This is a genomic window from Sphingopyxis sp., assembly GCF_034380315.1.
In the GTDB taxonomy this organism is placed as follows: domain Bacteria; phylum Pseudomonadota; class Alphaproteobacteria; order Sphingomonadales; family Sphingomonadaceae; genus Sphingopyxis.
On record NZ_JAXMPB010000009.1, the window covers coordinates 55,768 to 169,483 of the forward strand.

Genomic DNA, 113,716 nt, shown 5'->3' on the forward strand with positions numbered 1-113,716 from the left:
TTCCTGCCTTGCGCGCTCGCGGGCCTCACCGGCTGGCGAGCGACCACCGGCAAGTGGCGCGCTGCCCATAGACGGCACCGGGACCATATCGCCCTCGCGCTGCGCCGATACGATCGGCCGTCCCAAGTCTCTCGGCAGCGGCGGTCCGGGCTTCGGCACCTTGCCATAGTCGGCCGGGGCAGCAGTTACCGCGTCGGCGCGGTTCGTATTGTCGGCCGAGTAGAGATTTTCGGCGGTCTTGGGTGTGGGGGATTGCAGCGCGAAGAGCAAAGCACCTCCGATCGCCGTTCCGCCGACGGCGCCGATGGCCGCCAGCGTCTTGCGCGACAGGCGCATGACGCGGGGTGGTTCACCGCGCAGGCAAAAGGCATCGGGTTCATCGGCCTGCATCGCGCCGGGCTCAGACGTCTCGTCGGCAGACATCTTTTCTGCGAGGCCGGTCATGACCGGCCCCGGGGGCGCGGCGTGTCGCGTATGATGCGCACGATATCCGCGTGCTTTCCCGCACCGAGCCGCAGTTCGGCGCGATCGAACAGGCGATCGACGATCATATGGCGTCCCTGGACACGGTAGTTGACGAGTTCGGCTTCACCCGATTCCCCGATGACGAAAAGCGGCGGCATCTCGCCGGTCGCGATGGCCTCGCCAAATTCGATGAAGAGCTGGCGGCCGTCGTCGAAGACGCGGAGCGGCCGCCAGGCGGGCTTGTCACCCGACAGGCGGTAGCGGAAGTTGAGCGCCGCGAGATCGATCGCGGCCGCGACGGGCCTGGTTCGCATCGCTTCGGCCTCCGCCATTCGTAGCGCGAGCAGTTCGTCGGCCGGATAGGTCCATGATACCGATGCCATATAGGTCGAAGCGGTCGCCCGCAGCTCGACATGATAGGTGCGGCGGTCGGTATTGATGATGAGGTTGGTCATGATGTCGGGCCGCGTCGGTTTCACCAATATATGGACGCGGCGCCCCGCGCCGGTTCCGCTCACCGTGTCGCCGATGATCCAGCGCACCGTATCACCCGCCGCCACCGGTCCCGGCCCGACCAGTTGCTCGCCGTCCTGAAGGACGATGTCGGTGATCTGACCCGGCGCCGCATAGACCTGGAAGAGCGCGCCCTCGGCCCATGCATATTGCTGGATCGCATTGCGATAGAGATGCTCGTCGGGCTGGACGCGCGCGTCGGCATTGGCGCGCCCGATACGCTGCCGCGGATCGGCGGGCTCGCCTGCGGCTGCGGGAGCCACGAGCAACGACAGACCAGCGCCAAGCCCGAGCGCAATAGGGCGGATTTTCGTCATTGGCTAAGTTCCTTCGACCAGTTGATAGCGGTGATGAAGACGCCGAGCGGGTTCCGGCGGATCGCGTCGGGGGTGCGCGGCGGCTGGATCGTGACAGTGACGATCGCGGACCATCGCGACTGCTCGATCAGACTGCCGTCCTGATAGCGGCGTTCACTCCAGGCGATGCGGAAGCTGTCCTTCGACGCGCGGATGACGCTCGACACATCGACCGCGACCTGGAATTTCCCGACCTCGGCGAAGGGATCGTTGCTGCGCGCATAATCGTTGAGCGCCTGCGCCCCGGTCGCGGTCGTGAAATCATAGGCGCTGAGCCAGTCCTTGCGGAGCACCACCGGATCGGCGGGGATCGAACGGACATGCTCGATGAAGCGCGCGAGGTGGAAGGCGGTCTGCGGATCGGTCGGCCGATACTCGCCGTCGGCGGGCGTGACGGCGCGCGCTTCGCCCAATTTGTCGACCTCGACCACCCAAGGGGTGATCGTGCCACGCGCCGACTGCCAGACCAGCCCGGCAGCGAGACCGCCCGATATCAGCAGCGATCCGAAGAAAGCGATGCGCCAGTTCTTCGCCTGAACACGGGCCGAGCCGATGCGATCGTCCCAGACCTGCGCAGCGCGCTGATAGGGGGTGACCGGCTCGGGCGCGCGGCCATAATGATTGGTGGGTCTTTTGAACATCGAAGATCAGTCCTTTTCGCTGATGTCGGGCGCGCTGCCGCCGCCGTGGCTGTCGCCGCTCTTCACGATCCGGGCGCCCGTCGTCGCTCCCTGCGTCACCATTTGACGGCGGCGCATCGCAGCGGCCCATGCCGGCGGCGCGTCGGCAGCCTTGGCGGGCGCTGCGCTATCGACCGCACCGTTGCGCCCAGCCTTGAAATTGATCCGCATCGCCTCGGCCGCGCGGCGCAGCGGTGAGGAGGCGGCGCTACCCGCAGTGCGTGCGACATTCGCCAAGCCAGAGCCCATGGCGCTCGCACCGCTCTTCCCGGCCGCGCCTGCGGCATAAGCCCCGGATAGGCTGCCCGCACCGCGAGCCCCGGCAAGGGCAGCGCCGCGCGTAGCACCCACTGCCGCGCCGCCGACTAGAGCGGTGCCGGCCGCACCGGCAGCCAGCGTCGCGCCGGCCGCGACGGCAGTTCCGGCCGCCGCGCCGGCCCCGAGCTGCGGTCCGCCCGCCACGATGCCATTCGCAATGCTCGGACCGAAGATGCCGAGACCGAGCAGGGTGAGCGCGCCGAGCGCGACAGCCATCGCCTGTTCGATATCGGGCTCGGCGCCGATGCCCGCGTTGAGAAAGCGATCGAAGAGCGTGGTCCCGATCCCGGTGATGACGGCAAGTGCCAGCACCTTGATGCCCGACGATATGATGTGACCGAGAACCCGTTCCGCCATGAAGGCGGTGCGCCCGAAGAAGGCGAAGGGGATGAGGACGAACCCCGCGAGGGTCACGAGCTTGAACTCCAGGATCGTCACAAAGACCTGCACCGCGAGGATGAAGAAGGCGAGCACGACGATCACCCATGCGACGAGCAGGATCATGATCTGGACAAAATTGGTGAAGAGCCCGACCGGCCCCAGAAGATCGGCGCTCGCGTCAAGCAAAGGTTCTGCCGCATCGAGCCCCGTCGCAGCGACGACGCCCGGGCGCATGAAGTCCCCGATCGCCATGGCGCCGCCGCTCGCCTTGAGACCGAGGCCCGCGAAGCTTTCGAGCATGATCGTCGCGAGGCTCTGGAAGTTGCCGATGATGAAGGCGAAGACGCCAATATAGAGCGTCTTCTTGACGAGCCGCTGCAGCACATCCTCGTCGGCGCCCCACGCCCAGAAGAGCCCGGCGATCGTCACGTCGATCACGATCAGCGTCGACGAGAGAAAGCCGACCTCGCTGCCGAGCAGGCCGAAGCCGCTGTCGATATAGGTCGAGAAGACCGACAGAAATTGATCGATTACGCCGGTATCGTTCATCGCTCGTCCTTCTCTTGACCGAAGAAGCGCCGCCGCTTCGTTTCCCACGCGGCCTCGCATTCGGGATCAGCGACGGTGACGGTGCGGCAGCGGCGCAGCATTTCGTCGAGGTCGGGTCGTGCGTCCGCTCCGGATATCTGCGGGGGAGCGGACGCACGGGGCGCGGGCGGGTCCACCGCGGCCATAAGGACGAGCGCCAGCGCCATGCCGCCGATCACCGCCCCGACCACGAGCTTGCCCGTCCGGCCCATCTCAATGGCCCTTGCGGAAGCGGCGGAAGCGTTCGCGTCCTTCGGCTTCGGCGGCCGCCGCTCGCGCAGCTTCGAGCATTTCGGCGCGGCCCTGCGCCGCGATCGCCGCGGCGAGGTCACCGAGCTGCTGCGACTGGAGCGCGAGCAACTGATTGCCTGCCTGTGCAGCCTGCAGCGCGCCGGTCGCCGACTGGCTTGCGGTCACCAGCGTGCCGATCGACTGACGCGCACCACCCATGTTGGTGACGACGCCGGCCTGCACCTTCATCGCGTCCTGGAAGGCGCCGACGCTGTTGTTCCAGCGCGCCTCGGCATTGGCGACCATCGCCGCCTGCGGGACCGAAAGCGCCGCGCTCTTGTAGCGCGCGTCGAATGCCTTCTGGATGTCGCCGACATCGAAGGCGACGCGCTGCACCTGCCCAAGCAGTTCGCGCGTGCGATCGACCTGTCCCTGCAATTCCTGCAAGGTCGAGACCGGCAGACTCTGCAGATTCCGCGCCTCGTTGACGAGCGAGGTCGCCTGGTTCTGCAGCTGCTTGATCTGGTTGTTGATCTGCTCGAGCGTGCGCGCGGCGGTCAGAATATTCTGCGAATAGTTGCGCGGATCATGGACGATTCCACCGATCTGCGCGCTCGCGGGCGCGATGACCGAACCCGCCGGCAGCATCGCCACGACCATCAGGCCGGCCAGCGCCGCACGGGACAAAGAAGACATTTTCATCATATTCACTCCTTCAGGGGGCTGCGATTTCGAGGTTTCCGAGCAGATCGGCGGCCCACTCGAGGCCGCGGTGGCGGAGCCAGGCCGCCGCGAACTGGTCCTGTCCGTGCGCGGCTATGAGCTCGCCGATGCGTATCTGGTCGGATTTCGAGGAGGCGGCAGCGAAGGCGAGCGCGATGTCGCCGAGCCCGAGGTCGAACAGCCGGTTGCCGCGCCGCGACTGGCAATAATAGTCACGCTTCGGCGTCGCCCGGCTCAATATCTCGACCTGCCGGCTATTGAGACCGAAGCGGTCATAGACCCGCGCGATCTGCGGTTCGGCCGCACGCTCGTTGGGCAGGAAGATCCGCGTCGGACAGCTCTCGATGATCGCGGGGGCGATGCTCGATCCCTCGATATCGGCGAGGCTCTGGGTCGCGAAGATGACGCTCGCGTTTTTCTTGCGGAGCGTTTTCAGCCATTCGCGCAGCTGCGCCGCGAAGGCCGGGCTATCGAGGACGAGCCAGCCCTCGTCGATGATGATCAGCGTCGGCGAGCCGTCGAGACGGCCCTCGATCCGGTGGAACAGATAGGACAGCACGGTCGCTGCCGACGAGGCACCGACCAGGCCCTCGGTTTCGAGCGCCTGCACGCGCGTTGAGCCCAGGTGCTCGGCCTCGGCATCGAGCAGGCGGCCCCAGGGGCCACCAACAAGATAGGGCGAAAGGGCGAGTTTCAGTTCCTGCGACTGGAGGAGAACCGCGAGACCGGTCAGCGTGCGCTCGGAAACCGGTGCGGTCGCGAGCGATGTCAGCGCCGACCAGATATGCTCCTTCGCCGCCGGATCGACCGCGACGCCTTCGCCAGCGAGCAGCGCCGAGAGCCATTCGGCGGCCCAAGCACGCTCGGGCGGCTCGTCGATCCGTGCGAGCGGCTGCAGCGCGACCGATCCGTCGCTGCCGGCATCGTGCAGGGCGCCACCGAGATCCTGCCAATCGCCGCCCATCGCGAGCGCGGCGGCGCGGATCGAGCCGCCATAATCGAAGGCGAAGATCTGGTTGCCCTCGTAGCGCCGGAACTGCAGCGCCATGAGCGCGAGAAGTACCGATTTGCCGGCACCCGTCGGGCCGACGACGAGGCAATGGCCGACATCGCCGACATGAAGCGAAAGGCGGAACGGGGTCGAACCTTCGGTCTTGCCATAGAGCAAGGGGGCATCACCGAAATGCTCGTCCCGTTCCGCCCCCGCCCACACCGCCGAGAGGGGTATCAGGTGAGCGAGATTGAGGGTGGAGACGGGGGGCTGGCGAACATTGGCATAGACATGGCCGGGCAGGCTCCCGAACCAGGCCTCGAGCGCATTCACGCCCTCGACGGTGCAGGTGAAGTCGCGGCTCTGGATGATCTTCTCGACCAGCCGGAGCTTCTCGGCGGCCAGCGCCGGATCGCGGTCCCACACCGTGATCGTCGCGGTGACATAGGCGATGCCCGCCTCGTCCGCGCCGAGTTCCTGCAGCGCCATATCGGCGTCGGCTGCCTTGTTCGAGGCGTCGCTGTTCATGAGCACCGACTGCTCGTTGGTCATCACCTCTTTGAGGATCGCGGCGACCGACTTGCGCTTGGCGAACCACTGGCGACGGATTTTCGTCAGCAGCTTGGTCGCGTCGGTCTTGTCGAGCATGATCGCGCGAGACGACCAGCGATAGCCGAAAGCCTGGCGGTTGAGCTCGTCGAGCAGCCCCGGAAAGGTGACGCTCGGAAAGCCGGTGATCGTGAGCGTGCGCAGATGATGATCGCCGAGCCGGGGCTCGAGGCCGCCGACGAGCGTCTCGTCCGCGAGCAGCGCATCGAGATAGGCGGGCGTCTCGGGGACGCGGACGCGCTGGATCTTGGTCGATACGCAGGTGTGGAGATAGGTCAGCGTCTCGCCGTCGCTCAGCCATTCGGCCTCGGGCATGAACCCCTCGACCAGATGGAGAACGCGCCCCGAGCGATCGATGAAGCCCTTCAGCAGCTCCTGTGCGTCGACGCCCACCTTCGAGCGACCCTCGTAGAGCCATGCCTCGGCGCGCGCCGCCTCTTCGGCAGGCGGCATCCAGAGCAGGGTCAGATAGTAGAAGCTCTCGAAATGCGCCCCTTCTTCGCGAAATTGCTCACGGCGCTCGACATCGACCAGCTCGGACACCGGATCGGAAAACTCCGACACCGGATAGGATAGAGCGGGCACGCGCTGCGCCTCGACGAACACCGCCCAGCCCGACCCGAGACGGCGGAGCATATTGTTGAGGCGGGCGGTGACCGCGGCCAGTTCGGCGGGCGTGGCGCTATCGAGGTCGGGTCCGCGGAAGCGCGCGCTGCGCTGGAACGATCCATCCTTGTTCAGCACCACGCCTTCCGCCACCAGGCAGACCCAGGGGAGAAAATCGGCGAGGCGCGCGGATTTCGTGCGATATTCGGAAAGGTTCATCATCAGCGCATCCAGACGGGATATTTGAGGTGACGCCGGGCGACGTCGACGAACTGCGGGTCGCGGCGCGCGGCCCAGACAGCGAGGGCATGACCGATCAGCCAAATGGCGAGGCCGACGAGCCACAGGCGAAGGCCCAGCCCCACGGCACCCGCGAGCGTGCCGTTGACGATCGCAAGGCTGCGCGGCGCGCCGCCGAGCAGGATCGGCTCGGCCAGCGCCCGGTGGACCGGCGCGAAAAAGCCCGGCGCTTCCTCTTCGCGGTTCATCAGACGAGCGCTCCGCCGCCGAAGGAGAAGAAGGAGAGGAAGAAGCTCGAGGCGGCGAAGGCGATCGACAGGCCGAAGACGATCTGCACCAGCCGGCGGAACCCGCCTGACGTGTCGCCAAAGGCGAGGCTGAGGCCGGTGACGATGATGATGATCACCGCGACGATCTTGGCGACCGGACCCTCGATACTTTCGAGGATCGACTGCAGCGGAGCTTCCCACGGCATCGACGAACCGCCGGCATGGGCGGGCGCCGCGACGGTGAGCGCGACGAAAAGCGCGGTCGAGGAGAGCATGGCGCGGCGCGCGCCATGCCGCAGGGCTTGGATCATCGATTTTCTCCTTTGGGGGTGATGAGGGCGGTCAGGCGATATTCGCCAGTCGCGGGATCGAGCCCGTCGACGCCAGCGAGTTCGGAAAGGCGCCGACCGGTTCCGTCGCGGACCAGCACCACGACGAGATCGATGGTCTCGGCGAGCAGCGCGCGCGGGACGGTGATCACCGCTTCCTGGATGAGTTGCTCCATCCGGCGGAGCGCGCCGAGCGCACTGCCCGCGTGGATCGTGCCGACGCCGCCCGGATGGCCGGTGCCCCATGCCTTCAGAAGATCGAGCGCCTCGGCGCCGCGAACCTCGCCGATCGGAATGCGATCGGGGCGAAGGCGGAGCGACGAGCGGACGAGATCGGAGAGCGAGGCGACACCATCCTTGGTGCGCATCGCGACGAGGTTCGGCGCAGCGCACTGAAGCTCGCGCGTGTCCTCGATCAGGACGATCCGGTCGGTGCTGCCCGCTATCTCGGCGAGGAGAGCGTTGGTCAGCGTGGTCTTACCGGTGCCGGTGCCGCCAGCGACAAGGATGTTGAGCCGGTCGCGCACGCCGGCGCGAAGGATCTCCGCGGCCTCGGACGTCATGATACCCGCAGCGACATAGTCAGCGAGCGTGAAGACGGCGATTGCCGGCTTGCGGATGGCGAAGGTCGGCGCGGCAACGACGGGCGGCAGCAATCCCTCGAAGCGCTCGCCGCCATCGGGAAGCTCGGCGGACACGCGCGGCGCCGCCCCGTGGACCTCGGCGCCGACATGATGCGCGACAAGCCGGATGATGCGTTCGCCGTCGGCCGCGCTCAGCGTCTCGCCGCTGTCCTCGATCCCGTGGCCCAGCCGATCGACCCAGAGGCGGCCGTCGGGGTTGAGCATGATCTCGATGATCTCGCGGTCCGAGAGCCACTCGGCGATCGCGCCGCCCATGGCCGTGCGCAGCATGCGTGCGCTGCGGTGACGTGCCTCCAGCCGGATCGGTTCTGCGCCCATCGGGTCCCCGTTTCTTGACGCGGGACAAGGGCGCCCCGCTCAACGGGGATGAGTAAGAGACGCAGCAAAGCGCCGGATTCAACAAGCTTTTCGCGGCGTCGTAGCGTGGCGATGAAAGACAGGCGGTGGCGTAGGTGCCGGCGATCTCGAGAACCGGTCCAGCCCGGAACGCGGGCGCGACAACTTGCGTCGCGCGCGATTATGGCAAGAGTGTAGCAATGACTGATTCGGGGTCGCAGCCGTCGGACGAGCCTTTGCGCTGGGCGCGTCTCACCGGGAAACAGCGCGCATGTCTCGATTTGCTGCTCGAGCGCCAGACCTCGAAACAGATCGCGCGCCGCCTCCAGATATCGAAGCAGGCAGTCGATCTGAGGATCACCACTGCCCGGCATATCCTCGGCGCCGCCAATCGCGACGAGGCCGCGCTCATCTACGCCCGGCTGCGCCAGACCTACGACCGGATACCATGTGATCCGGTCATACTACCGCCGGGCACTGACCTCGTGCCATCCGATTTCCCGGACGGCGAGCCGGCTCCGCTGGCGCTGAACGACATCATGGCCGACCCGCCGTCCAAGGGTCTCTGGAGGCACGATCATCGTCGCGCGAACCGGGGCTGGATCATGGTAGCCATGCTGGCCTCTATCGTTTTTCTCGCCCTCGCGGCGGTGACGATCGGCGAAACGCTGACGCGTCTCTTTTCCAGCTGACCCTTTCGCACAGTCGATCATCTACAGCCGGAGCACTGGCTTTCGGCAGAGGAGAAGTCATGTCCAACGAAATCACCATCACGGCCGCACGTCTCATCCGCGATGTCCCTGCGGCCGAAGTGCGCATCGACGACGCGCTCATCGCACTATCCTCGCTGATGGCGAGCGTGGTCACCGCCCGCCGCGATACAGCCGGGGTGCCCGCGATCAAGGGACATTCCACGATCCGCCGGTTGATGAAGGCACAGGTGGCGCTGGTCGGCGTCAGCGGCGAAATCTTGCGTGTTCATGGCGAGCTTGCCGAAATCGGCCGCGAAACCGCAGGCTACGACCTTCACGAATGCCCGTCGATCGCCGGGACGCACACTGGCGTCCAGACCGTTTCGGCCTGACGCGGATTGACGGGCAGGCACCGCCATGAAAGTCTTGGTTCATGCGCATCGCATTGTTCCTTGGATTTCTGGCGGTTGCCATAAGCTATGCCGCCTGGCGGGGTGGCGGCCCGGAACGCGTGATGGCAGTGATCGCGGCAACGATGGTGGGGCTCGATCAGTTGCTCCATGCCTTCGTCCCGCCGAATTTCCTGTCGCTCGACAGCGGTCACCTCGCGATCGACCTGTTCGGAGCGGCGGCGACGATCATCCTCGCGCTTTTTGCGCATCGCTTCTGGCCCATGTGCGTCGCTGCTTTGCACATTACCCCACTGCTGGCGCACACAAGCCGGATAATCGACGTCCATCTTCACCCTGCAGCCTATCTCACCATGCAGGTGGCGACGTCCTGGCTCGTCCCCGCAATCCTCATCCTAGCAACCTGGCGTCACCGGCGACGGCTGGCGCGAGGCGACAGCGAGCCATCCTGGCAGATCTCGTCGCCGTCATCGAACCCGACAATTGCGCCGCGCTAGCCGAGACCCTGCTCGCCGAATATCACACGCTGGCCCGCCTTCTCGCGCAGACTCCCGAGGCACTGGCACGTACATTGGGCCGAGACAGCCCTGTGGGCGCACTGCTGGTCGCGGCCCGGGCGGCCATGATCGAATCGATGCGCGCCGAACTCGACGACCGTGGCATTGACCCCGCCAGCCCCAGACTGATCAGCTATCTCAAACTGTCGATGGGAGCACTACCCCATGAAACGCTGCGGGTGCTGTTCCTCGACGCGGCGCGCCGCCTGATCGCCGACGAACAATTGCAGCAGGGTACGATCGGTCATCTCGCAATCTATCCCCGCACGATATTCCGCCGCGCAATCGAGCTCGACGCTGCGGCGATCATCCTCGTGCACAATCATCCGAGCGGCGATCCCACGCCGAGCGAAGCCGACGTCGCGGCAACGACGAGGCTGTCCGCCATCGGCCGTTCGCTCGATGTCGAATTGCTCGAACATATCGTCGTCGCGCTTCGCGGCCACCGACCCATCCTCGACCGCAAGGCCACACGGCGCTCCTCGCCCGCGCCAGACTATCGTCTTTGCGACACATCCAACAATTGGCGAAACGCGCCCGCGGCCCCGCGTGCGCTGGCGAACGCGCAGCGCACGGCGCGTCGGCGACTGCTTCGCCGGCAGCTCGTCGGGGCGCCCGACATTTTCGGCGAACCCGCCTGGGACATGCTCATCGAACTTTTCATTCACGAGGCTGAAGCAAGGCCCGTTTCGACGAGCTCGCTCTGCATCTCGTCGGGACTGCCGATGAGCAGCGCGCTCCGGCTCCTGCAGCGCCTGACCGACGCCGGCCTTGTCACGCGAGAAGCCGACCGCACCGATGGGCGGCGCAACTTCATCCGCCTCGACCCCGATCTCGGGCATCGCCTCATGGCCTATTTTGCGGAACGCGATGATTGACAGCTATCGACGTTTTGCAAGGGCTCCTCGTCCGCGGATGCTCTTCCGCAATTCATCCATCGGATGATTGGATCGCTCGCAAAAGCTAGAGTCCCATGCCGGGCAGCGATGCCGCCGCTTGCGAGACCGACGCGCTGATCTCCTTGTCGGCAGCGGGCGCCGCGATGGCCGCCCGCGAAATTGCGGCGCCCGCGACCGGCGCCCGCGATAGCGCGGTCTGGACAACGCCGGCGCGCTCATTGATCGCCGAAATCAGCTTCGCGCGATCATCGGTGACGATCGTCGCCGTCTCCTTCGCGCGCGAAATGCCAACATAGAAGCTCTTCTGGTCGACCAGATTGGTCGCCTTGCTATCGGCGTGGATTATGACATAATCGGCGGTGCGTCCCTGCGCGGCAAAAGCGGTATCGACATAAGCGTGGGCGATATGCCGGTCGCGCGCGGCATCGAGGCCGAGCGTCTGCACCTGTCCGCGCGCGCCAAGCACCGTCGCCGTCCGCGCCTGCTCGTCAATTGCGGCAATTTCGCCGCGCGCGCCATTGATCCGCCCAGCCTCGCGATCGTTACGGGTAAAGCGGATGCTGTCCCCAGTCCTGAGGTCCATATTTTGAGGCGCGAACACCTGCGCCTTGCCGGCACCCCATTGGCGAAGCCGCCAGTCGACCTCGCGCCCATCCTCGGACCTGAGCGCAATGGCGGCTTTCGCCGGATCGACCGCCTCGACACGATAGGCTTCGCCGCGCGCGACGCCCTTGTCGGCATAGTCGCGCGTGAAGCGCACGACATCGCCCCGGTCGTAGCTTAGCGGGTCGCGCGCCTCGGCGCGGGTCAGCCCCTTGTTGACGAGGCTTTCGACGGCGACGGCCGGACCGGAAAGTGCGCCTGACCTGACGAGCGCCTCCCTTATGTCCGCTGTCAACGCGTCGCGCCCTTCGCGCGAGGGTTCGATCACGAGCGTTCGCGCGCGCGCCGCCTTGTCGAGTTCGGCATAGCGTTCGGCGATCGCGGCGAAGCGGCCAATGCGATCGGCATGTTCGACGATCTGGCCGCCGCCACGGTCGAGCGCGGCGAGCGCTTTCTTCGCATCGCCCTCGATCGACGCGAGCACCGCCTCCTTCGTGGCCGCATTGCTCTGCCGGACGATCTCGCCGAGCGTGGCGGTTTCCATGCCGGCGGTCTGGAGCTGCCCAAATGCCGCGCCGGCTTCGACCGATCCGAGCTGCTTCACATCGCCCACAAGGATGACGCGGGCATCATCCTGCTCGGCCAACTCAAACAGCCGCGCGGTATCGCGCGCCGACAAGAGCGAGGCCTCATCGACGATCCACGCGACCGGCTGGCCGGATGCCGAACCTTCGGGCACGAGCAAATGGCGCGCAACGGTATCGCCACGCGTGCCAAGCGCCTCACCGAGTGTCATCGCCGCCGACGCGGTCGGCGCCAGCGCGACCACCGACACGCCACGCGCTTCGGCCTCGCGCGCGAACGTCGCAAGAACCGTTGTCGTCTTGGCGGTCCCGGCATAGCCTTGCACCGCGGTGATCCGGTTGCGGCTGGTCAGAAGCTGCTCGGTCGCCGCGCGCTGGTCGGCATTCCAGCCAAAGCCGGACCGCTCCGCCTGCGCGGCCGCACCCGCGACAGCCTGGGCTGCCGCAAGCTGCGACGCGATCGGCGTGAGAGCACCCCGCCCTTCCGCTTCAATCCGCAGCAGCATCTTCTCGGCCGCGATATTCTGCCGAGTCGTGAATCCGTCGAACGCGGCACCGCGCCGATCGATAAAGGTGCGGTCGACCAGCTCGCCCTCTTTTGCCGCCCGCCCGATCGCCTCGCCGATCTCGGCATATCCGACTTTCCCAAGACCAACCCGTCCCGCTTCCTCGTGAAGCGCCGCCACCGCAAACACCGATTGCCGCTCGCCAAGCTTCTCGGCGGCATGGGCGACGGCGCGATCGGCGATCGATGGATCGGCAAGGTGAATCCCATTTGCCGCCCTGGCCTCGGCCTCGCGCACCAACGCCAGCCGGGCCTCGGCATCGAATCCCGCCCGGTCGGCGGTCGCGCGCCAGTCGGCGACAAGCGCGCCATGATCGGTCGCGACCTTCGCCTGCCGCGTATCGAGCGCGGCGACCTGCTTCTCGGCGGCGCTGGCTTCTTCGCGCGAAGTTCCGCGTTCGCCGAGCGCCGCCTCGATCTCGGCGCTGCGCGTACTGAACGCCGCCATCACGTCTGTGGAGACGCCCTTGATCTCGAACATGGACTCCTTGCCCGGTGCAATCTCATAACCGAGCTCGCGGACCTTCACGGCCAGCTCCTGCCGGTAGATGGCGCCAATCTGCTTCTGAAGCTGATAGACGGCACGCGGTTCGAGGCTGCGCCACGATCCATCCTCGCCCTGCGTCGCATTCATGATGACATTATGGGTATGAAGCTGCGGGTCCTGCGCCCGGCTGGTCCCGTGCTGAAAGCCGGCGACAACGAGATTGCCGGTGGCCTCACGCGTCACGCTGCCGCCGTGCCGAACGCGGGTCGCGGCCATATGCGCCTCGATATGCGCGAGCGTCGTCTTCACGGCCTGCCCATGTGCCTCGATCAACCGCCGGTCGCCCGCAACCTCGGCCATGATCGACACCGACTTGGGTGCGCTGAGGGTCACATCCCAGCCGGGACGATGTTCGAGCTGGCTGTCACGAACCGTGCCGAGCTGTTGGCCCGCGACCTTGCCGTCGAGCAATTCCCGAAAGGTGTCGCGATCGACCTCGTCCGTCAGCCCAAGCTCCTCGGCGCCCTTGCCGTGCCATTCGGACGGCGACAGCCCGCCCTCGGCATAATAATCGTCGGCCTCATAATAGCTGCTCGCCTGCGCCGAACTCGTCAGCGCCGATACCGACGCGACCATCAGACTGGTCCGTCGCCGCTCGGCTGTGGTTTCGGCGGCTCCGGCTCGGTGGGCGGCACCGTCGATGGTTGCACGGCGGGCTCCGCTTCAACCGGCGGTGTCCCGACCGGCGGCGCTTCGACGGACTGCTGCCAGAGGCTGGTCGTGGGATCGCCCGCGACATATCCGAGCTGGCGCGCCTTGCCGCGCCGCACGATATGGTCGTCGGTGAGCGCGATGCGCGCGACCGGCAATCCATCGGGGAACAGCAAATAGCCGCGATGCCTGGGAAGGCGCAGTTCGCTCTCGAGGACGGCGGGCCGGACCTTGCGCTGGCGGCCGAGCGTCGTGCGCGGCTTGTAGTCGCCGTCGGCGAGGGCATCGGTCATCGTCGGCAGCTCGACCTCGCAGCTTCCGATGGTGTCGCTCGCCCATTGCCGGGATTCGCTGTCGGTCATCTGGAGGAACAGCTTGGTGTTGCAGCAGCCGAGCATCGATTCGGACAAATCCTGTCCGTAGCGATGTCGCATCTGCCCGATCGCCTGAAAGGTGAGGATGACCGCCGCCCCGAACTTGCGCCCCTCGGGTAGCAGCCGCGCGAGATTGTCGACGCGCGGCAGGTCGGCGAGTTCGTCGAGGATGAACCAGAGGCGGCGCTCGGCCGAGGGCGAATGCCCGAGCAGGGCGCTCGCGGCGCATTCGAGCCAGCAGGCAAGCAGCGGCTTCGAGGCCTCGAAATAATCCTCTTTCCGCGGCACGAAGATCCAGGGCTTCGGACCGGGATGCATGTCGAGCCCCGATAAAAAATCGCGGAAAGAAAAGGCCGTCTCCTTGCCCTCGTCGATGCGCAGGAACTGGATGAGGTTCGCGGCCTTGGCGAGCATGAAGAGCACGCTTCCCGTCGCGCGGTCGGCATCGTCAGCGAAGGTGCGCGCCGACGAACTGTTCCCCAGCCATAGCTTGAGATCGTCCTTTGACCGCACCTGCAACGCATGGAGCAGATCGGGCAGGGTGCATTTGCCCTCGCGCCACAGCGCGCGGATCATGTTGGCGACGAGGATGCGGCTCGTTTCGAGCCACACGTCGCGATCATGCTGTCCGGTCTCGGTGATAAGCTGCTGCGCGATGCGGTCGGCATCCGCCGGATGCGCAATCTCGGCGAAGGGCGTCCAAATAGCGCAGCGCGCATCGAACGGATTGAGGATGATGTCGCCGCGCCGGGGATCATAATATTGGGCGACGAACTCACCGCTCGTGTCGTAGACGAGCGCCGCCTCGCCGCGCGCCTCGACGCCATCGAGTATCTGACGCAGCACCGTGGTCTTTCCGCTTCCGGTCGTGCCGACCATCGCCATGTGGCGGGTTTCGAGGCGTGGCGGCATGGGCACCGTCGCGATGGCCAGGGCATGGTCCCCTGCTTCGGCACGCGTCAGCTGCGCGAGCTTCTTCTCGGTCGTAACGATCGTCCCCCCGATCACGCGATCGCGAAGCATGAGTTCGCGCCGCCGTGCCATCGCGCCGCGCAGCAAGATCAGGCCCGCCAGCCAGGCGATGAACCCCAGCAAGCATCCTCGTATGAAGAAGGCAATCACCGTGTCGGCCGACCGGCGATAATAGGGATGCGCCGCTACCGCGCGCGCCGATGCTTCGTAGCGCTCTTCGCCCTGAGTGATCATGACGCCGGGTTCGGCGTCGGTGCCCCTCGATATCCACGTCTTCAGTCGCGCGACATACCATGTCCCCGTCACCTGCATCGTCGTCGGCGTCAGCATCAGATAGGGGAGCGTCAGGCCGCCGAGCGCGATCGATGCCGCGAAGATGATCGCATGGCGCTTGAACCGCCGGACCTGGTTCGATCGCCAGTGGCGCCGCAGCGCGTCGGCATGGATACGCTGGTCCCGATCGCGCATCACGACCCGCCCTCATCGGCGCGGCGCCGCTGGCGATCATAGGCACGGCCGATCTCGGCGCTTATCTCCTCGTCGCTCTTGCCGCCGTCGAAGGCGGCGCTGCGCGCATAGCAATAGGCAGCGCAGGCAGTGAACAGGGTGCGGTCCAGCATGCGCTCGACGGCGAGCAGCCGGGTACCGATCGAGACGAGTTCGGCGACGAGTTCGCGATTGCCGGACCCGTCCGCCATAGGATTTGACAGCGCCGCAAGCCCGGCTTCGACGCAGGTCGCGAGGGTCGCATAGGCGGTGTCGCCTTTCGCCTTCGCAAGCTCGCCTACCGCCTTGTCGACCTCGACCGGCAGACGAACCGTATGCCTCACCAGCTTCATCGCGAGGCCCGATCGCGACGCCGATGCGACGTCTCCAAAAGTGGCGGAATTGCTAAGCTTCTGCTTAGGCCATCTGACGTGACGTCGGATCCGCCGCTCGAAAAGTGGCGGAAAAGCTGGATGCACCCGTGCGTGAGGTGTGTATCCAAATTACGGGTCCGATGCGTAGCATCGCGGCCCCGCAACCTTGCCTGAAAGACGGCCGGGTCAGACATTATCCAGGCTGCCGGAGACGGAGGTTGCCAGGCTGCCGTAGGCAATGAACTGGCGCCGTGAAACTGTTTTCGAAAGGCAGTCACGCTGCGAGAGACGTGGCAACCGCGAAGATAATCTGGAGGATTCAACATCACCGATAACTCCGTTCCGACAGCACAATGAAGATCGAAGAATGAGCTGCCCCTGCCTGAGGATTCGCTGGGGCAGGCGGGCCGGGTTCGGCGCCACCGGTTGCAGCCGGACGCACTGCAAAGAGCGCTGCATCGCGCCAGCCGGGCGCAGCGCGCGGGGGCGAACTGACCGGTAAATCGCCCGCCGACGACTGCAGTTCGGGCGCAATCCTGGCGACATAGGCGCGCGTCTCAGCAGGCAGTCCGCGTCGTCCCGCAACATAGGCATCGGCGCGACCGGGACCCGCATTATAGGCCGCGAGCATCAGTCCGACATCGCGATAGCGGTCCCACATCGCGCGCAGATAGGCGCCGCCCGCGAGGATGTTCGCGCGGGGGTCGAAGGGGTCCGAGCCGAGCCGGTGGCGCGCCGTCAGCGTCGCCCAGGTTGCGGGCATGATCTGCATCAGCCCCATGGCGCCGGCGTGCGACACGGCGCCGATCCGGCCGCGGCTTTCGGCATGCATCACGCGCCAGATCCAGAGCTCCGGGATACCGAAGCGCTGCGCCGCTTCGGCGACCCGATCGGCATAGGGGTGGCGCTCCGACTGCGCCGCCGCGGCAGCCGGAGTGCAGATCGGCGGCAAAAGCAGCGCAGCCGATATGGCCGCGCGCCGTGCAACGACGCGCATAGGCCAGCACAGGACAGACAGGATGGCGAGACTTCGCCGCAGCCGCGCAACAATCATCGTCCTTGCTCCATCTCGTCGGCAATTGGTTCGAAGGAAGGACTCGCGCGGTGCCAGCGAAGCGATGCTTCGGCGTTGGCGCGCGTCAGAACCGGGTGCGCCGTGCCGATCAGACCGGACGCCGAAATCGGCCCGAAATATCGCCCGTCGAGGCTGTCCCGCGCCGCATTGACCAGGAATAATTCCTGCGCGCCGACGATCCGGCAACCGCGCCAGTCCGGGAGCGGACGGTCCGCCCCGTCGCGCGCCAGCGCACGCGCGACGCCCTCTCCGTCGATCGTGACAAAATCACCCGACCGGCAGACAAGAGCACCTGGAAGCGCGGCGACGCGCTTCAGCAGCGGCACCCCGCGCGGCAGATAGCCGCGACGGGACAGATAGTTCGCGAGCGCCGGCGGCGGGTCGATGGCGACAAGGTCGCCGAGCCGCGGCCGCGCACCGACATCGATCCGGTAGAGGCCGATGGGGGCGCTGGCGCTCGCATTCCAGAGCAGTCGCGGCGCCGGTTTCAGCCGGGCGACCGCGACGAAAGAGGCGGTGAACAGCGCCGCTGCGCCGACCGTCGCGCACAAGAGCCGGCGGTTCATGCCTCGATCGCCCGGCGGCGGAGCCATGCCGTATGGCGATCGAGACTATAGGGCCGGAAAGGCAGGCCGGCGGCGAGCCGGTTGCCGACATGGCGCCGTTGGTCGGGCGATGCATCGCACGCCTCGATGCCAGCCGCCTCCACCGCGTTGATCGCTGCGAGCGCCTGCTGGACCTTCGGCCAGCCGTCGATCCGCGCAAGGATTTCGGCGCCGGGGCGGACGAAAGGCAGCGTCGAAAATGGTTCGCCGGGCGTCATCGCAATTGCGATCGCGATGGTCGAATGGATGGTACCGAAGTCGTTCGACGTCCACCGCACGAAGCCAAAGACCGCGCCGGGACGAAAGGCCATGACGCGGGTGCTGCGGCTCAATATCCGCTCGGCGGCGACGCGGCCGAAGCGGATCCATTGTTCGTGGCGGCCCTCGATCCAGGTCAGTTCGACCTCAGTCAAGCCGCAGCCGTGGGGCGACGCGGAAACACATCCGCTACCGTGGCCGGGGCGGGAGAGCGAAACGCCGGGCGCTGCGACAGCGCGCGGCATCAGGCGAGCCCCCGGCGCGCCGGGTGCACGGTGCCGACGCCCGGATCGGAGGTCGACGAGCGCCGCCCGAGTTCGACCCATGCATCGAGTTCGTCGATCGCATAGACCACGCGTCCGCCGAGTTTGCGATAGGACGGGCCGGTACCGTAACAGCGATGCTTTTCGAGCGTGCGCGGCGAGAGGCCGACGCGGCGCGCTGCATCGGGGGTCCTCAGATATCGGGGAGGGTGCGCGGCGGTCATGGGATGCTCCTTCCAGCGGCGGCTCCTGAAAAGGCGGGGCAGCGCGCGATGGGGCGTCGTGGCGCGAAAGCGGGAGCGCGGGGGAGCGGCTGAATCGCCGGGCTATTTTTGTCGCCCCGCGCGGCCGGCGAGCAGCGTGCGATAGCCGCCCGCGGCAAGCGCTTCGGCTTCGCGGATAAGGCGCTGGGTCCGGCGCCGCTCGGGGGAAGACTTCCACGAAGCGCCCTGTCCAATGGAAAGGCGCGGATAGACGAGACGCCGCGCGACCATATGGCTCGTGACCCCGCCGCCGCGGCGAAGGTCGAGGATGGCCAGCAAAAGGTCGAGGCGCCGCGCCTGATAGGCGGTTGGCCCGAACATTTGCGCACCGCGCCGCGCGCCGCGCAGCCAGCGGTCGAGGGCCGCAAGCGCCTGCAAGCGGGCATCGAGCAGCGCGTCGCAGGGGATCAGCCAAGCAATGGGGTGGCCAGCGGGCAGGCCACGCAGACAGACGCGATGTCGCGACACATTATCGCCCATCACCAGGTGTGTTTCGTCGCCCGCCGACCGCGACGCGATGGCCAGAGGCCAATGGGCGGGGTCGAAATGCGGCCTATTCTTCATACCGGCGATTGCGGGGCCGAGGATTATGACCTGGGGGCAGACGGCCGGGTCCCAGAAGGCAGGCGCGTCACGCGCCGACAGATGGGGATCGGCCGGGAAAGCAAAGGCCCCATCGCCGGGCCATCACCTCCTGCGCCGTCGGATCGCCCTCTGGATCCGACATGACGCTCTCATAGTCGCGGCGATATTCGGGACCGCGGCGAAGAAATTCCTGCGCGAAGCCGGGGAAATCGAGCCAGGCCTTGCCGCCCCCTTCGTCCCTCGCTTCCTCCGCCATGCGCGCCTCCGTGCAGGGCACGAGATTTGGCGACGGCAGCCAGGCCGCCAATTCCATGAGGCGGGGAGTCACATCCCCAGAAATGGGTATCCCGCCCGGCAGCGCCGGGCGGGATCGGAGCGTTAGTCGCCGCGGCGCGCCTGGCGATTCCAGACGAGGTCATGCTCATCGCCTTCGCCCGCGAAGAGCTGCGCGAAGACCGGCGCCGTGAAGCTCGGGTCGTTGAGCTTGACCGAAAGATAGGGGCGCTTGTCCTGCGTCTGCTTTTCCCAGGCCGCGCCGACTTCGACGTCGCCGATGAAGACGCGGTGGCTGGGGGCGTTGCCGCTCGGATTTTCCTCGGGCGCGATGCGAACCGACTTCGCCTGCACCGAGAGGGTGACGATGCTGCCCCGAAATTCTCCGGAGACTTTCTTGAATGTGCCGATCTTGGCCATGATGCATTCCTTCCTTGGCTCGGACCGCACCATCGCGGTCTCGATGCGCAGCGAAGGTCAGCGGGGACCGGCGGTGCAGCCAGGGGCCCGGAGCAAAGCGGAGGACGGCGCGCACCCGTCTTTCTTGCTTCGCGAGGAACGGCGGCACGCCGGGGGAAGAAAGACGGGTGCGCGCCGTTGCACCGAGCCGGTCAGCAAAGCGTTCCGCTGACAGATGGCGCATGTCGAGAGATCGCGACAGGAGGTCCGCCGGACGGACGCATCGGCAATCGGCCGGGAAGGAGAGCGAAGATGGAAGGGGGGAAGTCGGCCTAGACGGACATGGCCGGTCGCTCGGCTGAAACCGCAGGCGACACAAGGTCGCGCCAGCTCGCATAGCCGGTCAAAAGGCCCGACAGGAATGCGAGGCCATGCTCCGCTCCCTCTTCAAGCCCGCCCAAAATGCCTAGTGCGGTCCCCGCTTGATAGCCGGCAAAGGCCGCAGCGCCGACAAACATCAGGATGACGCAGAGCTTCACGGGGAGCGGGGCCGTGCCGCCGACCAACCGCCGGCCAAGAGGCAGAACGGCAAATCCCGCGATCAGCGCCGAACCCAGGATCGTCAACCAGCCAAAGCCGAGATCGCGCAACGCGAAGCCGAGGGCGATCGCGGCGCAGACGGGCAGCGCGAACTTGGCGCTGCGAAAGAGAAGCCGGAGACAGTAGAGCGCCGCGATGGCGCCGAGTATGAGCATCAGGGTCATGAACGTCCTCCTGTCGGACGCGCCCGCCACCACCTCCACAGCGCAACCTGCACGCGAAGCATAGCAGAAGCCGGTCCGGGGATGAACCCGAACCGGCCCCAATCTGGACCTGTTTTCAAAGGGTCAGCGATTGAAGGGGTCATATTCGCAGAGGATCGTTTCGGGGTCGCCATCGAATTCGTCGAGCGGCATCACAGAATAACCGGCGCTGGTTTCGATAAGGATGATCACGGTCATCATGGTCCGGGCGAGGTTCCAGCCGAGCGATTGGGCGGTGGTAAGCGGCATGGGATGAACTCCTGTCCTTGGGAGCGGGCCATTCCCGCTCGACAGGCGCCCCGCCGGAAGGGGACTGGCCGCAATCATCGCGGCAAAGCCGCGGCCCGAGCGCAGCGTGGGGACCCTTTACGGGTTGATTGGGGGAGGCCAGGCCTCGGCCAAGGGATCAGCGGCAATCGAGAGCGGGGATGGCCCGCGCCCATGCGGCAGCCCCCATGCCGCCCCATCGCCCCCTTGCTTCCGCTTCCCGGCGCCTGACCGAATACTCCCCGACACGCCAAACCAGCGATCCACCACGCCGATCAGATCATAATTTTCGAAGCCCCGCGACATGCGGCCCGTCAGGCAGAACCCCTGCGCAGTTCCCCAGTTGGCCAAGGGCCTGCCGGGCCAAACATGCCGAACGGCGGCCCGAAAACGGCCGTCCATCGACAGAAAGAGAAACCGGCTCCGCCCGAAGGCGGAGCCGGATGGCCGTCAGGCCGGCGGGTTCCAGATGATGACCTTCTTCATCGCATCATCGCCCGGCGCATTGGCGACATTGCCGTAGATGGTACCGAATTCGGGGGCCGACATGGTGACCGACACATATTCGGCGCCGTTGCTCTGCGAGAAACGCTTCCAACCGGCGCCGAGCTCGAAGCCGTTCTTGCGGCTGAGGATGCGGTAATCGGGCTCGTTTTCCTTGGTCTTGCGGCCATTCGGCACGATCGCGATCGGCGCGGTGACATTGAGGGTGGCCAGCGTGCCTTCGAAGCTGCCGTCGGCCTTGACGTTGAGGTTGGCAATGGTGGGCATATCAAATCTCCTTCGCTTGCTCGGGGGACATCCCCGATGGCGCCGGAAGAAGGGGCCGCGAGCTGCCGTCACCGAGCGGCACGCGAGGGCGAACCCCGCATGGGGTTGACGGCCAAAGGCGAGCCGGACCCGCAAACAGGCGAAAGGAGGGGGTGACCTCGGGCAGGCCAGGGAGCGTTGCCCACCGCTGCCCAAAACCAGCCGACGCGCGAAGCTCCGTCTGGTCCCGGCGGGCTCGGTCGCCGAGATCCCGCAAGGGCCTTTCCCCGCGACCCACAAGAGAAAGTGGTGCGACTCACAGTGCGACCGCGGACGGCGGAGAGGGCCGGATGTCTTGGAGCAAAGCAGGGCGACAATTGCCGCCCAGGCCCTGCAATCATTCCACAGGGCCTCGACGCCGGCGCGAAGCGCCCGAGAAGAAGGCGCTCTTGGCGAGCCCGCGGCCGGGCGGCGTGCGCGCGGGCCTGGGGGCCAGCCGCCGCCCGGCAAGGATAGCGAGCCAAGTGCGCCGCGCGGCCCAAAACAACGCGCGGCCCCTGGCGCCGCCCGGCGGCGCCAGAGCACGCCCAATTCAGCCGCGCTCGATTTGGCCGGCCGGATTCCGGACGTTCAACCGTTGTAGCGGATGACCGGCCCTGGCTCTCCGCAGAGGCCGCAGGGGCCTCTCAACCGCTCGAAGCCTCCGGGCCCGCTCGCCGAACTGGTAGCGACACTCGCCTGTGCGATCGACGAAAGGTCGAGCCGGACGGCGATACATTCGTCGCAAAGCGGCGTCCCGTCCATCCTGCGGACCAGTCCTGCCACTCGCTCCGATATGGTGGGCCGCTTTGTCATGAATGCTGCGATAGTCAGGCAAATCGACAAACGGAAGCCCCTGCGAAATTGGCCGCTGCACGAACCGCTGCGCGGATTGGTGCTAGCCTCGATGTAAAGCGGCCCAGCGATCGCCGCACCTGATTGAACGTGGGCTGCCGCAGGCAGACCCTTTCGGCTCCTTTACCTGAGGAGTCGAACGATGAACGAGCTTATCCAGATTGGCCCGATCAGCCCGCTGCGCCAGCGCCTGATCGACGACATGACCATGCGCCGCTTCTCGAAGGAGACGCAGCGTAATTATCTTCGCGATGTCGGACGGTTCGCGACCTGGCTCGGGCGCTCGCCCCACACCGCGAGCGCCGAGGATGTCCGGCAGTTCCAGATCGAGCAGCAACAGGCGGGCGTCCCCGCACCAACGATGAACAGCATCGTCGGCGCGCTGCGGTTCTTCTTCACGCACACGCTCGACCGCCCCGACCTCGCGCGCAAGCTGATCCGCACCAGGCAGGTTCGCAAGATCCCGGTCGTGCTGACGATGGCCGAGGTGAAGCGGCTGCTCGATGCGACCCGCTCGCTCAAGCACCAGGCGGCGCTGTCGGTCGCTTACGGCGCGGGGCTGCGCGTCGCCGAGGTGTCGGCGCTGAAGGTCAGCGATATCGACAGCAAGCGGATGCTGCTGCGGATCGAGCGCGGCAAAGGCGGTCGCTACCGCAACGCTATGCTGCCCGAAGGGCTGCTTCTGCTCCTGCGCGACTGGTGGCGCGCGGGGCGGCAACAGGGCATCCTCGTCCCCGACGGCTGGCTCTTCCCCGGACAGAGCGCCGCAGCTCCGATCAGCACGCGTCAGCTCTACCGCGTCGTCGTCGAAGCCGCCGAGGCCGCCGATATCGACAAGCGCGTCGGACCGCATACGCTCCGCCATAGCTTCGCCACCCACCTGCTCGAGGACGGCGTCGATATCCGCGTCATCCAGGCGCTGCTCGGCCACGCCAAGCTAAACACCACCGCCTTCTACACGCAGGTTGCCACCAAGACCGTTCGCTCGATCGTCAGCCCGCTCGACAGGCTCGCGCTCGCATCGCCGAGCGAAGAGGCGCCCGACGGCTGAGGCCGATGCGCGCCTCACTCGAGGTCGCCGACATTTTCCGCGCCGCGGGGCCTGCCTATCGCATGGCCCATGCCGGGCATCTGAGCCTGCATCAGCTCAAGATCATGTCGGCGATCGAGCATTGCCGCACCGCCGCGCTCGGCGGCCATGTCGAAGCCTGCACCGACTGCGGGCATTGGCGGATCGCCTACAACAGTTGCCGCAACCGGCATTGCCCGAGGTGCCAGGGCGCTGCTGCACGCACCTGGCTCGAGGCCCGCGAGGCCGACCTCCTCCCGGTCGGCTATTTCCACGTCGTGTTCACGCTGCCTGCCGAGGTCGCCGCGATCGCCTTCCACAACAAGGCGCTCGTCTATGACCTGCTGTTCAAGGCGGCGGCCGATACGATGCTGACGATTGCCGCCGACCCGAAGCACCTCGGCGCCCGGATCGGCATCACCGCCGTCCTCCACACATGGGGCTCGGCGCTGACCCATCATCCCCATATCCACATGATCGTGCCCGGCGGCGGCATCTCGCGCGATGGAACACGCTGGATATCCGCACGCCCCGCCTTCCTGCTGCCGGTCCGCGTGCTTGGTGCCCTGTTCCGACGCCTGTTCCTAACCCGGCTGCGCGCGCTCCATGACCGCGGGCAGCTCGCCCTCTTTGGCAGCCTCACGCATCTCGCCGAACGACGCGCGTTCCTGCGGCACCTCTCGCCGGTCCGCAAGAAGCGCTGGGTCGTCTATGCCAAGCCACCGTTCGCTGGGCCCGAGGCGGTGCTCGCCTATCTGTCACGCTACACCCACCGGGTCGCGATATCGAACAGCCGCCTTCTCCGGTTCGATGAGGTCGGGGTCACCTTCCGCTACAAGGATTACCGCAAGTCCGGCGCCGGACGGCAGCAGGTCATGACGCTCGCTGCTGACGAGTTCATCCGCCGCTTTCTCCTCCACGCCCTGCCGCGTGGGTTCCATCGGATCCGCCACTATGGACTGCTCGCCAGCGCCAGGCGCAAGTATCATCTCGAACGCGCTCGCCGCCTGCTCAGCGTCGCACCTTCACCAGACGACGATCAACCCGCCGACCTCAAAGCTCAACCGCTATGCCCTTGCTGTGGCGGCACCATGATCATCATCGAGGTTTTCGAGCGCCGCTACCTCCCGCGTGCGCCGCCCTCTCCGGCACCGTCATCCGGGATACAGGCGCCGTGACCCGGCACGGCCTATCGCCAACACCATCCAGGGCAGACCCGCGCCTGGAAGCGGACCCGCTTGCGCTGGCCCTGCTCAAAAGCAGACGTCACACCACCAAAATCGGCCCGTCTGCTTTTGCACGTCCGCTTTTTCGACCCATATCCAGACGCTCCGCTACCGGAAGCGTCCGCTTTTGGGCTGCGCCCGGCTACCCCACCATCAGCGCAAAACAGCTTTCCCCATAGCTCGGCTCATGACCACCGCGGTTCGGGCACCGAAGACTTTCTGACGCCTGGCGGCGTCTGAAACTCTCAACGTTTCCAGCCTGTCGGCTTTCGGACTGAAAATGAAAGAAGCAGACATTGAGCTTCGCCAAAGCGTCGTCCTTGCGAAAACCGACATTGGTCTGTGCTGGCCGACGGCGGCTAGCCGGCAGGAGGCCGGGCAGACGGATCGATCGAACCGAATAGCGTTTCCAGCAGCGGGCATTCCGGGGTCTTGCCATCCGCGCATCGCACGACGGTTTCGGCAAGCACCGACTCCATGGCCTGAAGATCCGCGATCTTGGTACGAATGTCGGTCAGATGGACCACGGCGACCTCGCGCGCTTCGGTGCATGGGCGATCGCGGTCCTCGGCCAGCCGAAGCAGCGCGCGGATCTCGTCCAGCGTGAAGTCCAGTTCCCGCGCGCGCCGCACAAAGCCGAGCCGCATGAGATGACCATAGCCATAGAGCCGGTGACCGCCGTCGCTGCGCGCAGGCGCGGAGAGCAGGCCAATTTTCTCATAATAGCGGATCGTCTCGATGTTGCATCCGGTGCGCCGCGACAGTGCTCCGATGGGGAGCCGGGGCGCTGTGTCCTGCAGATTTTTCCGATCCATGCTGAAATACCTCTTGAACCTGTAGCCGCTACAGATCCTATCTAGGGTCAACAACGTGATTCGGAGAACAGAAAATGACCCAGCCGAAAACGGCTTCCAGACGTGGTGCGTGGATAGCGATTGTTGGAGGAAGTCTGGGCGCGCTCGGCGCGGCCTCTTGCTGCATCGTCCCGCTAGTGCTCTTCACACTGGGCGTCAGTGGCGCATGGATCGGCAACCTGACCGCGCTCGCCCCCTATCAGCCCATCTTCCTGGCGGTGGCGATCGCCTTCCTGGCCGCCGGGTTCTGGCGGATCTATCGTCAGCCGCGCGTGGTCTGCGCCGAGGGCGAGTGCGGCACGCCTTCCTCCAACCGCTTGGCAAAGACGGCCTTGTGGCTTGCAACGGCGCTGATCGGACTCGCCGTCCTCTTCCCCTATCTCGCCCCCCTATTCCTCGACCTTTGAACAAGGAGACCATGATGAAGAAGCTTACCCTGTTCGCGGCCGCGGCTGCGCTGTTCGCATCCGGGCCGGCCTTTGCCGCAATCCGGACCACCACCTTGGCGGTCGAGAACATGACCTGCGTGACCTGCGCTCCCACCGTCAAAAAGAGCCTGTCGCGCGTACCCGGCGTGACCGCTGTCGAAGTGTCGGCCAAAACGCATACCGCGACGGTCACCTATGACGACGCCAAGACCAGCACCGCGGCGTTGATCGCGGCGACCACCAACGCTGGCTACCCTTCCCGAGTCCGCAAGTGAAAGTCGTATCATGAGTGATTGCTGCAATCGGGGCGACGGCTCTCAGGCCAAGAAGTACGACCTTATCGTCGTGGGCGGCGGCTCGGCTGGGTTCTCGGCCGCGATTACCGCGGCGGAGCAAGGAGCCCAAGTCGCCGTTATCGGTGCCGGCACCATCGGCGGAACCTGCGTCAACGTCGGCTGCGTTCCTTCCAAGGCGCTGATCCGCGCGGTCGAGAGCATTCACCACGCGAATGCCGCGCCGATGCGGTTCAACGGTGTCGAGGCCGGGGCACGAATGGCCGATTGGGGCAAGGTGATCGCCGAAAAGGACTCGCTCGTCTCGGGCCTTCGTCAGGCGAAATATGCGGATCTCCTGCCTCTCTACAATAATATCGCCTACCATGAAGGCACGGCGCGGCTCGTCGAAAATGGCGTCGAGGCCGGTGGAAGGCGGTTCACCGCTGACCGGATCGTGATTGCGACAGGTACGCGTCCGGCGGTGCCGGCTATCCCGGGCCTTCCGGACGTCGATGCGCTCGACAGCACTACCGCGCTCGACCTGACCGAGTTGCCGAAATCGATGATCGTCCTCGGGGGCGGCTATATCGGTGTGGAACTCGCCCAGATGTTCTCCCGCGCCGGCGTCGACGTGACGCTCGTTTTCCGCAGCCGCCTTCTCCCCGATATGGAGCCGGAGATCGGTGCCGCGCTGACCGACTATCTTTCGAGCGAAGGCATCACGGTTCTGGGCGACCTCGCCTATCAGTCGGCCCACAAGACGGCGGAAGGGGGCACTGCGCTCACCGTCCTGCGCAACGGGGTCGCCGAAACCATCGTCGCGGAGCGCCTTCTCGTAGCGACCGGGCGCGCCCCGAATGTGGAGGACCTCGGTCTCATCGAGGCAGGGGTGAAGCAGACGCTCAGCGGTGCCATCATTGTCGATGACCATATGCGAACCTCGGTGCGCGGCGTCTATGCCGCCGGCGATGTGACGGGCCGAGACCAGTTCGTTTACATGGCAGCCTATGGCGCAAAGATCGCCGCCAAGAACGCCTTGAACGGCGATAGCCTGCGGTACGACAATTCGGCCATGCCGGCCGTCGTATTCAGCGATCCGCAGGTAGCCAGTGTCGGCTTCACCGAAGCGCAGGCTATCGCGGCAGGATATGCAACGCGAACCTCGACCCTCCCGCTCGAGAATGTTCCGCGCGCATTGGCGGCTCGCGACACGCGCGGCCTGATCAAGCTGGTTGCGGATGGCCGGACCCGCAAACTGCTGGGCGCGCATATCTTGGCGCCGGAAGGTGCGGACAGTATCCAGACCGCCGCCATGGCGATCCGCTGCGGCCTCACGATCGACGATCTGGCGGAGATGATCTTCCCCTATCTGACCACGGTCGAAGGACTGAAGCTGGCTGCGCAGACATTCGATCGGGATGTGAAAAGGCTGTCCTGCTGTGCAGGATAAGATTGCTCGGTCGCGTCGCGGCGGTGAGATGACATGAGTAGCCCGCGCGGTTCCGATCCCGCCAGCGGCGCCGGGGATTGGTCGGGTAACTGGCGCACGCTTGTCGGGCTCTGGGCTATTCCCGGCCTAGCCATGCTGGCCGCCATGTGGCTGGAACCTACGCCCCGCGCGGTCATCTGGACCGTCATGCTGGCCTCCATGGGTGCGGCTTGTATCATGAACGCCAGACGGTGCGGCCGGACTCATTGCCGTTTCACCGGACCGTTCCTGATTGGGATGGCGATACTGGTCGTCGCCTACGCGATTGGGATGCTGCCGCTGGGGCCACATGGCTGGGGTATTCTGGGCGGAGTCACGCTTGGCGGGTTTGCCGCTCTGTGGTGGGGCAGCGAACGGGCATGGGGCAAGTTCTCGCGTTCCAAAGATAAGGGCGTTTCTCGCAGCTGTTAGGTTTCGTGGGAGATCGGACGTCCGGCCACTGCTATAATGGCCCATTTGCGAACGACTGGTTTTGGGCCACGCGTCGCTGGCGGTGAATGGCCGGGCTTGGGCGCAAAGCCGACCAGTCGTCTTGCCCATCAAACTTGCCAAAGTGGCCGCTGCAGCCAGTTCACAGGAAAGCCCATCGATCGCATGTCGCCCTCGGGATGGGTCACGATGTGCGCCGCCACATCGGCAAGCCAGGTGGAATCCGGCGCCACGGTATTGATGACGTGGCCGATCATGCAGATGCCATTGTAAAGCTTGGCGGGTGCCTGAGTCGCGTTCTGATCGATGGTCGCCTGTAGGGATTTGGGCTTTTGCGCGAGCTTCGGAGGCGTGAGGAAGCCCCGGTTCCACAGCCGACCGTGATGCGCGCAGATATTACGGATGTCCGTCACATGGCGGACTAAGGGCACGAGAACGGTCTCCGGAAGACCAAGGGGCGCGGCGATGCGCGTTCGAAGAGCGCGGTCTGCGAGGCTCGAATACCAGCGTGAGAGGTGACCGAAGGACATCATTTCTGCGACCATCCAGACCGGCGGCAAAGCGGGCAGATCGTAGTTTTGCCGATAATGCTTGATATAGGTCTCGTTCGAACGCCCCACTTCGCCGGCTAGTTTCGAGAGGCGAAGATGATAATCGGTGCGATCGCTATAAAGACTGGCGTCCAGATAGCTGTGTCCGTCGCCGAGCCCGGCGAGATGATAAGCCCAACTCCCGCGCAAGGCCACTTCGACATGCTCGGTGCCGCGCATCAAGAGGCGCCGGAGTAGCCGGTCGAAATCATAGAGGGCGGTGACGCGTTCGAATGTCGTGCCAGGAAGGAAGCGCGGTCCCGCCTGTCCCTTCGGATGTTCGAAATAAAGCCAGTAGGCACTCAGCCGGTAGTAGCTCACATGACGGAGCCACGCCTCGGCCGCCGGCTCGTCGGCAACGATCATGCCGTTTGCCCGGAGATGAGCGATTTGCTGGGTGTAAGTGAGAGTCGGTTTGGAATAGGCGCGTGACATTGACCATCGTCATGCGTCAACGGCGCCCAAAATAAAAGACCCGCCCAGTGTGCATATCCTTGCGGACAGAGGCCGGGCGGGTGCGATTGATGCCCACATAGGGTAGGCAAGCGAACAAATCAATAACAAGCGTTGCAGCGCAACACGAAATAGGACCCTTCCACCCCGACATCATCCGGACAAAGGAAGGCACGCCCAAAGGCCCTGCCAAGGCCGCCACTGCACATCAGGCCGTCGGAATACGGGCCTCCAGTTCGGCGATGCGCTCCGAACAGATCGCATGCACCGCGCGGCCGAGCTCCTCGACATGCGCAGCGAGCCACAGCAGGTCCGCTTCGCCGATGCGATAATGTTTCGAGTAGCGGGCCTTCACATAAGCCTCTTTCAGCTTCTCGAAGCGTGAGCGATCGGCCTTCAACGCGCGGGGCCATGCGTCCACCAACCGCATGTCGATCCGTTCCGCCTGCGTTCGCAGGAACCCGAGGTTGTGCACATGCGGGGTGTAGAAGGTGCAGACCAGCAAGACGCAGTGGTACAGAAATTCGGAAGATTGGTGCAGATCGAAAGCGGCTGGCTTTAGGTAGCCCTTCTCCCGTCCCATCGCAGACAATTCGAACCGCTGCATGGCGAGGGGGAACCACTCCTCAAAATATTCCTTCGCCATCGCCAACGCCTGCTCGGGCGTCTTCGGCTTGGGCGTGTGCAATGCCTTGTCGTCATATTCGTAGAGTGCGATCCCGTCGCGCGCGACGTCCATGAAGAAATAGCGCCCATGCGCCAGCCCGTCATTCACCTCCTGCAGGGTGTGCACGATGAAATTCACCGGCGTGTGCAGCGTCTTGTCGATCGCAAGCTCGCGGGTCAGCCGATCCTCGAGCTTGGACCAAAAGTCGATCTTGTCGGTGAGGCGCTTGTCGTTGACGATGATGAGCAGATCGAAGTCCGAACGATAGCCCTTGGCGGTGTGGGGTTCGTCGACCCAACCTCCGCGCGCATAACTTCCGTACAAGATGATCTTGTCGATCCGGCCCTTCTTCTTCCAGCCCATCGTCGAAAGCGCGACGGCATCTTCGAATTCTTCGAAGATGATCGCCTTCACGCGCTCGAGTTCGCGCTGCTTGCTTGCCGGAAGATGATCGAGATCGTTACGCATCGTTCCTTCCTTCTGTGGTCACAAGCTCGCCCGATGGCAAGCATGGTCGGGTCCAGATCGACACCTCATGGTGCCTCGCGGATGCGGAAATCCCAGACCGGAATGCCGAATGCGCGCGCCTTGTCGACGAGATTGTCCTGGATACCGGTGCCCGAGAAGACGATGAGCCCGGCGGGCATGGCGTCGATCATGCGCTCGTTGCGCTTGAAGGGGGCGGCTTTCCGGTCGCGGTTCCAGTCGGGGCGGAAAGCCACCTGCGGCACCTTGCGGGCGTCGGCCCAGCACGCGGCGGCGCGTTCGGCGCCGGTCGGCGTCGCTCCGTGGAGCAGAACCATATCGGCATGACGGGCATGAACCTTGTCGAGTGCCGACCAGATATGCCGGTGATCGTTGCACGAGGGTCCGCCGCTGAAGGCGATGCGGGTGCCCTCGGGGATCAGCGCCTTGGCCTTTTCGCGGAGGCGGCGGTCCATGAAGTCGCGGCTGTCGATCATCGCCGCGGTCATCGCCTGATGGCGGATGCGCGACCCGGTGCGCGGGACCCAGGCCTTGCGGGCGTGCATGCGATAATGTTCGGCGGCGCATTCGCGGAAAAATTCCATGGCGTCGCGCCGCTCGATCAAGGTGATGCCCTCGGCGATTGCGCGTTCGAGTTCGACCGAACGGATTTCGCTGCCATCCTGCTCGCGCTGGAGATCGCGCTGCGCCGCCTCGTTGCGGTCGAGATCGCGCTCGATCCGCGTGCCAGCGCCATGGAAGAGATTGACGACGCCCCAGAGCAAATCCTCGAGATCGGGTTCGATCCTGGTGTCGACGAGGCAGCCCGCGAGTGCATCGAAGATGTCGGCGACGGCGCCGCCGGCGAGCCGATCATCGGGAAGCGGCCGCCCGTCGGGTTCGTCCTCGAAGGGGCGATAGCCGTAGAGCTGCATTTCCTGGAGGAGATGTGCGCTGGCGCCGGGCTCGGCGGGCTCGCCGCGTTCGGAAAAGTCTGACAGGTCGCTCATGTCATGCCTCGCTTCTGGTAGCCGCGCCTCTCGCGGCCTTCGCGGCGACGCCCCCGCGGCGGCGGGTGCGGGTCCGCACCGCGCGGGACGCGCGGCCGAAGCTTCAGCGGAGGATGGCGAGGGCGCGGCTATTTTGTTTCGCGATGCAAAGGGGCGCAGCCCCGGCGGAAAATAGCCGCGCATCCGCCATTGCGGTGCCCGCACCCGTCGCCGCAGTCGCCCTCCAGCGAAGGCCGGAGGTGCGGCCTCCGCAGGGAAGCAATGGCCAAAACGGTCGGACGTTAGATGAAGCGGTGATCCCGATGTCCGAAATAGCACTATATATTTCGGACATGGAAGCGGGCCGCATCGAGCGGCATCAGCCGGGCGCGAAGCCGGGCCGCCATCTCTTGCCGGCCCATCCGAAGAAGATCGCTGTTGAAATCGTCGAGCCGCGGATCGAGCGGAACGATCTCGATCCCAAGTGGCTCGGCGCGCTCGATCAAGGTCTTCATCGCCCAGGACCCGGCAGCGTCGTCGTCGCGCGCGACATAGAGACGGCGCAGCGGTTCGGGGAAATGGATGGCGGCAAGATGCGCCGCCGACAGACCGGCGATCATCGGCATGCCCGGCAGCACCTCGCGTAGCGACAGGATCGTCTCGATACCTTCGCCAGCGGCCATGACGTCCGCAGCGGGTCCGAACCGCACGCCATGCCCAAGGAGATTTCCCATCGCGCGGCGGGGACAGGCGACGGGCGCCTTGCCTCCCGCCGGATCGAGCCAGGTGCGATGGACGCCGGAGATTTGACCGGCGTCGTCGGTCACCGCGGCGATCATGGCCGGCCAGGCGGCACGGACATCGGGCGGGTCATCGCTTGTTGCCCGGTAATAGCAGCGCGGATGAAAGCGGATCGCACCATTGCCTGGGTCGATATCGATCCCGCGCGATAAGAGATAAGCAGCGGCCAAGGTTCCTGATATCGGCTTCGACGCAGCCCAAAGCTGCCGCGCCGCCGCAGGCGTTCCCGTCGACGCCTTGCGCGAGCGCCGCGATTGAGACCCCGCCGGCTGCGGCATCGACATCGGCATGCTCAAAAATCGCCGCGCCTCGGCGAGGGTCTCGCGCAAATCGGCGTGACCGCAACTGGCGGCGATGACATCGAGCAGGTCGCCATGTTCGCCGCTCGCGGCATCGGTCCATTTGCCGGCGCGGCCGCGCGCGTCACCGGACGACGACAGCAACAGGTAAAGGCTGCGACCGGGCGTTCCCCGAACATCGCCGACAAGCCAGTATCGGCCTTCGCGGCGGCCGTTGGGGAGATAGTGGCGGCACACCGCCTCGGCATTTTCGGCGAGGCGGCGCGCCATTTCACGGGCTGGACTTTCCATGCGGGGCTCCTTCCAAGGCCTTGCGCCCGCGCAGAAGGCGATCGTGAGGCGATCGGCGATCCGCACGGACAGCTCGGCACCGGCAGCCCCTGCCAGCGCGTTGAGCGTCATTTTCTCACAAGCGGGACTTCAGAATCAAGCATGACCTGCCCGGGCGTCCAGCGGCGCGCCCCGCGGAACGGACGGCGTCGAGACCAGTCCGATCATGGCGGACCATATCGTCCCACAAGTTAAGTCGGCGGATGCCGCGCATCAGGTCGGCACGAGCGGACGATAAGCCGGATCATCGTCCATTTCCTCGGCCCAGAGCGCCATCTGGAAATCATCGTAGCTGACGCCGCATTGCTCGAGCATCCACGCCGCAAGCGCCGGGTGATCGGCAACGGCTTCGACGAAATCGTCGCCATGGCCACGCCCGCGGTCGAACCACAAGCCGACATCTTCCTGGACGGAAGGATCGCGCTCGATCACCAGCTGCGACGCATCGAGCTCGAGCATGGCATCGAGCAATTGCTCGCAATGGACGACATCGAGCGTCTCGCGCGGCCCATGCTGACGCTGATAGCCCACCGACAGGTTGGTGCATTCGGGGACGATGTCGGCATATTCGTTGGTGTCGGTATAGGCGCCCGTGTCGTCGGGGGCATAGCGGAACCCCGAGTTCTGCCGATTGAGCGCCGACGCGAGGCTGGTCGCAAAGGCGTCGGAGCATGTCCGGCCATAGCTTTGGTGGGTGATGACATCGCCAAGCCCCGCACGGTCGAAGGCGATCGCCGCGTCGATGTCCGCGAGCAGTTCGGGCGTATGGCGCTCGATCCAGCGCGAGCCGAGGCATCCCTGCTCCTCACCGCGGTGAAAGAGGTAGAGCCCGGGACGCGCGGCCGCGATCATGCCGAGCATGATCCAGAGGCCCGCGCCATCGTCGGCGCCGAGCGACATGCCCGCCTTTCCGTCGCACAGCTGCGCGATGCCATATTCGTCGACGCCCACCGCCTGGTGCCCGCCGACGGCCGCGACCGTATCGACATGGCAGCTCCACAATGTGCGCGGGCGATCGCCGATTTCCAGCATCCGGTTGCCGAAAGCGTCGGCGCGCATGCCGGGAACCCGGTCGAGATATTCGCGGCAAAAGGCGCGTTCGGTCGCACTGTCATGGGGCCGTGCCCAGGACAGGATTTCGAGGAGGCCGGCGCGGCCTGCAAGGTCATGGGTCATGGATCAGGCTCCTGTCTGGCAAGGGATGGCCATCGCGGCCACGGACGCCGCGACGGCGGGGGCGAGGCCATCGGCCAAGCCTGGCGTTTCGGGAGAATTGCCGTGGGCGCATCCGCCGGCGAAGGGTTCGAGCGGCGGGGATTGCATCGTGTCGAGACGAAGGCGTTCGGCCGCCTCTTGCTCGCGCCTCAGGCGTTCTTCGCGGGCACGCTCCCCGGCTGCCTGCCATTTGGCGACCTCGATTTCGATCGCGGACATTTCGTACCGGAACCAGTCGCGAGCGAGGACATGGGCATTGGCGAGCGAGGGATCGTCATCGTCGAAGGGATCGGGCAGATAATCGGCGCAAAGCCACTCGCCATGATATTCGATGAGATCGGCCGCATGATACCATTCGCCCGAGGCGTCGCATTGCCGGCAGCAGATCGCGAGCCACCATTCGCCGCGATCTTCGATGTACACCGCACCGAACGCCTCGACATAACCGTCAAGCACGTCATGCTCATCGCCATCGGCGAGCACCGTGATGAAGGTTTCGGCATCGCTGTAGCTGCGCTCATTATGCGCGCAGAAGACCGTGTGATCGGTGAAGCAATTGTAGCACCATTCTTCCGACGAGCCGTCGCCGAAATACACATCCTCGTGCGGCGTCGTTTCGCGGTCGCACCGCGGGCAGTACCAGCATCGGTCCCCCAGGCCGTTGGTATTCTCGGAGGGGATCTCACCATGACCGATGATGAGATATTCGCCGTCGTCGGCGAGGTCATCGCCGGCATCGATATAGGGAACGACGAAGCTCCCGCCGTCGACGAGCCGCCGGATGCGCGCGCCATTGAGGCTGCCCTTGGCGTACCCCGCATTTTCGAGCAGCAGCTTGAGCCGCGATACATCGCCATAGATGCTGGTGTAGATTTTGAGCTCGGGCCACACCACGCTGCGCGCGCGGGCATCGTCGCGGGCGCCGATATAGGCGAGCGCCGTGTCGGGACCGGCATAGACGCGCACCGGGTGGCAATAGCTCTCGAAGTCGCCTGCGCCATGCGACATGCAGCTGCCGGGACCGCCGACATAAACCTCCTCGATTTCGTCGGCGTCCTGCGTGATCTTGAGCGCATCTTCCGCGAGTTGAACCGAGAGCCGGGCGCACCAGCCCTCGATCGCATTGTTGTCGAGATGGGCCGAGAAGAAGCGATGAAGATAGCGGCCCGGCGACATGACGAGCTGCCGGTCGACCTCACCCTTCGCGGCATTCTCGGTGAAAGCGATCTTGCCCGCCTGCTCGGTCGAGACATGGCAGAAATGCTCGTCATGCTTCTCCTGATACCAGGGCTCCTCGTGCCAGGGCGTCGGCGCATAGGTGCCGTCGGCGAAGCGCAGCTTTTCGCGAACCGGCCAGTCGACGTCGCCGATCTCGGCGCCCGCGAGCGCGATACGGAGCTGCGCATCGGGCGCGCGGAGGAGAAGCTGCTGCCGCGCGGCTTCGGCTTCGTCGAACGAGGACCAGAGATATTGCTGGTCGCCATTGGGTGCGAAAAGGAATTCGATCGTAACCGGCCGCCACTCGGCTTCCGAGTGCGGGCAAAGGATTTGGAACTGTGCCATGGATGGGACTCCGCGCAGCCGCGCGCGGGCCCCGAAGAGGAGCGAGCACGGGCCGCATTGCTGTTGGGGTGGCGCAGGGTCAGCGAGGGTCGGGGTCAGCGTCCGGACTGCGGGCCGTGACCGGCCCCGGATCGCGTCAAGCCGTCAAAGGGCGACTTTCCCGGATGCGGCTGCGCCGTGAAGAAAATCTGGCGGGAGCTACGCCCCCGCCAGATGGCTCACTCGGCCGCGACGGGCAGTTCGGCGACGCCAGGATCGCCCTCGTCGGCATCGACGGGCACCGCCGTTTTACCGCCGTTCGGATCGATGTCGTCCATACCCGGCGTTCGCATCGGCGCCGGGAGCCAGGTCGTTTCTTCGACCAGCCGCTCGGCCTCGCGGGCCATGTCGGCTTTCTTGAGATGGCCGATCATCCGGGCAGCTTCGTCACCACGCGCCTCGGCGACATCGGCGAGGATCTGCGGCTTGGTCACACCGCTGAAATAGCCTGCCGCGGTCGGCCGCCACCCCGCGCCATGCACATCGAGCCCCGCGGCCAGCGCGAGGATATGGCTGTGGGCGATCCGTCGCTCGACGCCATGCGCCGAGATGCGGCCATTGTCATATTTGGGAACGACTTCGGCCTGGGCGTTGACGCAGAGCGACACGCAATGCGCCAGGAGCTGCGACTGCTCCTCCCCATCGAGAGTGAGCAGAAAGCTCCACACTTCCTTGTCCGACTGCGGCAGACGCTCCTTCCATGCCGCCGCGCGAGCGTCGATCGCCTGTGCGGGCGCGCAATCGCGCAAACCGCTCGGGGCGTTGGAAAAGGAGACCCGGTTCGCCGCGATCTGGACACAGCATTCGCGGCTGAAGCTGAAGAAACAGCCCAGCACGAGGACGTGGAGAACGGCGGCGAAGGCGAGCGCCGGGTCTTGCGCGACCCTGTCCTGCAGCGCGAGGGTGCGCCAGGCCGTGAGGTCCGAGACGAGACGGTCGGGGAGCGGGCGCAGCCCGCCCGCTTCTTCGGCACCTTCGGCGTCATCCTGAGCCTTCACGGGTTCGCCATCGCTGCCGGTGGAGCGCGTGGTGTCGCCCGGCCCCGACGCGCTGTCGTCGCCGAGTCCCCCCTGCAGTTGATCCTCAGGCTTCACGAAGCCGCGCTCGACGCGCACCGACCCATCGCGGTCGAGCGAGACGAATGCCCCCGCCATCGCCATGTCCTCAGGAGCGAAGATAAGCGGACGGTCGACCAAAGCACCGAGTTCGGCATCGATCGCCTCGATCCGCGCATGCACCTCGTCGGGCACGTCGTGCGCATCGGCCCATTCATCGCCGAGTCCCTCGCCTTCGGCTTCAAGCTCGGCGACGCGGGCTGCTTCCGCTTCGGTCATCGCGACCTCTTCGCGGTCGATCTCGCGAAACCCGCGCGTCGCGTCCCACGGCAGGTCGATAGCGGTCGTCACCCATTTCCAGCCCTCGGCGAGGATGCGCGCACCTTCGGCTTTCAGCTTGGCATCGACGAGCCGGTCGAGAAGCGCGGGGTCGGTGAGCCAGCCGCCGCCATCGGATTCGAACAGGTCGCGCGCGATGCTGCCGCCCGCTTCGAGATAGGTGTCGAGTCCGATGAAGCGCGCCCTTTTGTCACCCGCGCGGACGGTGTTCTCGGTGAGTTTCTGGCGGATCCAGGTCGCCGGCTTGTTGAAGCTATGCTCGAGCTGCTCCCAGACCTCTTCCTGCCGCGCATGATCCTCGGCGATGGTGAAGGCCATGAGTTGATCGAGCGTCATCGCCTCTTCGGCGTAAAGCGCGTGCAGCCTGGGCGAGACACTGGCGAGCTTCAGGCGCTGGCGCACCGCGGCGGGGGTGGTGTGAAAATGCGCGGCGATTTCCTCGATGCCGGCGTCCTTCTCGACCATCGCCTGCATCGCGCGAAATTCGTCGAGCGGATGCAGCGCCTCGCGAAAGCTGTTTTCAGCGAGGCTGTCCTCTTCGGCGAGTATGTCATTGGCCGCACCGCCCACGACACAGGGGATCGGCGCGTCCTTCGCGAGCCTTTTCTGCTTCACCAGCAGCTCGAGCGCGCGGAAGCGCCGGCCTCCGGCCGGAATTTCGAACTGCCCCGTTTCCTGCCCTTCGCCATCGAGCAGCGGCCGCACGTTGAGGCTCTGGAGCAATCCGCGGCGGGCGATGTCCGCCGCCAGCGTATCGAGTGATACGCCTGCCTTCACGCGCCGCACATTGGACTGCGACAGGCGCAAGCGGTCGAGAGGAATGTCGCGCGACGGGGCGAGGGTGATTTTCGGAAGCGATTTGGCCATGGGCCTTCTCCATGACGGGCCGCCGCGAGACACTCTCCCGGCTCCTGAAACCCGTCATGAAGCCCCGGCTTCCCTCTTCCTCGAACGGGGCCGCCGCCGGCGGCCCCGAAAAAGCCCGCGGCCTCAGCCCCGCCCCGAAAGCCGGCGCGCCGCTGCATGCAGGCGCTGCTCGCCAAGGATGATCGAGCCCGCCGCGCGCGCCGCTTCGGCATAGACCGACAGGGGATGGCGTGCCTCGAAGTGGAGGTCGCGCTCGATGCCGAGCCCGAAGGGCAGGCGCACCCCCTCGAGTTCGGTGGCCGAGAAACTGCCGAGTTCGGGACAACCGAACCCCAGGTCCGCAAGACCGAACAATATGCCGTCGGCATCGATCTCGGTTGCGAGCCAGGTGGCGGCGCCGACGGGGCTGAAGAAGCGCACGACGGGCTTGGGATCGGGTTCGCGCGCGCCGCGCGCGATCGCATCGTGCCTTGCGGCAGCATTGGCAGCGAGCGCGGCGGCGATGTCGGGAGTGAGCAGTTTCATGCCGCGATCCTTCCCCCGGAATCTTTGCCGCGGCGGCAAGGCTTTGCTTGATGGTTCATTTCGCTTCTCCGCAGCGGACCGGCAGCGAGCCTCTCTCGCCGCACTCCGTCCGCCACGCGGTCCGGCAACCCTCGCGCTCGCTCGCGGCGGCCTGCCGCCGCGGGACCGGGGATCATGGACAGGCCCAGCCGTGCGCAGCGGGCTTGCCATGTTGTTCTTCCTATGTTCTCATATGGGCATGGACAGAATCGATACCGCCCGAGTCGCCGAAACCCTGCTTGCCGCTCCCGGCTGGGCGCGCGTGGGCCTCACCGCACCTACAAGTCACATGCGCGTCGAAGCGGCGTTCGAGCTCGCCCGCGTCATCGTCGAGAGCGTGGGTGGAAGCCCCGAGCCCGCGCATATCGACCAGCTCGGGCTTTCGCTGTGACGTGGGCGGCTGGACCAGAGAAGGCGGGCGGCGTGCGACGCATCTGTTCGAGGCGGCGGCATGGTATCAGGCGGTCAGGCCCGTGTGCCGCTGCGGCCATAGCGCGACCTTCGATCCTTATGGTCTGTGGTGGAAGTTCCAGCGCAAGATGTGGGACGATGATCTTGGCAAGGCGCGTGAGAAATTCTGGTGCGCGCGCTGCAAGGCACGGACCGGCAAACGTATTCGGCCGATCCGGCTCGAACTGGTCGCGCCGAGCAAGGACGATATCCAATTGCCCATGCCCGACGAACGCGAATGGAAGCGCGCGCTGAGCCGCTTCCGGGCCTAGGAGACTGTCCGATGGACATCGAGAATGACGACGCCCTGGTGGGAATTGGCAAGAGCCATCGCGTGATGATCTGGGATGGACAGCAGGAGCGCGAGAAGGAGCTTCACTGGGGACTGCCGTCGCGTGATCCCGACATCTTCCAGATTCCGCTGCTCAAGTCCGAGACCGCGATCATCGACCGCCCGTGCCTGCTGCTTGCCAACGAGTTCGGCTTGGTGAAGCGCGGCAAGACGGTCTATTCGGCAAGCCTCATCGGCGAACCCTTCCTATGCATCGCCGCGACATGGCGTCCCGGGAACCGCGATTGGCCCGACAGTTTCGCGGCGCTCACCGTCCCCGCCTATGCCGATCTTGCCCATCATAAAGACCGCCATGTCGGGGTGGTTCATCCTGACGATCTTTTCGACTGGCTGATGGGAAGGCGACCGCCGCTGGACTTGTTGCGGCCCTTCCTCAAGGATAGCTTCAGGATCACGCCGCCGATCCAGCAGAATTTCGACGACCTGCTCGGAGCGGCCTGACGAAGGGCCGCCCGATGTGCAACCTGGTGACGCTGAATTCGACGGTCGACGAGGTGGCATCCTATTTCAAATCGCGTCGGCCGCAGGCCACCAACGCATCGCCCGGCGATGTCTATCCCGGCGGACAGGGTTTCGTGGTGAGGCGGGACGGCGGCGAACGCGTTCTTCAGGCCATGACCTGGGGCTTCCCGGTGCGCCTCAAACATATGAAACCGACCAGCAAGCCGAAGCCGGTCAACAATGCGCGCGACGACAAGCTGATGTCCTTCTGGCGCCCCTGGTTCACCGCGCCCGCCAATCGCTGCCTCATCCCTTTCACCTCCTTTGCCGAAGCCGAAGGCGAGAAGGGCAAGATGACGCGAACCTGGATCAGCGTCACCGACCAGCCGCTTGCCGCATGGGCGGGTCTCTGGCGGCCGACCGACGAATGGGGCGATTGCTATACCGGCGTGATGGTCGATGCGACCGAGGAACTGTTCCACATCCATGATCGCATGCCCGTTATCCTGCACCCCGAAGATCATGATGCCTGGCTTCACGCGCCTGCCGAAGAGGCGATGGCCCTGGTCGCAAGATATCCTGCCGATCGCCTCGCCGTCGAGCGCACCGAAGTGCCCTGGTTCAGCCGCAAGGCGACGCCTGCAGAAGCGCCGTCGCTGCTCTGACAAGCCGCCATGTTCAACAGGAATAGATCCAGAAGCGGGTCCGATTGTCGGGACCGGGGCCTTTACCCGGATTATCAGCCTGTTACATCTTGCTCACCGATCGATCGCCGTGCGCCAGGCTGCGGGAACAGCGGCCGGACCTGGCGTGAGGACCCGTCGGAAATTCCCCCGTTCGCCCGCGCCGAAAGGAAAAGGCCCGCGGCGATAGTTGGAGCGGACCGCAGGCGAGCGGGTCGGGAACGCGCCGGCGGCCGATGAACGACGTGAAGCATTATTATCTGACAGAGGAACTCGCACAGGAATTTACAGGAGCAGACCGAGAAGAGCAGCTCTTTGCCGCTCTGACCAAGGCTGCGGGCCGAATGGGGTTCGACCATTTCGCGCTTGCCTTCGATCGGCGCGGAACCGGCGAACCGGCGTCGATCCTCGTGCACAATTATCCCGACGCCTGGGCCAAGGTCTATGTCGGTTTCGATCTCAGCGGAACCGATCCGATCCGCCGCGCCAGCGAGCGATCGCTGACCGGCTTCGAATGGCGCCACGTCGATCGCTATATTCCGCTGAGCCGCGGCGACCGCCAATTGCTTTCGGTGGCACGCGAGAGCGGCGTCGGTGACGGTTTCACGGTCCCTCGCCATTTGCCCGGCGAGGCATCGGGGACCTGCTCCTTCGCGGTCCGTCCGCACGCGGACATTCCGGCCGAGATGCTCCACGCCGCCGAAATCCTCGGCGCGATTGCCATCGCTTCGGCGCGCGAGTTGATCGGCTCCTCTCCCTTACGGCCACGCCCGATGCTTACCGAACGGCAACGCGAATGCGTGCTCTGGTCGGCGCGCGGCAAGACCGCCGGCGAGATCGCCGATATTCTCGGGATCAGCGAAGAGACGGTCGTGCGCCACCTCAAGATGGCGCGCGACCGCTATTCGGTGCATTGCCGCTCGATGCTGATTCTGTGCGCGCTGTTCGACGGACTGATCGGCTTCTCGGACATCTACGACTGGTGGCGCCCGAACTGACGCGCCGCGCATAATCGCAAAATCCTTGCCCAGAAATGGGCATAGCCGCCGCGCAGGATCGATGGTCTGATTCCGGCTCCACAGCCAAGGAATCATCATGATCGAACAATCGACGCGGGCGCCCGACGCGCCCGGGGATGCCGCGCTGCGCGGCATGTTTGCCGCGCGAAAGCAGGTCTTCATCGACCAGCTCAAATGGGATTTGCCCGTCCTCGACGGCCGTTTCGAGCTGGATCAGTTCGACACGCCCGACGCCCGCTATCTGATCCTGCTCGACCCCGACGATCTGCGTCATCGCGCTTCGGCGCGCCTCCTGCCGACCACGGCGCCGCACCTTCTCGGCGACATCTATCCGCACCTCTGCGCCGATGGCCCGCCGACCGGCACCCGTATCTGGGAGATCAGCCGCTTCTGCCTCGACCCCGCGCAGACGCCCGCAGAGCGCCGCGACGCCCGCAACCAGCTCGTGACCGCGCTCGCCGACCATGCCCTGCACAATGGCATCAGCGACTATGTCGGGATTGCGGAGGCGGGCTGGTACCACAGTATCAGCAAATTCGGCTGGACGTGCCGCACGCTGGGGCCCGTCTACCGAGATGACGCGTGCAGGATCGTCGCGCTCAACATTGCGATCGACGAAGACACGCTCCCGGGCCTGAAACGAACGGGGACCTATGCGCCGCTCATGCTCAAATTTGAGGAAGGCGGGGAGCCGGCGCTATGAAAAAGGACCTTACCGAAGCCGATGTCAGCGCGATGCTGGTCGAGGAATTGCGCCGCACCGGCTATTGCATCGTCCGCAACGAGGCGATCGCCCGCGTCCACGCACTGGCGAAGGATCTCGACCCGATCTTCGACGCGACGCCCTTCTGCGATGGCAATTTCTATGGTCGCCGCACGAAGCGCTTCGGCTGCCTGCTCAAGCGATCGCAGCATATGGCCGCGCTGGTGATGAACCCGATCATCTTGCCCGCGGTCGAGACGATCCTCGGAACCGGGTGCGACCGGATACAGCTCAACCTCACCCAGGCGATCGAGATCCATCCGGGCGAAGTCCGGCAGTTTCCGCACCGCGACCAGGATATGTGGCGCGGCGCCAACGGCACCCAGGAATATCTGGTCAATGTCCTCTGGCCGCTCACGCCCTTCACGAAGGAAAATGGCGCGACGCGCATCTTCCCGAACAGCCATGGGGCGGCGGGAATGGCAAAGACCGATCTTGGCCAGCCGATATTCGCCGAATGCGAGCCGGGGTCGGCGATCTGCTTCCTCGGATCCACCGCGCACGGTGCGGGCACGAACCTCAGCAAGGAGGTGAGGCGCGGCGTGCTGGTCAGCTACAGCCTTGGCTGGCTCAAGCCCTATGAGAATTTGTGGCTGGCCTATCCCCCCGAGGTCGCGCGGCATTTTCCACCCGAACTGGCAGCGCTCGCCGGTTATGCGCAGCACCGTCCCAATCTCGGCAATTATGAAGGCCAATGCCCCTCTGTTCTGCTGAAGGATGAAAGGCCCGCTCATCTCGGCGCGATCGACGCGCTGCGCCCCGACCAGGCCGAGGCGGTCGCCGCCTTTGCCGCCGTCGAAAGGGCAGGCGCATGAGTCCCGCGCATGTGTTCGAGCCGACCTATGAGGCGATCAAGCGCCGGCTGATGACGGGCGAGTGGGCGACCGGCTCCCGGATCGAGGCCGCGCGCCTCGCGGATGAGCTTGGGGTCAGCATGACCCCGGTACGCGACAGTCTCTACCGCCTCAATGGCGAGCGCATGGTCGATTTCACGCCGGGCGAAGGCTTTCATGTTCACCGCCTTACCGAGACCGAGTTTCGCGATCTGCTCGAGCTGCATCTGATCCTGCAACTCGCCGCGCTCGCGACGGCGCCAAATCGGCTGGCAATCCCGGTGAGTGCCGATCAGCCCTATCCCGATCGCATCGCCGATCTGTTCCTCGCGGTCGCGGATCGATCTTCGAATGCCGAGATCGTGGCGAGCATCGCCGCAATCGGCGACCGGCTCCAGTTCTCGCGCCATTTCGACGCCGCGATCCTTGGCGATGTCGAGGCCGAATATAAATTGCTCGAGGCCGCCATTCTCGATGCCGCGCCGCAGACCGAGATGCGGAGCCTGCTGCTTGGCTATCATGAGCGGCGCGCGCGCGAGGCCACTTCCTATGCACGGACGCTAGCTGCGCATCCCGGCCGCCAGTCTTGAGCGGCCAATACTGCCGGATCGACGCTTTTGCTTGTCACAGCCGCCCGCAATTGACATGATTCGGGCGCGCTGGAGCATTGCTGGCAGCTTTCGCGCGGACTATTTCGCCAGGCATTATATGCGCCAGTCCTTGACCGGACCGGCGGCCGAACCGGACCCTGGATCGCACAAGCGACCGAACGGCGGCACAGCACTGGGAGACGGGCATCCGGCTACGGCGGGATGGCTCTGCTCGTGCCCTCGGAACAATTGCTGTGTCTTCCTGTACCTGCTGCGACGACGCTCCGCTACGCCACCCCTTTTCGGTGTCGTCGGCCTGCCATGTGCATCCCGACGACCGTCCGGCGCCGGTCGAACATCGGCCCGTCATCGGACAGGATCTGGAGACGGTGTATCGCACGCACCGCTCGTCGCTCTTTCATTTCCTGCGTCGCAAGGCGGGACCCGAGGAAGCACCCGACCTGGTGCAGGAAGTCTTTGCGCGGGCAGCGGGAAGCGAGCAACGGCATCACCTCGTCAACCCGGGTGGTTTTCTTCGCCGAATTGCGCAGAATCTCCTGATCGATCGGGCGCGCCGCCGCAAGTCTGCGCCGATTGCGCTGTTTTCGCTGCGCGAAGAGAGCGATGCCGTGACGCCCGCCACACAGGAATGGAATCTCGAGGCTGCAGACCTTTTGGAGCTCTACGAGAAAGCCGTTGACGCAATGCCGCCCAAGACGCGCCGTGTCTTTCTGATGCACCGGGTGGACGAGCTTTCCTATCGCGAGATACATGAACAGCTCGGCATCAGCATTGCGACGGTGGAATATCATATGATGAAGGCGCTCGGTCGGATCGCAAAGGTGGTGGACAGCGCGAAATGACCAAGACCGGCGACGACGATTATGCGACCGACGAGGTCGCGCGGGCGTGGCTCGTCAAGATGCGCGGCGAGGATGCGGAGGTGCTGCGCGGCGAATTCGACGCGTGGTTACAAGCATCTGCAGAACATCGCGAAGCCTATCGGCGCGCCGAGAAGCGGATGGCGGCGCTTGCGATCCTCAAGACGTCACAGCGCCACGGAACCACGCATGCCGGAGCGCGCCGCGGTCGGATGCGCGGCTGGTTCACATGGGGAGCGGCGGCCACCGCGCTAGCGCTCCTGATCATCGCGATCGGGGCCGCAGGCGCGCCCTTTCCCGGCCAGCCAAACGGCGGCGCGACGGCTTTTGCCGCCGAACCTCTCGAGACGCAGCGCGGCGAGATTCGCACCTTCCGGCTCGTCGACGGTTCGCGCGCGACGCTCGACACCGACAGCCGGCTCGACGTGGCCTTTTCGCATGGCGAACGAAGCGTTCGTCTCGTGAGGGGCCGGGTCCGACTGTCGGTCGCGCCGGGCGATGTCCCACTCCGGATCGAGGCTGGGCGCGGAGGAGCGACGGCAAATGATGCCGAAATCGATCTGAGTCTCGCCGCATCGGGGACCGTGGTCGCATCGTTGCGCCGAGGCGCAGCAGAGGTGCGCGCCGATGCAGACGTCGATCAGACCATGCCCCTCAAGGCGGGAAGCGCCCTCGCCTATGGACCCGATAGCCGGTTGGAGCCTGTCGCGGCGCTGGCTGCCGTCATTCAGCCAGACTGGACCGAAGGGTGGGCAGAGTATCGATCGATCAAGCTCGGCGCGCTCGTCGCCGAAGCCAATCGCTACGCCGCGGTGCCGATCGTGATCGACGACACCGACATAGCCGCGCGCGAAGTGTCGGGCCGCTTCCATATCAGCCAGACCGACGCTTTCGCCGATCGGATCGCCATATTGTTCGGCCTCGCCGTCGAACGGAGGTCTGACGCCATCCACCTCCGCCGCCGATAATTTTTTCACCGAGCGACTAAGGTCGCTCCTGTCTTCCCGTCAACGCACCCCCACTGGCCGTCTGCCTGATGCACGGCCGAGAATTTTGGGGGAGTGAAAATGTCGATGAAATCCCGTTCGCTGGCCGCACTGCTCGTCGGCACAGCAGCCTTGCTTTCGCCCGAAGGCGCGCTGGCCATGCAGGCGCCGCGCCAATCCTATGATATTCCGGCGCAGGATCTGGGCGACGCTCTGCGCCGTGCCGCCGCGCTCGCCGATATCGAGCTCTATGTCAGCTCACAGGACATCGAAGGGAAGAGGGCACCCGCCGTGCGGGGTCAGCTGACGCCGCGCGAAGCCATCGAGGCGCTTCTCGCCGGCAGCGGCCTCACGGCGCGCTTCGAGAGCCGGTCGGTCATTATCCTGAACGACGCCGCCGTTCCGGCCATCCCCGCAGGCGAGCCCGAAGTCATCATCGTCACCGGGTCGCGCATCGCGGGCGCTCCTGCCGCCGCGCCGGTTATCGACATCAGTGCCGAGGATATTCGCAACGCGGGTCATGCCGACCTCGGCGAGGTGGCGCGAAGCCTGCCCCAGAATTTCGGGGGCGGGCAGAATCCCGGGATCGGGTCGGGTCAGGGCGTCGCGAACGAGAATGGAAACGTCAATGGAGCCTCGACCTTCAACCTGCGGGGGATAGGGCCGAGTGCAACGCTGACCCTGCTCAATGGCAATCGCTTTGCCTACAGCGGCACGCAAAGCGCCATCGACGTGAGTGCGATTCCAGCAGCGGCGGTCGAACGGATCGAGATCGTCACCGACGGCGCGTCGGCGATCTATGGCGCCGACGCGGTGGCGGGCGTGGTCAATATCCTGCTGCGCAAGGATTATGAGGGAATCGCAACGAGTGCCCGACTCGGCGGATCGACCGACGGGGGCAATTTTCAGCAGCAATATGGGCTGCTCGGGGGCGCAAAATGGTCCGGTGGCGGCTTCCTTGCCGCCTATGACTATTTCGAGAATAGCGCGATCCTTGCGCGCGATCGCAGCTATGCAGCGAGTAGCAACTCCGCCTCGACGCTCTACCCCGAGCTCAAGCGGCATAGTTTTCTGCTGAGCGCCCATCAGCAATTGGTTGCCGGCGTGCAGTTGAAGACCGACGCGATCTACAAGCGCGGCGATATGACGTCCGTGCGCGGTCTGTTCGTGGACCGTCCGATCACGACGCGCGGGACGATCGTCACCAATGAGTTCGAAACCTTCGGAATCGCTCCGACGATCGAGGCCGAGATCGGCGGCAGTTGGACCGCGCGCATCTCCGCTTTCTACGGCAGCGATGATACCTATGGCGAGACGCAGAATTTCACCAACGGCGTGGCCACGCGCCCCATTCGCATATTCAACAATCGCAGTGTCAGCGTGGAAGCCGGTGTGGAGGGCGCGATCTTCGCGCTACCCGCCGGCGATGTGCGGCTCGCCGCCGGCGGCGGCTGGCGTCGCAACCGACTTATCGCGGAGGTCAACGGCCGTGGTTTCGCCGGACGTCGCGACAATCTCTATGCCTATGGGGAGCTCTTCCTGCCATTGGCAAGTCCTGCGCAAGACCTCTCCTTTGCCCACCGCGCGTCGATCACCGCGGCGTTTCGCTTCGAAGACTACTCCGATGCCGGGAGCATCGTGGTTCCCAAGCTGGGCTTCGTTTATGCGCCGGCCGAAGAACTAAGCATTGGTCTTTCGTGGGGCCGGTCGTTCAAGATGCCGACGCTCAACCAGCAATTCAGCGGCTACACGCCGGTGCTGCTGCCCGTCACTGGCTACGGTACAATGTTCCCAGCGGGTTCGACCTACATCTACATCGGCGGCCGGAATCCAGACGTCGGTCCCGAGCGGTCCGAGAATATCACCTTGAGCGCGACATTTCGGCCGTCGCCGCGACTCCAGATCGTCACCAGCCTGTTCCGGATCGATTATCGCGACAGGGTTGCGCCACCCTTCGGCTCACCGCTCGGAACGCTGACCAATCCGCTCTACGCTGATTTTATCACCTTCAACCCGTCGGCCGCGTCGCAGGCCGAGGCAATCGCCGGCGCCGCCGATCCGCTCGGCAATGGAACGAGCGGGCCCTATAATCCCGCCACGGTGATTGCGATCATCGACGGCCGCGACCGGAATATCGCCGCGCAGCGCTATGAAGGCGCCGATCTGGCGATCCGCTACCGGGCTCCGATTGGCAAGCAGACGCTGACGCTTACCGCCAACGCCACCTGGCTCGACAGCCGGCAGCGCTTGCTGCCCGGTCTTCCGAACATCGATCTGGCCGGCACGATATTCAATTCGCCGCACTTTCGCGCCCGTGGCGGCGCGACCTTCGGCGGCGAGCGCTTCACACTGGCCGCCTTCGCCAATTTCACGGGCGGCGTAACCGATCGGCGGCGCGCCGTTCCGGTGAGTGTCTCGCCCGTCACGACGCTCGATCTTTCCGCACGCGTGAAGCTGGGACGCCTCGCCGAAATATCGGTCAATGCGCTCAATATCCTCAATGCCAAGCCGGATATGACGGCAGTCGCATCCGCTAGCGATACGCCTTTCGATTCAACCAACTATTCGGCTGTCGGGCGTTTCCTCGGCGTCACGATCAGCCGCGACTGGTGAGGAGCGCCGATATGAAAATCGCACTCCGATCCGGCCTCCCGGCCGCAGCGCTCCTTGCCGCCGCGGCGCTCTCCCCTGCCGCGCAGGCAGGGGAGAGCAAGGGCAGGCCATGGACGCTCGAGGATATCCTCACAGTTCCCGAAGTGAATGAAATCGCTCTGTCGGACAATGGTCGCCTCGCGATTTACGCTGCCGAGATTGCCGACCTCGATGCCGGAAAGCCAAGATCGCATATTCGCATCGTGGACGTCGAAACTGGTCTGACGAAGGAATTGCTGACGGTCGATACGATCAAGTCGCTGCGACCCGTCCCCGGGACACCCGACTGGAGCGCTTTGATAGACCTTGGCGAAGGCCAGCAACTCTACCGGATCGACGCCGAGGGCAAGCTGCTGCCGCTGATGGTGAACCCCAACCCCGTGCCAGTGGGAAAGGCCGACATGTCTTTCCCGCTCGGCGGCGGCATACGCCCCTCGCATATCGGTATCCTCGACTATGACTGGTCACCCGACGGCAAATGGCTTTGGTATTCACAGCTCAGGGCCAAGGCCGACAGACCTCGAGTCCGGTTCAATCAGGAAGTTACTGCGCTACTTGGCCGGCGACGATCGTCGATCGACATCGAGGTCGACTATCTTCTACGCGGTCCCGACGGAAGCACGACCCGGATCATGACCAGGCCATCGACCGATCGGGTCGCCACCCGCGGCGGGGGTCGCATTCTGTGGCGAGGCGATGAAGTCCAGTTTCGGATCGAGACGAGCGACGGCACTTTGGGTGGTGCCTTCGAGTTCCTGGCGTGGAACCGCGTGAACAAGACGGTGCGCACGCTCGCGAAGCAACGCGACTTGCTCAGCATGTCGATTCTCGGCGGCCCGCGCGGTGGGCAGCTTTCGACAAGCGGGGTGGGCAGCCATCGGGAGCTGCTCGAGACCTCGGCGAATGGTCGACCACACAGCTATGGCCGTGTCAGGTTCGACATCGGCGATTCCCGTTCTGTCGGCTGGAAAAGCAGCCGCGACGGTAGGCGGGTGGTGATCGGGACCAGGGGGCTCGGCGATGCGCGCTATGGTCTCGCGCTCATCGATAAAACAGGGGTGCGTGAACTCCGCGCGGACGCGAGCCTGACGCGATGCGGCTTCGACGGCATGCTCCGGGCTGCCATATGCGTCGAGGAAGGCATGTCCCGGCCGCCGCGCCTCGTTCGCGTGGATCTCGACACAGATAAGATCACAGACCTTGGTCCCATCTCACCAAGACATGAGGAGATCGAACCTCTTCAGGCAATTGCACGCACCTTTGTCAGTCGCGACGGCTATTGGTCGAGCGGCTATGTTTTGCTCCCGCGCGGCCACCGCGCCGGCGACCGACACCCAGCGGTGGTCGTGACCCACGGCACCGATGCAGACGACCGATTTGCCGAGCCCGCAAACCAGTGGAACTATCCAATCCAGCTGCTTGCTGAACGCGGTTATGTGGTTCTTCTCCTCAACGACCCCTCACCCGGCCAGTCGAAGGATTTGATGGACGCCATGCACGCCTGGCTACGGGGTAAAGGTCCCCCCGATCCTGAAACGGTTCAACAAAAACTCTGGCTGACCGGCGTGCACAGCTTCGAGGATGCCGTGACGGAACTTGCCGCTGAGGGGCTGATCGATCCGGCCCGCGTCGGAATCGCCGGCTACAGTCGCGGCTCCCAAATGGTCAACGTCACCGTGACCAACTCAAAAATGTTTCGCGCGGCCTCGAGCGGCGATGGCGGCTTTCTGGAACCCGCCGGCTATGCAACGGGCCGCTCCAGTTATGATGCGGTCTATGGCGGTGCCCCGCTCAGCGACAATATCGAACGCTGGCGCCGATTTGCGCCGTCGCTGAATGCCGACAAAGTCTGTGCCGCGGTGTTGCAGCAAGTGGCTTCGGCATCGCCGTCACAGATCGAACTGTTCGAGGCTTTACGTGCGGCAGGCGTGGCAACCCAGATCAGCTACTATCCGGGAGCAACAGCGGCGTCCGACGAGACGCATGTCTTCTACCTGACAACCAACCGATTGCGCGCGATGCGCGAAAACATTGCGTGGTTCGACTATTGGCTGCTCGACAAGCGGGACGCCGATGCGCCTTTCCCAGATCATGTGGTGAAATGGGATCGCTTGAAGAAGAACTTGCCAGAACGCTGCGCCGCCGCGCCTTGATCCGTGCTCAATCGTATTCGCCGATTCCTGCGAAAGGTATGTAGCGCGAGCCGGTGTCTTCCTCGACGGGGCCGACCGGCTCCAAACCGCGCGTCTGCGCACTGATCGCACCAAGGTCCAAAAGCTCCAACTTGGCGTCTCTGTCTTCCATTGCTCTTCCTCCAAATTGCGGTTCGAATTGAACGCGCATCACATTCTTGTTCTCATGATCAACTTCCCTCCCAATATCGTGACCAATTCTCTGCGGCGACGAATGTGAGGATCCTGTCGATGCGCTCCGTGCCGCGCCAGCTTGGGTCTTCGGGTATGTCGAGAAGTGCAAGATCCAAGACCCCCGACTCCGCAAGGATCCCGCCGCGTAGGCGATCGTGGAGCGCAGAGCGGTGGGCGCGATAGATCGACAGGTGAAAGTCGCCAGGTCCGCCCTTTTGTTTTCGCGCGGTGATCAACTCCGGCAAATATCCTTCGAATGCCTTTCGGGCCACGGCTCTGTTCTGGCCGCCGGCGATCCACTCCCATGTCGGTATAGCGAGACAGGCCTCGACGATCGGCTGCGACATCAGCGGGGCAATATGGGGAGGCATCGTCACGCGCGGATAGAGTTCGACGCCCTTCTGCGCTCGCATCAGATAGGCAGCGTGGACAGTTTTCCCCGGCAGAATATCGTCGGGCGCATCGAGCCAGGGGTGGGAGGCGCCCTCCGCCCTGATCGTTCGCCCGATCTCTTTTCCCAGGCCCGCGAGATTGATGAGGGGACGATGACGCCCACGATTGCGTCGATAGCGATCCCAGCCGTGCTTCAGAACGGTCTTGGCGTCCGCTCCAGTCAACAGGGTGAGATCATACAGGGTAGAAGCCAGGGATGGTCGCGGACCTTCGGCCAATAGCCGATCGATGAAGGGCACCGCGCTTCGTACGCCACAAAGGATGCCGTCGCCGCCATTGCCGGAAAAGAAGGCATCGACGGGTAGTTTGCTGAGCAAGCGACGATGGATTGCCTCATTGGTCTGCTTGTAGAGCGGAGCAACGGGCCAAGGATGATGTGGCGCTGCCGAGACGGTGACGTCAATGTCTTGCAGCTCGCGATGCTCCTCGATCAGCAGCGTGCCGATCGACTCTGCAAGCGCCCGGGCGTACCGGCGCTCATCTCCATCGAAATCGGGGCTCACCAGATTCAGACAGGTCAGCCTCTTGGCCATATTCGCTGCCGACGCCGCAACAATCGAGGAGTCGAGCCCGCCCGACACGCCGACCATGATCGAGGGGAAGCAGGTAGCCCACGCTCCGACGCAGTCCGCTATCGTGCGCCTCAATGCGTCAGTCACTTCGTCGGCGCCAAGGCCGGAACTGGCGACATGATCCCAAGGCGACCAATATTGCTCGGTCCGTAATTCACCCTTGTCGATGACCAGGCATTCGCCGGCGATCAGTTCTTCGACGTCCGATACACATGTCCGTCGCCCCCGAAGATCGCCACCCGCCAGGATGCGAGCGATCTCATTGAGATTTGCCGAACCGGGAGCAGGGTTCGCGAGGTCAGTAATTGATCCTGCAAGCGTCACTCGGCCGCGATCGCGGCGGACATAGCAAGGAAGAAGTCCCGATGGGTCGCGAAATATCCGTACCACACCCGCTGGGTCGGCATGGACCAAGACGTAACCGCCCCAATATTGCCTCAGGAGCCGTTGCGCATCATTGGCCGCAAGACCATCGCCCTCTCCGACTTCAAAAGCCTCGACCCGGCGGCTGGGTGGGCCTCTCGTAAAGAGATGACCGATGATGACGGTCCGAGGAGGCACTGCGATTGCCGGTTCGGCGGTCCATATCCTCACGCCAGATATTTCGAAAGTCGGCGGGCCCTGTTGCTCCGGAGCCGGACGGTTGGTCGACAACTCGACCTCAATTCGAAACCCGCCTGTCATCAGACGGCGAAGATGGGTCGATAGTGGAGAACCATGTCCAAGGAGTCGGTCAGCACGGTATCGCCGACCTGAACCCAACTATGGGCTGCGAAAGGCATGGTGACGCCGAACACCAGCGAGGCTGCCACGCCGCTGCGCCCAAGCATCCGTGTCATGGCAATGCCGCGCACAAGGCATTGGTCATCTGATGACATATAGCGCTTGGCGCGCACGAACGTGGCGGCGATTTCGCGGCAATCGTCCGCACCGGATGGCGCCAGTCGATCAGACCTGCGTCCGAGGCCGTTTACAATATCGCTAAGAGAATATTTCTGAAGATCGCGGCGGGCTCGCCGCTGCTCCCAGATACAGGATATTGTCGCCGCCATCGAGGCCTTTGCGGACGGCTCGTCAAGGAGACTGCGCGCGGCCATCGGGGGGAGAGTTGCAAGCTCAGGATTTCCGTCTGCATCGCCAGCGAGAAGCCCGAGGCTACGCAGATGGTCTTTATCTGCAGACGTTCCGCGACCGGCGAGCACGCGGTCAAACCGTTCGGCGGACTGATCGGTGAGAAGAAAATAGCGGTCGGCGGTAAGATCGAACAGGACCACGGCGCCATCGAAATGGCAGTGATGCAGGCCCGATCGCAGCATGGCGGACATTTCGATAATTGCGCGGGGCAATGCGAATGGCGTGCCGCATGCGAGCGGCACGCCACCGCTTTCAGTCGTCGGCCGTGATGCCGCCGGCGAACAGATAATGTTCGCCTTGATCCTCGTCGACCGGCCCGAGCGGCTCGATACCGCGGGTTTCGACGCTGATGGCGCCGAGGTCGATCAGTTCATTGAAGTCCTTCATCGCTTCTTCCTTCCCAATTCGCGACCAGAATGAGTCGCATTCAGGAAGTTATGCCTCGGGCAGAGTGGCATCTATTTTATAATCCAATAATAATCGGATACCCATCAATCTCCCAAAAAAGTGACCGAGCCAAGGAAACGCACGTCGGGGCGCGCACCACTACCTTTAGCTTTCGCCTGGACATGCGTAGCGGAACCCGGTCACACACTTCAACAATTGCGAAGTGCGCGATTTCATCCCCGATGAACGGAACAATTCGCAATGACAACTGGAACCGAAATTGGATGTTTCTGCGAACTGCATCGAGGTTCGATGGACAGGTCTCCAAGACACGGCCTGGGATAGCCGCAGCCACTTCCCATTCGTAGACGGCTTATGGTCGACCTTGCAGATTCTTTCCGATGCCACGATCCCAAGTGGTGACATTATGGGGACAAACCCCCTCAAAGGCCGCTTTGTCACCACACGTAGCAGTGCACTTGGAGGCCTAAGTCGCTGGAAAATGTAGAAAAACTGGAGCGGGCGAAGGGATTCGAACCCTCGACCCCAACCTTGGCAAGGTTGTGCTCTACCCCTGAGCTACGCCCGCTCTGGCGGCTGGCAACCGGTGGGTGCCAGCGGGTGAGGCGGGCGATTAGCACCGGCTTTTGAACTCGGCAACCCCCTTCATGCTTTTCCTGCCAACATATGCGGTGAAGGGTTGGCATTGGCCATCGACTTCCCACATAAGCAGCCAGCAGATATTCACAAAAGGAGAGCCGGACCGTGGCCACTTTGGGCTTGAACCCCGCAGAAAAGGAGGCTGTCGAAGCCTTTCGCCGCGACGTCGTCGAACCGTCGATGTCCAAGCTGGTCATCCTCGACTTTTGGGCCGAATGGTGCGGGCCGTGCAAACAGCTCGCCCCGATTCTGGAAAAAGTTGCCGAGGATTACGCCGACAAGGGCGTCGTGCTGGCAAAAGTCGATGTCGATGCGAATCGCTTCATCGCTGCCCAGTTCCAGGTCCAGTCGATCCCTACCGTCTATGCCATCTTTCAAGGACAGCCGGTCGCCAACCTGACCAACGCGCGCAGCGAGAGCCAGCTGAAGGCGATGCTCGATCAACTGCTCGCCCAGCTTCCCGTCGAGAGCGAGGCCAAGGATCTGGCGGTCGAGATCGCCCCGCTGATCGATATGGGCGAATCGGTGCTTGCTGAAGGCGACGGCGCGCGCGCCGCCGGTATCTTCAACCAGATCGTCGACATGGCGCCTGACAATGCCGCCGCGCATGGCGGCCTTGTCCGCGCGCTGATCGCAGCTGGCGAAACCGAGGCGGCGCAGGCCGCGCTGGATGCCGTTCCGGCCGAAATCGCTACCGATTCAGCGATCGCTCAAGCGAAAAGTGCGCTCGAACTGGCCGCCAACGCGCCAGATGCAAGCGAACTGGCCGCGTTCGAGGCTGCCGTTGCTGCCAACCCTGACGACCATCAGGCAAGGCTCGACCTGGCCGCTGCGCAGATCGGCGCCGGTCGGCGCGATGCCGCTGCCGACAATCTGCTTCATATCGTCGCCGCCGACCGCGAATGGCAGGAGGGCGCCGCGCGCGCCAAGCTGCTATCACTGTTCGAGGCCGTCGGCCTGGAAGATCCGTGGGTCGCCGCACAGCGCCGCCGTCTGTCGCTGATCCTGTTCGGATAGGGAGAAAGCAGCCATGGGAGAGGCGCTGCCCATGACCATCCAGCGGATTGCGATTTTTCCGTTGCCGGGCGCCGTGTTGTTTCCCGGGCTGCACCTGCCATTGCATATTTTCGAACCGCGCTATTCGGCGATGGTGCAGGAAGTGCTGGCGCGGGATCGCCAGATCGGGATGATCCAGCCGCGTGTGATCGCGGGTGAAGAGAATCGCGAACCGCCTGCATTATACGACATCGGATGCGTCGGCCGGATCATTGATGTCGAAGCGCTCGAAGACGACCGGTTCAACCTGATTCTGGAGGGCGTCGCACGGTTCCGCGTGCTGCGCGAACTCGACGTTACGACCCCCTTCCGGCAGGTCGAGGCCGATATCGAAGTCGAGACTGACGAAAGCGCCGCGCTGTCGAGTATAGAACGCGCCAGCCTGGAACGAGAAGCCAAACGATTCGCCGCGCGGCAGGGCTATGTCGTCGATTGGGATTCAGTTGGAAAGCTCGACGACCTTACGCTCGTCAACGGCATCGCGCAGGTCGCCCCCTTTGATGCCGCGGCGAAACAGGCGCTACTTGAAACCGCCGCACTCGACGCCCGGGCCGAACTGGTCGTCCAGTTGATGCAGTTTTTCGGCCGCTTCGACGGCGATGACGGACGCGCCACCCTGCAATAAAGCCCCCTTGGCAGTGCGTCTCTCGGTGCGCCTGTCTAAATTTCGGCGCCCGCAAGCAAACGTGGCAGATCGCCGGCTTCCCCCCGTGCCTCGTCCATGAAGAAGCGCTTGAGCGCCGGCATACGCTGAACCGCGCCAAGCCCTGCGCGGCGGACCGCCGATGCAGTGCGCCCAGGAATCCCGAAAAGCCTAGTCAATCCATCAGTCGCCAGGCTGACCATCAGATTGTCGAGCCCACGCCACCGCTGATAGCGCGCGAGCAGTGCCGCATCGCCAAGATCGAGGCCGAGCCGTGCGCCTTCGACCAGCACTTCGGCGAGCGCCGCGACATCACGCAGGCCAAGGTTGAGCCCCTGGCCGGCGATCGGATGGATGCCGTGCGCCGCGTCACCGACCAACACGATACGCTCGCCTACGATCCGCGCGCTATGATGAAAGCCGAGCGGATAGGTCATACGTGGCGCGACCAGCTCCATCGTCCCGAGTACACCGCTCGCACGCTTGCCGAGTTCGGCGAGAAAGCCCCGGTCGCCAAGCTTGGCGAAAGCCGGACCGTCCTTTTCCCCCACGGTCCACACAAAGGCGGAGCGATGGCGCCCTTGTTCGTCGTCAACCAACGGGAGCAGTGCGAACGGCCCAGACGGAAAGAAGATTTCGTGTGCGACCTGCCCATGCGGCTTCGAATGGGCAACCGCGCCTATCATCGCATGATGATGATAAGACCAGCCCGCGATGGTAAAACCAGCCGCATCGCGCGTCGGCGACCGACGCCCTTCGGCGACAATCAGCAGCGGCGCCGCCAGCCGCGTCCCGTCAGCCAACGTCAGGGTGGCGCCGTGCGCATCGACACTGCGATCGACAACCCGCGTCGGCATGAACAGCCGGACCAGGGGCGTATCGGCAATCGCCGCAGCCAGCGCCAGGCGAAGCTGGCGGTTTTCCACCATCGTGCCAAGCGCGGGAGAATCGTCCCCGGCAAGGAAGTCTAGCTCTCCGCCTTCGCCGCCATCGCTGACCCGGATCGCTCGGATTGGACAGCCATGACCGGCCAGCCGGTCGGAAATGCCGATGACATCAAACATTTGCCACACGGCGCTGGCGATCGCCGAGGCCCGGCCGTCAAAGCCCGGAGCAATCGTCGCCACCGGATCGGCGGGATCGACGACCTGCGAGGACAAACCGTGGTGGGCAAGCGCCAGCGCAAGTGCCTGGCCGACAAGACCGCCACCGGAGATCAGGACATCGCTGCGCAACACGTCGCTCATGGCTTCTGCCCTAGACCGCAACGCGCCGATTGAAAAGCGGCGAGCGCGACCGGCATCGTTGCGATCGGCCCCGCGCTTGACGGAGAGTCCGGTGCGTGCGCATATCCGCGCTGATTAATCGATAGGGACCGTTTCGAGCATGGCAAGCCGCAAGGCCATTACCGCAAAGGCCGATTGGCGCACCGTTTTCCGCCAGAGTATCGCGCGATCGCTGGTGATCGCCGCGGCGGTCGCGCTCGGGCTGTTCACGCTGTTCCTGACGCTCGCGCTCCTTACCTATGACGGCACCGATGCCGCGATTCATACCGCGGCGGGCGGCGAACCGTCGAACTGGATGGGCGCCGCCGGAGCCTGGTTCGCGGATCTGTTGTTGTTCATCGGCGGCGGTGCGGTGGTGTTGCTGTTGCCGTTGCTTGGTATCATCGCTTGGCGCCTTTGGGCGACAACGCCGCAACCCTATTGGAAACGCCAGCTCGCTTTTGCCTTTATCGGCATATTGCTCGTCGGCCTCGCCGCGGAGCTGTGGGCGCCCGACAGCAATGCGCCGCTTCCCGCAGGGTGGGGCGGCATCATCGCGCTGATCGGCGGCGGTGCCATAGCCCCCTGGTTCGAGCGCGCGGGCGACCCGGCCGCCGCGCTGATTCGGATCGGCACGATCCTGACGCTCGGCGGGACCGGCCTGTGGCTCGGCTGGCGCGCGCTGCGGCTGGAAAAGGGGTGGGCGTCGCGCTTCAAGCTGCCTGCAGCGGACGGCAGCCGTATTGTCGAACCCGGCCGCACCATATCGGCCGAAGATAGCGTGAAAGCGCCGAATCTGATGGACCGCGTCGTGCGCCCACGCCCGCGCGCCGAACCCGCGGACCGGGCGCCGCCCGAAATCACCGACCCCGCCGAACGCAGCGCGCCGTCGAAACCCAAGCCCAAGCCACAGCCCGAACTGTTCACCAATTACCAGCTGCCGTCGATCGACCTGCTGGCGCCGCCGCCCGAAGGGCCGACCGGACAGATCGACAAGGCCGGGCTCGAACGCAACGCGCGCCTGCTCGAATCGGTGCTCGAAGATTTCCAGGTCAAAGGGGTGATCACTGCGGTCCGCCCCGGCCCGGTCGTCACCATGTACGAGCTCGAACCCGCGCCGGGCACCAAGGCAAGCCGTGTATCGAACCTTGCCGACGATATCGCACGCAACATGTCGGCGCTGTCGGCGCGCATCGCACCCATCCCCGGCCGCACGGTGATCGGCATCGAGCTGCCCAACGCGCACCGCGAAGCGGTGGTGCTGCACGAGATGATTGGCAGCCAGCTGTTCCAGGATCAGACCGGCGCCCTGCCGATCATCCTGGGCAAGAATATCAGCGGCGACCCGGTGATCGCCGATCTCGCCCCGATGCCGCACCTGCTGATCGCCGGGACCACCGGTTCGGGTAAATCGGTGGGCCTCAACGCGATGATCCTCTCGCTCCTCTATCGCCTTGGTCCCGACCAGGTGAAGATGATCATGATCGATCCCAAGATGCTCGAACTCAGCGTCTATGACGGCATTCCGCACCTGCTCGCCCCCGTTGTCACCGAACCCAAAAAGGCGGTGCGCTCGCTGAAATGGGCGGTCGAACAGATGGAGGACCGTTATCGGATGATGTCGTCGCTGTCGGTCCGCAACCTGGCGGGCTACAACGACAAGGTGCGCGCCGCACTCGCCAAGGGCAAGTCGCTCGGCCGCCGCGTCCAGACGGGGTACGACCCCGACACCGGCCAGCCGGTCTATGAGGAAGAGACGCTCGACTACCAGCCGCTCCCGCAGATCGTCGTGGTCGTCGACGAACTTGCCGACCTGATGATGACCGCGGGCAAGGAAGTTGAATTCCTGATTCAGCGTCTCGCACAAAAAGCGCGCGCCGCGGGCATTCACCTGATCCTCGCAACCCAGCGTCCGTCGGTGGACGTCATCACCGGCGTCATCAAGGCGAATTTGCCGACGCGCATCAGCTTCAACGTCACCTCGAAAATCGACAGCCGCACCATTTTGGGCGAAGCGGGCGCCGAGCAGCTGCTGGGCAAGGGCGACATGCTGTACGTCCCCGGCGGCAAACAGATCACCCGCATCCACGGCCCCTTCGTTTCCGACGACGAGGTGCGCGCGGTCGCCGACCATTGGCGCGGACAGGGGCGCCCCGACTATGTCGAAAGCGTCACCGAGGATCCCGAGGACGGTGGTTTCGCGATGGAGGGCGCCCCGGCGGGCGGCGACAGCGCCGAGGACCGCATGTACGCAAAAGCGTGCCAGATCGTGGTCGAAAGCCAGAAGGCATCGACGAGCTGGCTGCAGCGACAGTTGCGCATCGGCTATAACAGCGCGGCGCGGCTGATCGAGCGAATGGAGGAGGAAGGGCTGGTCAGTTCGCCCAACCATGTCGGTCGCCGTGACGTGCTGACCGACGAATATGGCCAGCCGCGCTGATCCGTCCGCTCTCGCCAACCTGATGGAACCAACCAGGTGTACCGGGACTTGAACAGCGACCAACGCCGGGTTCAGCGCGGGTTCAATGCCCCGCCGCCATATCCGGTCCGCCAACGCAAGAATGAGAGTGAGATGAAGCTGACCAACATTTCCCATCGCCTGACCTGCGCCGCTGCCTGGGCGCTCGTGCCGGTGTGCGCTGCCGGCATCGCCGTCACCGCCCCGGCAACCGCACAGTCGGCCAATGCGCTGTCATCGGTTCAGACCCACCTCAAATCGACCAGCTCGATGACCGCCGACTTCGTCCAGACCGACCGCAACGGCCAGCGGCTGAACGGCACGCTGACGCTGAAGCGCCCCGGCAAGATTCGCTTCCAGTATCAAAAGGGCATCCCCCTTCTGATTGTCGGCGACGGCAGCCGCCTGACGATGATCGACTATGAAGTGAAGCAGGTGCAAAGCTGGCCGGTGAAAAATTCGCCGCTCGGCGCGCTGCTCGACCCCGACCGCGATCTGTCGAAATATGCGAAGGTCGTGCCCACCGGAAACAACGGCGTGCTCAGCGTCGAGATCAAGGACCCGAAACGCCCCGAATATGGTACAATCACCATGGTGCTCGTCCGAGACGGGGCGGCGCCCGGCGGATTGCGCTTGCATGGCTGGGTCGCACTCGATTCGCAGAACAACCGCACCCGCATCGACCTGTCGAACCAGAAGTTCAACGTCGCGGTCGCTGATTCGAACTTTCGCTGGACCGATCCGCGTCCGAACCGCCGTGGTCGCCCCGGCTGATCCGACCCGCACCGAACACATCCGAAAGAGGCACCGAAGCCACCGAGCGGCTTCGGCGCCTCTTTTTCATCGGTCAACGGACGCCCGGCATCGACAAACTGCATGGGCATCCGGCGCAGCACCATTTCGTTCAGCTTGGCGACAGGGAAGCAAGGCTATTCCAACACTCGAAGGCGCCAACACGGCCCCCGGATTTGGGTTTCCCCCTGTTGCCCCACCGGACTGCCAGGAGCCTTCATTCAAGAGCGTGACGAACGCTGACCTTGAACCCCCGTTCCACCGCCCCTGGGACGGGGGTTTATGATTCCCCCCTGCGCAGAACCCAAACGACCGTAACGGAGTGGGAAGTGGTCATCAAGGTGAAGGAAATTGCCGCTTAGATTGTAACGACGAAAATGGCGTATAATCTAGCTCGAAGATCTCGCCGGGTTTCGGTTCAGGTCCGAGTCCGGCAGAGAACGCAAAGCCAACGTGATTTTGGACGCAACGGACAATCGCGAGGTTGGATTGCCCGTCACCTCTTGCGCTTGGAAAAGACACATAGCTCGTATGAGTCCAAGAGGTGTCTATCGTCACGAACGTTGGACCACAGAAAAACACGGCATCAGCCAAGATTCGTGGTGACGGTATGGTTAAACCACCAAGAACCTTCCTGCCCTCGCTATCTCTTTCATCCCATGTCCCGTCGATTGTGCCGCCCGTCTGGCTGGTAATGCTCAGAACGACATAATCTTGCGAGGAATCATGCTTTGCTTCGGTCAACCCGCCCGAGCAGGCGGTCAACGAGATTAGGCTACAAGCAGTAGCCAGTATCCCACTCGGTAACTCTATCCAGCGGCGTTCCATGGCGCATTATTGAATATCTAGCGAACGCCCACAACCGGTCGCAATCGGCCGTTTCGGGTCGGGCCTCCGCGCACTTTGACGGCAGCGCCATTGCGAACGGCAGCCAGCGCCGATAGAGCCTTGGCGCATGACACGCACCAGCATCGCATCCTGGAACATCAACAGCGTCCGCGCACGCATCGGCATCGTCGAGAAATTTCTGCGCGAAGAAGCTCCCGACGTCTTGTGCCTTCAGGAAACCAAGGTCGAATGCGGACTGTTCCCCGCCGACATGTTCAAAAGCCTTGGGTACACCCACATCGTCACCAACGGCCAGCGGATGCACCATGGCGTCGCGACAATCAGCAAGCTGCCGCTTGCCGATGTGCGCAAATATGACTGGCAGGCGAATGGCGAGGCGCGCCACATCGGCGTTACCCTGCCCTCGGGCGTGCGAGTCGACAATGTCTATATCCCCGCGGGCGGCGACGTTCCCGACCGCGAGCTCAACCCCAAGTTCGGACAAAAGCTCGATTTCCTAGCTCGCATGACCGAATGGTCGGGAGCGCTGCAGGATGCCACGGTCCTGACGGGCGATTTCAATATCGCACCGCTGGCCGAGGATGTCTGGAATCACAAAGCGTTGCTCGACGTGGTCAGTCATACGCCGATCGAGGTCGAAACGCTCGCCCGTTTGCAGGCGGCGTCGCAATGGGTCGATCTGGGGCGCCATTTCATCACCGCTCCTGACCCCCTGTTTACTTGGTGGAGCTACCGCGCCAAGGATTGGGCCGCATCGAACCGCGGTCGCCGGCTCGACCATATGTGGGTCACACCCGACCTGCTGACCAAAGCGGTCGCGCACCGCATCGTCCAGCCGGCGCGCGGCTGGGAGCGCCCGTCGGACCATATTCCGCTGATCACCGAGTTCGCCTTTTGAACGAGGCGCCGGCCCATCCCGGCGCCCGCCGCGCCGCGCGCGCCATCGACGCGCTGCGCCGCGGCTGGCCTGTACGTGTCAGCGGCGCCGATGGCGCGCTTGACCTGCTGGCAATCGAAAGCGCCTCCGACGCGGCGCTCGCGGCCTTTGCGGATACCCCCGCCGACATATTGCTGTCAGGCGAGCGCGCAGTAACGCTGAAACTCACCAACCAGCGCGCCGCTGCGACGCCAGGTCCGGTACGGCTGCACGAGGCGGCTACAAATGTCGCCGCAGCCTTGGCGATCGCCGATCCCGCGCTCGACCTCGCCAATCCGTTGAAAGGCCCCTTTTCCACGGCCGCAACCGCCGGCGAAACCGCTGCTGCCGCGGCGATGGTAATGGCGCGCCACGCCGGTCTGCTCCCCGCCTTTTTCGTGCGGAATGCAACGGGCAATGCCGATAGTGAATGCGAAGTCACCGATGTCGGTGCCCTACTCGACCCAGCGCGGTTGGCCATCGCAGCACGGGCACGGCTGCCGGTGGCGGCAAGCGAATCTGCCGAGATCGTCGCATTTCGCACGCCGGAAGAACCATCGGATCATGTCGCACTGGTCATCGGCCGCCGCGATGCGAACCCGCCGGTCGTGCGGTTGCACAGCGAATGCTTGACAGGTGATGTTCTCGGCAGCCTGAAATGCGATTGCGGCCCGCAACTCCACGCCGCGCTCCACGCGATGGCCGATGCCCCCTGGGGCGTCCTGCTTTATCTGCGACAGGAAGGGCGCGGGATCGGCCTCGTCAACAAGCTGCGCGCCTATGCGTTGCAGGATCAGGGTTATGACACGGTCGACGCCAATCTGCGCCTGGGCTTCCCGGTCGAGGCGCGCGACTTCGCGATCGCAGCACGGATGCTTGCATTGCTCAACGTGCCGCGCATCCGGCTGATGACGAACAATCCGGAGAAGGTCGCGCGGTTGGCAAAGGAAGGCGTCGACGTCGTCGAACGCATTCCGCTGGCTCTGCCCACCAACCCGCATAATGTGCATTATCTGGCGACCAAGCGCGACCGAACGGGGCACCAGCTCTAACGCTCTGCCAGTGCGGGAAGTGCCAAGCCGGATGACGTAGCGTGGCAATCCAGAGCCCTTGGGCTGGCCCTGAATTGCTGCGCTACGCCCGCAATGACGAAGGCGTCAGTGCACGAACCTTGCCACCACGTCGCGGTAACTGCGGCTCACCTTCACCTGCGCCCCCGAACCGAGCACCAGGAAGCACTCGCCATTGGTGTGCGGCTTCACCTGCTTGACTTGCGACAGGTTCACGATCGTCGAACGGTGAACGCGCTGGAAATTGCGTGGGTCGAGACGCTTTTCAAGATCCTTCATCGTTTCGCGCAGGATCAGGCTGTTATCGGCGGTATAGATGCACATATAGTCGCCGGCCGCATCGATGCGCTCGATGCTGTCGACATCGACGCGGAAAATCTGGCCGCGATCCTTGATGTTGATCATCTTCTCGTAGCGGTCGGCAGCAGGCGCCTCCCCCGCATGATCGCTATCGAATTCCTCGACCGCTTCGGGCGCGACCTCGGCCAGCACCGTCTTCAGCCGCTCGACCTCTGCCGCGCCGCGCTTTTCGGCAAGGCGTTGGCGCACCCTGTCAAGCGCATCGGCCAGCCGCTCGGGCTCGACAGGCTTGACCAGATAATCGACCGCCTGCGCCTCGAAGGCGCGGATTGCATGATCCGAATAGGCGGTGACGAACACGACCAGCGGTGGTTCAACCTCCATCAGCCCCTGGATCACCGAAAAGCCGTCGAACCCCGGCATCTGGATGTCGAGGAAGACGAGATCGGGCTTGTGGGTCTTGATCTTGCGGATGGCCTCGCGGCCATTCTGCGCGGTGTCGACCACCTCGACATCACCATGCGGCTCAAGCCGCAGTTGCAGCCCTTGAGTCGCCAATTTTTCATCATCCACCAGGATGGTTCTGATCGTCATGTCTGTCCGGTTCCAATCGTCGCTTGTCCATCGGGTTGAAACGGAAACTCGATAATGACCGTGAAGCCGCCTTCTGCACCCGCATGCACATCAAACCGCTGCTGATCGCCAAAAGCCTGCGCCAGCCGGTCCCTGATGTTGGCTAAACCCACACCGGTCGATTCCGTTGCAATGCCTGTGGTGGGGTCGGCGCCGTCGGCTGACAATCCCGCGCCGGTGTCGGACACGGTGATCCGGACATTTTGACCGGCAAGCTGCGCCGACAGGGTGATATCGGCCCCTTCCTCCTGCGGTGTCACTGCATATTTGATCGCATTCTCGATCAGTGGTTGCAGCAGCAACGAGGGCAAACGGGCCCGCGCCACGGCGGGATCGATCGCAAAATGCGGGCGCAGCCGATCCTCGAAGCGCATTTTTTCGATATCGAGATAGAGTTTCAGCGTCTCGATCTCCTGCGCCAGCGTCACCTGCGCGGTGGGCTCGTTCGCCAAGGTATAGCGCAAAAAGGCCGACAGGCGCGACAACATGGCATTCGCAGGCTCAGACTGCTTGAGCAGTACCAGCGTCGAAATACTGTTGAGCGTGTTGAACAGGAAATGCGGGTTGAGCTGGTATCGCAGCATCGCAAGCTGCGCCGACGCCGCCTGGGCTTCCAGCCGCAGCATCCGGTCATTCTGCTCCTCAAGCTGAAGGAAATAGTTGATCGCGAAATAGAGCGCAGACCAGGCGCCGAGCGACGTCGCATCGATATAGATGGCGCCGAGCAGCAGGCTGGTGAAACCCGCTTCACTCGCTGGATTCTGGATCTGCGCGACCCATGCGTCGATGAACGCCCACAGTGCGGTCGCAAGCCCCGCGAGCCCGAAGCTGACGCTCCACATCAAAATCGGGCGGCGGTTGATCAGCGCGCGGTAACAGACCGACAAGATGAGGGTCAGCGAAAAGCCGGTTATCGCCGAAATCGTCTGCGGGATCAGAAAGGTGAAGCTTTGCCCATTGGCAAGCCCCGATACGCCGCGCAGACCAAGCCATGCGGCCCAGCCCAATATCTGGAGATTCCAGAAGGCACGTACCTTGTTACCGAAAAAGGGTCCCGGCGTGGACAATCCGAACAGGGGCATGGTGGCTGCGGAAGCTGGCAAGTCAGTGGGACAGGAACGCGGCGCGGCGGATCATTCGGCCGCGACCGGAGCCGTGCGCGCGCTCGCGCGCACCCGCGCCTGGCCAAGCGGCTGCAACTCGGAGCGGTGCTTCCACACCAATTCCCGGTAACCGAGCGGACGCCCGTCGTGCGCCGTAATCGTCACCGGTCCGATCGGTTGTTCGTCGCGGGTATCGACGAGCACCGGGGTCGAAGGCACACCAGCCCCCCAATTTTCGCCCCATTGCCGAAGCGCGATCATCGCAGGCAGCAACGCAACGCCCTTGTCGGTGAGTTGATAGCGAACCTTGCGGCGATCCTCGGCCATCACCTCGCGCGCCATGATCCCGTGATCTACCAGCTTCGACAATCGGTTCGACAGGATATTGCGGGCGATATTAAGCTCTTGCTGAAACTCTTCGAAATGATGGACGCCGTTGAAGGCGGCCCGCAGGATCATGAAAGACCAGCGCTCACCCATCGCTTCCAACGCCAGCGGCAGCGCGCAATGCCCGCCATCCAGATCGTTCAGCTTTTCGCGTAGTTTGCTCATGGCCATGCCCTAACGTAAAATCACCCCTGCGCCAAAAGAATATAAGGCATTGGTTGCATCGTGCAACGGACCAGCGTGTACGATGCTTGCAAAGAATTTTCGCAATGTTGCTGGTGCACAGCGTAGGGCGCACACAAATTTCGCATTGCAATTGGCGCGCCATGAACGACATTGGCCCTGATGCTGAGGCAATATGAACTTGTCGAGCGCGTTCGCGCTTATGATCCCGACGTCGACGAGACGCTGCTGAATCGCGCCTATGTCTTCACAGTGCAAAAGCATGGCAGCCAGAAGCGCGCGTCAGGCGACCCCTATTTCAGTCACCCGGTCGAAGTCGCGGGCATATTGACCGATCTGCATCTCGACAGCGAAACGATCGTCACCGCGCTGCTTCACGACACGCTCGAAGACACGCTGACGACACCGGAAGAAATCGAGCGACTGTTCGGTGCCGATGTCGGCCGCCTGGTCGACGGCGTGACGAAACTGAGCAAGATCGAGGCGCAAACGGAAAATGAGCGCGCCGCTGAGAATCTGCGGAAGTTCCTGCTCGCCATGTCGGACGACATCCGCGTGCTGCTGGTCAAGCTTGCCGATCGTCTGCACAATATGCGGACGCTGCACTTCATCAAAAATCCCGACAAGCGCCGCCGGATCGCAAAGGAGACGATGGACATCTATGCCCCGCTCGCCGAGCGGATCGGCATGTATGAATATATGCGCGAGATGCAACTGCTCGCCTTTCGTGAGCTCGAACCCGAAGCCTATGCGACGATCACCGGCCGCCTCGCAAAGCTGACCGCCGGGGGAAAAGACAAGGTTGCGGCGATCAGCCGCGAGTTCAAGGAACTGCTTGCCAAAAACGGTATCGACGCCGATGTGTCAGGGCGCGAAAAACACCCCTATTCGATCTGGCGCAAGATGCAGGAGCGCCACGTCAGCTTTGAACAGGTCACTGACATCATCGCCTTTCGCATTGTCACCCCAACCGATGCCGATTGCTATGCCGCGCTGGGCCTCATTCATCGCAAATGGAAAATGGTTCCCGGGCGGTTCAAGGATTATATTTCGACGCCCAAACGCAACGGCTATAAATCGCTGCACACGACGATCATGCACCAGCAGAATATGCGGATCGAAATCCAGATTCGCAGTGTCGAAATGCATCAACAGTCCGAATTCGGACTCGCTGCACACTGGGCGTACAAGCAGGGCGGCGGTAGCCCCGACGGGCAGGCGGGCTGGATTCGCGACCTCATCGAAATCCTCGAACAAACGCATGATCCTGACGAACTGCTCGAAAACACGCGCATCGCCATGTATCAGGACCGCATCTTTGCCTTCACGCCAAAGGGCAGCCTGTTTCAGCTGCCCAAGGGGGCCACCCCGGTCGATTTCGCCTATGCCGTCCATACCGGACTGGGCGACCGCACCGTCGGAGCAAAGGTGAACGGACGCCTGGTCCCGCTGCGCACACAGCTGGTGAACGGCGACACCGTTGAAATTCTGTCGTCGGAAAAGCAGACGCCACAGCCCGCCTGGCTGGGTTTTGCCGTAACCGGCAAGGCACGCGCCGCGATCCGCCGCCATGTACGATCGAAGGAGAAGGTCGAATTGGCGGCGCTCGGCCGCAAAATGTATGACGAGATCATCGCGCGCCTGCCCAACCGGATCGGCGACAAGGCACGTGCCGCCGCGCGCGAACGGCTGAAGCTGGAAGATGACACCGCCCTTTTCGTCGCGATCGGCAAGCGGCGCCTGTCCGACGACGCGGTTCTGGAGGCGCTGGTGCCCGGGATCACAACCGAGATGAAGACCAAGCCCGGAAAGCTGCGCCAGGGCGCGGCAGTGTCGATCGAAGGACTGACCCCTGGCGTCGCCTATAAGTTGGCTGATTGCTGCCACCCGGTTCCCGGCGACCGGATCGTCGGGCTTGCCCGCGAGGGCGAAGGAATCGAGGTTCATGTCATCGATTGCCCCAGCCTGGCCGATGGCATTGACGCAGACTGGATCGACCTGCGCTGGCAGGAGGATAGCGAAGGCGGCAATGCGCGGCTGTGCGTCGTCATCCTGAACGAACCCGGCACGCTCGCCGAAATGTCGGGCATATTGGCCGCCAATTCAGCGAACATCACCAATTTGCGCCTGTCGAACCGTGAAGGCGGATTTCACACATATGACATGGTCGTCGAAGTGCGCGACGTCCAGCATGTCATGCGCATCCTGTCGGCGCTACGCGCATCGGACATGGTTGTTCAGGCCGAACGGCTCTAAGATACCGGGGTCGGCCCATCGCCTCGGCCCGCGGCCGAAGCGATGGGCCGAAAAGATCAGTTCGAATAAGCGAGCGGCGGCCGCCATCCGCCCTGATCGACTTCGTCTCGAACCTTGTACACCAGCCCCTTGCCGTTCAGGAACAGCGCCTCCATTTCGCTGCGTGTGAAGGGGCGCGAGCCCAGGCGGCCGAACACCGCCATCTGCCCCCCCGTTTCATCGACAGCGCGATCGCGGTCGAGCCCTTTCGACAACGCAAGGGCTGGAGAGGGGGTCTTTGCCCAGGCGATCAATTCAGGCGTCGGCTTGGGCGAAAAACCATAAAGACCGGGATTGTTCGGGCTGGTCAATTGCACGACCTTGATGCCGCCGCGCCCGTCGGCGACATAGGCAAAGAGCGAAGCGTTGGTCGAAGCGACGATGACATCCTCCGCATCCTGCATCGCCCCGCCAAAGGTCTGGGCAGGCCAGACGACAGGCTGGGCCGGCTGGGTCACATCGACGATGATCAATCCGTCCCGCTTCGCCGCGACATACATATAGGTGCGCGCAAGATAGATTTTGCGTGCATCCGCCAAGCGCACGGTGCCCGATGGCACTGCCACAGGCTGCGCCATATTGGTGATGTCGAACAATTTCACCCCATCGGCGTCCGTTACCCAAAGATAGCGGAACTGCACCGCGCTCGCCCGCGCATCAGTCAGAGGCACCTGCGCCGTCACTCTGGGCTCGAGCGGGCGTGTCAGATCGAGCACCACCACACCCGAATCGGCGGTGACATAGGCAAAGCTGCCAGCAAGCGTGATGTGCCGGGCACCTGCCAGCACATTGCCCTCGTTCCATGTCAGCGCACGCTTCAGCTTGTTGTTGCGAAATTCGCCGTCGGCCAGCGTATCGATATCGACCAGCACCAGCCCCTCGACGCTATCAGTGATCACCGCATAACGGTAGATGTCATGCATCACCTGTTCGTGGTTTTCAGGGAAGTTCTTCACGATATTCTCGTTGCGCGAGACGCTGATCGGCTGGGTCGTGGCGATCGCCATGCAGGTCGCGTTTTTCGTTCGGACATGGGTGTCATGCCCGAGCGGGGAGAAAGGCGCCCGCACGATACGCTCAGAGAACCCCTTGTTGCCGATCGAGGCGATGTCATAGACGCGGAAACCGCCCCGACCTTCGGCCACAAACATATATTCGCCGCGCTGCTGCAGACAGTTCACCTGGCCGCTCGTCCCCTGGACGATATTGGCGAATTCCTCCAGCGCCTTGGTCTCTCCCGACCCCTTCGCGTCGAACGTCTTGCCACGAACCCAGTTCTTAAGCTCACGGCCATTTTGTTCGACGTGCATCCGCCAATAGTCGGGATAGGCATAGCGGTGGAGATAGCTGCCGATCACGGCCTGTGGCTCGTCCCATTCGGTAACGCGCGTGGCCTGAAAGCCATCCTCCATCCCCGACCAGACATTGAGGCCGACGAAGTTCACGAAGTTGGTACCCAGCAACAACAGCTGCGACATGATCGCATTATTGTCGTCGGCGGCCGACAGATGACAGTCCGTGCACTGCTTGGTTTCCTGTCGCCGGACAGTGTGCGGGAAATGCGGCGCAAAGGCCTGACTGGAGTAGCCGGCCGAAGAAATCGGTGGCTGCTGAATATAGATGCGCTCGCGGTTAATGTTGGTCGATGACAGAATCAACGCCGAGGTCGAACGCACTGGGGCAATGATACCGCGCGGATTGCCATCCGAATCGGGCTCGCCCGGCTTGGTAAGCTGGTGCCGTCCGAGCTGGAACATTTCATCACGCGCCACCTGGGGGTTGTAGGTGGCGAAGTTCCGCGTCTCCTCCCCCTCGAAATGGTGCATCTTGGTTTTCCAGTTCGCCTCGATCGGCAGGTGACAGCCACCACAGCTGGTCGTCCACGACAGATGGCAGGTAAAACAAGTCATCTTGTCGTCGCCGTGGGCGCGATCCTCTTTGGCGACGCCCGGGCCCCATTCGAATTCACCGCTATCCGCGCCCGCACGCGCCATCAGCTTGGCCCGCGCCGCCTTGGCATTGAAATGCGGTCCGGGCGTCACGGCCTGCTTGACCAGGCTGACCCGCCATTCAAGCTTGGGATCGACGATCGATCGCTGGATCAGGCCCACCACCTCGGCGTCGTCATTATACTGAAATTCGAACCGGCGACGTCCATCGGGATTGCGCAGCAGCGCAAGATTGGTCCCTTGTGGGCGCGCCGCGACGTTCGAGGTCAGCAGATTGGGCAGCGCGTCGGCGGTGCCATGGCAATCCTTGCAACTGATTTCGACCGCGTTCGCGACTTCGCCTTGAATATAGCCATTGCCGTGCGCATCCTGCGCGAAATGGCAGTCGGCGCATTGCATCCCCTTTTCGGCGTGGATGTCCATCATGTGGACCGTCTTGCCCGGATTGAGTCCAGCCGGGACAAACTTGCCCTCGCGTCCATCGGACGTCGCACTCGACAGGCAGAGGTCGCGTTCCCCAGCATCCGTATAGCTTGCGCAGCTCTTGCGCCATTTTTCAGGGTCAGCCGGGTCGACAATATGCGCGGCATCGGTGCCATAAGTCGCCATATTACCGTCTGCTGTGAGCAGATTGCCGTTCCGGTCGCGCTTGAAAATTCCCCGGAAATTCCATCCATGACCGTGATAATCGGCGAACTGCGTATCGCGGTTGCTGTCATTGACGTCATAAACGTCGCGCAAGAACTCGACGTCTGCCCACAAACCTCGCGGGGCTGCGCCTTCCGGGTTGCGTTCAAGCACCTGATGGACTTCCGCAGCCGTCGGATACCGCTGTTGTTTATACTTCGCCTGATAATCCTCGTCGCTCATCCCCGCGGGGCGCGGCGCGGTATTTTCCGGCCCCGGCCATAATTGCGGCGCGTCGGATTCATAATCCCACATCGTGTAACCGAGATAGGAGTTCAGGAAGATATTCGGCTGATGCATGTGGCAGGTCATGCATTGCGAGGTCGGGATCGCGCGGGTGAAAGCATGGCTGATCGGGTGGCCCGATTCGCGGCGCGGCGTCGTTGGCAATGGATCGCCATCAGCCGCATCCGCCGGTTTGATCAGCGATCCGTGGCCGCCGCCTGCGTGATGATCGTCATCCGGCGCCGTACCGGCATCGCCTTTCCCATGCGGTTCAGCACCATGGCTGCCCGCCAGGTTCCATTTCTTGCCCGATATCGTGGGATCGACCGTCGCCGTTTCGCCGTCGCGACCGAATTTTGCATAGGTCAGGCTGTGCCGCGGTTCACGATCGTTCGCATAGATGACATGACAGCCAGCACAGCCCGAATGGCGATAGTCGCCCGGCTGGTCGTTAGTGCCCATGAACCACATGAAAGGATCGTTCAGGCGCGTCTTGTGGATGTTCAGCACCGGGATAGCGACGCGCAGCCCCGTGGCAGGGCCCCGGTTTGACTGTTTCAGGTCAGGGCGCCCCGGCTCCTCCAGTCGCTGGATCTGGCCGGTCGGGTTGGGCAGTCCGATTTCCGGGAATTGGGTATTGATATTGCGGCCACCGCGTTCGAACACACGGAAAACATCACCCGGCGGTATCACGCTCCAGCGCGGCAACGGATACATTTTGGCGAGTGCGCCGCGCTTGCGTTCGTCGTCGGTCAATATCTTGTCAAAGCCGAAGCCGGGCTTGCACGCTTCCTTATACTCTTCCGCCGTCAATCGCGACGAAGGCGACAGGATGCACGCCGGTTCGCCGGTTCGCGTATAGGCTTCGCCGAACACATAATTCTTATAGGGCACAATGCCGTTGTTATAGGCCGCCCCGCCCCATAGCATCGCGCCGGTCGACATCAGCGAGCGCTCGGTCGCCTCGATCACTTCCATGTGGCATGCCCCGCACGCCTCGCGCGCGACACGATAGTCGCTGGGATTGACGAACCGGATGAATTCCGGCGCCTCCTTGTTGAGCAGGGTATAGCTGCGCTCGGGATTGGCTGAACTGTCGTGCCATGCACCCGGCAGGGTCGGCTGCGGATGCGCAGCCTTCATCGCCGCGATATTATAGGGGTTGTCGTAACCGAGCTCCGGCCTGCCGACCGCGGCAGCCGATTCAGCGTCGCCGCCGTGGCAATCGGTGCACCCCAGCCTGACCGCCGGGGTCGCGTGCATCGACGGCTGATCGGTCTTGGTGTGACAGCTGTAACACCCCTCCGACTTGAGCACGACATCGGCCTCGCTCTGTTCGCGCGGCGCCGGCGGGGTGAAGCGATACTCGATCTTGAGCGGCTTTTCCTCCTCGGCGGCGCGCGTAACGCTGACACCAAGGCTGATGCTCATCAACAGAAAGGCCAGAAGGGCGAATAGCTTTCGGGTCATCATCAATAGCTCAGGATCACATTGGCGAGGATCGAGACATAGGCATCCTCACGCTGCCTGTTTTCGAACAAGTCCTTGAAGCCGTCGCCAGGAAGCAGCACGGCCGCACTCAGGCGCCCGACGATGTTCTGCGTCGCCTTCGGACGCCAGATGCCGGCAACCGACAGGTCCCAGCCGATATCCCGGGGAATCGATCCCTCCATCCGCAGCGCCTGAAGCGTCGCGGTATTTTCAAACCAAAGATGGTTGGCGTTGAGGCTGACGCGGGTTTGCGGCGACAGATCGAAATCAGCGCCGGCGCCCAGGAAAATCGTGCCCGGATTGTTGAAATTGGACTGCCCTTCCTCTTTCGAGGATCGCAGCGAATTCAATATGCCGTTGCGGCCATTGACCGAGATGACCCGCCCACCGCCAGCAAAGGGAATGGTCTGGCGAATCCAGTAGCTCGTGTCCGCACCGCCGAAGATCGGATTTTCAAAGATCGCGTCGAAGCCGCCTTCGGTCTTGTTATAGGGATCGCCGTCGCCGGTCGCATACAGGCCCGACAGACGGAAACGCATCCAGTCATGGTCATAGCTCAATTCGATCGCGCCGAATCCGGCCCGGATTTCGGCGGGGCGACTGGTGAAGAAACTGTTTCGGTCTTCGCCCAGCGCGGCATAAAAACTGGCACTGAGGTTGATCCGCCCAATGCGCCCGTCGGCACTATACCCCAGATAAACGACATCATAGGCACGACCGCGCAGGTCTCCGATCAGCGCCGGGCGAACCGGAAAGCCGTTATGGTCGATCTGAATGTCATTCTTTTCCCGGTTCATATTATAAGTGACGCTGAGCTGGCTGGTCAGCCCGACGACCGGGAAATCCTGACGATAGATGTTGCCGGTAAAGATGAAATCGTCACGCGGCGTTTGGGTGATGTCGTTGAGACCCGAATTGGTGTCCTTTTCGAGCCGCCAGAAAGCCGCGAGATTATATTGAATGCGGTTGTTGTCGCGATTGCCGAACAGGCGAATACCAAGCTGGCTGTCATTGAAGAGAAAACCGCGAAAATCGCTCTGAAACGGCTGGATGCCGACCCGGATCGAATAAAAGTCATAACGGTCGGACGTGTTGCCAAGGTGCTTGTCGACGAACAATTCCTGAACGCCCAGAAAATTGTCGTAACGATGGCTGGGTTTCGACGGCCGCACGTCGAGCACGCGCCGTTCGGGCACGTCGACATAGTTGAAGTTATAGGCCAGCGTCAGTCGATATTCGACATCGGGCGGTTTGAACGCGGTCGATCCCTTGATCAGCGCGACACCGCCAATGAAAGTTTGCGACGCGACGAAACTGCGGTTCTTGCCAAATACGTCGAGGCTGCCCGGACGTTCGGTAGTCTGGACGCCGACCGGAATGGGAAAGGTTCGTGGCTCAAACACACTGTCGGAGACCGCGTTGGCGACAAAGAACCAGTCGTCACCCTTGATCGGCAGCCATTTCACCTTGCTGCGGTCGATCGCCCGGTCCCCTTTCAGAACATTCTGGTGATAGGGATCGAACCAGCGTTCCTTCACCACCCCCAAGCTTTCGATCAGCCGCCAGCGGTCGGGTACGGGCAACTGGTCTTCTATGCCGGGAAAGGCTTGTGGAGGCGGCGGACGCAGGGCGCCGATATTGTCCTGCGACAGCGCATCGGGGAGATCCGGACGATAACCTGGACGACGACGCCCTTCGATGATCTGCGTGACCAGATCATCCTCCATCGTGCTTTCCCAATCGACGGGCGGCGGCGGCGGAACCAGAACCTCCAGCGGTGGCTCGGACGCATCAGCGCCGGCAGGCAACACCGGCGCGGGCACCGTCACGACCGGGGTATCGACGCCAGGCGCCGCTTGCGCCGCGAGGCTGGCAATCATTGGCCAAAGGCTGCTTCCGGCCGCGCTCATCGCCTATAGCCCCTGGCAGACGTTTTGCTGCGCCGTGTCAAGGAAGGGCGCAAACGGACAACTGATGTAGCGTAGCCGTACCGTCTTGCTGTCAGCGAGCGTCACCACAATATTATCGGCCCGAATCCCAACGGGCGCGTTGCCGATACCGCCAACCCTTGCGCCACCGTTATGCGTGCCCAGAAAGCTGATCATGTCATCCTGATCGATGCCGTCACCCGATACGCCAATCGCGCCGACCAGTTGCGTCCCTCGATAGATCGGCACCGAACCCGGAAAAATCTGTATCCCGTTCTGCAACCGGTTCTGATCGGCCGCCACGTCAGGCAGCGTCGTACAGCGAGCTGGCGTGTCGGTCGCACTGGCTCCCGACACAAAACCCAGATGCGCGCCCAGATTGCCGATGATCAGCGCCGATTGCAGACCCGTTGAAAAGGGATTGAACTGTGCGATCGGGCGTGAAAGCGGGCCATGCGGTCGGCCAACTTCACCATCCGGAAAATAGGGGCGCGACAGATTCCCGCCCGATCGATCGGCAAAGGCAACCGTACCGGTCAGCGCGGCAGGGTCGTTCAGGAATGTGCGCACCGCCGGAACGAACTGACGCACATCGGCGCTGCTGTTCGCCGACAACTCGGCGCCAGCCTGCGCGCCGGAAAAGAAGGCTGCCGTGCGTGCCTTTTGCAACGATACATCGGTACCGAAAATCGGCGCATCGGGCGACCGGACGATACCAAGGACCGATCCGTGGGTGTCAACGAGACTGATCGTTACCTGAGCCCGGCTGTCGAGCGGACGGCGAATCTGCGCTCGGGCACGGCTCATCACCGCAAAGGCTTCTTCGAGCACGGCGCGCACCTCGGCCTGCGTCAACGGCGCGCTGTTGCTGGTGCCGTCGGTTGCGGCCCGAATCGGGAAGCGATTCGCCCCGCTCCCGTTGGTAAGGACAAAGGCGTCGCGATTCGAAAATTCGGCAGCCGTCGAGGCGCGAATACCCGACGCCTCGCTGCCATAAGCTGCGCCAGCCGTGATCGCCGCGCTCGCATAGCCGATCACCGCCACCAGATTCCCGGCACTGCCGTTAATGCTGGCGAAACTTGCGCCGCCGCTGGTCATCAACCCGCCATAGGTCGCGTCCGAAAAACGCAGCGTCGTGCCGTCAACGGCAATACGGTCGGCAACGATCGTCGATGGTGCTTCATATCCGCGCGTCCCGGCCAAAGCGATGAACTCTTCGGCGTCATTGTCGGTGTCGAGGATATTAGGGTCGCTGCCATAAACACCATCGCCCATCACCCCGACGCCACCGACAATCACGCCATTTTTATAGAGCGGAAAGCCGCCAGGATCGGCGGAAAGCCCCAGCGGCGACCGCTTCGGTCCGATCAGGGCTGCCCCGCCGCCTGCGCCGAAACGCGAAACAAGATCGCTGCACGGCAACTGGCTGAATTGAACGCCGAAAAGCGGTCCGCTTTCGAGACCTGCGGTGGTCGGTGCCGGCGGAAAATGTTGTTGAACGATCTGGCTCGCCGTGCGGGTGGAAAAGGCGTTGCCGCCGCTCGACAGATAGGCGCCGGTTATCGCCTTTGCGATCGCTCCGCCCTCTGCCGGAAAAGTCACATTCTGGGCATCGATACTGATGCCGTTCGGCGCCGCGGCGGTGGTCGCGGTTGCTCGCGCCCCGTTCATCCGGAACACGCCCAGGACATTGCCGACCCGGTCGGTCACGGCAACCACCGACGGCAGATTTCGTGCCTGTGCTTCGGCAACAGCCTGCGCCAGGATGCGCTCGACGTCGCTGATCGTCAGCGCCTCGGCGGCGGGAGGCGTATAAAGCCCGCCGACCGGGGTTGGCGTGGGAGTCGGCGTCGGGCTGGGCGTGGGTGTGCTGCCCCCGCCATCCCCGCCACCGCAAGAAGCGAGAAGCAGAGAAGCAAGCACAGGGCCGGCAACGGATCGGAACAGTCGGCTGGCGTGTTGCATTATGACCTCAACGCCCGAATCGCGCGCACAGCGCTACCCAGCGAGGCTTGAAAATCGGCGGGTTTATAGCTGTTGGGATCCTTCACCGCAGCATAGGCGCGGTCGATATCACCGCGGATTCCTGCCGCCGCACCGACAGTGATCCGTCCCGACGACACCATGGCGTTGAGCAGCGTGTCGACCCCCATCACCGCTTGCTGCGACCCTGCATAGTCGGTGAACCGATCGCTTATCGCCTTGGCGGCAATGGCATCAACCATGGCAAAGGCGTCAGCGCCCGAAAAACTGCGGGCGGCGAATGCCGACTTCAGGGCCGACACCGTTTGCGCCAATTGCCCGGCAGCTTGCACCGCACTCGATCGGTCGCCCGCCATCGCCTTGTGAAAAGCCGCCGTGCGCGCTGCCAGTTGATCGGCAAGCGCGGGCGAGGCCATGCGGGCCGCTGCGGACAGCATGATCAGATTCTCGTCATTATAGGGCGGCATGCCCTCGGGCAGATTGCGTCCGGGATTGTCCATGCCGGTCTTCACCGCTTTTGCCTGGTCGAAGATCCGGCGATGGCAGCTGTGACAGTCGAGGAAGAAAAATTCCGGGAAGATGCCCTCGGTGCCGCGCCGTGTCTGGAACAAGGCCAGGCTGCGCTCGATCGCCGTGGCCTGGCCCACCGCCCACATCTGAACATGATCGGTACGGGCCGTGCCCGAACCGAACTTGCGCCAGCCATAGTCGGCATCTTCCTGATGATGGGCCTGCAACGAGGAAAAAAGGTCAAGCTCAAAGGCGATACGCGGATGCCCCGCCGCCATGATGCGGTGCGTGACGAATTGTCCATCAGCCGCCGAACCGAAATGGCAGTCCACGCAAACGCCAGCCCTTACAACCGGATCCTCCAGCCTTTTCAAACCGGCACGCAGGTTCGAGAGATGCTTGTCGCGCATTTCAGCATCGGGATTGGCATTGGTTCCGATCCCCGCATAGTGGCTGGCGATCCAGCCGCCCGCCGGGCCGTGGCACGATTCGCACCCCACGCCGTCTTCCAGCGGCACCGTTCCGCGCTGCGCTCCACCGCCTGCCGCGACCGCTCCCGCCGTCGCGTGGCAGCCAAGGCACATCGGCGCAGTCGCCGGATCTCCAATTCCCAAATTTGCAGCAATAAAGCGACTACGGCTGTTCGAAAGCACCGCCCAGGCGCGGCTGTGTGCACCGCCGGGGGTCGAAGGCTCCTGCCATTTCATCAGCTCGTCCTGGCGAACGATGGTGCCATCACCTTCCATCCGGCCATGGCAAGTCGACCCGGCGCAGGAGGCAACGCCGGTGTAGCGCGCAGCCGCATCGCCTTGCGAGCGTGCCGGGGGCGCGGCAACGACGGCGGTGACTGCCAGCACGGCCAGCATCAGCACGAGCGACGCAAAAGCCGCCCAAGGCCGCTCGCCGCGCCGTGAGCCCGCGTGCGTTATCATCCGCAATCCCCCTTGTTAACCCGGCCGCCGCCTTAACGCCTAAACGACCCCGAATGCCAGCATCGCGTCGGCAACTTTCTTGAATCCCGCTATATTTGCACCCTTCACATAGTCGACATAGCCGCCACCCTGGTCGCCATAGGTCAGGCAACGCGCATGGATACCGGCCATGATATCCTTCAACATCTGTTGCAGTTCACCCTCAGTCCAACTGCGCCGTTCGCTGTTCTGGCTCATTTCGAGCCCGGACACGGCAACCCCTCCGGCATTGGCAGCCTTGCCGGGCGCGAACATCATCTTCGCATCCTTGAAGACATGGACCCCGTCGAGATTGGTGGGCATATTCGCCCCCTCGCTGACCGCGATGCAGCCGTTTGCAACAAGCGTCCGGGCATCGTCGCCCAGCAGCTCATTTTGGGTCGCACAAGGGAGCGCCACGTCGCATGTCACGCCCCATGGAGTCTTGCCCGGCGTGAAGCTAGCGTTCCTGAACTCTTCGACATATTCCTCGATCCGGCCACGCCGATGCGTCTTGTGCGCCTTCACCCAATCGATCTTTTCCTGAGTGATGCCGTCGGGATCGTGGATGAAGCCCCCCGAATCCGAAAGGGTCAGTACCTTGCCGCCCAGCTGAACGATTTTTTCGGCCGCGTGGGTGGCAACATTACCCGATCCGGAAATGACCGCTGTTTTGCCGACCAGGTCCATATCTTTCGCGGCCAGCATATTCTGCAGAAAATAGACCGCACCATAGCCCGTGGCCTCCGTACGGATCAGCGACCCGCCCCATTCGAGCCCCTTGCCCGTCAGCACACCGGTGAATTCGTTGGTGATCCGCTTATACTGGCCGAACATAAAGCCGATTTCGCGCCCGCCGACGCCGATGTCGCCCGCCGGCACGTCGATGTCGGCACCGATATGCCGATAAAGCTCGGTCATGAAGCTCTGGCAAAAGCGCATGATCTCGCGCACGCTCTTGCCCTTGGGATTGAAATTCGATCCGCCCTTTCCGCCCCCCATTGGCAAGCCGGTCAGAGCATTTTTGAACGTCTGTTCGAACGCCAGAAATTTCAGCACGCTCTCTGTCACGCTGGGATGAAAGCGAATACCCCCCTTATAAGGTCCGATGGCGTTATTGTTCTGGACGCGCCAGCCGCGCTGGACGCGGATATTGCCATTGTCATCCTCCCAGCAGACACGAAAGGAAACGACGCGATCGGGTTCCGCGATGCGCCGCAATATCTGCTGCGCATGATATTCTTCCTTGTCGGCGATGAAGTCGAAGATATCCTCGGCGACCTCCTGGACGGCCTGGACAAACTCCGGCTGTCCGGGGTTGCGCCGTTTCACACCCTCCATGAACGTCGGAAAATCGACGTGATCCGATACTGCCATGCACCCCTCCCTGCCATTACTGGGAAATTTGGTGCGACCCCTGTTTGCGAAAAGTCATTGACCGACCTCGCCTTATCAAGGCTACACCATCGCCCGGCAAAAACAAGCACCCGCACATCGCCGCGCGCAATTGTCGCGCACGGCGCAAGAGGAACGAATATGAACGACAGCAAGGGCATGACGGCAAGCAACAAGGCGATACTGGTCGCCGCATTCCTGCTGCTGGCAGGCGCGATCGGCTTTGCGGCCTGGCGCGACGCCTCCAGCACGCCAAACGCCCCGGCCGAGAGCCCTGATGCACCGCCGTCGGATCAGCTCGCCGCGCTGGAGGCGCGCACCAGAAGCGAACCCGGCAGCGCCGACGCCTGGACCGCCTTGGGCGCCGCCCGTTTCGACCTCAGCGATTTCACCGGCGCGACGGCAGCATATGAAAAAGCGGTCGCCATCTCGCCCCAATCATCGGGGCTGTGGTCGGCGCTGGGCGAGGCGCGCGTCATGGCCAGCGAACGCGACCCGATGCCGGCGGCCGCCCTTACGGCGTTCGAAAAGGCTATTGCGCTCGATGCCAAGGATCCGCGTGCGCGCTATTTCTTGGCGGTGAAGAAAGATGTCGGCGGCGATCACAAGGGAGCAATCGACGATTGGTTCGCGCTTCTGGCCGACACGCCGCAGGGTGCACCCTGGGAAGCAGACCTGCGCCGCACGATCGAACAGGTCGGCAAAATCCATTCGATCGATGTCGCCGACCGGCTAGCGCGAACACAGGCCCGGCCGCTTGCCGCCGACGAAATGCCGGTCGCGGCGCGCGCGATCCCGGGACCCAGCCGCGCAGATATGGAGGCAGCGTCACAGCTTCCAAAAGGACAGCAGGACGCGATGATTCAGGGTATGGTCGACGGGCTGGAAGCCAAACTGAAAGCCAATCCCGGCGACGTCGACCGCTGGATCATGCTGATGCGCAGCCGCATGACCCTGGGCGAAACAGCGAAGGCCGCTCAGGCATTAAGCGACGGCATGGCGGCCAATCCCGGTGCGGCCACACGATTGAAAGCCCAAGCGCAATTGCTTGGTGTTCCAGGGGCCTGAATTGCTGGTTGGCGACAGAACGGAGACAGCCTATACCCCCCACCACTGCGGGGGGAACCAGAACATATAACGGTCGCCGCGGTAAAATGCCGCGAGACGATTTCGGACGTATCGCCTGGGACAGTCGTCCACTCTGTATCAGGCCTCGCGGTTCATTGCACCGAACCGCAGCCTATCCAGCCATCAACGCCGCATTTCCGCCCGCTGCCGTAATATCGGTGCTGATCGTCTTCTCCTCGGCAAAGCGGTGCAGATAATGGGGGCCGCCGGCCTTGGGGCCGGTGCCTGACAGGCCGCGGCCGCCGAACGGCTGCGAGCCGACGATCGCGCCGATCTGGTTGCGGTTGACATAGACATTGCCGACCTGCGCGCGCGCCGCGACATGCGCCGCGACGCCGTCGATGCGGGTGTGGACGCCCAGCGTCAGGCCATAGCCAGAGGCGTTGATCGCATCGATCAGCGCATCGAGCTCGCCGCCCTTCCACGTTGCGATGTGCAGCACCGGCCCGAAAATCTCGCGCTTCAGATCGGTAACATTGTCGAGGCGAATGATCGCCGGGGGCACGAAGCTGCCGCCCGCGGGCAAATCAGTCCGTGCCGCTTCAGCAATCACGCGGCCCGCCCCGCGCGCCTCGGCGACATAGGCGGCGATATGCGCGCGCGCTTCTTCATCGATAATCGGCCCAACGTCGGTCGACGGCCGCGCCGGGTCGCCGACATTGAGTTCGGCCATCGCGCCTGCGACCATCTCGATCATCGTCTCGGCGACATCTTCCTGCACGCACAGCAGACGCAGCGCCGAGCAGCGCTGGCCCGCCGACTGAAAGGCCGAGGCGACCGCATCGCGCGCCACCTGTTCAGGCAGCGCGGTCGAATCGACGATCATCGCATTGGCGCCGCCGGTTTCGGCGATCAGCGTCGCGATCGGCCCGTCGCGCATCGCCAGGCCGCGGTTGATCGCGCGCGCTACCTCGGTCGATCCGGTAAAGGCGACGCCGATGATGCCGTCATGGCCGGTCAGCGCGGCCCCGACCGTCTCGCCGCGGCCGGGAAGATAATGAAGCACATCGCCCGGAACCCCTGCTTCGAGCAACACTTCGACCGCTGCATGGGCGATCAGCGGCGTCTGTTCGGCAGGCTTGGCGAGCACCGCATTGCCCGCCGCGAGCGCCGCCGACACCTGACCCAGGAAGATGGCGAGCGGGAAGTTCCACGGGCTGATACAGGCAAAGACACCCTTGCCTTCAAGGATCAGTTCGTTGCGCTCGCCAGTCGGGCCGGGCAGCGCGACCGGATGAGTGAAATCGGCGCGCGCCTGCGCCGCATAATAGCGCAGGAAGTCGACCGCCTCGCGCACCTCGGCGACCGCGTCGGCCAGCGTCTTGCCCGCCTCGTCCATCGCAAGGCCCAGGAACAGCGCGTCGCGTTCCTCGATCAGGTCTGCCGCCCGCTCGAGCCGCGCGGCGCGAAAGGCGCCGCCGGCGAGGCTCCAGTCATCCTGCGCCGCGCGTGCCGCCGCCACCGCGTCGGCAACCGCCGCTGCATCGGCCTCGATTACCTGCCCGACGATCGCGCCGGTCGCGGGATTGCGTACGGCTTCGCTCTTGCCGCCGCGCGCCACACCGCCGACGATCGGCACCGCGACGGCGCCGCTGCGCCGCGCCGTAGCGATGGCGGCGACCAGCGCCTCGGGCACCCCCGGATCGCCAAGGTCATAGCCGCGCGAATTGCGCCGCGCCGGCGCGAACAGGCCGGTGCCGGTCGCAATCCGCGACGGCGCGCTCGCGATGCTGCGCGGGTCGACCGCCAATTGCTCGGCAGTGACGTCGGGGTCCGAAAATTGGTGGACGAAGCTCGAATTGGCACCATTTTCAAGCAGGCGCCGGACGAGATAGGCGAGCAGGTCGCGGTGGGTGCCAACCGGGGCATAGACCCGCACCGGGCGCGGCGGCGGCGACAGCGCGATGGTCGCGTCATGCGCGCCCTCGCCCATGCCGTGCAGCCGCTGCAGTTCATAGTCGCCGCCGCCGAACAGTTCAGCGATGAAGGCGAGCGTCATCGCATTGTGGCTGGCAAAGGCCGGGAAGATGCAATCCTGGAAATCACGCAGCAATTGCGCGCAATAAATATAGTTGAGGTCGGTGTGGTTCTTTGCCGTGAACACCGGAAAATCCGCGAGACCCAGCGTCTGCGCGCGCTTGATCTCGGTGTCCCAATAGGCGCCCTTGACCAGCCGCATCGACAGCTTGACCCCGCGCGCCCGCGCCCGCGCCGCGACCCAGCGGATCACTTCGGGCGCGCGCTTCTGATAGGCCTGGATTACGATGCCGAGCCCGGTCCAACCATCGGCGATCCCGGCGTCGATCAGCGCGCCGTAAACGTCCATATGCGGTTCGAGCCGGTCGCTCTCCTCCGCATCGATCATCAGCGGAATGTTCACCGCGCGCGCCGCCTGTGCGAGCGTGATGACGCTGGGGATCAGCTCTTCGCGGACGCGCGCGTCGTGCAGATATTCGTAGCGCGGGTGGAGCGCCGACAGCTTGATCGAAATGCCATGGTTGGCGTGTGGATCGCCCGGCTTTGCATGTTTGCCGATGCGCGCGATCGCGGCGGCGTAGCTGTCGTAATAGCGCTGCGCGTCGGCGGCGGTGCGCGCTGCTTCGCCGAGCATGTCAAAGCTGGCAAGCTCGCTCTCCTCCTTGTCGGCGCGCTTGACCGCGGCGTCGATCGTCTCGCCCATCACGAACTGTTGGCCGAGCAATTTCATCGCCGCGAGCGCCGCCTGGCGGATCACCGGCTCGCCCGAACGGCGAATCATTGATTTCAACAGGGTCAGCGGATTGGCGCGGCTGCCCATCGCGCCGAGCATCAGCGTCGCCGAGCCTAGCGACAGGCCGCGCGCCGACAGCGCGACGATCAGCGGGCTGTCGCCATCATCGCCCTCGGCCCAGTGGCGCCCGGCGATCTTGTCGCGGATCAGCGCGTTGGCGGTGGCATTGTCGGGCACGCGCAGCAATGCCTCGGCCAGGCACATCAGCACCACGCCCTCTTCGGTCGACAGGCGATAACGGTTCATCAGCTGCGCGACGAGGGTTTCGCGTTCCCCTTCCTCCTTGGCGCGGCGGATGATCGCGAGGCCACGGCGCGTCACCGCATCAACCCCGGCGGGCGAGCGCGCCAGCGCGGCGCGCAGGTCGGCGACAATGTCGGCCTCGGGACGATGGGCAAGGGCGCGAAGCGCGGCGCGGTCGGCGGCAAGGTCGGTCATGAAGGCGGCTTTCGACGATGGGGAATAAGGGGCGTTTCTAACCGCTCACCCAAAATCCATCCGACTTAGTTTCATATCCCTTATAACGATTTTGACCAAATTTTCTATTCTTGCTAGGCAAAATTCATGCATATGGGAACCCCAACAGTCGATCTGGACGATTTCGATCGCAAGATCCTTGCAATTCTGCGCCAGGACGGCCGGATCACCTACACCGACCTTGCCGAGCAGGTGGGGCTGTCGAAAACCCCGTGCCAGCAGCGCGTCAAACGGCTGGTGCAAAGCGGGCTGATCGTCGGCTTTCGCGCCATCGTCGATCCAATCAAGCTGGGGCTCGATCATGTCGCCTTTGTCGAGGTGAAGCTGTCCGACACGCGCGAAAGCGCGCTGAAACAATTCAACGCCGCGGTGCGCGCGATCCCTGAGGTCGAGGAATGCCACATGATCGCGAGCAGCTTTGACTATCTGCTGAAGGTGCGCACCGCCGACATTCGCCGCTACCGGGTCATCATGGGCGAAAAAATCTCCAGCCTGCCTTTCGTCGCCAGCACATCAACCTTCGTGGCGATGGAAACAATCCGCGAATCGGCGCGCTGATCAATCGCCCCCAGAACGATCGAGCAAGTCCATCAGGTCGCGCGCAACGTCGCGATCCGCCGGATCATTGAATACCACGTCAAGATCCGGCGCCGCGCCCAATGTATGGAGCAGCGCCCACAGGGCGAAGCGGCGCTCGCCATTGCTTTCCAGGCCCAGGTCGACGCGCATGTGCTCGATTCCAGCATTTAGCGCTTCTGGATGGAGATCGGCAAGATCGGCGGTGCCAAAATAGCGGCGCAATTGATCGTCGAAATTCATCGCATCCTCCAGCGGCAGCCATGCCGATCGGTTGTCAATGCACGGGCACGCCGGTAGGGGCAAGCGCGTGAGCAACAGCATCGAAATCGGAACGGACGGCACAGGCAGGCCGGTGACCATCGACGTCCAGGAACTGCTGGCGACTCGCCTTTTGGTCCAGGGCAATTCAGGGTCCGGGAAATCTCACCTTCTGCGCCGCCTGCTCGAGGAAAGCGCCGGCCTGGTCCAACAGGTGATAATCGATCCCGAAGGCGATTTCGTAACCCTCGCCGACGCCTATGATCATGTCGTCGTCAACGGCGGCGACTATAATGAGCGTGAGATCGCGACAATGGGCGCGCGCATCCGCGAGCATCGTGCCTCAGTGGTGCTGACGCTGGAAACGCTGGAGATCGAGGCGCAGATGACCTGCACCGCCGCGTTCCTCAACGCGCTGTTCGATGCGCCGCGTGCGCATTGGTATCCCGCGCTGGTGGTGGTCGACGAAGCACAGATGTTCGCGCCGAGTGCGTCAGGCGACGTATCGGACACGGTGCGCCGCGCCAGCCTGTCAGCGATGACGAACCTGATGTGCCGTGGCCGCAAGCGCGGGCTCGCAGGCGCGATCGCGACCCAGCGGCTCGCCAAACTTGCCAAGAATGTCGCCGCAGAGGCGAGCAATTTCCTGATGGGTCGCACCTTTCTCGACATCGACATGGCGCGCGCCGCCGATTTGCTGGGGATGGAAAGGCGCCAGGCGGAAACGATCCGCGACCTCGAACGCGGCTGCTTTCTTGGGCTCGGCCCTGCGATTTCGCGGCGACCAGTATCGATCCGCATCGGCGCCACGCAGACAACCTCACGCACGGGAACGCACGACCTGCTGCCGCTGCCCGCCGCCGCCGAGGCGGAGGGCATTCGCACGATGCTGTTCGCCGAGATGGAAACCGCCGATCCGCCACCGCGCCCGGCACCCGAACCTCGCCCGATGGCCGCCAACGAAATACTGGAACGCATTGCCGCGCAGGAGATCGTTATCGTCGGTGAAGTCGGCGCACCGACGGAAGACGACAATGAACGTTTGGCGCGGATCGAGGCCAACGCCGCTGAGGCCGAAGCGGTGGTATCCGGGGCGCTGCGCGACATGCTGGCCGACCCCGATTGCGCCTTTCATCCGGAAGGCTTTCTATATCAGGATTTCTCGGTCCGCTGCCGAATGCAGCGCCTGGCGCAGGTTCCGCTCGATCTTGCCGCTTTTCGTCGCCGCTTCGCGCTCGCCAAGGGCGGGATTTTCGATCCCATCGAACCACGCTGGAGCGCGTTGCTTGCTGCGGCGGCGCGGCTTCCCGACGACATGCTCGCCCCTTTTCTCCTCATCGCACGCGCGGCGATGGAGGGTGAAGCCTGTCCCGACGACGATGCACTCGGCCGCGCCTATGGCACGCGTTCGCCAGGCCGCGTCCGGCGGCTCGTCGAATATATGGAAAAGCAGGGCGCCGTCGTCGTGCGGGCCGATTTTGGCGGCCGCCGCTCAATCGGCATCCCCGAACTCGGCCTTAGCACCGAAGCCGATTGAGCAGCGACCATGAGCCCCGCATGAAGGAAAAAGCGATCCAGCCCCGCAGCCTAGGTCGGATAACGCGGAACAAAGCCGTCAAATACTACAAGCGGCACTGCAAATGCCGCAACCGCATCAAGTTCGTGGTCGCCCCCCTCAAAGAGGCGATGTCATGGACGATGCGGACCATTCGCAAAAGATATGTTGACGATGCGGCCGTCGTCGTGGCACTCGCCCGACGCATCGCAAAGGCAGCCGCTGTAAAACACCGTGTGAAACACACGGCCAAGTAACCGCTAAGCCGTTGAAATGCGGGTGTAGCTCAATGGTAGAGCAGAAGCTTCCCAAGCTTACGACGAGGGTTCGATTCCCTTCACCCGCTCCATAGCCTTCCTCCATTACCCCCCTTGTTCGGCGGAGCGCCCCCGTGACGGCATCGCGCACCATTCCCTTTATCGTTGCGACCATCTTCCTCGACGCGATCGGGTTCGGCATCATCATGCCCGTATTGCCCCAACTGGTGATGGAGGTTGGAAAGCTCGACCTGCCACGCGCGATCGAGGTCGGCGCATGGATCGGACTGGTGATGGCTATCGCGACCTTCATCGCATCACCGCTGCTGGGCAATTTGTCGGACCGGTTCGGTCGGCGCCGTGTATTGCTGCTATCGCTGGGCGGGCTCGCGGTCGATTATGCACTGCTCACCATCGTCCAGACGCTGCCCTGGCTGTTCATCGCGCGCGCTCTGTCCGGCGTGTTCGGCGGAAGCTACGCGGCCGCTCAGGCGGCGATCGCCGACATCACCGCCCCTACGGAGCGCGCCCGCAACTTCGGTTTCGTAGGCGCCGCCTTTGGCGTCGGCTTTGTCGCGGGGCCCGCAATCGGCGGATTTTTGGGAGAAATTGGTCCGCGCGCGCCGTTTCTCGCCGCGGCGATCCTTGCCGCCGCCAATATGCTCTATGGCCTGTTCATCTTTCCCGAAACGCTGAAACCCGAACGGCGACGCGCCTTCGACTGGCGACGAGCCAACCCGCTGGGCGCGTGGCAGGCGATGCGCCAGCTGCCCGGCATGGGCGGCATCGCCAACGTCCTTGTACTCTGGCAGATCGCCAGCCTTGTCTATCCGATGACATGGAGTTTCTATTGCATCGCTCAGCTCGGCTGGACGCCGGGGATGATTGGTGCGAGCCTCGCCGCAGTGGGAGTGATGATCGCGCTGGGCCAGGCCTTTGTCGTCGGACCGATGGTCGCTCGCTTCGGCGAGCGCGATGCAGCGACGATCGGTATCGCGGTCGCGGTTGCCAACTATCTGGGCTATGCCTTCGTCACCTCGACCTGGGGCGCCTTTCTCCTGCTGCTGCCGATCGCCCTGCAGGCGCCGGTGCAACCGTCGCTGAATGCCCTGATGTCACGCCGGGCCAGCGCCGACGCACAAGGCGAAGTGCAGGGCATATCGGCGATGGCGATGGGGCTGGGTCAACTGATCGCGCCGCTGCTGCTCACCGGAACCATGGCCTGGTTTACTGCCAAGGACGCGCCCGTTCACTTCCCGGGTGCCGCTTTCATCGTGGCAAGCCTTTTCGGACTGCTGGCAATCATCATGCTGCGCCGCCTGCCCCGCGTCACGCGCGGCAGCGATACGCCCGATCAGATGCCGCCGTCGGTGACGGCATAACCCGCAGCCTCGATCGCGCCGGTAAGCGCGGCAACACAGGCCGCAACCGCCTTCCCCTCGGTCGCGCGAACGACGAAATTGGCACCGACGCGGCCTTCGCGAAAAAAGGGGTAGCTGCCGATAGCAACCCCCGCGAAATCGCGCTCAGCGGCACGCAAAATATCGGCGACCTCGCTTTCAGGCGACCAGGCACCGATGGTGTGCGCGACAAGCGGTGCGCCACCTTCCAGCGTCCCCGTGAGCGCGTCGAGCATTCCGGCCGTAATATGCGGCACGCCTGCCATGACGAACAGATTGCCGATGCGAATACCTGGCGCTCCAGACATGCGATTGGGAATCAGCTCTGCCCCTTCGGGCATCCGCGCCATGCGCAACCGCGCTTCGGTCAGTTCCCCACCTCGCGCGCTGTAATAGCGTTCCAGAATCGCGCGCGCGTCGGGATGGATGATCACCCCGACACCCAAGGCTTTCGCGACAGCATCGACGGTGATGTCATCATGCGTCGGACCAATGCCGCCGGTGGTGAAGACATAATCATAGCGCGCGCGCAGCGCATCGAGCGCAGCAACGATTTCATCCTCGACATCGGGCACAATGCGCACCTCGCGCAGGCGAATCCCCTGAACATCAAGCCAGGTCGCAATCTGCCCGACATTCTTGTCCTGCGTTCGGCCGGACAGGATTTCATCGCCGATCACCAGCACGGCGGCGGTCCAGATACGTTCGTCGCTCATCCTCTTGCCTTAACCGCCTGCCGTGACAAAACAAGTCCGCTGGCAGGCAAAGAATGTTCCTGATACGTTCCCACGTTCACGAGTCGCCCTTGCGGCTCGGAAGCCAAGGGAGACCGACGATGGCCGATGCTGTGACTTTCTATACCAATCCGATGTCGCGCGGACAGATTGTTCGCTGGATGCTGGAGGAGGTCGGCGTCCCATATGAACAGCACCTCCTCGACTATGGCACGACGATGAAGGACGACGCCTATCGGGCGATCAACCCGATGGGCAAGGTACCGGCAATCGTCCATGACGGGCGTGTCGTTACCGAATGCGCGGCGATTTGCGCCTATCTCGCCGAAGCCTTCCCCGACGCCGGGCTGACGCCCGCTCCCACAGCGCGGGCCGACTATTTTCGCTGGCTGTTCTTCACGGCGGGGCCGGTCGAGCAGGCCATCACCATGACCCATTTCGGGCTCGAACCCGATGAGCAGCAACAGCAGATGGTAGGCTTCGGAACGCTGACGGCTGCGCTCGATGCGCTGGAAACCGCCGTGGCGGGCAAGGCATTTGTGGCCGGCGACCACTTCACCGCTGCCGATGTCTATGTCGGCAGTCAGATCGATTGGGGGTTGCAGTTCGGCACCATCCCCCCACGCCCGGCGTTCGAGGCCTATATCGCTCCGTTTCGCGAGCGCCCCGCCTATCAACGCGCAAAGGCCATCGACAACGCCCTGATCGCCGACATGCAGGCCGCAGGAACGACTTCGGCTTAGAAACCGTGCATTCTAGGGCAGCGCCTGCAACAACCCGGCCGCCAGCGGCGCGAGCCGCCGGACCTGCTCGTCTTGCGATTCGGCGGCGGAGACATAGATCGCGTCGGCAAAAGCGCTGCTATTGTGTACCGCGGCGAGCCCTGCCGCGCTGGCATAGGGCGCCTGCCAGCGCGGGGTGGTGTCGGGGTGCAGCGACCGGAACCACTTCGCCCACGCCGCATCGTCAATATCGGCGCGGCGCCCCAGAAACAGCACCGGCCGCGCCAGCCTGCGGGCTTCGCCATGCACATAATAGGGCGAAGCGGCAGGGGCGACCTGCGCGGCGACCGCACTCAGGATCAATTCGGCATCGGCGCGCGCGAGCTGCGGATGAAGCGCAAGCTGCATCAACAGATCGGCCCCATGCGCAACACCGTGGCGCCACCCCTGCCCCTCGACGAATCCGCGATAATCGCTGACGCTGCGCAAATAGGCCGCGGCAGTCCGGGCAAGCGCATGGCGCTCTCCATCCGTCAAAAAAGCGTCGACGCGATCGGCCCGTGCCACTTCGGAAAGTGCCAGCGCGGCGAAAGGCTTGCGAAAACCGGCGGCGTCTTCAGGGCCGTCCAATAGGGCTGAAAGTCGCCCCATCGCGTGGCGCATCAGCGGCGGCGAAACATGCTTGCCGCGAAACCCCGCAGCCCAGAGCGCGAAAGCGAAATCGTCGCGCACCGCCGGATCGGGATGTTCCAGGCAGGCGATCACCGCATCGATGGCGGCTCGGTCCGCCCTTCCGAAATAATGCGCCGCGAATGCTGAAAGCTCCCCATCCGGCGCCGGAACAAGCAGGCATTGCCTGGCTTCACCGATCGCCGCCGATGCGCCGGGTGCCGACATCATGGCGACAATCCATGCCGCAACAGCCGCTGTCCTCCATCCCTTCATTGCATCCCCCACGAAAAAGGCCCGGCAAATCGCTTCACCGGGCCCTCTTCTTTTTGTGACCGCTCGTCCGCTTATTCGCGGCTGCCGAGCAGATTGAGCAGGAAGGTGAACATGTTCACGAAGTCGAGGTAAAGCGACAACGCGCCCATGATTACCGACTTGCCGACAAAGTCAGTCCCGCGGACATAGAAGTACATGCTCTTGATCTTCTGCGTGTCATAGGCGGTCAGTCCGGCAAAAACGAGGACGCCGACAATGCTGATCACGAGGCTGAGCGCGCTCGACTGCACGAACAGGTTGATGACCATCGCGACAAGAATGCCGACGACACCCATGATCAGGAAGGTGCCGAAACCCGACAGATCCTTCTTGGTCGTATAGCCATATAGGCTGAGCCCAAGGAATGCCGCCGCCGTCGCGAAGAATGTCGTCGCGATAGAGGTCGCCGTAAAGGCGAGGAAGATCGTCGACATCGACAGACCCATCACCGCGGCATAGATCCAGAAGATCGCCTGCGCGGCCGCCGTCGACAGCTTGTTGATCCCAAAGCTCAACACCATGACGAAGGCAAGCGGTGCCAACGCCACGACCCACATCAACGGGCTGCCGATCAGCGAAGCCGTGAAGCCCGACTGAAAGGCGAGCATCGCGACGATACCCGTCAGCAGGACACCCGAACCCATATAGTTGTAAACCGACAGCATGTACGACCGCAGACCGGCATCGACGGCCTGGTCCATCGCGTTCGCGCTGGCCGGATAGCCGGACGCCGCCATATTGGGGTCGTTCCAATTAGCCATTGTATTTTCTCCATAACCGGCCAGCCCATACCGACCGTGCCTACAATATCGGCATTTTTTCTGTCGGTTTCAAGTTAAACCGGTTGCGCGTCCGCCAACGGTCCGATTTGTCATTTTCGTGGCGGAATAAGCGCTTATGTTGAAGGGGTCATGTCGACCCACCGCCTGTTCGTCGCACTCCGCCCACCGCGCTCCATTCGTGAAGCGTTGCTGGCCGCGATGCATGGCATTGCGGCGGCACGCTGGCAGAATGACGATCAACTGCACCTGACCCTGCGGTTCGTCGGCGAGGTCGATCACCACCGTGCCGAGGACATAGCCGCCGCACTGGGCGCCCTTCACGCGCCGGCGATCACAGCGCGCATCGCAGGTGTCAGCCTGTTCGAACATCATGGGCGCCCGCATATGGTTTGGGCAGGGGTCGAGCCCGCCGAACCGCTGGCCGCGCTGCACCGCAAAGTCGAACAATTGCTGCAGCGGGTCGGCATCGCTCCCGAAACCCGCGCCTTCGTGCCGCATATCACGCTGGCGCGGCTCAATCGCGCTGCCAGACCGCTTGCGCCCTTCCTGGTGTTCAACGGTGACCTTGGGAGCCCCCCTTTCCGGTTCGATCATGTCATTTTGTATGAGAGCGAATTGGCGCACGGTGGCTCACGCTACCACCCGATCGCCCGCTATCCCCTGGCCTCCGAAACCAGCGCCGCCGCTACCGCGCTGACATCGTCCCAGGTTTCGGCAAAGCCGTCCTCGTCTCCATAATAGGGATCGGTCACGCTCGCCCCGGCACGCCCGGGCACAAGGTCGAGCATCAAGCGCAGTCGGGCGGTCGCATCACCCGGCGCAATGGCTTTCGCTCCGCGCAGATTTTCGTGATCGGCCGCCAGGATCAGGTCGAAACGATAGAAATCATCGCGCCGCAACTGACGAGCGCGCAATCCCCCGATATCAACACCGCGCCGCCGCGCCTCGGCCTGCGCACGAGGATCCGGCGGGCGTCCGACATGCCAGTCGCCCGTTCCCGCCGAATCAAGGATGGCCGCGATCCCAGCCGCATCGAACGCCGCACGCGCGGCCCCTTCCGCCAGCGGCGAACGACAGATATTGCCGAGACACAGGAATAGAATCGACGGCCCCGCCGTAACGTCCTTACGCATATCACCCCCATCAAACCAAAGTTGAACCGACTTTCAACTTGCGCCAAAGCCGCGCTCTGCTAGCCATGGATCAACAGATAAGGGGTCAGGGAGAAGGACGCCAGATGGCCGAGACCGTAGAGAATGGCGAAACCGGGCAGTCCGGCGACACAACCACGGCGCAAGGAGCAAGCCCATATGCCTGGTACGCGCTCGGCATCCTGTTCCTGGTCTATGTGCTGAACTTCATCGACCGACAGATCATCACCATTTTGGCGCCCGATCTGAAACGCGACCTGGGCCTGAACGACGCAGACATCGGCTTTCTCTATGGGACCGCCTTTGCGGTCTTCTATGCCCTGTTCGGCATCCCGCTCGGTCGCCTTGCCGATAGCTGGCACCGGGTTCGATTGCTGACGATCGGGCTTGCTATCTGGTCCGCCATGACGGCGATTTCGGGTTTGGCGAAGAATGGCATGCAGCTCGCCGGAGCGCGAATGGGCGTCGGTATCGGCGAAGCTACCGCAAGTCCTTCCGCCTATTCGCTGATATCCGACCTGTTCCCCAAGAATATGCGCGCAACCGCGCTCGCCATCTATTCAGCCGGGCTGTACTTTGGCGGCGGTATCTCGCTGATGATCGGCGGTTTTATCGTCGAAGACTGGAATCAGGCCTATCCGGACGGCGGCCCCTTTGGCCTCGTCGGCTGGCAGGCCGCCTTTATGGCCGTCGGCATTCCTGGCCTGCTGCTCGCCTTATGGGTCGCGACGCTCAAAGAGCCGATCCGCGGGCTGGTCGACGGCGTGCCGACACAGCCTTCCCCGACCCCGTTCAAGGGCTTTTTCGAAGAACTCTATGCGGTCATTCCGCCCTTCACGATCTTCGCGGCCGCCGCACGCGGGATGGGCGCGCTTGCAATCAACCTGGCTGCCGCGGCCCTTCTGGCCCTCGGTGCAATCGGCATGATCGCCCTGACGGGCGCGCACCTGCAATGGTGGTGCATCGCCTTTGGCTATTATGCCGTCTTTTCGTGGGCTTGCTCGCTGCGCCGCCGCGACGCCCCGACGTTTCAGCTGATCTGGACGTCGCCGGCCTTTCTTTCGACCATCCTCGGCTATGGCACCGTCGCTTTCATGTCCTATGCCTCCACAGCCTTCGCTCCCGTCTATGCACGCGAAATATTGGGGGTGGACGCGGGGTCGGTTGGCTTCTGGGTCGGCGGCAGCGGCGCCGTCGCAGGGTTTCTCGGCGTAATTCTAGGCGGGCGGATGTCCGACTGGTTGCGCCTGCGCAACGAAGCCGGTCGCATTCTCGTCATCATCTTTGGGCTGGTGGCTCCGATCGCCCCGATCGTCATCGCCTTCACGACCGAGGCCGCGCCGGGCAATGGCGACTTCGTCCGTTTCACCATATTCGCATCGATCGCAGGTCTGTTGGGATCCAGCGCGCTCGGCGCCGCGGCCGCCACGACGCAAGACCTTGTCCTTCCGCGCATGCGGGGAACCGCGACCGCGACCTTTTTCCTCGCCACGACTCTCGTCGGACTGGCGCTTGGCCCCTATATGGCCGGGCAGGTTTCGGCGATGACTCAGAGCCTGTCGACCGGCGTTCTATCGACGCTGATTATCGCTCCGCTCGGCCTGATTGCGTTGCTCATCGCCTATCGGGAGGTGCCGCGCGGCGCGGCGACGGTGGTCGATCGCGCTCGCTCGGCGGGCGAAGCGATCTAGAATCGAAAATGCAAAGGGGGCGCTCCCCGGCCGGGAACGCCCCCCCCCCCTCGCTGTCATCAGATCATGGTTGCGGCAGGGCAATCACGCCGCACACGATGCGGTTTCCACTGTTTCCACTCGGATCGGTCCGCATATCGTCCGGACCGGCATGGATGACAAACGCTGCGCCGTCGCTGTCGAGCACCCCGCCCTCACCTTCCAGTCGCGAGCCCACCAGCCGCAACGTCGCTCGGCCGATCATGTCATTCTCGACAACCAGATTGGGCAAGTCGCCATGATGCGCCCCCATCGGGTTGTCGCGGCCATGCTGCGCGCCCGTTGGGTTCCAGTGCGGGCCGGCGGTCGTGAAACCGGGCGCGTCGCAGCGCCCCACGGCGTGGATATGCATCCCATAGGTGCCTGCCGCGAAACCCCGTGCGACCAATTCGAGGCGCAAGCCAGAACTATCCTTGAAAATGTCGACACGGCCACGATCCGCACCGCGCGCATCAACCAGGTCGGCATGCGCATCAGCCGCCGGGAGATTCTGGGCCGGTTTCTTGCTACCGCCGCTGACGCACCCTGCGAGCGCAATCGCGGCAAAAGCCGCAACAGCGCCGCTCCCCAGCCTGCTGAAACGTCGATCCCTTGTCATGCGTCTACTCCCCGATAGGCGTCCTTCGCACGACCGCATATCGGTCGCCGCGGATCGCGTCAGGATCAGAATGCCCCTAATCGGCGCTGGTTCCAATAGCGATATGGCGAAATCCATGCCGCACCACTTCATCGTGGCGATAGATGTTGCGCAAATCCACGAGCAGCTTGTCCGCCATGCTGTCGCCAAGGCGCACAAGATCGAGCGCGCGAAAGGCGTCCCATTCGGTCACGATCGCAACCGCGTCGGCGCCTTCGGCCGCCGCATAGGCGCTGACCTTCATCTCGACCTCCGGCATCATCGGCGCCGCGATCGCCATGCCTTCGGGATCATAGGCGGTAACGCGCGCGCCCGCATCGATCAGCGTCTGCACGATCGCAAGGCTCGGCGAATCGCGCATGTCGTCGGTGTTCGGCTTGAAGGTCAGACCGAGCAGGGCGACAGTCTTGCCGCGGGCGCTGCCGCCCATGGCCTGAACAATCTTTCGGCCCATCGCGCGCTTGCGCAAGTCATTGGCCTGGACGGTCGCCTCGACAAGGCGCAGCGGGACGTCATTGTCCTGCGCCGTCTTGAGCAAGGCCAGCGTGTCCTTGGGGAAACAGCTGCCGCCATAGCCGGGGCCCGCGTGGAGAAATTTGGACCCGATGCGATTGTCGAGCCCGATACCCCGCGCCACATCCTGCACCTCGGCGCCGACCGCTTCGCAGAGGTCGGCAATCTCGTTGATGAAAGTAATCTTGGTCGCCAGAAACGCATTGGCGGCATATTTGATCATTTCCGCCGTGCGCCGCCGGGTGACGAGGATCGGGGCTTCGTTCAGAAACAGCGGGCGATAGATTTCACGGAGGACCGCCTCGCCGCGCGCATCTTCGGCGCCGATGACGATTCGGTCCGGACGCTTGAAGTCGCCGATCGCGGCACCCTCGCGCAGAAATTCCGGGTTGGACGCAACGCTGTGGCGACAATTTGGCGCGCCATCCCGCAATATCCGCTCGACCTCATCGCCGGTCCCGACCGGGACGGTCGATTTGGTGACGACAACGCAGTCATGCTCCAGCGTCGCGGCAAGCTCCTCGGCCGCACCGAAAACATAGGACAGATCGGCATGGCCGTCGCCACGGCGCGAAGGCGTTCCAACCGCGATGAACACGGCATCAACGCCAGCAACGGCGGGGGCGAGTTCGGTCGTAAAGGAGAGGCGCCCAGCCGCAACATTGCTCGCCACCAGCGCGTCGAGCCCGGGCTCATAAATCGGCATGCGGCCCGCATGCAGCGCGTCGATCTTGCTCGCATCCTTGTCGACGCACACGACGTCGTGACCAAAGTCGGAAAAACAGGCACCCGACACCAGCCCAACATAGCCGGTTCCGATCATGGCGATTTTCATCGATTCATCCTTTGTCGTGTCACGCGACACCCGTGTCGGTCTGGCCGTAGCATCGGGCGGCGTCCGGGGGCGTGACTAAAGGCAAAATCCACAAAGGGAAAGGGCCGCGAATCGCTTCGCGGCCCTTTCGTCTGTCACATGTCTTTCGATCAACGATCAGAAGACACGGGCATATTGTTCGTTTCCGACGAAACCGAGCTTGCCGACGCCGCTGCGCTTCACCACCGCCATCACATTGTCGACGACAATGTAGCGAGCGAACGGATCGGGCTGCACCTGCAGTTCGGGTTCGACCGGCAGCGCCTTGGTCTGTTCAAGATATTGCGCGAGCTGCGCAAGATCGACCGGCGTACCATTCCAGGTAATCGTCCCGCCGCGATCGATCATGACCTTGTTCTTTTCCGGATCAACATTGCTTTCATTGTTGCTCGGAACCGGAAGGTCGATCTTCACCGCGTGGGTCTGGACCGGGATGGTGATGATGAACATGATGAGGAGCACGAGCATGACGTCGATAAGCGGCGTCGTGTTCATATCCATCATCGGTTCATTGTCGTCCCGATCGCCAACTGCCATGGCCATAGGATTATTCCTTCATTCCTTAAGCTGAGCCAGCCTTAGATGCGGCCCAGCGTGGCCGAACCAGGAGCAGGTTCGGAAATGAACCCGATCTTCTGGAAACCGGCAAACTGCATCGTATAGATCACCCCGCCGATGCACTGATACGGCGTGTTGATGTCGCCACGGATATGCACTTCAGGGAAGTTTTCTTCGGTGATGTTCTGCGGCCCGCCAATATCCTCGAGCAGCTGCTCGAGCTTCTTTTGGCCCTGTTCAAGCAACTGCTTCGAATCCACCGGGGTCGATCCCCAATAGACTTCGCACGCGGTGCTTTCGGGATTGGGCTCGCCATCGCCATCTGTATCGGGTGAGCGAACCGACAGAAGCACGTTTTCAGGCTTTGTCGTCGTCGGTTCGAAGGCCACGTCGGGGAGCTTGAGGTTCACCGTCTCCAACACCACGGGAACCGTGATGAGGAAGATGATGAGCAACACAAGCATGATGTCCACGAGCGGGGTCGTGTTGATGTCCGACATCGGGGCTTCTTCGCCCTTGTCGCCTACACTCATCGCCATAGGATTAGCATCCTGTTACAAAATTTATCTCATGGACCCGGTGCAAACCGCGCTTCGGCGGGCTGCCCTGTCCAGCGGACCCCGCCCTTTGGTTTCGCCAGGCGACCAAAGGGCGGATGTCCTGCAACCCTAATCAGGCCTTCTTCGGAGCAGCAGCCGGAGCAGCCGGCTTCGCAGCCGGACCGGTCGGAAGCGGCTTCACCTGGCCACCCGACATGATCGAACCCAGAACGTCGTTCGAGAAGGTCGACAGACGACGAGCGATCATCTTGTTGCGGCTCTGGAGCCAGTTGAACGCGAGCACGGCGGGAACGGCCACGATCAGACCGACGGCGGTCATGATGAGCGCTTCACCGACCGGACCGGCCACGGTGTCGATCGACGCCTGACCCGACGCACCGATCTTCACGAGGGCGCGAAGAATACCGATAACGGTACCGAACAGACCGATGAACGGTGCGGTCGAACCGACGGTAGCGAGGAAGGCGAGGCCGCCGTTGAGCTTCGAGTTGATGTGGTTCTGCGAACGCTCGAGGGTGCCGTGCATCCAGTCATGCGCTTCAACGGGATCGGTGAGCTTGTTATGCTCTTCGTTCGCGCGCAGGCCGTCTTCGACCACCTGACGATAGGCGCTGTTCTTTTCGAGCTTCGCCGCACCTTCGGCGAGGGTCGGCGCGCGCCAGAAATTGGCGTCCACGCTCTTGCCCTGGTTGATCACCTTATTCTGTTCGAACAGCTTGGTGAACAGAATGTAGAGCGTGCCGACAAACATGATCAGCAGGATGAGGAAGGTCAGCTGCGAGACGATACCGCCTTCGCAAAGCGCCGGGACCATACCGTAGGGGTTGCTGCCTTCTTCCTTGACGCACATCGAAGCGGGCATGAGAGTCAGCCCGACATCGTGGGCCTCTGCCGCAGCGGCGGCACTTGCGATCAGATTAAACATACTGGTTCTTCCCTCTAAAAGAATTCTGTAAAATCAAAAAATTCGGATCATTCAAACCGGGGCCCGCGCCTTAGCGCGGGATCTCCCAGCGGATCCGGTTGCTGTAGGTTCCGCCCGTGGGGTTGCCCGCACGGTCCTTGCCTGGATTGAAGCGGGCGCGGCGCGTGATGAGTTTGCAGGTTTCCGCATCAAGGTCGCCATGACCGCTCGACGAGGTGATGTCGCACGAGGTGACACGCCCATCGGCACCATAGGTCACCCGGAAACCGGTCGTCCCTTCGCGCTCTTCGCGCATGGCGCGCGCCGGATAGTCGTCATTCGTGGCCCAGCGGCCCGGATTACCCTTGGGCGTACCGGACTGGCTGAGGTCCGGCGTCGGCGGCGGAGCCGGCGGCGCAGGCGGAATGAAGACGGGCGGCGGCGGGCTCGGCGGCGCCTTCGGCACCGACTGAACCGTATTCGTCGTAACCGGCGGCGGGATCGGTGACGGCGGGGTCACGACCGGCGGCGGGGGCGGCAGCACATTGTCGGGCGGCGGGGGCGGCGGCGGCTCTTCCGGCGGCGGCGGCTCCTCTACGTCCACAACATCCAATTTTTCCGCGATCTTCTTGACGATGCTGATATTCAGACCGTTCACCAGGCCATAGCCCAGCACAGCTGTCAAAACACCGACCAAGACGATCGCAATGACCCTATTTTTAGGGTCTGTCGTATCACCATAAGCCATTCAGGGACGACGCTCCTTGCTAGATCATCCTGACACCAATTCCGTTCCGACGGGCTCGATTGCAGAATGCCCGGATAATTTCCGATGCGCTGAGCAGACCCGACGGTGCAGCAGCCGGCCATATCTGTTTTCGCCGGACGCTTCGTCGCCCGTCCTATCGCGGTGGCGACAAGTTCGCAAACCCTTTATCAGCGGTTAATGTGGAGTCTCTCATGATGGAACTTCGCCCGCCCTCACCGGTACCCGACAGTGTCAATCAATCGACGGAAAGAGCAATAATGATGCGCGCGCGCTCCCTCCCCGCCCTGGCCCTCCTCGCCTTGACGATGGCCGAAATCCCTTATGTTTCAGCCATGCAAGCGCCTCCGGTGGCGCCTGCTGCGCCCAGCCCCTACAGTTATGCGGACCTTGCAGATTTGGCCGCCGCCGCGCCGATTGTGGTTCATGCGCGCGTGCGCAGCAGCGCCATATTGAAACCCGAGAAGGCACCGGGGCTCGCCGCAGGACATGCGCGATTCTATGTCGAGGCCGACGTTGCCAGCCTGATTCGCGGCAGCGGCCCCCTCGCCGCGCGCATCAACTATCTGGTCGACCTGCCCCTCGGCGCGAACGGCCGCGCACCCAAGTTGAAACGCAAGCAACCCGTCCTGATCTTCGCTCGCCCCGTCGCGGGCAGCGCCGCTGGATCGAACGATACCGGCAGCGTTCGACTGGTTGCCCCCGACGCCCAGCTCCCCTGGGACGCCGCGACCGATGCTCAATTGCGCGCCATATTGACCGAGCTGGTCAAGCCCGGCGCACCACCGGCCATTACCGGCATCGCCAACGGCTTTCATGTACCGGGTACCTTGCCGGGCGAAGGCGAAACGCAATTGTTCCTTGACACGCGGACGGGCGAACCGGTGTCGCTGACCATATTGACGGCGGCAGACGGCTCGCGTCGATGGGCAGCCGCCTTTGGCGAGATCGTCGATGAAACCGCTGCAGCGCCAGCCCGCGGCACGCTTGCATGGTATCGGCTCGCATGCGGCCTCCCTCGCACACTACCGCTCAGCAAGCTCGCCGGCACTCCGCCCGAAGACCGGCGCAAGGCCGCGTCGGATTACGCGGTCGTCCTGGGCGCCCTCGGCGAATGCACGCGCGCACGCACGCCGCCGCCGCCGGGCTGAATAGGTTCGCACCACAGCACACCGGGCTTGTTTCCGGGCAAAAAGCCGATAGGGCGCTGACAGCGGCGGGGAGGCTCCTCCCCGCCTTGTTGCGTCTTATATCGGAGTTGCCGCATGTCGCCCCACCCCGCACCCAATGCCCCTCGCCCTCCGCTACGCGTGGCACTGGCCGGAATCGGAGTCGTTGGCGGCGGCGTTGTCCGTCTGCTCGAAGCCAATCGCGACCTGATCGCCCGGCGGGCCGGGCGGGCGATCGAGATTGTCGCCCTGTCGGCACGCGACCGGCACAAGGATCGCGGCGTCGATCTCAGCGCCTATCGCTGGGAAGATGATATGGGTGCGCTGGTTGCGGCTGACGACGTCGACGTCGTGGTCGAAATGATCGGCGGAGCCGATGGCCCGGCGCTCACGCTGGCGCGCCAGACCCTCGGCGCCGGCAAGGCGCTCGTCACCGCGAACAAGGCGATGATCGCTCACCACGGCCTCGACCTCGCCCGGCTGGCCGAGACGAAGGACACGCCACTGAAATATGAGGCCGCGGTCGCTGGCGGCATCCCGGTCATCAAGGCGATCCGCGAAGGAGCCTCGGCCAACCAGATCGCGCGCGTCTATGGCATCCTCAACGGCACGTGCAATTACATATTGACGCGGATGGAACGCGACGGGGCAAGCTTTGCCGACGCCCTCACCGCCGCCCAGGCCGAAGGCTATGCCGAGGCCGATCCGACCTTCGATGTCGATGGTATCGACGCCGCGCACAAATTGTCGATCCTTGCCGCGCTTTGCTTCGGAACGCAGCTGGACATCGACGCCGTGACCGCCGACGGCATACGGGGCCTGATCGCCGCCGACATTCGCGAAGCCGAAGCGCTCGGCCATCGCGTCCGCCTGATCGGGATGGCCGAGCGCGACGACGATGCCAGGGGCGGCGGGTTGTACCAGCATGTCCAGCCGTGCCTCGTCCCCGCCGACCACCCGCTTGCCTATGTTCCCGGCGCGCTGAACGCGGTCGTCGCCGAAGGCAATTTCGTCGGCCGCCTGTTCTTCGAAGGCGCGGGCGCAGGGGCCGGACCGACGGCATCGGCGATCGTTGCCGACATCATCGATATCGCCCGCGACGAATATGGCCCCGCCTTTGCCATGCCCGTCGACGCACTCGACCACGCGCCGGCAGCCGATGCCGGAGCCCGCGTCGGCAAGCATTATGTACGCCTGATCGTGGAGGACCGCATCGGGGTCCTCGCCGAAATCGCGACCGCGATGCGCGACGCCGGCGTATCGATCGAAAGCTTTATTCAGCGCGGCGACGGCGAAGAAGATGGCGTCGTCATCGTGCTGGTCACGCACGAGGGCCCGGCCAGCGCGATTCATCAGGCGCTGGAAACGCTGTCGGCGTCCGCGCATGTCGTCGGAACGCCGATGCACATGCCGATTCTGGCGCTCTGACACGAAGCCAAACCCCAGCGGGTCAGGCCGCTTGCAATCGCCGACGCCCCTGATACCCCGTCAACAGGGGCAATCGGGGGGATAGCGGCAATGGACGTTCGCATCGAACAGGCGCTGGCAGAGGCACGGCTGTTGGGGCGCGAACATTGGCGCCCATTGCTTGCATATGCCGGGATTGGCGTGCTGTTGCCTTTCTGATGCTCGCGAGCGAGCCGATCTTCAGCCTGCGCACGGTCATGGCGATCATATCGGCCCCCTGGACCTACCGCGTCAGTGGATCCATCGTCGGGCCGCTTTATCTGCTCGCCATAGCCATCGCCATCTTCGGCGGCATGATGCTGGCGGCGTGGAATGCCCTGCTCGCCGAGATGCGCGAAGGCTATCTGTCCGAAATGATGACCGGGATGGTCGCAGGATTGGGCTTCTTGCTCGTAACAGCCATCACCAATCTGGCCGTCGGTTTTGGTATCGCCTCGATCGTTGCGCTCACAATCGGAATGACGGAATGGGCCCAACAGCCGCTGATTGTGCAATATGGCACACGGCTCGTCGGCTGGACGATCACAAGCTGGCTCGCCGCGCGATTCTGTCTCGCGGGGCCTATCATGGGCGCACAAGGCAAAATCGAGCCGCTGTCGGCCTTCGTCGAATCATGGCGCCGTACGCGGCTGGCGCAGGGCCGCATATTTGCCTTGTACCTCGCATTCAACATGGCAACGGCGGCGATGACGTTCGCGCTGATCATGGCGCACGGCTACCTGATCATCAACGGCACCCCCGGCAGCCTAGCGGAAACGGCGATGAGCCTTGTGTGGCTACTGCTATGGGGCGCCTATTTCATCGCCATCATACTGATCCCCGCCGGCCTCTATCGCGCCGCAGCCCCGCGCCCCGGTGCCGAGGTTTTTGCTTAGACAGCGCGTGCCTAGGGTTGCGGATCGGGCGGCGGCGCTCCTTTATCAGGGTCGGTGCGTTCTTTCGCGAGTTCATAAAGAGCGTTATATTCCGGGCCAGGCGGGTAACCGCCACCGATCGACATCCAATTGTGCGGCAACCTGTCCCACACCATCATCTGCGCCTCCGCGCGCGGGAGCCTGGGCGGAGCCTCTCGCCCCACCCCAGCAATCGCCCGCAATTCGGGGGACAGGCGATGCAATTCGGTGTCGGTTCCGCACACGGTGATCGTGCCGTCATCGGCAGGCTTGCATCGCTTGATGGGGTCGACCAGTTCCTTCGTCTTCGCGATCGCCCGCTCGGCATCTGGCGCCGGCGGCCCCTGTACCTGCGCGGTTGCGGCTGTCATCGTCGTGACATGCACGGCAGCCAACAGCGCCAAGATGCAGGCGAAGTATCCTCGACAATTCGTGCAGGCGACCATATGGCGCGCATCATGCCCGGAGCGGGCGACAAGGCAAGACATAATGACGGAGATGATCGGATGACGGACAGCGGCAGCAACCTCGACCGGGTGCTCGTACTCGAAATGGTGCGCGTTACCGAAGCCGCAGCGATCGCTGCGGCGAAGCTGATCGGGCGCGGCGACGAAAAGGCCGCCGATGCCGCCGCGGTCGAGGCGATGCGCACCGCCTTCAACACCCTTTATATGGATGGCACGATCGTCATCGGCGAAGGCGAACGCGACGAGGCACCGATGCTCTATATCGGCGAAAAGGTCGGCAACGCCCCCGGCAAGGGGCCGAAGATCGACATCGCGGTCGATCCGCTCGAAGGCACCACCATCACCGCAAAAGCGGGGCCCAACGCGCTCGCAGTGCTCGCGATCGCCGAGGAAGGCTGCCTGCTCAACGCACCTGACGTCTATATGGACAAGCTCGCGGTGGGCGCCGGATATTCGCCGAACGTCGTCAATTTCGACAATAGCGTGCGCGAGAATGTCGAAGCGGTCGCGCGCGAAAAAGGCTGCGCACCGGAAGACATCATCGTCTGCGTTCTCGACCGGCCGCGGCACGAGGCGATCATCGCCGAACTGCGCGCCATCGGCTGCGGCGTCGCGCTCATTCCCGATGGTGATGTCGCCGGCGTGATTGCGACCACCAACCCCGAAACCAACATTGACATCTATATGGGCTCGGGCGGCGCCCCCGAAGGCGTGCTCGCCGCGGCTGCGCTGCGCTGCGTCGGCGGCCAGTTCAAGGGCCGCCTCCTGTTCCGCAACGACGATGAACGCCTCCGCGCCAAGAAATGGGGCATCGAGGATCTCGACCGTGTCTATGACCTCGAAGATTTGGCCAAGGGCGATGTCATTTTCGCCGCCACGGGCGTAACCGATGGCTCGCTGCTGCGCGGCGTGAAGCGCCGCCGTGACGGCGTGATGACGACCGAAACCGTTGTGATGCGCGCCTCGTCGGGAACCGTTCGCTGGGTGAAGGGCGAACATCGCACGGGCTGAGCGCGCGCATATCCGCAGCATTTATACATGGCCATTATTATGCTATGTCGGGGCAGGCGGCGTAGAAGGCGCCGCCCCTACACGCAGATGAGTGGATAAATAGTCCAGAGTCGCACCACTCCCGAACAATTGGGAGAGTGATGATGGTTAATTTCGATCGTCGATCGATGATGCTTGGCGGATCATCGGTCCTGCTATTGGCTGCGCTTGGCGGCTGCGAAAAACTGAAAGAAAAAATCGCCAATCGGCCGGTACGCCGCGACGTGGCGAATCTCGCCGCCAACGACCCGATACTGGAGGCCTATCGCGACGCGATTGGCCAGATGCAGGCCCTGGCCGCAAGCGATCCGCGCAACTGGATCCAACAGGCCAATATCCACCTGAACTTCTGCCCCCATGGCAATTGGTTCTTCCTGCCCTGGCACCGGGGCTATCTGCTCGCACTCGAAACGATCGTCCGCAAGCTGACCGGCGAGAACGGCTGGGCCATGCCCTATTGGAACTGGACCTGCCAACGATCGATCCCTGCCCCGTTCTGGGCGGCAGGAAGCGTGTTGAACTATAGCCCGCGCAGCGCAACATCGTCGAGCATGGCCAATGCGTCGATCGTCGGCGAAGCCAATATCGCGTCGATCATGGCACAAACCGATTTCGAACTGTTCGCAAGTGGTGCAGCAACCGCGCTACGCGGTGGCGGCGGGTTCCAGGGGGTGCTCGAACAGGGGCCGCACAACTATATCCATGGTTTCATCGGCGGGACCATGGGAACCTATAATTCGCCCCGCGACCCGATCTTCTGGCTGCACCATTGCAATATCGATCGCATCTGGTTCGATTGGAACAGCGCCGGTAACGCCAACAGCAACGATCCCGTTTACAGCAATTTCCAGCTAAGCGGCATGTTCGTCGATGGCGACAAAAACCCGCTGGCCTATCAAGTCGGCGCGCTGATTCTCGCGCCGTTGATCAGCTATCGATACGACGCGCCAGCCGGCTGCGCGCCCAAGATCAAACGGCTCGACGATGCCGCACTGAAGAGTTTGCTGGAAAAGGGTTCTTCTGCCCGGTTCCGAACAGTCGAAAGCCTGCCGCCAGTCGCCACCAATGTCCGGCTGACCGAGGCGGCAGCCATGCGCCAACGCTTTTCGGTGGCGCCCGACACGCTGAAGGCCGCAACGGAGAAAGCAATGGAAACGCGGCTCGTCCTGCGGCTGGACGATGTGAAGCCCGACAGCATGACCGAGAATTTCTTCGTCCGTGTCTATCTGAACCTGCCGATGGGGGCCACGCCATCGCCCAACCTTCCCAACTATGCGGGCGCCTTCGCGTTCTTCGTCGACGAAGGGCATAATCACGGACCGCTGAACTATATCGTCGACCTGTCGGAGACGGTTGAGCGTCTTCGCAATAGCGGGGCGGGAGAGGCAGCGGACGTCAGCTTCGAACTCGTCCCCGTGCGCGACGATGATGCGGCAAAAATGGCGGCATCGCGCTCGGTCCTTTCGGTCGGCGCCGTTGTTCCGCAGTTGGTCGCCCGCACGCCGGAGGTCGCGGCAAGACCCAACGGCCAGCCATGAAGCAAAGTCGCCTTTCTGGCTGGGCAATGATGCTGGCGGCGATGGCCGGGTGCAGCCCCGCCACGCCCCGGCATGACAAAGGGAATGCGTCGGTGAACATTGGCGTCGGGGGCAAATCGGTGCGACTGGAATTGCCGCCTGGCAGCGGCCACGAAGTCGTCGCCGACGTTCGCCCCGCCGACGCCCCGTCCGAACAGGGTGTGACGCTGCTCTTCTATGCGGGAAACAGCGATGCTCCGATCGCAACGCCAACACTGTATCCCCCCGACAAGCCTGCCGCCTTCCTGATCCGCGTGCCTCCCGGCACGCGCTGGCTCCGTGTCGAAGCGAAACCGCTAACGGACGGCAAGACCTCTCAGACCGTCGACCACGGCAACGCGCCCGTACTCGGCATAGCTCTGCGCACGCCAGAATAGGAAGAATCAGAACATCCCTGTTGCCAACGCTTCCGAAAGAGCGGCCCCCATGTCGCGCGCTTCGTTCAGGCGGTCGGCGGGAATGACTTTCGGCGCCAGTATTTCCTCCGCCGTCTGCGCCGCGGTATTGACGATTACCGGGTCGAGCACACGCCGCAGCCGCCAGCCGGCGGCGATGCGGTCGAGCTGGCGCTGGGCGCCTTCGCCGTCCGATCCCGCGCAGATGATCGTCGCATAGGCGCGCCCCTCGATCCGGCCGAGGCAGGGGTAATAGCAGCGGTCGAACATCTCCTTCATCGCCCCCGACAGCGCCGCAAGATTTTCCGGGCCGACGAACAAATAGCCTGCGGCTGCGATCAGATCATCGGGCGCCACATCGTCCGCCGCGACAAGCCGCCCCACGGCGCCCGCGCCCGCCGCCGCCGCGTCGGCGAGCGCCCGGCTGCCACCGGTGCGGCTGTGCCAAATGATAAGCAATTTACAATCTGCCATCGGCTTTTCCCTTAAGCTTGCGCCGTCGGCGGGCATCGCCGGACCGCTTGCCAAGCCCGAAGCAGCGACGCAAGCTTGGAACAACAAGGGGGAGAGAGGCCATGAAGCGTGCGTTGACACTGATTCCGCTGCTCTTGTGGACGGGCGCCGCCACCGCGCAGGACGCGGCGAGCGAGGCGACCCGCGCCGCGCAAGTCGAACTGGCGAAGCGGCTGGCGCTCGACGATCGGGCGGATTTCGACAATGCAACGCGCGGCAAGATCGCCGAGATCGCCGACGGCGTGATCCTCGCCAAGGACGGGCGGACCGTCTGGGACCGTCGCCCCTATGATTTTCTGAACCGCGCCGAAGCGCCCGACACCGTCAACCCGTCGCTGTGGCGGCAGGCGCGGCTCAACGCGGTCCATGGCCTGTTCGAAGTGGTGCCCGGCAAGATCTGGCAGCTGCGCGGCTATGATATTTCAGTGATGACGATCATCCGCGGCCAGACCGGCTGGATCATCGTCGATCCGCTACTCAGCGAAGAGGCCGCTGCGGCAAGCTGGGCCCTGTTCGCGCGTACCGTCGAGGCAAAGACCGGCAAGCGACCGATCAAGGCGATTCTCTTCTCGCACAGCCACAGCGACCATTTCGGCGGCGTCGGCGGTATCGTCACCGCCGAGCAGGTGAAGGCGGAGGCAATTCGGATCATCGCCCCGCACGGATTTTCCGAAGAGGCAACCTCCGAGAATATTCTCGCAGGCAATGCGATGAGCCGGCGCGCGCTGTACATGTTCGGGGCGATCCTGCCGCCGGGCCCGAGGGGCCAGGTCGATACAGGGCTGGGACCGAAACTGTCGTCGGGCACCATCGGCTATATGGAGCCGACCGAGGTGGTTCCCGCGACCGGAGGGACGCTCTCCATCGACGGCCTTGCCTTCGAATTTCTGGACGCCGGCGGCACCGAGGCGCCCGCCGAATTTCTGTTCTACATCCCCGCTTACAAGGCGCTGCACACGACCGAAGTGGTCACTCACAATCTGCACAATGTCCTCACCCTGCGCGGGGCGCAGGTACGCGACGCGCTGCGCTGGTCAAAGGTGATCGATGCCGCGCTGCTGAAATGGGGCGGCGAGGCCGAGGTAGCGCTCGCCTCGCACCATTGGCCGACCTGGGATCAACCGGCCGTGGCGGCGTGGTTGACAGACCAGCGCGATGCCTATCGCTATGTCCACGACCGCACGCTGTTTCTCGCCAATCGCGGCGCGACGCTGCACGAACTCGCTGACCAGACCGCCGAGGCGCCGGTGCAGGGGCGCGATTTTTCGACCCGCGGCTATTACGGCACGCTCAACCATAATATGAAGGCGATCTATCAGCGTTATTTTGGCTGGTGGGACGGCAATCCCGCCAATTTCAACCCGCTGCCGCCCGAAGATAGCGCCGCCAAATATGTCGCGCTGGCGGGCGGCGCCGACAAGCTGCTCGCCGCGGGCCGGGCGGCGAATGCGGCGGGCGACTATCGCTGGGCGGCCGAGCTGCTGAACAAGTTGGTCTTTGCCCAGCCCGCCAATGCCGAGGCGCGCGCCGCGCTCGCCTCGACCTATGACCAGCTGGGATATCAGGCCGAATCGGGCGCATGGCGCAACTATTATCTCGCCGCCGCCGCCACGCTGCGCGGTACCGAGAGCGACGTGGTGACGGGCAATGGCCAGAGCCGCAGCTTTGTCAGCGCCATTCCCACCGCGGTTTTCTTTGACGCGCTCGCGACGCGCTTTGACGCCGCCAAAGGGGCGAGTCTTGCCGGAACCTTCCAGTTCATCCTGCCCGACAGCCGCGAAGCGGTGGCGGTGGTCGTCAGCGGCGGCGTGGAATTTCCACGCTATGGCGTCACCGCCGCGGCGCCGACCGCGACGATCACCATCGACCGCGCGACACTCGACGATGTGATGCTGCGCCGGAGCGATTTTGCGGCGCTGATGCGCTCGGGCAAGATTCGCATCGACGGCGACGGCGCAGCGTTCCTATCGTGGTTCGCGCTGCACCCCGCCGCCGATCCGCGATTCAATATTGTTGTCCCCTAAGGGCAAGAGCGACTATCGGAAGGGGATGACCGAAAGCGCCGCTGTTCACCCCGTCGATCCCTTTGACCCACAAGCGATCAACGCCACCGAGGGGCTCGAACCGGTCGATCCCGCTTTTGCGAAGGTGCTGCGCGTCACCGCGCTGTTCAACATGGTGCCGCTGGCGATCGGCGCCAGCGTGTTTGACCGGCTGCTGATCCCCACCATCGGCGGCCCCTGCGGCGTGGTTACAACGCTGGCGTGGATTGCCGCTGCCACGGCCGTGCTCGCCTTTCCGTCGCGGCGGGCGCAGCGCTGGGGCTTCAAAATCGGCGAGGGGCAATTGCGCGTCGCACGCGGCTGGCTGTTCCGGACCGACACCATCGTTCCCTTTGTCCGTGTCCAGCATATCGATGTCGGCCAGGGGCCTGTGGAGCGCTGGTTCGGCCTGTCGCACCTGATCGTCCACACGTCAGGTACGCACAACAGCACCGTCACCCTGCCCGGCCTGCCCGCCGATCTCGCCGCGGCGATGCGGGAAACGATCCGCCGTCATATCCAGACCGACTTTGCATGACCGAAGTCGCGACCGCCCCTCCCGACGCTGTCACCGCGCCAGACTGGCAGCGGCTGCATCCCGCGACCCTGCTCGTCGCCATCCTGAAACTTGGCCCACGCTCGCTCAATTTTCTGCCGGCCATTGCGGCGCTCGGCTTCACCAACAATTGGGCCTATATCGTCCCCGCCTTCCTCCTCTTTCTCCTCATTTCACTGCTGGCAGCCTGGTTCCAATGGCTGCGCTTTCGCTTCACGGTCGGCACCGACACGGTGGTGATCGAAAGCGGCGTCTTCGCTCGCCAGCACCGCACCATCCCCTTTGACCGCATTCAGGACGTCAGCATCGAACAGGGGCTTGTCGCGCGCGCACTGGGGATCGCCAAAGTCGGCTTCGAAACCGGCGCCAGTGCCGCCGACGATGATGCGCAGCTCGACGCCATCGGCCTTGATGCCGCCCAGGAACTCCGCACAACGATCCGCGCCCATCGCAGCGAGGCCATGGCCGCCACGGCCACCGTGCGCGGCGACGCCAGCACAGTGCCGGACGAGGACCGATTGCTCTTTGCCATGGGGCCGCGCCGGTTGATTGTCGCCGGGCTATTCAACTTCTCGCTTGCAGCGCTGGCCGTCGTCGGAGCGGCAACCCAGCTTCTGGATAATTTTCTGCCTTTCCGGTTCAACATCTTCAATCCCGCCGACTGGTTCGACCTTGCCGAACAATATCAGCTGGATAATTGGGTTCTGGCGCATCGCTGGATCGCAGGGATTGGGACAGCAATCTCGCTCCTCGTCATCGGCTTTGCCTCCGGCGTTGCGATGATGATGTTCACCAACTGGAATTTCCGGCTGGCCCGCGAGCCCCGGGCGCTGCGCCGGACGCGCGGACTGACGACGCGCACCGATGTCGCCCTGCCAATCCGCCGGATCCAGGCCGCGATCCTCGTCACCGGCTGGTTCCGCAAGCGCTTCGGCTGGCATGAATTGCGCCTGCAAAGCCTGGCGAGCGACGGCGGCAAAGAGGCTGATCACCAGATCGTTCCCTTTGCCCGCTTCGACGCGATCGATCTCATTTTGGATGAGCTCGGGATCGCTCGCCCGCCTGCTGACCAAATTTGGCAATACAGCAGCCCCATTGTCGCCCTGTCCGGCCTCGCGGTGGCGGCGGCGGTCGCGGCTGGCGGCGGCATCGCCATAACGCTTGGCGAGGCACCTGGGTGGATCGCGATCACGGTGGCGGCACTGATTGCGGGCTTTTCGCTGTGCGGGGTACGCTTCCACCAATGGGCCGACCTCGGCGACATGGTCGCGATCCGCCGCGGTTTCTGGAAACCCAGGACGACCCTGCTCCCCCATGCATCTATCCAGAGCATCGACCTCAAGACCGATTTCATCCTGCGCCCCATGGGCCTGGCGACACTGGTCTTCGGCGTACCGGGCGGAAGCGCGCTCGCCTCGCACGACATTCCCGCCATTCCGCACGCAGCGGCAAAGGCATTGCGGACGCGCATTCTGGCGACCGAGGAACGACGATGACCGACACGGCGCTTGGCGTCACCCATTCCATCATCGGCCAGTCATGGCGCTGGCGGCGTCTCAGCGCCGACACCGGCGCCGAGAATCTGGTTCCCGACGATCTCGTCACCCAATTGCTTCTTGCGCGGGGGGTCACACGCGACGATCTCGACCGCCAACGCACACCGACGCTGCGCGGCTTCATGCCCGACCCGTCCATCTTTCAGGGCATGGACGCCGCTTCGGCGCGGCTCGCCGACGCTGTCGAGGCCAAGGAAGCGATCACCATCTTTGGCGATTATGACGTCGATGGCGCGACGTCGGCGGCGCTGCTCGTGCGCCTCCTCGGCGCGCTCGATGTCCCGGTCGGCGCCTATATCCCTGATCGGCTCATGGAAGGCTATGGCCCGTCGGGCGCAGCGCTGGTACGGATCGGCGAAGCGGGGTCTCGGCTGATCATCACCGTCGATTGCGGCGCACAGGCCTTTGACGCGATCGCCGAAGCCAAGGCCGCGGGAGTTGAGGTGATCGTCGTAGACCATCATCAATGCGCAACGCGGCTTCCCGACGCTTTCGCCGTGGTCAATCCCAACCGTCTCGACGAGGCCCCCGACGCGGCGCTTCACGGCAATCTTGCCGCGGTTGGCGTCGCCTTCCTCCTCGGCGCCGCGCTGCTGCGGACCTTGCGCGCCCGCGGTTTTTTCAGCGGCCGCAGCGAACCAGCGCTGCTTGACCTACTCGACCTTGTTGCCCTCGGCACCGTTGCTGACGTCGCTCGTCTCACCGGTTTCAACCGCGCGCTCGTGACCCAGGGGCTGAAGATCATGGCGCGGCGCGGCAATACCGGCCTGTCCGCGTTGATGGACGCGGCACGGCTGGCCAAGCCCCCCAGCGCGAGCGACATGGGGTTCGCGCTGGGCCCGCGGATCAACGCCGGTGGGCGGGTCGGAAAATCCGACCTGGGCGTACGCCTGCTCACCACCACCGATCCGCAGGAGGCCGCCGACATTGCGATGGAGCTCAACCGCCTGAACGAGGAGCGCCGCGCGATCGAAGCGGCGGTGCTCGACGAAGCGATCACCGCAAGCGCGGCAACCGCCAACGCACCGGTCGCCATCGTTTCCGGGGTCGGCTGGCATCCCGGCGTCATCGGCATCGTCGCCGGACGACTCAAGGAAAGGCTGCACCGCCCGGCGATCGTTATCGCGATCGACGAGGCGGGAGTCGGCAAGGGGTCGGGCCGCTCGATCAGCGGCGTCGATCTCGGCGCCGCTATCCTCGCCGCAAAGGAGTGCGGGCTGCTCACGGCGGGAGGCGGCCATGCGATGGCGGCCGGGCTGACGGTCGAGGCGGGCAAGATCGACGCGCTCGGCGCCTTTCTGAACGAGCGACTGGCCGCCGATGTCGAACGCGCCAGCGGCGACAAAGCGCTGCTGATCGATGCGGTGCTCGCGCCGCGCGGGATCAGCCCGCTGTGGTGCGAGGCCATCGAGAGCGCGGGCCCCTATGGCGCCGGCTGGCCGGCTCCGCGCGTGGCAACCGGCCCGGTCCGCATCGTCGAATCGGGGATTGTCGGCACCGACCATGTCCGGTTGATCGTTGCGGGGGACGATGGCGCGCGGTTCAAGGCAATCGCCTTTCGCAGCGCCGAAACCGACCTTGGCCAGGCGCTGCTCCACGCGCGCGGCAATCGCAAGCTGTGGCTCGCGGGGCGCGCCAAACGCGACGATTGGGGCAGCCGCCCGGCTGCCGAACTCCATCTGGAGGACGCGGCCTGGGCGGACTGATTGCGTACCGCCGCAATATTTTTTCGCCGACCGCTTCACGAGCGCTTGACCGCATCCCCATGCCCGTCTAATGCGCCGCTTCACCGGTTGACGGCCCCTTCGTCTAGCGGTCTAGGACGTCGCCCTTTCACGGCGAAAACACGGGTTCGAGTCCCGTAGGGGTCACCAAATCGCCGGAAAGGCGCAGAAGTCTCGGTTTTCTGTTCGTTAGTGACTCGGTGGGTACACCAAATGAGTACACAAAGGACGAACGATCATGAATCCGAAGGGACTCTGGCGCGATCCACGCAGCGGCATTTTTTATCTTCGCCGCCGTATCCCGCTGCCGTTGCAAAGCGCCTTCGCTTGCGGCCAACTTTACAAGGTAAGCCTCGGCACCGCCGATCAGCGCCATGCCGAACGCAAGCTGGCGATTGCCAATGGTGAATATGAGCAGAAGTGCGAACAATTTCGCGACGCGCTCGCAAACGACGCTCCAAGATCCTTCACTTCCGACGAGGCGCGTGTCTTGGTTGACCGCCTCCTCACCGCCAGGTCCACTACCGGGTTTGCGAGCGGCGGTATGGATGTCGCCTTCTTGCTCAAGGAGCTCGACGACGCCGTCGCGGACCAATCGGGAGACCATCGGGCCACCGCACAAGACATGAGTCCAACCGAATGGATCGCTTATCGCAAGAGGTTGGCGGGAAGCGACGCCGACGATGAGTTTTCTCCCGAAACACTCGCTCGGATCGAGGCTCACCATGCTTCGGTCCATCGCGACCTTGGCGATCTGTGGTTCAGTTTTCAGAAACGGGTACCGCACCGCCGTTGGCGCCCCCTGCTCAGCTTCGCCGTCGCGAAAATAAAGCGTGAACTAAAACTACCCGAGGAGGCGAATCGCGGGATCGACGAACCGCTCGCCGATGCACTGGCCGATGCGCTGGGTTCGCCGCAAGTCCGCGAACAAGTTCCCGTACTCCCCTCGGCCCGGCGCCGCGCAAATTCGAGCCGGCTCCAACCGGACATGAAGCTCGACGCCCTCGAGGCGAAGTGGATCGCGGCGCGCAAGCCGACGCCGAAGGCGCAGGCCGCGACGAAAACGGCCGTACGCTATTTCAAAAGCTATATCGGCGATGTCGGCATCGGCGAAATCACGCCCAACGATCTGTTCGAATTTCGTGACGCGATAGCGGTGCTGCCAAAAAGTATGCCGCGAGTGCATCGCATGATGGAGTTTGTCGACATTCATGCGCTCTATGCGGACAGATCGGGCGTAGACCGCATATCCCCGCAATCGATCAAAAAATATCTCGGCGCGGTCCAAGCCCTCCTCGGGTTCGCTTTCCAGGAGCGCTTCATCCCTGCGAACACCGGCGCCGGTATCAAAGTCGAAGGATACACAAAAAAGAGCACGCGGCGCCCATTTACCAAGGACGAACTCGCTCAGCTATTTGCGGCCAAGCTGTTCACTGCGGCTTGGTCTCACCCTCTGAGCAAGTCAAAGGTCTCCGATTCGACGCTGCGCTGGTTGTTCCTGCTCGGGCTTTGCACGGGCGCTCGAATTGAGGAACTTGGTCAGATATTGCTCGCGGACATCAAGTCCGAGCAAGGGATCCCTTATATCGACGTCACGGACTACGTCATGGACGAGATTGACGAGCGCAAACGGGTGAAGACCGACGGTTCTATTCGCGTGATACCGCTCCATCCCAAACTGATAGCGCTCGGATTTCTCGACTACGTCCAACGGATGCGGTCAAGCGGAGCAGTACGGCTTTTTCCTGACCTCGAGGCCGATTCACTGGGCGTAAAGACCAAGGAGGCGAGCCGCCGCGCCAACCGCCTGATCGACAATGCCGTCGGCGACGACCCCCGCCTCGTGTTTTATAGTTTCCGACACAGCTTCAAGGATCTCTGCCGCGACGCCAACATTCCCAAGGACGTGCACGACCAGCTTATGGGGCATTCGCCCGCAGATGTTGGCGGAGGCTACGGTTTGGGACGGGCGATCGGCAATCTTGCAGCCCATCTAAAGCGAGTTCGGTTCCTTTTCATCGATTGGGATCCGATTAATGTTGCTGCCAAATAAGCGAACCGCTGCCCGGCTGCTATTCGGCCTGAGCTGGCCGGCAGCAGAAAGGCCGCTTGCGATTAGCGTGGGTGGGAAAGCAGCCGTTCATGGTTAAAGAGAAACGATACGACATTTTTACTCGCGTGAGATTTTTGCTGCTGCCCTAAAGATGCCGAGGGCCCCACAATGCCAAAAAACTACCGCATCGA

General features: G+C 63.9%; 107 protein-coding genes and 3 tRNA genes (1 of these 110 cut by a window edge). 50 read left to right on the top strand and 60 right to left on the bottom strand.

The annotated features are described in order from the left end of the window. The 10 genes in view from U0S50_RS15370 to trbB are tightly spaced (at most 13 nt apart) and all read right to left on the bottom strand, a layout consistent with a single transcriptional unit that may run on beyond the window. Positions 1-444, bottom strand: partial view of a TrbI/VirB10 family protein gene (locus U0S50_RS15370; RefSeq protein ID WP_394357199.1) — the start only. The gene continues 783 nt to the left of window position 1, outside the view; the window shows 444 of its 1,227 coding nt (coding positions 1-444); its start codon is at positions 442-444; its stop codon lies off the left edge, out of view. Continuing rightward, on the bottom strand, positions 441-1,295 hold the full coding sequence (gene trbG, locus U0S50_RS15375) for a P-type conjugative transfer protein TrbG (RefSeq protein WP_317154124.1): 855 nt from the start codon (positions 1,293-1,295) through the stop codon (positions 441-443). Before trbG ends, U0S50_RS15370 begins: the two co-directional genes overlap by 4 nt. Next, positions 1,292-1,975 carry a conjugal transfer protein TrbF gene (trbF, locus tag U0S50_RS15380; RefSeq protein ID WP_317154125.1) on the bottom strand — a complete coding sequence of 228 codons (684 nt, stop codon included), beginning with the start codon at positions 1,973-1,975 and terminating at the stop codon, positions 1,292-1,294. The genes trbG and trbF overlap by 4 nt, the downstream gene beginning before the upstream one ends. Before the next feature lie 6 nt (positions 1,976-1,981). Beyond that, positions 1,982-3,262 carry a P-type conjugative transfer protein TrbL gene (gene trbL / locus U0S50_RS15385; RefSeq protein ID WP_317154126.1) on the bottom strand — a complete coding sequence of 427 codons (1,281 nt, stop codon included), beginning with the start codon at positions 3,260-3,262 and terminating at the stop codon, positions 1,982-1,984. Next, positions 3,259-3,513: a putative entry exclusion protein TrbK-alt gene (trbK-alt, locus tag U0S50_RS15390; protein WP_317154127.1), complete on the bottom strand. Its 255-nt coding sequence runs from the start codon at positions 3,511-3,513 to the stop codon at positions 3,259-3,261. Before trbK-alt ends, trbL begins: the two co-directional genes overlap by 4 nt. Before the next feature lies 1 nt (position 3,514). Beyond that, positions 3,515-4,234, bottom strand: coding sequence for a P-type conjugative transfer protein TrbJ (gene trbJ / locus U0S50_RS15395; RefSeq protein ID WP_322309660.1), 720 nt, complete (start codon positions 4,232-4,234; stop codon positions 3,515-3,517). Between the two features lie 13 nt (positions 4,235-4,247). Continuing rightward, positions 4,248-6,683, bottom strand: a complete 2,436-nt coding sequence (gene trbE, locus U0S50_RS15400) for a conjugal transfer protein TrbE (RefSeq protein ID WP_317154128.1) — start codon at positions 6,681-6,683, stop codon at positions 4,248-4,250. Beyond that, a complete protein-coding gene (locus tag U0S50_RS15405; RefSeq protein WP_317154129.1) occupies positions 6,683-6,949 on the bottom strand; it encodes a VirB3 family type IV secretion system protein in 267 nt (88 codons plus the stop codon). Before U0S50_RS15405 ends, trbE begins: the two co-directional genes overlap by 1 nt. Then, positions 6,949-7,281, bottom strand: coding sequence for a TrbC/VirB2 family protein (locus U0S50_RS15410; protein WP_317154130.1), 333 nt, complete (start codon positions 7,279-7,281; stop codon positions 6,949-6,951). The genes U0S50_RS15405 and U0S50_RS15410 overlap by 1 nt, the downstream gene beginning before the upstream one ends. Beyond that, complete coding sequence (gene trbB, locus U0S50_RS15415) at positions 7,278-8,261, bottom strand: P-type conjugative transfer ATPase TrbB (RefSeq protein WP_317154131.1); 984 nt, start codon at positions 8,259-8,261, stop codon at positions 7,278-7,280. Before trbB ends, U0S50_RS15410 begins: the two co-directional genes overlap by 4 nt. Positions 8,262-8,515: 254 nt before the next feature. Here trbB and U0S50_RS15420 point away from each other — a divergent pair, with 254 nt between their 5' ends. The 4 genes from U0S50_RS15420 to U0S50_RS15435 all read left to right on the top strand — a co-directional run bounded on the left by U0S50_RS15420 (position 8,516) and on the right by U0S50_RS15435 (position 10,816). Then, complete coding sequence (locus tag U0S50_RS15420) at positions 8,516-8,971, top strand: helix-turn-helix transcriptional regulator (protein ID WP_317154132.1); 456 nt, start codon at positions 8,516-8,518, stop codon at positions 8,969-8,971. A gap of 59 nt (positions 8,972-9,030) precedes the next feature. Beyond that, the gene (locus tag U0S50_RS15425) at positions 9,031-9,363 is read left to right on the top strand and encodes a hypothetical protein (RefSeq protein WP_317154133.1); all 333 of its coding nucleotides are present in this window, start codon (positions 9,031-9,033) and stop codon (positions 9,361-9,363) included. A 41-nt stretch (positions 9,364-9,404) separates the two neighbouring features. Next, complete coding sequence (locus U0S50_RS15430) at positions 9,405-9,878, top strand: hypothetical protein (RefSeq protein WP_322309576.1); 474 nt, start codon at positions 9,405-9,407, stop codon at positions 9,876-9,878. A gap of 92 nt (positions 9,879-9,970) precedes the next feature. Further along, a complete protein-coding gene (locus U0S50_RS15435; protein WP_322309577.1) occupies positions 9,971-10,816 on the top strand; it encodes a JAB domain-containing protein in 846 nt (281 codons plus the stop codon). Between the two features lie 85 nt (positions 10,817-10,901). Here the strand turns inward: U0S50_RS15435 and mobF are convergent, their stop codons facing one another. The 13 genes from mobF to U0S50_RS15500 all read right to left on the bottom strand — a co-directional run bounded on the left by mobF (position 10,902) and on the right by U0S50_RS15500 (position 21,555). Further along, positions 10,902-13,712, bottom strand: coding sequence for a MobF family relaxase (gene mobF / locus U0S50_RS15440; protein WP_317154136.1), 2,811 nt, complete (start codon positions 13,710-13,712; stop codon positions 10,902-10,904). Beyond that, positions 13,712-15,601: a type IV secretion system DNA-binding domain-containing protein gene (locus U0S50_RS15445; RefSeq protein ID WP_322309578.1), complete on the bottom strand. Its 1,890-nt coding sequence runs from the start codon at positions 15,599-15,601 to the stop codon at positions 13,712-13,714. The genes mobF and U0S50_RS15445 overlap by 1 nt, the downstream gene beginning before the upstream one ends. Beyond that, on the bottom strand, positions 15,601-15,972 hold the full coding sequence (locus U0S50_RS15450; RefSeq protein WP_041383340.1) for a hypothetical protein: 372 nt from the start codon (positions 15,970-15,972) through the stop codon (positions 15,601-15,603). Before U0S50_RS15450 ends, U0S50_RS15445 begins: the two co-directional genes overlap by 1 nt. Positions 15,973-16,318: 346 nt before the next feature. Beyond that, complete coding sequence (locus U0S50_RS15455) at positions 16,319-17,047, bottom strand: lytic transglycosylase domain-containing protein (RefSeq protein ID WP_322309579.1); 729 nt, start codon at positions 17,045-17,047, stop codon at positions 16,319-16,321. Further along, on the bottom strand, positions 17,044-17,634 hold the full coding sequence (locus U0S50_RS15460) for a S26 family signal peptidase (RefSeq protein WP_322309580.1): 591 nt from the start codon (positions 17,632-17,634) through the stop codon (positions 17,044-17,046). Before U0S50_RS15460 ends, U0S50_RS15455 begins: the two co-directional genes overlap by 4 nt. After that, positions 17,631-18,176 (bottom strand): DUF2840 domain-containing protein, encoded by a 546-nt coding sequence (locus tag U0S50_RS15465; RefSeq protein WP_322309581.1) that lies wholly within the window; start codon positions 18,174-18,176, stop codon positions 17,631-17,633. The genes U0S50_RS15460 and U0S50_RS15465 overlap by 4 nt, the downstream gene beginning before the upstream one ends. After that, positions 18,176-18,418, bottom strand: a complete 243-nt coding sequence (locus U0S50_RS15470; RefSeq protein ID WP_322309582.1) for a helix-turn-helix domain-containing protein — start codon at positions 18,416-18,418, stop codon at positions 18,176-18,178. Before U0S50_RS15470 ends, U0S50_RS15465 begins: the two co-directional genes overlap by 1 nt. 102 nt (positions 18,419-18,520) lie before the next feature. Beyond that, a complete protein-coding gene (locus tag U0S50_RS15475) occupies positions 18,521-19,021 on the bottom strand; it encodes a DUF2285 domain-containing protein (protein WP_322309583.1) in 501 nt (166 codons plus the stop codon). Positions 19,022-19,088: 67 nt separating this feature from the next. Then, positions 19,089-19,298, bottom strand: a complete 210-nt coding sequence (locus U0S50_RS15480) for a transcriptional regulator domain-containing protein (RefSeq protein ID WP_322309584.1) — start codon at positions 19,296-19,298, stop codon at positions 19,089-19,091. A gap of 122 nt (positions 19,299-19,420) precedes the next feature. Continuing rightward, a complete protein-coding gene (locus tag U0S50_RS15485; protein ID WP_322309585.1) occupies positions 19,421-19,735 on the bottom strand; it encodes a DUF736 domain-containing protein in 315 nt (104 codons plus the stop codon). A 311-nt stretch (positions 19,736-20,046) separates the two neighbouring features. After that, complete coding sequence (locus U0S50_RS15490; protein ID WP_322309586.1) at positions 20,047-20,478, bottom strand: hypothetical protein; 432 nt, start codon at positions 20,476-20,478, stop codon at positions 20,047-20,049. 123 nt (positions 20,479-20,601) lie between these two features. After that, on the bottom strand, positions 20,602-20,766 hold the full coding sequence (locus tag U0S50_RS15495; RefSeq protein WP_322309587.1) for a hypothetical protein: 165 nt from the start codon (positions 20,764-20,766) through the stop codon (positions 20,602-20,604). Between the two features lie 468 nt (positions 20,767-21,234). Then, on the bottom strand, positions 21,235-21,555 hold the full coding sequence (locus U0S50_RS15500) for a DUF736 domain-containing protein (RefSeq protein ID WP_322309588.1): 321 nt from the start codon (positions 21,553-21,555) through the stop codon (positions 21,235-21,237). Between the two features lie 1,015 nt (positions 21,556-22,570). Between U0S50_RS15500 and U0S50_RS15505 the strand changes: the two genes are divergently transcribed. Further along, a complete protein-coding gene (locus tag U0S50_RS15505; protein WP_067113797.1) occupies positions 22,571-23,479 on the top strand; it encodes a tyrosine-type recombinase/integrase in 909 nt (302 codons plus the stop codon). Between the two features lie 5 nt (positions 23,480-23,484). Beyond that, positions 23,485-24,675, top strand: coding sequence for an IS91 family transposase (locus tag U0S50_RS15510; RefSeq protein WP_067113795.1), 1,191 nt, complete (start codon positions 23,485-23,487; stop codon positions 24,673-24,675). A 407-nt stretch (positions 24,676-25,082) separates the two neighbouring features. Here the strand turns inward: U0S50_RS15510 and U0S50_RS15515 are convergent, their stop codons facing one another. Then, entirely contained in the window at positions 25,083-25,538 is a 456-nt protein-coding gene (locus U0S50_RS15515; protein ID WP_322309589.1) for a helix-turn-helix domain-containing protein, read from the bottom strand. A 74-nt stretch (positions 25,539-25,612) separates the two neighbouring features. On the opposite strand from U0S50_RS15515, the gene U0S50_RS15520 reads away from it, so the two are divergent. The 4 genes from U0S50_RS15520 to U0S50_RS15535 are packed head-to-tail and all read left to right on the top strand — an operon-like array spanning position 25,613 to position 28,180. Further along, positions 25,613-25,984, top strand: a complete 372-nt coding sequence (locus U0S50_RS15520) for a mercuric transporter MerT family protein (RefSeq protein ID WP_011542782.1) — start codon at positions 25,613-25,615, stop codon at positions 25,982-25,984. A gap of 11 nt (positions 25,985-25,995) precedes the next feature. Continuing rightward, positions 25,996-26,280: a mercury resistance system periplasmic binding protein MerP gene (gene merP / locus U0S50_RS15525; protein WP_317154158.1), complete on the top strand. Its 285-nt coding sequence runs from the start codon at positions 25,996-25,998 to the stop codon at positions 26,278-26,280. 10 nt (positions 26,281-26,290) lie between these two features. Beyond that, positions 26,291-27,730, top strand: a complete 1,440-nt coding sequence (gene merA, locus U0S50_RS15530; RefSeq protein WP_011542784.1) for a mercury(II) reductase — start codon at positions 26,291-26,293, stop codon at positions 27,728-27,730. Positions 27,731-27,763: 33 nt separating this feature from the next. Beyond that, positions 27,764-28,180: a hypothetical protein gene (locus tag U0S50_RS15535; protein WP_011542785.1), complete on the top strand. Its 417-nt coding sequence runs from the start codon at positions 27,764-27,766 to the stop codon at positions 28,178-28,180. Between the two features lie 128 nt (positions 28,181-28,308). On the opposite strand, the gene U0S50_RS15540 is transcribed toward U0S50_RS15535, so the two are convergent. The 8 genes from U0S50_RS15540 to U0S50_RS15575 form a co-directional block, all read right to left on the bottom strand. Further along, complete coding sequence (locus tag U0S50_RS15540; protein ID WP_322309590.1) at positions 28,309-29,154, bottom strand: Abi family protein; 846 nt, start codon at positions 29,152-29,154, stop codon at positions 28,309-28,311. 295 nt (positions 29,155-29,449) lie between these two features. After that, on the bottom strand, positions 29,450-30,376 hold the full coding sequence (locus U0S50_RS15545) for a nucleotidyltransferase (protein ID WP_322309591.1): 927 nt from the start codon (positions 30,374-30,376) through the stop codon (positions 29,450-29,452). Between the two features lie 65 nt (positions 30,377-30,441). Continuing rightward, positions 30,442-31,383: a DUF2493 domain-containing protein gene (locus U0S50_RS15550; protein WP_322309592.1), complete on the bottom strand. Its 942-nt coding sequence runs from the start codon at positions 31,381-31,383 to the stop codon at positions 30,442-30,444. A 317-nt stretch (positions 31,384-31,700) separates the two neighbouring features. After that, entirely contained in the window at positions 31,701-32,753 is a 1,053-nt protein-coding gene (locus U0S50_RS15555; protein ID WP_322309593.1) for a toprim domain-containing protein, read from the bottom strand. A 252-nt stretch (positions 32,754-33,005) separates the two neighbouring features. Then, positions 33,006-33,968: a M28 family peptidase gene (locus tag U0S50_RS15560; RefSeq protein ID WP_322309594.1), complete on the bottom strand. Its 963-nt coding sequence runs from the start codon at positions 33,966-33,968 to the stop codon at positions 33,006-33,008. A gap of 3 nt (positions 33,969-33,971) precedes the next feature. Beyond that, entirely contained in the window at positions 33,972-35,570 is a 1,599-nt protein-coding gene (locus tag U0S50_RS15565) for a hypothetical protein (protein ID WP_322309595.1), read from the bottom strand. Between the two features lie 218 nt (positions 35,571-35,788). Beyond that, positions 35,789-37,870: a ParB/RepB/Spo0J family partition protein gene (locus tag U0S50_RS15570; protein WP_322309596.1), complete on the bottom strand. Its 2,082-nt coding sequence runs from the start codon at positions 37,868-37,870 to the stop codon at positions 35,789-35,791. A gap of 123 nt (positions 37,871-37,993) precedes the next feature. Continuing rightward, positions 37,994-38,395: a DUF2958 domain-containing protein gene (locus U0S50_RS15575; protein ID WP_322309597.1), complete on the bottom strand. Its 402-nt coding sequence runs from the start codon at positions 38,393-38,395 to the stop codon at positions 37,994-37,996. 238 nt (positions 38,396-38,633) lie between these two features. On the opposite strand from U0S50_RS15575, the gene U0S50_RS15580 reads away from it, so the two are divergent. The 12 genes from U0S50_RS15580 to U0S50_RS15635 all read left to right on the top strand — a co-directional run bounded on the left by U0S50_RS15580 (position 38,634) and on the right by U0S50_RS15635 (position 50,237). After that, positions 38,634-38,825, top strand: coding sequence for a DUF6771 family protein (locus U0S50_RS15580; protein WP_089216810.1), 192 nt, complete (start codon positions 38,634-38,636; stop codon positions 38,823-38,825). Further along, entirely contained in the window at positions 38,776-39,156 is a 381-nt protein-coding gene (locus U0S50_RS15585; protein ID WP_322309598.1) for a hypothetical protein, read from the top strand. Before U0S50_RS15580 ends, U0S50_RS15585 begins: the two co-directional genes overlap by 50 nt. An 11-nt stretch (positions 39,157-39,167) precedes the next feature. Beyond that, complete coding sequence (locus tag U0S50_RS15590; protein WP_322309599.1) at positions 39,168-39,677, top strand: hypothetical protein; 510 nt, start codon at positions 39,168-39,170, stop codon at positions 39,675-39,677. 14 nt (positions 39,678-39,691) lie between these two features. After that, a complete protein-coding gene (locus U0S50_RS15595; protein ID WP_322309600.1) occupies positions 39,692-40,342 on the top strand; it encodes an SOS response-associated peptidase in 651 nt (216 codons plus the stop codon). 254 nt (positions 40,343-40,596) lie between these two features. Next, on the top strand, positions 40,597-41,358 hold the full coding sequence (locus tag U0S50_RS15600) for a LuxR family transcriptional regulator (protein ID WP_322309601.1): 762 nt from the start codon (positions 40,597-40,599) through the stop codon (positions 41,356-41,358). 97 nt (positions 41,359-41,455) lie between these two features. Then, positions 41,456-42,082, top strand: coding sequence for an acyl-homoserine-lactone synthase (locus U0S50_RS15605; RefSeq protein WP_322309602.1), 627 nt, complete (start codon positions 41,456-41,458; stop codon positions 42,080-42,082). Next, a complete protein-coding gene (locus tag U0S50_RS15610) occupies positions 42,079-42,957 on the top strand; it encodes a phytanoyl-CoA dioxygenase family protein (RefSeq protein WP_322309603.1) in 879 nt (292 codons plus the stop codon). The genes U0S50_RS15605 and U0S50_RS15610 overlap by 4 nt, the downstream gene beginning before the upstream one ends. Beyond that, entirely contained in the window at positions 42,954-43,565 is a 612-nt protein-coding gene (locus tag U0S50_RS15615) for a GntR family transcriptional regulator (RefSeq protein WP_322309604.1), read from the top strand. Before U0S50_RS15610 ends, U0S50_RS15615 begins: the two co-directional genes overlap by 4 nt. A gap of 254 nt (positions 43,566-43,819) precedes the next feature. After that, complete coding sequence (locus tag U0S50_RS15620) at positions 43,820-44,428, top strand: RNA polymerase sigma factor (RefSeq protein ID WP_322309605.1); 609 nt, start codon at positions 43,820-43,822, stop codon at positions 44,426-44,428. Beyond that, positions 44,425-45,414: a FecR family protein gene (locus U0S50_RS15625; RefSeq protein WP_322309606.1), complete on the top strand. Its 990-nt coding sequence runs from the start codon at positions 44,425-44,427 to the stop codon at positions 45,412-45,414. Before U0S50_RS15620 ends, U0S50_RS15625 begins: the two co-directional genes overlap by 4 nt. Positions 45,415-45,513: 99 nt before the next feature. Continuing rightward, the gene (locus U0S50_RS15630) at positions 45,514-48,045 is read left to right on the top strand and encodes a TonB-dependent receptor (RefSeq protein ID WP_322309607.1); all 2,532 of its coding nucleotides are present in this window, start codon (positions 45,514-45,516) and stop codon (positions 48,043-48,045) included. 11 nt (positions 48,046-48,056) lie between these two features. Next, the gene (locus U0S50_RS15635; protein ID WP_322309608.1) at positions 48,057-50,237 is read left to right on the top strand and encodes a prolyl oligopeptidase family serine peptidase; all 2,181 of its coding nucleotides are present in this window, start codon (positions 48,057-48,059) and stop codon (positions 50,235-50,237) included. Positions 50,238-50,244: 7 nt separating this feature from the next. On the opposite strand, the gene U0S50_RS15640 is transcribed toward U0S50_RS15635, so the two are convergent. The 5 genes from U0S50_RS15640 to U0S50_RS15660 all read right to left on the bottom strand — a co-directional run bounded on the left by U0S50_RS15640 (position 50,245) and on the right by U0S50_RS15660 (position 53,585). Continuing rightward, positions 50,245-50,388, bottom strand: coding sequence for a hypothetical protein (locus tag U0S50_RS15640; protein WP_153802699.1), 144 nt, complete (start codon positions 50,386-50,388; stop codon positions 50,245-50,247). 58 nt (positions 50,389-50,446) lie between these two features. Further along, positions 50,447-51,562, bottom strand: coding sequence for an asparagine synthase C-terminal domain-containing protein (locus U0S50_RS15645; protein WP_322309609.1), 1,116 nt, complete (start codon positions 51,560-51,562; stop codon positions 50,447-50,449). Between the two features lie 596 nt (positions 51,563-52,158). Further along, complete coding sequence (locus tag U0S50_RS15650) at positions 52,159-52,851, bottom strand: lasso peptide biosynthesis B2 protein (protein ID WP_322309610.1); 693 nt, start codon at positions 52,849-52,851, stop codon at positions 52,159-52,161. A 10-nt stretch (positions 52,852-52,861) separates the two neighbouring features. Further along, positions 52,862-52,996, bottom strand: coding sequence for a benenodin family lasso peptide (locus U0S50_RS15655; protein WP_137865550.1), 135 nt, complete (start codon positions 52,994-52,996; stop codon positions 52,862-52,864). Positions 52,997-53,510: 514 nt separating this feature from the next. Continuing rightward, positions 53,511-53,585: transfer RNA gene (locus U0S50_RS15660), tRNA-Gly, on the bottom strand. A gap of 176 nt (positions 53,586-53,761) precedes the next feature. Between U0S50_RS15660 and U0S50_RS15665 the strand changes: the two genes are divergently transcribed. Beyond that, the gene (locus U0S50_RS15665; protein ID WP_322309611.1) at positions 53,762-54,673 is read left to right on the top strand and encodes a tetratricopeptide repeat protein; all 912 of its coding nucleotides are present in this window, start codon (positions 53,762-53,764) and stop codon (positions 54,671-54,673) included. A gap of 13 nt (positions 54,674-54,686) precedes the next feature. Beyond that, positions 54,687-55,337, top strand: a complete 651-nt coding sequence (locus U0S50_RS15670; RefSeq protein ID WP_322309612.1) for an LON peptidase substrate-binding domain-containing protein — start codon at positions 54,687-54,689, stop codon at positions 55,335-55,337. 35 nt (positions 55,338-55,372) lie between these two features. Here U0S50_RS15670 and U0S50_RS15675 read toward each other — a convergent pair whose 3' ends face one another. After that, positions 55,373-56,602 (bottom strand): FAD-dependent monooxygenase, encoded by a 1,230-nt coding sequence (locus U0S50_RS15675; RefSeq protein WP_322309613.1) that lies wholly within the window; start codon positions 56,600-56,602, stop codon positions 55,373-55,375. 139 nt (positions 56,603-56,741) lie between these two features. On the opposite strand from U0S50_RS15675, the gene U0S50_RS15680 reads away from it, so the two are divergent. From U0S50_RS15680 to ribA, 4 genes are all read left to right on the top strand, one after another. Further along, positions 56,742-59,060, top strand: a complete 2,319-nt coding sequence (locus tag U0S50_RS15680; RefSeq protein WP_322309614.1) for an FtsK/SpoIIIE family DNA translocase — start codon at positions 56,742-56,744, stop codon at positions 59,058-59,060. A 132-nt stretch (positions 59,061-59,192) separates the two neighbouring features. After that, a complete protein-coding gene (locus U0S50_RS15685) occupies positions 59,193-59,852 on the top strand; it encodes an outer membrane lipoprotein carrier protein LolA (RefSeq protein ID WP_322309615.1) in 660 nt (219 codons plus the stop codon). A 973-nt stretch (positions 59,853-60,825) separates the two neighbouring features. Next, positions 60,826-61,617 (top strand): exodeoxyribonuclease III, encoded by a 792-nt coding sequence (locus U0S50_RS15690; RefSeq protein WP_322309616.1) that lies wholly within the window; start codon positions 60,826-60,828, stop codon positions 61,615-61,617. Further along, positions 61,614-62,687 carry a GTP cyclohydrolase II gene (ribA, locus tag U0S50_RS15695; protein ID WP_322309617.1) on the top strand — a complete coding sequence of 358 codons (1,074 nt, stop codon included), beginning with the start codon at positions 61,614-61,616 and terminating at the stop codon, positions 62,685-62,687. Before U0S50_RS15690 ends, ribA begins: the two co-directional genes overlap by 4 nt. Before the next feature lie 105 nt (positions 62,688-62,792). On the opposite strand, the gene U0S50_RS15700 is transcribed toward ribA, so the two are convergent. From U0S50_RS15700 to U0S50_RS15710, 3 genes are read right to left on the bottom strand one after another with little or no spacing between them, the layout of a single operon-like run. Beyond that, entirely contained in the window at positions 62,793-63,599 is an 807-nt protein-coding gene (locus U0S50_RS15700; RefSeq protein ID WP_322309618.1) for a LytTR family DNA-binding domain-containing protein, read from the bottom strand. Next, positions 63,596-64,720 carry a sensor histidine kinase gene (locus U0S50_RS15705; protein ID WP_322309619.1) on the bottom strand — a complete coding sequence of 375 codons (1,125 nt, stop codon included), beginning with the start codon at positions 64,718-64,720 and terminating at the stop codon, positions 63,596-63,598. Before U0S50_RS15705 ends, U0S50_RS15700 begins: the two co-directional genes overlap by 4 nt. 51 nt (positions 64,721-64,771) lie before the next feature. Continuing rightward, positions 64,772-65,293, bottom strand: coding sequence for a helix-turn-helix domain-containing protein (locus U0S50_RS15710; RefSeq protein WP_322309620.1), 522 nt, complete (start codon positions 65,291-65,293; stop codon positions 64,772-64,774). 180 nt (positions 65,294-65,473) lie between these two features. Here U0S50_RS15710 and U0S50_RS15715 point away from each other — a divergent pair, with 180 nt between their 5' ends. After that, positions 65,474-67,567 carry a bifunctional (p)ppGpp synthetase/guanosine-3',5'-bis(diphosphate) 3'-pyrophosphohydrolase gene (locus U0S50_RS15715; RefSeq protein WP_322309662.1) on the top strand — a complete coding sequence of 698 codons (2,094 nt, stop codon included), beginning with the start codon at positions 65,474-65,476 and terminating at the stop codon, positions 67,565-67,567. A 56-nt stretch (positions 67,568-67,623) separates the two neighbouring features. On the opposite strand, the gene U0S50_RS15720 is transcribed toward U0S50_RS15715, so the two are convergent. Genes U0S50_RS15720 through gdhA form a run of 5 tightly spaced genes read right to left on the bottom strand, consistent with a single transcriptional unit; the run spans position 67,624 to position 78,706 of the window. Continuing rightward, a complete protein-coding gene (locus U0S50_RS15720) occupies positions 67,624-71,937 on the bottom strand; it encodes a hypothetical protein (RefSeq protein ID WP_416195004.1) in 4,314 nt (1,437 codons plus the stop codon). A 2-nt stretch (positions 71,938-71,939) separates the two neighbouring features. Continuing rightward, a complete protein-coding gene (locus U0S50_RS15725) occupies positions 71,940-73,838 on the bottom strand; it encodes a hypothetical protein (protein ID WP_322309622.1) in 1,899 nt (632 codons plus the stop codon). Between the two features lie 33 nt (positions 73,839-73,871). Further along, positions 73,872-75,851 carry a heme-binding protein gene (locus U0S50_RS15730; protein WP_322309623.1) on the bottom strand — a complete coding sequence of 660 codons (1,980 nt, stop codon included), beginning with the start codon at positions 75,849-75,851 and terminating at the stop codon, positions 73,872-73,874. Next, positions 75,851-77,311, bottom strand: coding sequence for a multiheme c-type cytochrome (locus U0S50_RS15735; RefSeq protein WP_322309624.1), 1,461 nt, complete (start codon positions 77,309-77,311; stop codon positions 75,851-75,853). Before U0S50_RS15735 ends, U0S50_RS15730 begins: the two co-directional genes overlap by 1 nt. 39 nt (positions 77,312-77,350) lie before the next feature. Then, positions 77,351-78,706, bottom strand: a complete 1,356-nt coding sequence (gene gdhA / locus U0S50_RS15740; protein ID WP_322309625.1) for an NADP-specific glutamate dehydrogenase — start codon at positions 78,704-78,706, stop codon at positions 77,351-77,353. A 159-nt stretch (positions 78,707-78,865) separates the two neighbouring features. Here gdhA and U0S50_RS15745 point away from each other — a divergent pair, with 159 nt between their 5' ends. Next, positions 78,866-79,792 (top strand): tetratricopeptide repeat protein, encoded by a 927-nt coding sequence (locus tag U0S50_RS15745; RefSeq protein WP_322309626.1) that lies wholly within the window; start codon positions 78,866-78,868, stop codon positions 79,790-79,792. A gap of 172 nt (positions 79,793-79,964) precedes the next feature. Here the strand turns inward: U0S50_RS15745 and putA are convergent, their stop codons facing one another. Next, positions 79,965-83,060, bottom strand: coding sequence for a bifunctional proline dehydrogenase/L-glutamate gamma-semialdehyde dehydrogenase PutA (gene putA, locus U0S50_RS15750; protein WP_322309627.1), 3,096 nt, complete (start codon positions 83,058-83,060; stop codon positions 79,965-79,967). 126 nt (positions 83,061-83,186) lie between these two features. Here putA and U0S50_RS15755 point away from each other — a divergent pair, with 126 nt between their 5' ends. After that, the gene (locus U0S50_RS15755) at positions 83,187-83,657 is read left to right on the top strand and encodes an Lrp/AsnC family transcriptional regulator (protein WP_322309628.1); all 471 of its coding nucleotides are present in this window, start codon (positions 83,187-83,189) and stop codon (positions 83,655-83,657) included. On the opposite strand, the gene U0S50_RS15760 is transcribed toward U0S50_RS15755, so the two are convergent. Continuing rightward, a complete protein-coding gene (locus tag U0S50_RS15760) occupies positions 83,658-83,918 on the bottom strand; it encodes a hypothetical protein (protein WP_322309629.1) in 261 nt (86 codons plus the stop codon). It lies immediately after the preceding gene. Positions 83,919-83,985: 67 nt separating this feature from the next. On the opposite strand from U0S50_RS15760, the gene U0S50_RS15765 reads away from it, so the two are divergent. From U0S50_RS15765 to U0S50_RS15780, 4 genes are all read left to right on the top strand, one after another. Beyond that, positions 83,986-85,473, top strand: coding sequence for an ATP-binding protein (locus tag U0S50_RS15765; protein ID WP_322309630.1), 1,488 nt, complete (start codon positions 83,986-83,988; stop codon positions 85,471-85,473). Positions 85,474-85,493: 20 nt separating this feature from the next. Then, complete coding sequence (locus U0S50_RS15770; RefSeq protein WP_322309631.1) at positions 85,494-85,748, top strand: hypothetical protein; 255 nt, start codon at positions 85,494-85,496, stop codon at positions 85,746-85,748. Positions 85,749-85,766: 18 nt separating this feature from the next. After that, positions 85,767-85,840 (top strand) — tRNA-Gly (locus U0S50_RS15775). Positions 85,841-85,882: 42 nt separating this feature from the next. Further along, complete coding sequence (locus tag U0S50_RS15780; protein WP_322309632.1) at positions 85,883-87,130, top strand: TCR/Tet family MFS transporter; 1,248 nt, start codon at positions 85,883-85,885, stop codon at positions 87,128-87,130. Here the strand turns inward: U0S50_RS15780 and U0S50_RS15785 are convergent. Next, the gene (locus U0S50_RS15785; RefSeq protein WP_322309633.1) at positions 87,103-87,864 is read right to left on the bottom strand and encodes a competence/damage-inducible protein A; all 762 of its coding nucleotides are present in this window, start codon (positions 87,862-87,864) and stop codon (positions 87,103-87,105) included. The two genes, U0S50_RS15780 and U0S50_RS15785, sit on opposite strands and share 28 nt — an antisense overlap. Before the next feature lie 119 nt (positions 87,865-87,983). On the opposite strand from U0S50_RS15785, the gene U0S50_RS15790 reads away from it, so the two are divergent. Next, on the top strand, positions 87,984-88,625 hold the full coding sequence (locus U0S50_RS15790) for a glutathione S-transferase family protein (RefSeq protein ID WP_322309634.1): 642 nt from the start codon (positions 87,984-87,986) through the stop codon (positions 88,623-88,625). A gap of 12 nt (positions 88,626-88,637) precedes the next feature. Here U0S50_RS15790 and U0S50_RS15795 read toward each other — a convergent pair whose 3' ends face one another. Together U0S50_RS15795 and U0S50_RS15800 are read right to left on the bottom strand one after the other, a co-directional pair. Next, the gene (locus U0S50_RS15795) at positions 88,638-89,504 is read right to left on the bottom strand and encodes a DUF2785 domain-containing protein (protein WP_322309635.1); all 867 of its coding nucleotides are present in this window, start codon (positions 89,502-89,504) and stop codon (positions 88,638-88,640) included. A 116-nt stretch (positions 89,505-89,620) separates the two neighbouring features. Then, complete coding sequence (locus U0S50_RS15800; protein ID WP_322309636.1) at positions 89,621-90,349, bottom strand: Bax inhibitor-1/YccA family protein; 729 nt, start codon at positions 90,347-90,349, stop codon at positions 89,621-89,623. A 150-nt stretch (positions 90,350-90,499) separates the two neighbouring features. On the opposite strand from U0S50_RS15800, the gene thpR reads away from it, so the two are divergent. Continuing rightward, complete coding sequence (gene thpR, locus U0S50_RS15805; protein ID WP_322309637.1) at positions 90,500-91,108, top strand: RNA 2',3'-cyclic phosphodiesterase; 609 nt, start codon at positions 90,500-90,502, stop codon at positions 91,106-91,108. Here the strand turns inward: thpR and U0S50_RS15810 are convergent. Continuing rightward, positions 91,024-91,503, bottom strand: a complete 480-nt coding sequence (locus U0S50_RS15810; protein ID WP_322309638.1) for a low molecular weight protein-tyrosine-phosphatase — start codon at positions 91,501-91,503, stop codon at positions 91,024-91,026. The two genes, thpR and U0S50_RS15810, sit on opposite strands and share 85 nt — an antisense overlap. A gap of 104 nt (positions 91,504-91,607) precedes the next feature. On the opposite strand from U0S50_RS15810, the gene U0S50_RS15815 reads away from it, so the two are divergent. Further along, positions 91,608-93,212 (top strand): MFS transporter, encoded by a 1,605-nt coding sequence (locus U0S50_RS15815; protein WP_322309639.1) that lies wholly within the window; start codon positions 91,608-91,610, stop codon positions 93,210-93,212. Between the two features lie 64 nt (positions 93,213-93,276). On the opposite strand, the gene U0S50_RS15820 is transcribed toward U0S50_RS15815, so the two are convergent. The 6 genes from U0S50_RS15820 to U0S50_RS15845 all read right to left on the bottom strand — a co-directional run bounded on the left by U0S50_RS15820 (position 93,277) and on the right by U0S50_RS15845 (position 98,045). Further along, positions 93,277-93,849 carry a superoxide dismutase family protein gene (locus U0S50_RS15820; protein ID WP_322309640.1) on the bottom strand — a complete coding sequence of 191 codons (573 nt, stop codon included), beginning with the start codon at positions 93,847-93,849 and terminating at the stop codon, positions 93,277-93,279. A 76-nt stretch (positions 93,850-93,925) separates the two neighbouring features. Further along, the gene (locus tag U0S50_RS15825; protein WP_322309641.1) at positions 93,926-95,236 is read right to left on the bottom strand and encodes a UDP-glucose/GDP-mannose dehydrogenase family protein; all 1,311 of its coding nucleotides are present in this window, start codon (positions 95,234-95,236) and stop codon (positions 93,926-93,928) included. Positions 95,237-95,392: 156 nt separating this feature from the next. Then, on the bottom strand, positions 95,393-95,818 hold the full coding sequence (locus tag U0S50_RS15830; protein WP_322309642.1) for a biopolymer transporter ExbD: 426 nt from the start codon (positions 95,816-95,818) through the stop codon (positions 95,393-95,395). Between the two features lie 35 nt (positions 95,819-95,853). Then, a complete protein-coding gene (locus U0S50_RS15835) occupies positions 95,854-96,372 on the bottom strand; it encodes a biopolymer transporter ExbD (RefSeq protein ID WP_322309643.1) in 519 nt (172 codons plus the stop codon). A 133-nt stretch (positions 96,373-96,505) separates the two neighbouring features. Beyond that, positions 96,506-97,318 carry a MotA/TolQ/ExbB proton channel family protein gene (locus tag U0S50_RS15840; RefSeq protein ID WP_322309644.1) on the bottom strand — a complete coding sequence of 271 codons (813 nt, stop codon included), beginning with the start codon at positions 97,316-97,318 and terminating at the stop codon, positions 96,506-96,508. A gap of 70 nt (positions 97,319-97,388) precedes the next feature. Next, the gene (locus U0S50_RS15845) at positions 97,389-98,045 is read right to left on the bottom strand and encodes an energy transducer TonB (protein ID WP_416195003.1); all 657 of its coding nucleotides are present in this window, start codon (positions 98,043-98,045) and stop codon (positions 97,389-97,391) included. A 278-nt stretch (positions 98,046-98,323) separates the two neighbouring features. Between U0S50_RS15845 and U0S50_RS15850 the strand changes: the two genes are divergently transcribed. From U0S50_RS15850 to U0S50_RS15860, 3 genes are all read left to right on the top strand, one after another. Continuing rightward, the gene (locus U0S50_RS15850; protein ID WP_322309646.1) at positions 98,324-99,214 is read left to right on the top strand and encodes a hypothetical protein; all 891 of its coding nucleotides are present in this window, start codon (positions 98,324-98,326) and stop codon (positions 99,212-99,214) included. A gap of 114 nt (positions 99,215-99,328) precedes the next feature. Next, on the top strand, positions 99,329-100,660 hold the full coding sequence (locus U0S50_RS15855; protein ID WP_322309647.1) for a homoserine dehydrogenase: 1,332 nt from the start codon (positions 99,329-99,331) through the stop codon (positions 100,658-100,660). Between the two features lie 197 nt (positions 100,661-100,857). Further along, positions 100,858-101,574, top strand: a complete 717-nt coding sequence (locus tag U0S50_RS15860) for a hypothetical protein (protein WP_322309648.1) — start codon at positions 100,858-100,860, stop codon at positions 101,572-101,574. Positions 101,575-101,585: 11 nt separating this feature from the next. Here the strand turns inward: U0S50_RS15860 and U0S50_RS15865 are convergent, their stop codons facing one another. Continuing rightward, the gene (locus U0S50_RS15865; protein WP_322309649.1) at positions 101,586-101,963 is read right to left on the bottom strand and encodes a hypothetical protein; all 378 of its coding nucleotides are present in this window, start codon (positions 101,961-101,963) and stop codon (positions 101,586-101,588) included. Positions 101,964-102,098: 135 nt separating this feature from the next. Between U0S50_RS15865 and glpX the strand changes: the two genes are divergently transcribed. From glpX to U0S50_RS15880, 3 genes are all read left to right on the top strand, one after another. Beyond that, a complete protein-coding gene (gene glpX / locus U0S50_RS15870) occupies positions 102,099-103,070 on the top strand; it encodes a class II fructose-bisphosphatase (protein WP_322309663.1) in 972 nt (323 codons plus the stop codon). Between the two features lie 140 nt (positions 103,071-103,210). Continuing rightward, the gene (locus tag U0S50_RS15875; RefSeq protein ID WP_322309650.1) at positions 103,211-104,647 is read left to right on the top strand and encodes a tyrosinase family protein; all 1,437 of its coding nucleotides are present in this window, start codon (positions 103,211-103,213) and stop codon (positions 104,645-104,647) included. A gap of 92 nt (positions 104,648-104,739) precedes the next feature. After that, entirely contained in the window at positions 104,740-105,063 is a 324-nt protein-coding gene (locus U0S50_RS15880; RefSeq protein ID WP_322309651.1) for a hypothetical protein, read from the top strand. 6 nt (positions 105,064-105,069) lie between these two features. Here U0S50_RS15880 and U0S50_RS15885 read toward each other — a convergent pair whose 3' ends face one another. After that, positions 105,070-105,555: a flavodoxin family protein gene (locus U0S50_RS15885; protein WP_322309652.1), complete on the bottom strand. Its 486-nt coding sequence runs from the start codon at positions 105,553-105,555 to the stop codon at positions 105,070-105,072. 101 nt (positions 105,556-105,656) lie between these two features. Here U0S50_RS15885 and U0S50_RS15890 point away from each other — a divergent pair, with 101 nt between their 5' ends. The 6 genes from U0S50_RS15890 to U0S50_RS15915 all read left to right on the top strand — a co-directional run bounded on the left by U0S50_RS15890 (position 105,657) and on the right by U0S50_RS15915 (position 113,525). Further along, positions 105,657-107,618 (top strand): alkyl/aryl-sulfatase, encoded by a 1,962-nt coding sequence (locus U0S50_RS15890; RefSeq protein ID WP_322309653.1) that lies wholly within the window; start codon positions 105,657-105,659, stop codon positions 107,616-107,618. Positions 107,619-107,643: 25 nt separating this feature from the next. Beyond that, positions 107,644-108,174 carry a PH domain-containing protein gene (locus U0S50_RS15895; protein WP_322309654.1) on the top strand — a complete coding sequence of 177 codons (531 nt, stop codon included), beginning with the start codon at positions 107,644-107,646 and terminating at the stop codon, positions 108,172-108,174. Further along, on the top strand, positions 108,171-109,688 hold the full coding sequence (locus U0S50_RS15900; protein ID WP_322309655.1) for a PH domain-containing protein: 1,518 nt from the start codon (positions 108,171-108,173) through the stop codon (positions 109,686-109,688). Before U0S50_RS15895 ends, U0S50_RS15900 begins: the two co-directional genes overlap by 4 nt. Further along, on the top strand, positions 109,685-111,454 hold the full coding sequence (recJ, locus tag U0S50_RS15905; RefSeq protein ID WP_322309656.1) for a single-stranded-DNA-specific exonuclease RecJ: 1,770 nt from the start codon (positions 109,685-109,687) through the stop codon (positions 111,452-111,454). The genes U0S50_RS15900 and recJ overlap by 4 nt, the downstream gene beginning before the upstream one ends. 92 nt (positions 111,455-111,546) lie before the next feature. Further along, positions 111,547-111,622, top strand: a tRNA-Glu gene (locus U0S50_RS15910). A gap of 88 nt (positions 111,623-111,710) precedes the next feature. Next, positions 111,711-113,525, top strand: coding sequence for a site-specific integrase (locus tag U0S50_RS15915; protein ID WP_003047150.1), 1,815 nt, complete (start codon positions 111,711-111,713; stop codon positions 113,523-113,525). Positions 113,526-113,716 lie beyond the last annotated feature (191 nt).

What these genes read in the sequence shown, in the direction of transcription:
- U0S50_RS15810 (WP_322309638.1), bottom strand. Translation starts at nt 91,503, where the DNA reads ATGCGTAAGGACGTTACGGCGGGGCCGTCGATTCTATTCCTGTGTCTC.
- U0S50_RS15540 (WP_322309590.1), bottom strand. Translation starts at nt 29,154, where the DNA reads ATGATCGTTGCCGACGAGCCGGCGGCCGAGGCGTGGCTCCGTCATGTG.
- trbJ (WP_322309660.1), bottom strand. Translation starts at nt 4,234, where the DNA reads ATGAAAATGTCTTCTTTGTCCCGTGCGGCGCTGGCCGGCCTGATGGTC.
- U0S50_RS15875 (WP_322309650.1), top strand. Translation starts at nt 103,211, where the DNA reads ATGATGGTTAATTTCGATCGTCGATCGATGATGCTTGGCGGATCATCG.
- trbB (WP_317154131.1), bottom strand. Translation starts at nt 8,261, where the DNA reads ATGGGCGCAGAACCGATCCGGCTGGAGGCACGTCACCGCAGCGCACGC.
- U0S50_RS15730 (WP_322309623.1), bottom strand. Translation starts at nt 75,851, where the DNA reads ATGCAACACGCCAGCCGACTGTTCCGATCCGTTGCCGGCCCTGTGCTT.
- U0S50_RS15885 (WP_322309652.1), bottom strand. Translation starts at nt 105,555, where the DNA reads ATGGCAGATTGTAAATTGCTTATCATTTGGCACAGCCGCACCGGTGGC.
- gdhA (WP_322309625.1), bottom strand. Translation starts at nt 78,706, where the DNA reads ATGGCAGTATCGGATCACGTCGATTTTCCGACGTTCATGGAGGGTGTG.
- U0S50_RS15865 (WP_322309649.1), bottom strand. Translation starts at nt 101,963, where the DNA reads ATGACAGCCGCAACCGCGCAGGTACAGGGGCCGCCGGCGCCAGATGCC.
- U0S50_RS15615 (WP_322309604.1), top strand. Translation starts at nt 42,954, where the DNA reads ATGAGTCCCGCGCATGTGTTCGAGCCGACCTATGAGGCGATCAAGCGC.
- U0S50_RS15520 (WP_011542782.1), top strand. Translation starts at nt 25,613, where the DNA reads ATGACCCAGCCGAAAACGGCTTCCAGACGTGGTGCGTGGATAGCGATT.
- trbF (WP_317154125.1), bottom strand. Translation starts at nt 1,975, where the DNA reads ATGTTCAAAAGACCCACCAATCATTATGGCCGCGCGCCCGAGCCGGTC.
- U0S50_RS15795 (WP_322309635.1), bottom strand. Translation starts at nt 89,504, where the DNA reads ATGATGTCGGCACCCGGCGCATCGGCGGCGATCGGTGAAGCCAGGCAA.
- U0S50_RS15760 (WP_322309629.1), bottom strand. Translation starts at nt 83,918, where the DNA reads ATGAATTTCGACGATCAATTGCGCCGCTATTTTGGCACCGCCGATCTT.
- U0S50_RS15630 (WP_322309607.1), top strand. Translation starts at nt 45,514, where the DNA reads ATGTCGATGAAATCCCGTTCGCTGGCCGCACTGCTCGTCGGCACAGCA.
- U0S50_RS15510 (WP_067113795.1), top strand. Translation starts at nt 23,485, where the DNA reads ATGCGCGCCTCACTCGAGGTCGCCGACATTTTCCGCGCCGCGGGGCCT.
- U0S50_RS15575 (WP_322309597.1), bottom strand. Translation starts at nt 38,395, where the DNA reads ATGAAACTGCTCACTCCCGACATCGCCGCCGCGCTCGCTGCCAATGCT.
- U0S50_RS15770 (WP_322309631.1), top strand. Translation starts at nt 85,494, where the DNA reads ATGAAGGAAAAAGCGATCCAGCCCCGCAGCCTAGGTCGGATAACGCGG.
- U0S50_RS15445 (WP_322309578.1), bottom strand. Translation starts at nt 15,601, where the DNA reads ATGCGCGATCGGGACCAGCGTATCCATGCCGACGCGCTGCGGCGCCAC.
- U0S50_RS15850 (WP_322309646.1), top strand. Translation starts at nt 98,324, where the DNA reads ATGATGCGCGCGCGCTCCCTCCCCGCCCTGGCCCTCCTCGCCTTGACG.
- U0S50_RS15855 (WP_322309647.1), top strand. Translation starts at nt 99,329, where the DNA reads ATGTCGCCCCACCCCGCACCCAATGCCCCTCGCCCTCCGCTACGCGTG.
- U0S50_RS15480 (WP_322309584.1), bottom strand. Translation starts at nt 19,298, where the DNA reads ATGGCGGAGGAAGCGAGGGACGAAGGGGGCGGCAAGGCCTGGCTCGAT.
- U0S50_RS15590 (WP_322309599.1), top strand. Translation starts at nt 39,168, where the DNA reads ATGGACATCGAGAATGACGACGCCCTGGTGGGAATTGGCAAGAGCCAT.
- U0S50_RS15890 (WP_322309653.1), top strand. Translation starts at nt 105,657, where the DNA reads ATGAAGCGTGCGTTGACACTGATTCCGCTGCTCTTGTGGACGGGCGCC.
- U0S50_RS15840 (WP_322309644.1), bottom strand. Translation starts at nt 97,318, where the DNA reads ATGTTTAATCTGATCGCAAGTGCCGCCGCTGCGGCAGAGGCCCACGAT.
- thpR (WP_322309637.1), top strand. Translation starts at nt 90,500, where the DNA reads ATGTCGACCCACCGCCTGTTCGTCGCACTCCGCCCACCGCGCTCCATT.
- U0S50_RS15410 (WP_317154130.1), bottom strand. Translation starts at nt 7,281, where the DNA reads ATGATCCAAGCCCTGCGGCATGGCGCGCGCCGCGCCATGCTCTCCTCG.
- U0S50_RS15710 (WP_322309620.1), bottom strand. Translation starts at nt 65,293, where the DNA reads ATGAGCAAACTACGCGAAAAGCTGAACGATCTGGATGGCGGGCATTGC.
- U0S50_RS15685 (WP_322309615.1), top strand. Translation starts at nt 59,193, where the DNA reads ATGAAGCTGACCAACATTTCCCATCGCCTGACCTGCGCCGCTGCCTGG.
- U0S50_RS15570 (WP_322309596.1), bottom strand. Translation starts at nt 37,870, where the DNA reads ATGGCCAAATCGCTTCCGAAAATCACCCTCGCCCCGTCGCGCGACATT.
- U0S50_RS15545 (WP_322309591.1), bottom strand. Translation starts at nt 30,376, where the DNA reads ATGCGTAACGATCTCGATCATCTTCCGGCAAGCAAGCAGCGCGAACTC.
- trbL (WP_317154126.1), bottom strand. Translation starts at nt 3,262, where the DNA reads ATGAACGATACCGGCGTAATCGATCAATTTCTGTCGGTCTTCTCGACC.
- U0S50_RS15815 (WP_322309639.1), top strand. Translation starts at nt 91,608, where the DNA reads ATGGCCGAGACCGTAGAGAATGGCGAAACCGGGCAGTCCGGCGACACA.
- U0S50_RS15845 (WP_416195003.1), bottom strand. Translation starts at nt 98,045, where the DNA reads ATGGCTTATGGTGATACGACAGACCCTAAAAATAGGGTCATTGCGATC.
- U0S50_RS15535 (WP_011542785.1), top strand. Translation starts at nt 27,764, where the DNA reads ATGAGTAGCCCGCGCGGTTCCGATCCCGCCAGCGGCGCCGGGGATTGG.
- U0S50_RS15450 (WP_041383340.1), bottom strand. Translation starts at nt 15,972, where the DNA reads ATGAAGCTGGTGAGGCATACGGTTCGTCTGCCGGTCGAGGTCGACAAG.
- trbE (WP_317154128.1), bottom strand. Translation starts at nt 6,683, where the DNA reads ATGATGAACCTTTCCGAATATCGCACGAAATCCGCGCGCCTCGCCGAT.
- U0S50_RS15485 (WP_322309585.1), bottom strand. Translation starts at nt 19,735, where the DNA reads ATGGCCAAGATCGGCACATTCAAGAAAGTCTCCGGAGAATTTCGGGGC.
- U0S50_RS15490 (WP_322309586.1), bottom strand. Translation starts at nt 20,478, where the DNA reads ATGACCCTGATGCTCATACTCGGCGCCATCGCGGCGCTCTACTGTCTC.
- U0S50_RS15550 (WP_322309592.1), bottom strand. Translation starts at nt 31,383, where the DNA reads ATGAGCGACCTGTCAGACTTTTCCGAACGCGGCGAGCCCGCCGAGCCC.
- putA (WP_322309627.1), bottom strand. Translation starts at nt 83,060, where the DNA reads ATGACCGACCTTGCCGCCGACCGCGCCGCGCTTCGCGCCCTTGCCCAT.
- U0S50_RS15675 (WP_322309613.1), bottom strand. Translation starts at nt 56,602, where the DNA reads ATGAGCGACGTGTTGCGCAGCGATGTCCTGATCTCCGGTGGCGGTCTT.
- U0S50_RS15595 (WP_322309600.1), top strand. Translation starts at nt 39,692, where the DNA reads ATGTGCAACCTGGTGACGCTGAATTCGACGGTCGACGAGGTGGCATCC.
- U0S50_RS15405 (WP_317154129.1), bottom strand. Translation starts at nt 6,949, where the DNA reads ATGAACCGCGAAGAGGAAGCGCCGGGCTTTTTCGCGCCGGTCCACCGG.
- U0S50_RS15715 (WP_322309662.1), top strand. Translation starts at nt 65,474, where the DNA reads ATGCTGAGGCAATATGAACTTGTCGAGCGCGTTCGCGCTTATGATCCC.
- U0S50_RS15430 (WP_322309576.1), top strand. Translation starts at nt 9,405, where the DNA reads ATGCGCATCGCATTGTTCCTTGGATTTCTGGCGGTTGCCATAAGCTAT.
- U0S50_RS15680 (WP_322309614.1), top strand. Translation starts at nt 56,742, where the DNA reads ATGGCAAGCCGCAAGGCCATTACCGCAAAGGCCGATTGGCGCACCGTT.
- U0S50_RS15735 (WP_322309624.1), bottom strand. Translation starts at nt 77,311, where the DNA reads ATGATAACGCACGCGGGCTCACGGCGCGGCGAGCGGCCTTGGGCGGCT.
- merA (WP_011542784.1), top strand. Translation starts at nt 26,291, where the DNA reads ATGAGTGATTGCTGCAATCGGGGCGACGGCTCTCAGGCCAAGAAGTAC.
- glpX (WP_322309663.1), top strand. Translation starts at nt 102,099, where the DNA reads ATGACGGACAGCGGCAGCAACCTCGACCGGGTGCTCGTACTCGAAATG.
- U0S50_RS15455 (WP_322309579.1), bottom strand. Translation starts at nt 17,047, where the DNA reads ATGATTGTTGCGCGGCTGCGGCGAAGTCTCGCCATCCTGTCTGTCCTG.
- U0S50_RS15600 (WP_322309601.1), top strand. Translation starts at nt 40,597, where the DNA reads ATGAACGACGTGAAGCATTATTATCTGACAGAGGAACTCGCACAGGAA.
- U0S50_RS15835 (WP_322309643.1), bottom strand. Translation starts at nt 96,372, where the DNA reads ATGGCGATGAGTGTAGGCGACAAGGGCGAAGAAGCCCCGATGTCGGAC.
- U0S50_RS15635 (WP_322309608.1), top strand. Translation starts at nt 48,057, where the DNA reads ATGAAAATCGCACTCCGATCCGGCCTCCCGGCCGCAGCGCTCCTTGCC.
- U0S50_RS15895 (WP_322309654.1), top strand. Translation starts at nt 107,644, where the DNA reads ATGACCGAAAGCGCCGCTGTTCACCCCGTCGATCCCTTTGACCCACAA.
- trbK-alt (WP_317154127.1), bottom strand. Translation starts at nt 3,513, where the DNA reads ATGGGCCGGACGGGCAAGCTCGTGGTCGGGGCGGTGATCGGCGGCATG.
- U0S50_RS15830 (WP_322309642.1), bottom strand. Translation starts at nt 95,818, where the DNA reads ATGGCCATGGCAGTTGGCGATCGGGACGACAATGAACCGATGATGGAT.
- U0S50_RS15820 (WP_322309640.1), bottom strand. Translation starts at nt 93,849, where the DNA reads ATGACAAGGGATCGACGTTTCAGCAGGCTGGGGAGCGGCGCTGTTGCG.
- U0S50_RS15500 (WP_322309588.1), bottom strand. Translation starts at nt 21,555, where the DNA reads ATGCCCACCATTGCCAACCTCAACGTCAAGGCCGACGGCAGCTTCGAA.
- recJ (WP_322309656.1), top strand. Translation starts at nt 109,685, where the DNA reads ATGACCGACACGGCGCTTGGCGTCACCCATTCCATCATCGGCCAGTCA.
- U0S50_RS15745 (WP_322309626.1), top strand. Translation starts at nt 78,866, where the DNA reads ATGAACGACAGCAAGGGCATGACGGCAAGCAACAAGGCGATACTGGTC.
- U0S50_RS15555 (WP_322309593.1), bottom strand. Translation starts at nt 32,753, where the DNA reads ATGGAAAGTCCAGCCCGTGAAATGGCGCGCCGCCTCGCCGAAAATGCC.
- U0S50_RS15625 (WP_322309606.1), top strand. Translation starts at nt 44,425, where the DNA reads ATGACCAAGACCGGCGACGACGATTATGCGACCGACGAGGTCGCGCGG.
- U0S50_RS15825 (WP_322309641.1), bottom strand. Translation starts at nt 95,236, where the DNA reads ATGAAAATCGCCATGATCGGAACCGGCTATGTTGGGCTGGTGTCGGGT.
- U0S50_RS15495 (WP_322309587.1), bottom strand. Translation starts at nt 20,766, where the DNA reads ATGCCGCTTACCACCGCCCAATCGCTCGGCTGGAACCTCGCCCGGACC.
- U0S50_RS15565 (WP_322309595.1), bottom strand. Translation starts at nt 35,570, where the DNA reads ATGGCACAGTTCCAAATCCTTTGCCCGCACTCGGAAGCCGAGTGGCGG.
- U0S50_RS15860 (WP_322309648.1), top strand. Translation starts at nt 100,858, where the DNA reads ATGCTCGCGAGCGAGCCGATCTTCAGCCTGCGCACGGTCATGGCGATC.
- mobF (WP_317154136.1), bottom strand. Translation starts at nt 13,712, where the DNA reads ATGGTCGCGTCGGTATCGGCGCTGACGAGTTCGGCGCAGGCGAGCAGC.
- U0S50_RS15465 (WP_322309581.1), bottom strand. Translation starts at nt 18,176, where the DNA reads ATGCCGCGCGCTGTCGCAGCGCCCGGCGTTTCGCTCTCCCGCCCCGGC.
- U0S50_RS15505 (WP_067113797.1), top strand. Translation starts at nt 22,571, where the DNA reads ATGAACGAGCTTATCCAGATTGGCCCGATCAGCCCGCTGCGCCAGCGC.
- U0S50_RS15425 (WP_317154133.1), top strand. Translation starts at nt 9,031, where the DNA reads ATGTCCAACGAAATCACCATCACGGCCGCACGTCTCATCCGCGATGTC.
- U0S50_RS15720 (WP_416195004.1), bottom strand. Translation starts at nt 71,937, where the DNA reads ATGACCCGAAAGCTATTCGCCCTTCTGGCCTTTCTGTTGATGAGCATC.
- U0S50_RS15475 (WP_322309583.1), bottom strand. Translation starts at nt 19,021, where the DNA reads ATGAAGAATAGGCCGCATTTCGACCCCGCCCATTGGCCTCTGGCCATC.
- U0S50_RS15785 (WP_322309633.1), bottom strand. Translation starts at nt 87,864, where the DNA reads ATGAGCGACGAACGTATCTGGACCGCCGCCGTGCTGGTGATCGGCGAT.
- U0S50_RS15755 (WP_322309628.1), top strand. Translation starts at nt 83,187, where the DNA reads ATGCATATGGGAACCCCAACAGTCGATCTGGACGATTTCGATCGCAAG.
- U0S50_RS15655 (WP_137865550.1), bottom strand. Translation starts at nt 52,996, where the DNA reads ATGAAGGACTTCAATGAACTGATCGACCTCGGCGCCATCAGCGTCGAA.
- U0S50_RS15800 (WP_322309636.1), bottom strand. Translation starts at nt 90,349, where the DNA reads ATGGCTAATTGGAACGACCCCAATATGGCGGCGTCCGGCTATCCGGCC.
- U0S50_RS15790 (WP_322309634.1), top strand. Translation starts at nt 87,984, where the DNA reads ATGGCCGATGCTGTGACTTTCTATACCAATCCGATGTCGCGCGGACAG.
- U0S50_RS15725 (WP_322309622.1), bottom strand. Translation starts at nt 73,838, where the DNA reads ATGATTGCCAGCCTCGCGGCGCAAGCGGCGCCTGGCGTCGATACCCCG.
- U0S50_RS15690 (WP_322309616.1), top strand. Translation starts at nt 60,826, where the DNA reads ATGACACGCACCAGCATCGCATCCTGGAACATCAACAGCGTCCGCGCA.
- U0S50_RS15515 (WP_322309589.1), bottom strand. Translation starts at nt 25,538, where the DNA reads ATGGATCGGAAAAATCTGCAGGACACAGCGCCCCGGCTCCCCATCGGA.
- U0S50_RS15915 (WP_003047150.1), top strand. Translation starts at nt 111,711, where the DNA reads ATGAATCCGAAGGGACTCTGGCGCGATCCACGCAGCGGCATTTTTTAT.
- U0S50_RS15470 (WP_322309582.1), bottom strand. Translation starts at nt 18,418, where the DNA reads ATGACCGCCGCGCACCCTCCCCGATATCTGAGGACCCCCGATGCAGCG.
- U0S50_RS15640 (WP_153802699.1), bottom strand. Translation starts at nt 50,388, where the DNA reads ATGGAAGACAGAGACGCCAAGTTGGAGCTTTTGGACCTTGGTGCGATC.
- U0S50_RS15700 (WP_322309618.1), bottom strand. Translation starts at nt 63,599, where the DNA reads ATGACGATCAGAACCATCCTGGTGGATGATGAAAAATTGGCGACTCAA.
- U0S50_RS15605 (WP_322309602.1), top strand. Translation starts at nt 41,456, where the DNA reads ATGATCGAACAATCGACGCGGGCGCCCGACGCGCCCGGGGATGCCGCG.
- U0S50_RS15580 (WP_089216810.1), top strand. Translation starts at nt 38,634, where the DNA reads ATGGACAGAATCGATACCGCCCGAGTCGCCGAAACCCTGCTTGCCGCT.
- U0S50_RS15900 (WP_322309655.1), top strand. Translation starts at nt 108,171, where the DNA reads ATGACCGAAGTCGCGACCGCCCCTCCCGACGCTGTCACCGCGCCAGAC.
- U0S50_RS15560 (WP_322309594.1), bottom strand. Translation starts at nt 33,968, where the DNA reads ATGACCCATGACCTTGCAGGCCGCGCCGGCCTCCTCGAAATCCTGTCC.
- U0S50_RS15670 (WP_322309612.1), top strand. Translation starts at nt 54,687, where the DNA reads ATGGGAGAGGCGCTGCCCATGACCATCCAGCGGATTGCGATTTTTCCG.
- merP (WP_317154158.1), top strand. Translation starts at nt 25,996, where the DNA reads ATGATGAAGAAGCTTACCCTGTTCGCGGCCGCGGCTGCGCTGTTCGCA.
- U0S50_RS15705 (WP_322309619.1), bottom strand. Translation starts at nt 64,720, where the DNA reads ATGCCCCTGTTCGGATTGTCCACGCCGGGACCCTTTTTCGGTAACAAG.
- U0S50_RS15460 (WP_322309580.1), bottom strand. Translation starts at nt 17,634, where the DNA reads ATGAACCGCCGGCTCTTGTGCGCGACGGTCGGCGCAGCGGCGCTGTTC.
- trbG (WP_317154124.1), bottom strand. Translation starts at nt 1,295, where the DNA reads ATGACGAAAATCCGCCCTATTGCGCTCGGGCTTGGCGCTGGTCTGTCG.
- U0S50_RS15610 (WP_322309603.1), top strand. Translation starts at nt 42,079, where the DNA reads ATGAAAAAGGACCTTACCGAAGCCGATGTCAGCGCGATGCTGGTCGAG.